Here is a 115,343-nt window from a genome sequence, read left to right on the forward strand (position 1 = left end):
GGCGCGACCATGGCGGCGCCCTGCACGAACCCGGCGAACATGACGTACATGCCCGCGAGCAGGGCGAGGTCGTACAGGGACGCGAGGCCGGCGTCCTCGCCGAAGTAGGCACTGGTCCCCCACAGGTCGAACAGCGCCTCGTAGCGGTGGAAGACGTCGGCCGATCCGCTGTAGAGGACCGAGGAGCCGGGCCCGCCGATCATCTGGGGTACGGCCATGATCCCGCCGTCCAGGTGGGCGATTCCGGCCCGGTCGGCCCAGGCGGCCAGTTCGCGCGACTGCTCGGGGGACGTGGTGGTCACATTGACCAGGGCCCGCCCGGCCAGGTCGCCGGAGAGGGGGTCGAGCACCTCGTGGACCGACGCGTGGTCGAGGAGGCAGACGATCACCAGATCTCCGGCCCGGATCGCGTCACCGGCCGTGGCGGCGGGCCGCGCGCCGAGGGCGACGAGGCCGTCCGCCCTTCCTGGCGACCGGTTCCAGACCGTCGTCGTGTGTCCGGCCTTCACCAGGGCGGCCGCGAGCGCGCTGCCCATCGCTCCCAGGCCGAGCACGCTCACCCGGACGCCGCCGTCGCCGTTGCCATTGCCGTTGCCGTTGCCGTTGCCGTCAGTCGTCATCCTCGGTGCTCCCTCTCGTGTTCCTCGTTCTCCTTCGATCCTCTGCGCCGCCGGTAGGGTTGACCAGTACGGACTAATGAGTGGGGTACTCACCCCGGGGTAAGTGCGGTGCGAGGGAGGGCTGATGGCGACGTCGGCACGACGCGGTCCCTACTTCTGCGGGATCGACGCGGCGATGGATGTGGTCACCGGCAAGTGGAAGTCGCTGATCCTCTGGGAGCTGCACCACCACGGGATCCGCCGGTTCGCCGAGCTCCGGCGCGGCCTGCCGGGCGTCAGCGAGAAGATGCTCGTCCAGCACCTGCGGGAGATGGAGGAGGACGGGCTCGTGCACCGCGAGGTGTACCCCGAGGTGCCGCCGAAGGTCGAGTACTCCCTGACGGAGCACGGCGCCTCGCTCAACGCCGCCCTGACCTCCCTCGGCGAGTGGGGCACCGAACGGATGCGGCGGATCGGCGCGGAGAAGGTCCCCGTCGACGCGGGGCAGGGGCCGGTGGCGGAGGCGCGACCCGGTTATTCGGTGGAGCCGCCGCGGCGGCGCTGACAGGGTGGGCCGCATGCCGTCGCACCCCGCCGAGGAGCAGTTGCGTCACCTGCACGCCTCGCTCCGGCTCCGCAAGCGCCCCGAGGACATCGCCCAGTCGGTCCAGGAACTGTTCGCCGCCCGCGGGGTCACGCCCGATCCGGCGACCGCGGCCGCCCTGGAGAAGGCCGCCGCGCACGCGCTGGGCAGGGTGTGGCACGGATACACCTCCATGCTGGAGGACTTCGCCCGTCCCGTCGGAGCCCGGCGCCAACTCGGCCGCGCCACGGCCCTCTTCCCCTCGCTGCCCCCGCTCCCGGGGGACGCCGGTGACGATCCCGCCCGGATCGAGGCCGTGATCCGGCGGGCCGGCGTGGAGATATGCCGGGAGTACGGGGAGAACGACTTCGGCATCGACCGGCTGAACCGGGCGGAGCGCGCCGACGCCGGAATCGGCGAGCTGTCCAAGCGGCAGTACAACAAGCGCTTCCGGCTGCTGCGCCGGATGGAGGCCAAGCTGGCCCGACTCCTCCACGAGCAGCGCCGTCGCGAGGTCGTCGTCACCGGCAAGGGCGCGCTCGCGCACACCCTGTCGTACGAGGAGTTCGCGGGCGATCCGGACACGGCGGCCTTCGTCGCCTACCTCACGGCCCGCGGGTACATGCGCAGCGTCTTCACGAACGGCGGGCAGCGCAGGCCGTACGACGAGGTGGCGGACGCACTGTTCCGGCGCCTGCGGGCGGCGGAGGAGCGGACGAACTGGTACGCGGTGGCGCACGTGCACCCCGTCCCCGAGGTCCTCGGGCACCTGTCGGACGACGAGCTCGTCCGGCTCCTGGTCCGCTGGAACCGTTTCCTGCGCGAGGTCGCCGAACTCCTCGAGGACGCGTGGGACCGCTCGTCCTCCATCGAGCCCACGAGCATGGTCGTGCGCCCGGGGCACGACTCCTCGACGTGGAACCAGGCGGCCCAGGCGTGGAGCACCGCGCGGGCCCACTGGTTCGCCCTGATGACGGAGCTGGGACAGGAGGGAGTCCTGGACCGGGTGTGTCCGGGCAAGGTGCCGCGGCTGATGGCGGCGGACGTGGCGTACTGGCACCGCAGGAGCGGCGGGGGCCTGCATCCGGACACGTACGTGTGGGCGGACCTGCCACGGCCCTGGGCGGTCCTCCGGGGCGAGGAGGAGTGTCCACGCTCCCTGGTCGAGACGGTCTGCGCGCGGTACGGCGTGGATCCGGTGGCGGGCGGCTGGACGGCGCCGCGGCCGGTGGCGGAGGCCGTACCGTTCCGCCGTACGCCGGAACTCGTCCACGGCGTGGCCGTCGCCGATCCGCTGGTGGCGAGCGCCCTGCGGTCGGCCGGGGTCTTCTCGGGGAAGGGCCAGCGGGCCGCGGCGGCCGAGTGGCTGTGACGGGAGGGTCGCGGGGCCGCGGGGCCCCTAAATCGTTTGCCCCGACCGTCCGTCCGGACGGATGATCGGGACGGCGGCGAGGAAGCTCTGCGGAGGAGCGCCCGGCTCGATCTCCGGGTGGACGCAGGTTCGAATCCTGTCCTTGCCGCCGCTCTTCCTCCCCTGCTCCGGCCGCACCGCCGGGACGCCCGCATCGAGTTCGCTCCGGCCCCCGGGGTGACCTTTCCGTGACGTGCGGAAGGGCAACCCACGCCCTGGCCGGGAGGTCATGTGATCGTGATCAGACGCCTCGCGCGCACCGCCGCGCTCCCCGCCGTCCTCCTTCTGCTCACCGCGTGCAGCGGTGGTGACGAGGGGGACGCGCACGCGAAGGCGCAGCCTTCGCAGCATCCGGTCTTCGGCCAACCGCTGGGCCGCCAGGTCTTCCTGGCCCTGCGCGAGACGCAGAAGTCGGGCAGCGCGAGCTTCACGCAGACGGTGTCCTTCGGGTCCGCGAAGGGCACGGCCGTACAGACGCTGAGCGGCAGGCTGGACTTCACGGAGGGGGCGGGCGAGGCCGCCGTGCGGTGGCAGGTGCCGGAGAAGTACTCCGCCGCGGTGGAGGGGACGCTCCTCGGCACCACTCCCGGCAGGACACCGGGCACGGGCTCCGGCAGGTTCGTCGTCGACCGGCAGCAGATCCACTACCGCGCCGCCTCCGCGGGCTACTGGCTCCGGTACGGCAGCGACGACGTCCTCGCCGCAGGGGACGGAAACGACCCGATCGGTCACCTGCGGGGTTCCGAGAGCCCGGTCGGCGGCACCCTCCTGGAGGGCTTGGGCGGCGCGGAGGCGAAGGCACGGCAGGAGGAGCCCGCGGGGGGCCGTACGTACCGGGCGGAGATGCCCTTCTCGGTGGGGTGGACGATGTTCCCCTCGGACCTCCGCAAGGAACTGGCGGCCGAGATGGGCACCAGCGCCCTCCAGGCCGGCTTCCCCCTGACCGTGTCCGTGGACGCGCGGGGCCGGATCACCCACGGCCGGGCGGACATGTCGAGGCTCCTGCGGAAGGGCGGCGCCCTCGCCGACGTGACCTCGCTGACGATGGACCTCGCCCTCACCGGGTTCGGCTCGTCGAAGCCGGCCGGGCCCCCCGCGGGGAACGTCCGCAAGGCCGCCGAGGCCGTGCTGCCCATGCGCGACGTGAAGAACGGCGGCTGCGTCGACTTCGACACCGGCCGGCGCGTGACGCACGTGGTCGTGGGCGTGCCCTGCTCCGGACCGTACGACGCCCGCGTCTTCGTCCAGGTCCCGTTGCGACCGGGCGCGACGGCGGCGGAGACCCAGGAACGGGCCGACATCGCCTGCTCGTTCGCCCACGACGTGGCCAGGCCGGCGTGGGTGCCGAAGGCTGCGGAGATCTGGTCCTGGTGGACGCCGGGTCACGCGTCGGGGCCGGGCGGCGAGGACCGGGTGACCTGCTACCTCACCGCGGAGCGGGGCGGTTCCCAGGACGGGTGAGAGGGGAGCGGCCCCCGTAGCCCGTGCCCCGGACGCCCTCCCCTTTCCTCCGCCTTCTCGGGGCGGGCGGCGCGGGAGGGCGTCCGGCACCCGCTCAGCCCTCCGTCGGCTCCAGCCGCAGCGAGATCGAGTTGATGCAGTACCGCTGGTCCGTCGGGGTCGGGTAGCCCTCGCCCTCGAAGACGTGGCCCAGGTGGGAGCCACAGCGGGAGCAGCGGACCTCCGTGCGGACCATGCCGTGGGTGCGGTCCTCGATCAGTTCGACCGCGTCGGAGTCCTTCGGGTCGTAGAAGGACGGCCAGCCGCAGTGCGAGGAGAACTTCTCGTTCGAGGTGAACAGCTCCGCGCCGCACGCACGGCAGGAGTAGACGCCCTTGGTGGTGGTGTCGGTGTACTCACCGCGGAAGGCGGGCTCGGTGCCCGCCTGGCGCAGCACCTGGTACTCCGCCGGGCTCAGTTCCGCACGCCACTGCTCGTCCGGCTTCTCGACGTCGTACGCCATGGGCTCGCTCCCTCTGCTTCGCGCTACTTCGACAGGTGGTCCAGGATGCGCGGGCCGAGGTCCGTGACGTCGCCCGCTCCCATGGTGAGAACGAGATCGCCGGGGCCGGCCATTCCCTCGACGATCTCGGGCACGGCGCCCTTGTTGTGGACGGGCGTCACGTCGGCGCCGGCCTTCCGGGCCGCCTCGACGATCAGCTCGCTGGTGACGCCCGGGACCGGGTCCTCGCGGGCCGGGTAGATGTCGAGGACCACGGAGGCGTCCGCGAGGGCCAGCGCCTCGCCCATCTCCTCGCCCAGCTCCTGGGTCCGGGAGAACAGGTGCGGCTGGAAGACGACGAGCAGGCGGGCGTCCCCGGCGGCGCCGCGCATGGCCTCCAGGTCGGCGGTCATCTCGGTGGGGTGGTGCGCGTACGAGTCGATGACCTGCACGCCCTTCGCCTCGCCCTTGAGCTGGAGGCGGCGGCCGACGCCGGTGTAGGCGGTGAGGGCCTGCGCGAGCTCGGCCGGGTCGATGCCGACGCGGGCGCCGGCGGCGAGCGCGGCGGCGGCGTTGTGGGCGTAGTGGCGGCCGGGGACCGAGACGGTGAAGGTGTGCCCGGTGCCGTCGAGCTCGACGGTCACCTCGCTCTTCATGCCGTTCGGGACGATCTTCAGGATCCGGGCGTCGGAGTCCTCGGACTCGCCGACCGTGACGATCTCCAGGCCCTCGCGGTCCGCGACCCGGCGGGCCAGCTCGCGGGCGCCGGCGTGCTCGCCGACGACGAGGGTGCCGCCGGGACGGATCTTGGCGGCGAAGGCCTCGAAGGACTCGTAGATCTCGTCCAGGGAGGCGTAGTTCGCGTGGTGGTCCAGCTCGACGTTGAGGACGATCGCGACCTCGGGGTCGTACTTCTGGAAGCTGCGGTCGCTCTCGTCGGCCTCGGCGACGAAGACCTCGCCGTCGCCGTGCCGGGCGTTGGTGCCGGGACCCGCCAGGTCGCCGCCGATGGCGTACGAGGGGTCCAGGCCGAGGTGGCCGAGGGCGACGGCCAGCATGGAGGTGGTCGTGGTCTTGCCGTGCGTGCCGGCGACCGCGATCGCGCGCAGGCCGTCCATGAGGGAGGCGAGCGCGTCGGAGCGGTGCACGACGGGGATGCCGAGCTCGGCGGCGCGGGCCAGCTCGGGGTTGTCGGCGCGGATGGCGCTGGAGACGACGACGGCGGAGGCGTCGTCGGCCAGGTGCTCGGCGGCGTGGCCGATGTGCACGGTGACGCCGAGGGCGCGCAGGGCCTCGGCGGTCGCGGAGTCCTTGGCGTCGCTGCCGGCGACCTTGGCGCCGCGCTGGGCGAGGATCTTCGCGATGCCCGACATCCCGGCACCGCCGATGCCGATGAAGTGCGGCCGGTCCATGGCGGCGGGAATGGCGGGTGCCATGCGGATCTCTCCCCGGGGTGTTTCGTTGCGCGTCGTCGCGCGTCGTTGGCTGGAAGTCCCCAGCCTAGTGGCTTCCTCCGGACGCGCCCGGCAGGGCACGACCCGGCCCGCGCCCCCGTACGGAGCGCGGGCCCGGCCGTCACCGCGCGGTCACTCGCTGTGCGCGAAGAGCTTCAGGACGGGGACACCCACCTTGTGGCGGGCCCGGGAGGCCCAGTCGCGGTGGAAGAACTCCTCCACGTAGTGCGGCGCGGTGAGGACGATGACCTCGTCCGCGTCCGCCTCCTCGACCACGGCCTTCATCTTGTCGAGCGGGTGGTCCTCGACGACCTGGCCGACCGCCTCGCAGCCGGCGTCCCGCAGGGCCCGGAGCGAGTGCTCCAGGGCCTGTTCGGCGGGGGGACGGGCCTCCTTGCCCTCCGGTTCCTCGCCCTCCCGGGCGGCTTCCTTCAGTTCGCCCATGGCGACGTCGTCGATGGCACGCAGCAGTACATCGGCCTGGTCACCGCGCGGCTGCATCAGGACAACGAAGGACACGCCCTCGTCGCCGTGCAGCGTGGTGACGAATTCCACGTCGACGGACGTCAGGGGCTTCTCGATCATCAGAACGCTTGTGAACACTTCGGGAGCCCTTCTGCGGAAACCATCCTTCCCCGTGTTCGCACGGGGTCTGCGACAGTAAGTGTGCCCGCCCGACGGTAAGCGGAACGACGAATTCCGCTTTTCTCAGGACCGAAGGTAGCGGGTGAAGAGGAAGCCGTCCCGCTCCAGGACGGAAGCCACCCGGAAGCGTGTCGGGACGGCCACCGGGGGGCCTCCGGCGATCCGCTGGGCGTCTCCGGCCGTCATGGTCGGCGAGATCGTCAGGCACAGCTCGTCGAGGACCCCCGCCGCCACGAACTGGCCGAGCAGCCTCGGCCCGCCCTCGGTGAGCTGGCGCCGCAGCCCGCGCTCCGTCAGCACCGCCAGGGCACGGGCGGGGTCGACCCGGGTCCCGTCGCCCGCGAACAGCACCTCGGCCCCCGCCTTCCGGGCCTCCCCGACCCGCTCGGCGGGCGCCCCGCTCCCGGTGAGGACCAGGGTCGGCACCAGCGGCGCGGTGAAGAGCGGAAGCGAGAAGTCCAGGTCGAGCGAGGCGCTGACCACGGCGATCACGGGAGCCGGGCCCTGTCCGGCGGCGGCCCGGCGCTCCGCGAAGGCCTCCCGCGCCCGGGCGGGACGGTACCCCTCCAGACGTACGGTCTCCGCACCCACCACGATCACGTCGGCGAGCCCGCGCAGGGTGCCGAAGATCCTCATGTCGGTCTCGGAGGAGAGCGGCTGGGAGCGGCCCTCGTGCTGGCCGGCGCCGTCGAGCGAGGAGACCATGTTGGCCCGCAGCCAGGGGCCGTCGCCCGCCGGGTAGGCGTAGGCGTCGGCGAGCGCGTCGAGGGACCAGTCCCCGCCCTCCCCCTCCGTCCCGGCCCCGTCGGCAGGTCCGGCGGGTGCGGCGGATCCGGCGGGCCCCGCGGGTGCGACCGGCACGGCCGGTCCGGCTGTCATGTCCGTCACAGGAAACAGGCGTCGCATCCAGGCAGTCTGACATGGCGCTTACAGTGGGGAACTGTGTCGACCCGTGCCCTCACCGAAGCCGTCCCCCCCGCCGCGGCCCCGCTCTCGCTCTGCTCCCGAGAGCCCCGCGTCCCCGCCGAGCGCCTCGTCGCGGAGATGGTGCCGCCGCCGCGCTTCGACTCCGTGCGCTTCGACACGTACATCCCCGACCCGAACCAGCCCAGCCAGACCCAGGCCGTCGAGGTCCTGAGCGCCTTCGCCGAGGGCCTGGGCGGCGCGCACGCCTCCGGCGCCGGGAAGCGCCGCTGGTTCGCGCGGAAGCCCGCCGCCCCCACCGGGCCGCGCGGGGTCTACCTGGACGGCGGCTACGGCGTCGGCAAGACCCACCTCCTCGCCTCGCTCTGGCACGCGACCCCCGCCGAGCCCGCCCTGAAGGCCTTCGGCACCTTCGTCGAGCTGACCAACCTGGTTGGCGCGCTCGGCTTCCAGCAGACCGTGAAGACCCTGAGCGGGCACCGGCTCCTGTGCATCGACGAGTTCGAGCTCGACGACCCGGGCGACACCGTCCTCGTCTCCAGCCTCCTGGGGAAGCTGGTCGAGTCCGGCGTGGCGCTCGCCGCCACCTCCAACACGCTGCCCGGCAAGCTCGGCGAGGGCCGCTTCGCCGCCGCCGACTTCCTCCGCGAGATCCAGGGCCTCTCCGCCCACTTCCGGCCGCTGCGGATCGACGGCGAGGACTACCGCCACCGGGGCCTGCCCGAGGCCCCCGCGCCCTTCTCCGACCAGGACGTCACCGCGACCGCGTACACCACGCCGGGCGCCTCCCTGGACGACTTCCCGCACCTGCTCGACCACCTGGCCAGGGTCCACCCGAGCCGGTACGGCGCCCTGACCGACGACCTCACCGCCGTCTGCCTCACCGACGTGCGGCCCGTGCCCGACCAGTCGACCGCGCTGCGGCTGGTCGTCCTGGCCGACCGGCTCTACGACCGCGAGATACCCGTCCTCGCCTCCGGCCTGCCCTTCGACCGGCTGTTCAGCGACGAGATGCTGAACGGCGGGTACCGCAAGAAGTACTTCCGGGCGATCTCGCGGCTCACCGCGCTCGCCCGCGACGCGAAGGGGCTCGTCGCGCAGTAGCTTGGGGGCCGTACCCGATCGATCGAAAGGGATCCACCATGGCCACCGTGCGTCACGCCCACACCGTCTGGCAGGGCGACCTGCTCAAGGGCTCCGGCACCGTCTCCCTCGACTCCTCCGGCATCGGCTCCTACGACGTCTCCTGGCCCGCCCGGTCGGAGGAGCCGAACGGCAAGACGAGCCCCGAGGAGCTGATCGCCGCCGCGCACTCCTCCTGCTTCTCGATGGCCCTCTCCCACGGGCTGGCCGGCGCGGGCAACCCGCCCACCCGCCTGGAGACGAAGGCCGACGTCACCTTCCAGCCGGGCGAGGGCATCACCGGCATCCACCTGACCGTGCGGGGCGAGGTCCCCGGCCTGGACGCGGACGGCTTCCGGGCGGCGGCGGAGGACGCGAAGAAGAACTGCCCGGTCAGCCAGGCGCTGTCGGGCACGACCATCACGCTCGACGCCGAGCTGGCCTGACCCCCTCCTGACGCGGGGCCAGGACCGGCGCCACGCGCGGAAGTCGCGGCCCGCATGGTTCACGCGCCACCGGAGTGCGTGATACACACGTGCGGGTCGCACGTCACACAGGCAACACGTGACGCGACGGAGCGTCACCACCTGTCCTGTCCGCCAACAGGGGAGTTCGTTGCCTCATGTCCGCAACACGACGTCAGATCCTGTCCCGCACCGGCGCGTCCGTCGCCGGGATCGCCTTCACCGGCGCCCTCTCCGAGCTCTTCGCCGGAAGCGCCGGCGCCGCTCCCGGCGACCGTCCGCCCCGGGGAGGCTACGGCCCCCTCGTCCCCGACCCCCGCGGTCTCCTCGACCTGCCGGCCGGGTTCCGCTACAAGGTCCTCTCCCGGCAGGGCGACCCCCTCCGCTCCGGCGAGGGGCCCGTCCCCGGCAACCACGACGGCATGGGCGCCTTCCCCGGCCACCGGGGCCGGACGCACCTGGTCCGCAACCACGAGAACAAGGCCACCGGGAAGATCGGCGTCCCGACCGTCCCCGGCCTCACGTACGACCCGGCGGCCAAGGGCGGCTGTACGGTCCTGGAACTCGACGGGCGGAACGACGTCCTCGGCGAGCGGGTCGCCGTCGCGGGCACGGCCGTCAACTGCGCCGGCGGGCCCACGCCCTGGAACACCTGGCTGACCTGCGAGGAGACCGAGGACCGGGCCGGCACGAACGGCTACACCAAGGACCACGGCTTCATCTTCGAGGTCGACGGCGCCGACCCGCGCCGCACCGGAGCCGTCCCGCTCACCGCCATGGGCCGCTTCCAGCACGAGGCGATCGCCGTCGACCCGCACAGCGGCATCGTGTACGAGACGGAGGACGCCTTCGAGCGCCCCTTCGGGCTCTTCTACCGCTTCCTCCCCCGCAAGCCGCTCGGCGGTACGGGCTCGCTGCGCGCGGGCGGCACCCTGGAGGCGATGCGGGTGCCGGGCGTCCCCGACCTCTCCGCGGTCCAGGAGACCGGGACGCGCTTCGAGGGCGTCGAGTGGGTCCCCGTACCGGATCCGCTGGCGGCCGGAACTCCCGTCCGCTTCCAGGACTTCGGGCCCAGGGGCATCACGCACGCGCAGAAGCTGGAGGGCTGCTACTGGGGCGGGCGGGCCGTCTACTTCGTCTCGTCGTTCGCCCGGACCGGGGACGGCTCGGCGGCCACCCACTTCGGCCAGGTGTGGAAGTACGAGCCGCACCGGCGCCGGCTCACCCTCGTCGTCGTCTTCGGCCCGAGCACCGACGTGCAACTGCCGGGCGAGTCCCCGGACAACATCTGCCTGGCGCCGACCGGGGGCCTGATGGTCTGCGAGGACGGCGGCGGCGCGCAGCACGTCTTCGGGGTGAGCGAGCGGGGCGAGGTCTACCCGGTCGCCCGGGGGCGGCAGAACATCGGCACGCCCGACGCCCCGGAGTGGGGCGAGTTCGCGGGGGTCACCTTCTCCCCGGACCGGAGCACGATGTACGTCAACTGCTACACGCCCGGGACGACGTTCGCGGTGACGGGCCCCTGGCGCCACTGACCGGCCGGCTTTCCGGGGGCGCGGCCCGCCCCCGGAAGTCGCGGACGGCCCGGTTGCGGCGGAGGATCAGGGGAAGGCGGGCGGGACTGCGGAAGGAGCGCGAGATGCCGAAGAAGAGCGACGGGAAGAAGCGGCGCGAGGAGCGGGAGCCGGACCTGCGTGACGTGCTGCGCGTCCCCGTGGGCGAACCGGTCGACCTCTCCTCGCACGACGCCCGGGGCATCCCGGCGGGCCCCGCCGACAAGGCGGCCGGGGTGGCCGCCACCGCCGACCTCGGGCCGCGCCTCGCCGAACTCCAGGAGCGCCTGTACGCGTCGAGCACCGCCGGGGACCGGCGCAGGCTGCTCCTGGTCCTCCAGGGCATGGACACCAGCGGCAAGGGCGGCACGGTCAAGCACGTGATCGGCTTCCTCAGCCCGTCGGGCTGCCGGGTGCGCGCCTTCAAGGCCCCGACGCCGGAGGAGAAGGAGCACTCCTTCCTCTGGCGGATCGAGAAGGCGCTCCCCCTGCCGGGCGAGATCGGCATCTTCGACCGCTCGCACTACGAGGACGTCCTCGTCCCGCGCGTCCACGACCTGGTCTCCCGCTCCGAGGTCAAGCGCCGCTACCGGCAGATCAACCACTTCGAGAAGTCCCTCGCGGACGACGGGGTGACGGTCGTCAAGGTCTTCCTGCACCTCTCGTACGAGGAGCAGCGCGCCCGGCTCCTCGCCCGCCTCGACGACCCCGACAAGCACTGGAAGTTCACCACGGGCGACATCGAGGAACGCGCCCTGTGGCCGGACTACCAGAAGGCGTACGAACTGGCCCTGGAGCGCTGCGGTACGGACGCGGCCCCCTGGTACGTGGTCCCGGCGGACCGCAAGTGGTACCGGAACTGGGCGATCAGCAAGCTGCTCCTCGAACACCTGGAGGCGCTGGACCCGAAGTACCCGCCGGGCGACTTCGACGTGGAGGAGAGCCGGAAGCGGCTGCTGGCGTCCTGAGCGGAGCCGTCCGCCGGGCCGCGTCCGGCGGGGCCCGTGTCGGCCCGGCGCGTGGACTCGGCCGACGCCCCTGTCGGGTCGCGAGCATTAATAACTTTGATCGGATAACTTCCGATCGTGAATATTCCTGTACGAAAAGTGGCGGCTCTCGGTCTGCTGGGCGCCGTCCTCGTCGGCTGTGGCGAGGGCGCCGCCCCCAAGGCGCCGAGCGCCAAGGCGTCGGCCGGAGCCCCCTCGCCCTCCGCGAGCGCGAGCGCGAGCACCGCCGCCCGCCCCAAGCCCGGCGCCGAGCCCGCCGCCGCGCCCACCATGACTCCCGGGCCGAACGGGCTCACGCCCGTCTACACGCGCCGGGCCGCGAACTCCCCGAAGGGCACCGAGAAGGTCGTCGCGCTCACCTTCGACGCCGACATGACGGCCGACCAGGGGCCCCGGGCCGCGCGCGGCGAGCGGTTCGACAACCCGGAACTCATCGCCACCCTGCGCCGCCTGGAGGTGGACGCGACCGTCTTCATGACGGGTCGCTGGGCGGAGGAGTACCCGGACCAGGCCAAGTCCATCGGCGGCGACCCGCGCTTCGAGATCGCCAACCACTCGTACAGCCACTACGCCTTCTCGTCCCCCTGCTACGGCCTGCCCACCGTCGCCGGGCCCGACATGGCGGCGGACGTGCGGCGCGCCTTCGACGCCTTCCGGGACGCCGGGGCCCTCAACGTCGTCCCTTACTTCCGCTTCCCCGGCGGCTGCTACGACGACGCGGCCCTGCGCGCCCTCGGCCCCGCCGGGGTGACGGCGGTCCAATGGGACGTGGTCAGCGGGGACGCCTTCGCGAAGGACGCGGACGCGGTCGCCGAGCAGGTGCTCGACGGGGTGAAGCCCGGTTCGCTCGTGGTCATGCACTGCACCCGCAGCGCCGCGCCCGTCACCGAGCGGGCGATCCGCCGGATCGTCCCGGAGCTGCGGGCCCGCGGCTACCGCTTCGTGAAGGTGTCCGACCTCATGCGCGGCTGAGGGGCCTCAGCCCGAGCAGGCCGTGCGCTGGGCCTCCTGCCACTCGCACACCGGGCAGAGCGTGACGCCCTTGGCCGACCGCGGGTACTCGGTCGGCTCCTGGCACAGCACACAGGCCGCGAACGGGCCCTCGGCCGCCGGTTCGGGCCTCGGGGCGGGCGCGGGGGCGCAGGACGACGCGGACGCGGAGGCGGACGCGGGCGTGGTCTCGGGCGCGGTCTCGGTCATGCGTCCGAGCGTACTCCCGGCGCGCTCCCTCCCGGCGTGCCGTGACGGCGGTTCTCACGGGGACCGCCCGTCACGGCGCCGGTGAGGACGCGCGTGACGGCAGTGGCAGACTTGCCCGGTGAGCAGCGACGAGACCGATTCCCGCGACGAGAAGCCCCAGTTCGTCCTCCCCCTGGTGGTGCGGATCGAGCGCGAGGCGCCCCCCGCCCGCACCGACGCCCTGGAGACCGCGGCGCGGGCCGTCCTGGAGATCCTGACCGACGGGCGTTCCAGCGGCGAGGGCGAGTGGGCGCGGGCCATGGCCGACTGGCAGGACGCCCGGATCCGCAAGGTGGTGCGCCGGGCGCGCGGCGCCGAGTGGCGGCGGGCGTGCGCGCTCCCCGGCATCACGGTCACCGGCGCGGAGGCGGAGGTACGGGTCTTCCCGCCGGTCCCGCTCGACGGCTGGCCCAAGGACCTGGCCCGCCTCCAGGTCTCGGGCACCGACCTCGACGACCCGGCCGCCCCCGGCCCCGCACCGGAGGGGGCGGCGGTGCTGTGGTTCAACCCCGGCCTCGACATGTCGGCGGGCAAGTCGATGGCCCAGGCCGGCCACGGCGCCCAACTGCTCTGGTGGGCGATGCCGGACGCCGAGCGCGAGGCCTGGCGGGAGGCCGGCTTCCCCCTCGCCGTGCGCACCGCCCCGGCCGACGACTGGCCCGCCCTGGCCACGAGCGGCCTCCCGGTCGTCCGCGACGCGGGCTTCACGGAGATCGCCCCCGGCTCGCCCACGGTCGTGTCGGCCTTCCCCCGCACCGACTGAGACGGCGGCCGGGAGCCCCGGGACGCCGAAACCTCAAATGAAGCTCTGAACGTCCCCCTCCCGGGGTTCGAACGTTCCCGCGTGGGCCATCACAGGGGAACTGAGGACCGAAGGAGGGGGACCATGACGGAACTCGGCATCGGCATCGGCTGGCGTCCCGAGATCGCGGAGGCGGTGGAGGGGCTGCCCGGGGTCGACTGGGTGGAGGTCGTCGCGGAGAACGTCTGCGCGGACCACCTGCCCGACTCGCTGACCCGGCTGCGGCGGCGCGGCGTCACGGTCGTGCCGCACGGGGTCTCGCTCGGACTCGGCGGCGCGGACCGGCCGGACCCCGGCCGGCTCGCGGCGCTGGGCGAGAAGGCGGTGGCGCTGGGGGCGCCGCTGGTCACGGAGCACATCGCGTTCGTACGGGCCGGGGGGACGCTCACCGCGTCCCCGGCGCTCGAAGCGGGCCACCTGCTTCCCGTGCCCCGCACCCGGGACGCCCTCGACGTGCTCTGCGAGAACGTGCGGATCGCCCAGGACGCGCTGCCCGTGCCGCTCGCCCTGGAGAACATCGCCGCCCTGATCTCCTGGCCGGGCGAGGAGATGACGGAGGGGCGGTTCCTCGCGGAGCTGGTGGAGCGCACGGGGGTGCGGCTCCTCATCGACGTCGCCAACCTGCACACCAACCACGTCAACCGCGGCGAGGACCCGGCGCGGGCCCTGTCCGAGCTGCCCGTCGAGGCCATCGCGTACGTGCACGTGGCGGGCGGCGTCGAGCGGGACGGCGTCTGGCACGACACCCACGCCCACCCGGTGCCGCGCCCGGTCCTCGACGTCCTCGCCGACCTCGCCTCCCGGGTCTCCCCGCCCGGGGTGCTCCTGGAGCGGGACGACGACTTCCCCCCGGCGGAGGAGCTGGCGGAGGAACTGACCGTGATCCGGGCGACGGTGACGGGCGCGTCCGCCCGCCGCGGCGCGCAGGCGGAGCGGCGGGCCGGCCGGCCGCTGCTCATCGGCGCCGGTGCCCGCGCCTCCGGCGGGCCGATGCCCGAGGTCCTGCCGGACGCTCCCCCGGTTCCGGCGACGGCGGGTGCGCCCGTACGGGACGGGGGCGCGCCCGGCGAGGGCGCGCGGCAGCGGCTCGGGCTCGCGCAGGCCTCGCTGCTCTCGGCGCTCGTCGCGGGCACGCCCGTGCCCGAGGGGTTCGACAGCCGGCGGCTCGGGGTGCAGAGCCGGGCGCTCGCGGCCAAGCGGGCCGGGGTGGTCGCCAAGGTCGCGCCGGAGCTGCCCGAGATCCTGGGCCGGGAGTTCCGGCCCGCGTTCCTCGCGTACGCCAGGTCCCGTCCCATGAACGGCGGCTACCGCCGGGACGCGCTCGACTTCGTCGAGCACCTGCTGATCGCCGGGCGTCCGGAGGACCCGGTCGCCCACCGCCGGCTCACCCGGTGGTGGCAGGACCGTTCCGGCAACCGCCCGCAGGGCCCCGCCGCGCGGCTCGTCCGGGCCGCCCGCCACGCACTCGTACGGAGATGACCATGGGCCTCCCGACCACCCTGTACTACCTCGTGGCCGCCGTCGCCGTCGGCCTGCTCGTCACCCGGGTCGTCCGGTCGCGCCGCGGCCCCGGCGGGCCGGTCCACGACCGGTACGAGGCCGCCTTCCTCGACGGCGGCCCCGCCAGGGTCGCCGACAGCGCCCTCGCCGCCCTCCACGCGGACGGACGGATCGCGATCGGCGGGCCCGGCATCGTGGCCGTCGTCCGCCCCACCGCGCGCGACCTGGTGGAGCGCGCGGTGCTCCAGGAGCACGCCGCCGCCCCGCACGGCGCCCTGCACCACCTGCGGCTCGCCGTGATGCGGCACCCGGCCGTGCAGGAGATCGGCGACGGGCTCGCGGAGCGCGGCCTCCTCGTGGACCCGGCGACGCGGCGCGTCACGAAGCGGTGGTGCGCCGCGGTCGGCGTCACGGCGTTCGTCCTGTTCCCGGTCTCGTTCCTCGTCACGATCGCCGACTTCGCCACGGCGGAGGAGTTCTCGGTGCCGTTCACCTTCAAGGTGGTCCCGGCGCTGCTCGCCATGGGCGTCGCCGCCGGGGTCTGCGGGTCGGCCTCCGCCGGACGGGTCACCCCGGCCGGCCGGCGGGCGCTCGCCGCGTACGGACGCGAGCGGGGGCACCTGGCGGACGCGGGCCACCTCGTGGCCCTGCACGGGCTGCGGGCGCTGCCGGACCCGGTGCTCCGGGAGCAGCTCCTCGCCGCCGCCCGCGTCAACGGGCCCCGGAGGCCCGGACGCGGCAGGCGTTCGGGGCCGTCCCCGCACCACCACTCCTCCTCGTCCTCCTCGGACGCGGACGCGCTCGGCGCGGTCACCGTGTGGTGCGCGGACGCCGGGTCCTGCGGCGGAGGGGGCGGGGGCGGCGGGAGCTCCTGCTCGTCGGGTTCGTGCTCCTCCGGATCCTGCTCGGGAGGGGGTTCGAGCTGCGGCGGGAGCTCCTGTTCGGGTTCGAGCTCCAGCTCGTGCTCCAGCTCCAGCTCGTGCTCGAGTTCCAGCTCCAGTTCGTGTTCCAGCTCCAGCAGTTGACCGCCCGTACCGTACGGGGGAAGGGCCGGAGAGGGCCCGGAGGAGTACCGGAAGAGGTCCCGGAAATGACGCCGGTGCGGCGCGCGTGACGCGCGCCGCACCAGGAGCCGGACCCGGTGTCGCTGGAGCGACGGGCGGATGGTTTCCGCCGGCCGTCTGATCTTCCGGGTCGAGGGATGGCGCGCCCGGCCGGGAGCCGGGCCGCCACCGGGTTTCACGGGGCCGTCAGGCCAGGCCCGCCACCAGGTCGGCGACGCTCTTGCGCCGGCCGGTGTAGAACGGGACCTCCTCGCGGACGTGCATCCGCGCCTCGGAGGCGCGCAGGTGGCGCATGAGGTCCACGATGCGGTGCAGCTCGTCGGCCTCGAAGGCGAGGAGCCACTCGTAGTCGCCGAGCGAGAAGGAGGCGACCGTGTTGGCGCGGACGTCCGGGTAGCCGCGGGCCATCTTGCCGTGGTCGGCGAGCATCCGGCGGCGGTCCTCGTCCGGCAGCAGGTACCAGTCGTACGAGCGGACGAAGGGGTAGACCGAGACGTAGTCGCGCGGGTTCTCGTCGGCCAGGAAGGCCGGGATGTGCGACTTGTTGAACTCGGCCGGGCGGTGCAGCGCCATGTTCGACCAGACCGGCTCCAGGGCGCGGCCCAGGCGGGTGCGGCGGAAGAGGTTGTACGCCTCCTGGAGCTCGTCGCTCGTCTCGGCGTGCCACCAGATCATGACGTCGGCGTCGGCGCGCAGACCGGAGAGGTCGTACGTGCCGCGGACGGTGATGTCCTTGGCCGCGAGCTGGTCGAACAGCTCCTGGACCTCGTCGGCGTAGCCGCTCCGGTCCTCGGGCAGGACGTCGCGCAGCTTGAAGACGGACCACAGGGTGTAGCGGATGACCTCGTTGAGGTCCTTCGCCTTCTTACCGGCGTTCGGGATCTTTTCGGGCGCACTCATGCGCCCATTCTCGCCCGTCACGAGGAGTGCCCCGCACCGGGGGCCGCCGTTTCCGACGTGGCGATGATCTCGTCGGCCGCGCGGTGGGCCGAGGCGATGCAGGCGGGGATGCCCACGCCGTCGTACGCGGCGCCCGCGATCCGCAGTCCGGGCAGGGCCGCGACGGCCTCGCGCACCCGGGCGACGCGGGCGAGGTGGCCGACCGGGTACTGGGGCAGGCCGCCGGCCCAGCGGGTGACCGTGCCGGCGACGGGGCGGGCGCCGAGGCCGGTGGCGGCGGCGAGGTCCTTGAGGGAGGCGTCGACGAGGTCGGCGTCCTCGCGGTGGAGCTGCTGCTCCTCGCCGTGGCGGCCGACGGAGGTGCGCAGGACGAACAGGTCGGGGGCGGCCTCGGCGACCCACCCCCACTTGCGCGAGGAGAAGGTGGAGGCCTTGATCGTGTGGCCGTCGACGGGGGGCACGAGGAAGCCGGAGCCGGGCAGGTCGGGCACGTCCGCGCGGCGGAACGCGAGGGTGACCAGGGCCATGGAGGCGTACTCGACCGCGCCGAGCTCGCCCGCGGCGGCGGGGGCGTGCTCCGCGAGGAGGGCGGCGGCGGGCCCGGCGGGGGTGGCGAGGACGACGGCGTCGGCGGTGAGGACGCGGTCGCCGCCCACGACCTGCCAGGTGGTCGCCCCGGTGCGGCGCAGCGCCGTCACGGGGGCGTTCAGGAGGATCTCGCCGCCGGCCGCGCGGACCGCGTCGGCGACCGCGCCGGGCAGGGTGCCGACGCCGCCCTCGATCCCGGCGAAGACGGAGCCGCCGAGGCCGGTGGCGGCGCCCGCCGCGTCGGCCGGGACGGCGGCGCCGGCCCGCTGGACGGCCCGGACGGCGGCGGTGAGCGTGGGGTGCTCGCGGGCGGCCTCGAAGAGGGCGGGGACGGCGGCCCTCAGGGAGATGCGGCGGGCGTCCCCGGCGTACACCCCGCCGAGGAGGGGCTCGACGAGGCGGTCGACGACCTCGTGGCCCATGCGGGCGGCGACGTACGCGCCGATGGCGATGTCGTCGCCGATCTCGGTGGGCGGCAGGTCGAGGTCGGCGGCGATCCGGCGCACGCCCTCCTCGGAGAGAAGGCCCTCGACCGCGCGGGCGTCGCCGGGGACGCCCATGACGTGCCCCTTGGGCATGGGGACGAGCTCGCCCCGGGACCAGACGGACGCGGTGGCGGTGGCGGGGGCCTCCAGCCGGTCGCCGAGGCCGACGGCGCGGGCCAGGGCGACCGCCTCGGGGCGGCGGGCGAGCAGCGACTCGGCGCCGAGGTCCACGGGCGCGCCCGCGACCTCCCCGGCGAGGAGCTTGCCGCCGAGTCTGCCGTCCGCTTCGAGGAGGGTCACCCGGTGGCCGGCGAGGGCCAGCCGGTGGGCGGCCGCGAGGCCGGTGATCCCGCCTCCCGCGACGACGACGTGGGGTCCCGTGGTGTCCGCGTTCATGGGACCACTCTCTCAAATCGCCCGTCCGCTCCCGTTCCGAGGCCCGACCGTGACCGCATCGCTACCGCCGGACGGCAACCCTCGCCGCCGGGTCGTACGTCAAAGGGGCATCGATCATCACCACCTTGGGGGGTTCCCGTGCGGAGAACGAGTACGACGGCCGCCGTCCTGCTGACGGCGTCGCTGGTCCTGACGGGCTGCGGGGCGGGCGGCACGGACGCGGGCGACAAGGCGGCGGGGGCCCGGGCGGCGCAGCCCGCCGACCGGGGGCGGGGCACGGTGGACGGCTCCTCGGGGGCCGCGTCCGGGACGGGTGCCGACTCCGACTCCAGGTCCACGTCCGGTTCCGGTTCCACCTCCGGTTCCGCGCGGGCCACGGCGAAGGCGCCCGCCCCGCAGCACGTCATCCGGACCGCCTCGCTGTCCGTGGAGGTCGCGGACGCGACGAAGGCCCTGGCCACGGCCCGTGCGGCGGCGGTGGGCGCGGGCGGGCGGGTCGAGGACGAGTCGACGGAGCGGATCGACGACGCGTACCTCGCCTCGCGGATCGTGCTGCGGGTGCCGCAGGCGGAGTACGACTCCGTCCTCGCCGAACTGGCGGGCACCGGGAAGCTGTTGAACCGCAAGGCCGACGCGAAGGACGTCACCGACCAGGTGGTGGACGTGCAGAGCCGGATCGCCACCCAGCGGGCGAGCGTGGCGCGGGTGCGGAAGCTCATGGACCGGGCGGACGCGCTGTCCGACGTGGTGACCCTGGAGGCCGAGCTGAGCCGGCGCCAGGCCGATCTGGAGGCGCTGCTCGCCCAGCAGTCGTCCCTGAGGGACCGGACGTCGCTGGCGACGATCACCCTCCAGCTCACCGAGAAGCGGAAGGAGGAGCCGAAGGCCGAGGAGCGGGAGGAGGGCCGTCCCGGCTTCCTGGACGCCCTGAGCGGCGGCTGGAACGCCCTGGTCGGCGTGGTGGCCTGGATCCTGATCGTGCTCGCGGCCCTGGCCCCGTGGCTCGCGGTCGGCCTGGTCGCCTTCGTCCTCTGGCGCCGTCTGGTCCGCCCCCGGCTCGCCGCCCGCCGCCCCGCGCCGGTGCCGGGGCCGCGCCCCGGGGGGCCGGCGGTCGAGCGGAACGCCGCCGGGGCGCCGGTGGGACCCGAGGCCCCGGAGACCGGAGGGACCCCGGAGAAGTAGCGTCGTCCCCATGAGCGAACGACTGGTGGTCATCGGTGGCGACGCGGCGGGCATGTCCGCCGCGTCGCAGGCGCGCAGGCTCAGGTCCCCCGGGGAGCTGGAGATCGTCGCCTTCGAGCGCGGGCACTTCTCCTCGTACTCGGCCTGCGGCATCCCGTACTGGGTCGGCGGGGACGTCGGCGCGCGCGACGATCTGGTCGCCCGGTCCCCCGAGGAGCACCGGGCCCGTGACATCGGCCTGCGGACGCGGACCGAGGTGACGGAGATCGACGTCGACCGGCAGCGGGTCCGCTCCCGGGACCTGGAGTCCGGTGCGGAGGAGTGGACCGGCTTCGACAAGCTGGTGATCGCGACGGGGGCGCGGCCGCTGCGCCCGCCGGTGCCGGGGATCGACGCGCCCGGGGTGCACGGCGTGCAGAACCTGGACGACGGCCAGGCCCTGATCGACGCGCTGTCCCGTACGGAGGACTCCGGTGCGGAGGGGCGGCGGGCGGTGGTGGTCGGCGCCGGGTACATCGGGGTGGAGATGGCCGAGGCGCTCCTCCACCGGGGGTACGAGGTGACCGTCCTGAACCGGAGCGAGCAGCCGATGACGACGCTCGACCCGGACATGGGCCGGCTCGTGCATGAGGCGATGGACGGGCTCGGGATCAGGACGGTCAACTCGGCGGAGGTCACGAAGGTCCTCACGGGCCCCGACGGCCGGGCCCGCGCGGTGGCGACGGACGCGGAGGAGTACCCGGCGGACGTGGTGGTCCTGGGCACGGGCGTGGAGCCGGAGACCTCGCTCGCCCGGGAGGCGGGGCTGCCGCTCGGGTCGTACGGCGGGCTGCTCACCGATCTGGGCATGCGGGTGCGGGGCCAAGAGAACGTCTGGGCGGGCGGCGACTGCGTGGAGGTCCTGGACCTGGTCTCGGGCCGGATGCGGCACGTGGCGCTCGGGACGCACGCGAACAAGCAGGGCCAGGTCATCGGGTCGAACGTCGGCGGCGACTACGCGACCTTCCCCGGCGTGGTGGGCACGGCGGTGTCGAAGGTGTGCGACCTGGAGATCGCGCGGACCGGCCTGCGGGAGAAGGAGGCCCGGGAGGTGGGACTGCGGTTCGTGACGGTGACGATCGAGTCGACGAGCCGGGCGGGCTACTACCCGGGGGCCGCGCCGATGACGGTGAAGATGCTGGCCGAGCGGCGGACCGGGCGGCTGCTCGGGACGCAGATCGTGGGCCGGGAGGGCGCGGCGAAGCGGGTGGACGTGGCGGCGGTGGCGCTCACGGCGAAGATGACGGTGGAGGCGATGACGGCCCTGGACCTGGGCTACGCGCCGCCGTTCTCGCCGGTGTGGGACCCGGTGCTGGTCGCGGCCCGCAAGGCGACGGCGGCGGTCCGCGCGGCGGGCTGAGGGCCGGGCGGGAAGGGCGACGGCCGCCGGGGGGTGCCCCGGCGGCCGTCGCCGTCGTGTGGCGGTCAGACGGCCGTGTGGGTGTGGACGTACTCGACGAGGCGGGTCAGCGCGTCCGGGTCGGTGGTCGGCAGGACGCCGTGGCCCAGGTTGAAGACGTGTCCCTCCAGGCCCTTCGCGGCGGCCAGGACCTCGTCCGTCTTGGCCTCGACGGCCTCGCGGGAGGAGAAGAGCACGGCGGGGTCGAGGTTGCCCTGGAGCGCCTTGCCGGGGCCGACGCGGCGGACGGCCTCGTCGAGCGGGACGCGCCAGTCGACGCCGACGACGTCCGCGCCCGCCTCGCCCATGAGGCCGAGCAGTTCGCCCGTGCCGACGCCGAAGTGGATGCGCGGGACGCCGTACCCGGCGACCGCGTCGAACACCTTCACGGAGGCGGGCATCACGGAGCGGCGGTAGTCGGCCGGTGCGAGGGCGCCGACCCAGGAGTCGAAGAGCTGCACGGCGGAGGCGCCGGCCTCGATCTGGACCTTGAGGAAGGCCGAGGTGATCTCGGCGAGGCGGTCGAGGAGGTCGGCCCAGAGCTGCGGGTCGCCGTACATGAGCGCCTTGGTGTGCTCGTGGTTGCGCGACGGACCGCCCTCGACGAGGTAGCTCGCGAGGGTGAAGGGCGCGCCGGCGAAACCGATGAGCGGGGTGTCGCCCAGCTCGCCGGTGAGCATGCCGATGGCCTCGGTGACGTAGTGGACGTCCTCGGGCGTGAGGTCGCGCAGCCGGGCCAGGTCGGCGCGGGTGCGGATCGGGTCGGCGACGACCGGGCCGACGCCGGGCTTGATGTCGAGGTCGATGCCGATGGCCTTGAGGGGGACGACGATGTCGCTGAAGTAGATGGCGGCGTCGACCTTGTGGCGCCGCACCGGCTGGAGCGTGATCTCGGTGACCAGCTCGGGCCGCATGCACGACTCCAGCATGGGGATGCCCTCGCGGACCTTCAGGTACTCGGGGAGGGAGCGCCCGGCCTGCCGCATGAACCAGACGGGGGTGTGCGGCACCGGTTCGCGCCGGCACGCCTTGAGGAACGCGGAGTCGTACGTCCGCGACTGCTGCTTCGTCTGCTGGCCCTGCGGGCTGTCGTTGGCACTCACGCCCAGAATCTTCGCATGTGGCGGGAAGCCGCTCGTCCGGGCCGGGTGTCCCTCCCTGCACGGAGGCCGCGTTCCGCCTACTCTTCCCCGCATGGCTGCGGCTCAGGGACACTTTTCCGATCATTCCGATGGTGATCGAGGGACGGACGAAACGGCGGACAGTACGGAGACGAACCCGGTGCCACCGGCTTTCCGGCGGGCGGTGGAGGCCTTGCGGGCGGCGCGGCTGCGGTCCGAGATCGAGGTGGACCCGACGAGGCCGCCGCAGCGGCTGGCGCCGTACGCGTACGCGGTGGAGGCGGCCGTCGTCGACGGCGAGGAGGACCTGGCGGACGGGCGGCTCGTGCTGCTGCACGACCCGGACGGGCACGAGGCCTGGAAGGGAACGTTCCGCCTGGTGACGCTGGTGCGGGCGGAGCTGGAGCCGGAGATGGCGGCGGACCCGCTGCTGCCCGAGGTGTGCTGGTCCTGGCTGACCGGGGCCCTGGAGGCGCGGGGGCTCGCGTACGGGGAGGCGAGCGGGACCGTGACGATGGCGGGCTCGCACTACTTCGGCGGGCTCGCGGACCGGCGCCCGGCGACCCAGATCGAGATCCGGGCGTCCTGGACGCCGCGCGAGGGCCTGGCCGGGGTGCCGGACACGGGGGCGCACCTGGCGGCCTGGTGCGACCTGCTCTGCCAGATCGCGGGGCTGCCGCCCGCGCCGGTCGGGCCCGGGGCGGCGGGGACGGGCGGGGGCGTCGTCTCGCTGCCGCAGCGGCGGGGGCCGCAGCAGGTCTGAGGGGCGCGTTTCGGCGGGGCGGGCCCGGGAAGACGGGCCGGGACGCGCCGCGTCGGCCCGGGGAGGACGGATCCGGACGCGCCGCGTCGACCCCGGAAGGCGGAGACGGACGTACCGCGTCGGCCCCGGGAGGGCCGGTCCGGACGTACCGCGTCGGCCCCGGGAAGGCAGGTCCGAAGCCCGTCCGCGTCGAACCCGGACGTGTCCGCGTCGGCCCCGGGAGGCGCTCCGGCATGTCGCACAAGGCGTTCGGAAAGCGCTCCGGGACTCCCCCTGGAGGGTGAAGGAGTGGGCTCCACTCGTAGGATGATCGAGCAGCCGTCCGAATTGCCCTAATTGTTACTCACCAAATCGTGATCTTTCCCTAAAGGCGGGCGCCCCTGCTGCCGAAGGAGTCAGTGACCCCTTCACAGCACGGGTTCGCCCCCGGCTTCTTCCCCGAGCCGGCTCCGTCCCCCACCTTCCCCCCCAGGAGGCCTGGTGTCCGTTCTCCTCGAGCAGCCCGCAAGCCTGGTCGCCTACCGCCCGAACAAGCCGACGGCCATGGTCGTCGTGGCCGACCCGCGCGTCCGTTCCACCGTGACCCGCCACCTGTGGGCCCTCGGAGTACGTGACGTGATCGAGGCGTCGTCCATCGCGGAGGCCCGCCCCCGCGTCGGCAACCCGCGCGACATCTGCGTTGCCGACGTCCACCTGCCCGACGGCAGCGGCCTGACCCTGCTGTCCGAGACCCGCGCCGCGGGCTGGCCCAACGGCCTCGCCCTCTCGGCCGCCGACGACATCGGCGCCGTGCGCAACGCCCTCGCGGGCGGCGTGAAGGGCTACGTCGTCACCGGCACCCGGACCAACATCGGTCACCCCACCCGTCCCGGCGCCGCCCCCATCGGCGCCGCGGCGGCCCGTCTGGGCCACCGCCGCCCCCCGGGTGCCCCGAGCCACCCGGGCGGCTACCGCGAGCTCTCCGGCCGTGAGGTCGAGGTGCTGCGGCTCGTCGCGGAGGGCCAGTCGAACAAGGCGATCGGCGTGTCCATGGGCCTGTCCGCCCTGACCGTGAAGAGCCACCTCGCCCGCATCGCCCGCAAGCTGGGCACCGGCGACCGCGCCGGAATGGTCGCGGTGGCCCTGCGGACGGGGATCATCCACTGACCCGCGGTGGACAACCGGCGGGCACCTGTCGACGGAACGTTCCGTCGACAGGTGCCCGCCGTTCACCGATACCCTTGACGGGTGACCGACGCCCAAGAGACCGCAGCAGACACAGCACTGCGCACCACCGGGGGCGGCCCCCCGGACGACGACGTCCCTGCGAATGGGCTTCCGACCCCGTTGCTGGCGCCCCGCGAGGGGGTGCCGCCCGTCGTCGAGACCGACGACGCCCTGGCCGAGGTGATCGCCGCCTTCGCCGCCGGGACCGGCCCCGTGGCCGTGGACGCCGAGCGCGCCTCCGGCTACCGCTACGGCCAGCGCGCCTACCTCGTCCAGCTCCGCCGCGCGGGCGCGGGCACCGCCCTGATCGACCCCGTGGGCTGCCCCGACCTCTCGGGGCTCGGCGAGGCGCTGTCCGGAGCCGAATGGATCCTGCACGCCGCCACCCAGGACCTGCCCTGTCTGCGTGACATAGGCATGCGGCCGACCTCGCTCTTCGACACCGAGCTGGCCGGCCGGCTCGCGGGCTTCCCGCGCGTCGGCCTCGGCGCGATGGTCGAGTCCGTCCTCGGCTACGCCCTGGAGAAGGGCCACTCCGCCGTGGACTGGTCGACCCGGCCGCTGCCCGAGCCCTGGCTGCGGTACGCGGCGCTCGACGTCGAGCTCCTCGTCGACCTGCGCGACGCCCTGGAGGAGGAGCTCGACCGGCAGGGCAAGCTGGAGTGGGCGCGCCAGGAGTTCGACGCGATCGCCGCCGCCCCGCCCGCCCCGCCGCGCAAGGACCCGTGGCGGCGGACCTCCGGGATGCACAAGGTGCGCCGCCGCCGCCAGATGGCGGTCGTACGGGAGCTGTGGACGGCCCGCGACCGGGTGGCCCAGCGGCGCGACGTCTCCCCCGGCAAGGTGCTGAGCGACGCGGCGATCGTGGAGGCGGCGCTGGCGGTGCCGGTGAACCTGGCCGCGCTGACCGCGCTGTCCGGTTTCGGCCACCGGATGGGCCGGCGCCAACTGGAGCAGTGGCAGGCGGCGGTGGACCGGGCCAGGGCGCTGCCGGAGAGCGAGCTGCCCCAGCCGGGCCAGCAGCCGGCGGGGCCGCCCCCGCCGCGCGCCTGGGCCGACAAGGACCCGGTCGCGGCGGCCCGCCTCTCGGCGGCGCGCGCGGCGGTCTCGGCGCTCGCGGAGGAGCTGAACCTGCCGCAGGAGAACCTGATCACCCCGGACACCGTGCGCCGGGTCTGCTGGGAGCCCCCGTCCCCGGCCGACGCCGACCACGTCGCCGCCGCCCTGACGGGCCACGGCGCGCGCCCCTGGCAGGTGGAGCTGGCGACCCCGCTCCTGGTGAAGGCGCTGACGGCGACGGCGTGACGCCGCGGGCGGAGCTCCCGTCACCGGGACTTCCGCAACCGGAACCCCACCCGTGGAACCCCCGCACCCGGAAGGGTGACGGGGGTTCCACCGTTTTCGGCCGTCTCCGGCAGAGTTCCCGGTGTGACCTTCGCCGCTTGCCCCCCAGGGGGTGGGCAGCATGGTTACCCGCAAGTAGCATGGGGGAGCAAGCGCGCGCTTAGGCGTGCGCCGCAGCAGGCCGTTCCGCACCCTGGAGGAGAGCCATCGTGCCTCGTACCGTCAGGGACGTCGTCTTCGTCGACGGCGTCCGCACCCCGTTCGGCAAGGCGGGCCCGAAGGGCATCTACCACGAGACCCGCGCCGACGACCTCGTCGTCAAGGCCATCCGGGAGCTGCTGCGCCGCAACCCCGGCCTCGACCCCGCGAAGATCGACGAGGTCGCCATCGCCGCGACCACGCAGATCGGCGACCAGGGTCTGACCCTCGGCCGCACGGCGGGCATCCTCGCCGGGCTGCCGCAGTCGGTGCCGGGCTACTCCATCGACCGCATGTGCGCCGGCGCGCTGACCGCCGTCACCACGACCGCCGGTTCGATCGCCTTCGGCGCGTACGACGCCGTCATCGCCGGTGGCGTCGAGCACATGGGCCGCCACCCCATGGGCGAGGGCGTCGACCCGAACCCGCGCTTCGTGTCGGAGAAGCTCGTCGACGAGTCCGCCCTCTTCATGGGCATGACCGCCGAGAACCTGCACGACCGCTACCCGAGCATCACCAAGCGGCGCGCCGACGAGTACGCCGTGCGCTCGCAGGAGAAGGCCGCCAAGGCGTACGCCGACGGCAAGATCCAGCAGGACCTGGTGCCGATCTCGGTCCGCCGCACCTCCCCCGAGGGCGGCGAGACGGGCTGGGGCCTGGTCACCGCCGACGAGCCGATGCGCCCGGGCACCACCCTGGAGTCGCTGGCCAACCTGAAGACGCCCTTCCGCGTCCACGGCAACGTGACCGCGGGCAACGCGGCCGGCCTGAACGACGGCGCCACCGCCTCGATCATCGCCTCCGAGGACTTCGCGCGGGAGAACGGCCTCCCGGTCAAGATGCGCCTGGTCTCCTACTCCTTCGCCGGCGTCGAGCCCGAGGTCATGGGCTACGGCCCGATCCCGGCCACCGAGAAGGCCCTGGCCCAGGCCGGCCTGTCCATCGAGGACATCGGCCTCTTCGAGATCAACGAGGCCTTCGCGGTCCAGGTCCTCGCCTTCCTGGAGCACTACGGCATCGCCGACGACGACGCCCGCGTCAACCAGTACGGCGGCGCCATCGCCTACGGTCACCCGCTGGCCTCCTCCGGCGTCCGCCTGATGACGCAACTGGCCCGCCAGTTCGAGGAGAACCCGCAGGTCCGTTACGGCCTCAACACCATGTGCGTCGGCTTCGGCATGGGCGCGACGGTCATCTGGGAGAACCCCCACTGGGAGGGCAAGTGAGCACCACCGCCGAGCTTCTGAAGGGCGCCGCCGAGCTCTTCCCGGACGAGGTCGTCACCAGCGCCCACGTACGGCACTTCGAACTGCCCGCGGGTGCGGGCCGGTTCGCGCTGATCACGCTGGACAACGGCTTCGACCACACCAAGCCGACCACCTTCGGGCCGCAGTCGCTCGCCAACCTGAACACGGCGATCGACCAGGTCGAGGCGGAGGCCGCGAACGGCGAGATCGTCGGCGTCGGCATCACCGGCAAGCCGTTCATCTTCGCCGTCGGCGCCGACCTCAAGGGCGTCGAACTGCTGAAGAAGCACGACGAGGCCCTCGCCATCGGCAAGGGCGGCCACGACGTCTTCAAGCGTCTGTCCTCCCTCGCCGTGCCGACCTTCGCGTACTACAACGGCGCGGCCATGGGCGGCGGCGTCGAGGTGGGTCTGCACTGCACCTACCGCACCGTCTCGAAGGCCCTGCCGGCCTTCTCGCTGCCCGAGGTCTTCCTCGGCCTGGTGCCCGGCTGGGGCGGCTGCGCCCTCCTGCCGAACCTGATCGGCGCCGAGAAGGCCGTCTCGGTCATCATCGAGAACTCGCTGAACCAGAACCGTCAGCTCAAGGGCAAGCAGGTCTTCGAGCTCGGCATCGCCGACGCGCTCTTCGAGGGCGCGGACTTCCTGGAGCAGTCGCTGATCTGGACGGCCTCCGTCCTGAACGGCACCACGACCGTCGAGCGCCCCGAGGTCGACCGCGGCGAGGCCTGGGACCAGGCCGTCGCCAAGGGCCGCTTCGTCGCCGACTCCAAGGTGCACGGCGCCGCCCCGGCCGCCTACCGCGCCCTCGACATCATCGAGGCCGCCAAGGACGGGGACCTCCAGAAGGGCTTCGACGCCGAGGACCAGGCCCTCGCGGACCTGATCATGGGCGGCGAGCTCCGCTCCGGCATCTACGCCTTCAACCTGGTGCAGAAGCGCGGCAAGCGCCCCGCCGGCGCCCCGGACAAGTCGCTGGCCCGCCCGGTCACCAAGGTCGGCGTCGTCGGCGCCGGTCTGATGGCCTCCCAGCTCGCCCTGCTCTTCCTGCGCCGCCTGGAGGTGCCGGTCGTCCTGACCGACATCGACCAGGAGCGCGTCGACAAGGGCGTCGGCTACGTCCACGCCGAGATCGAGAAGCTGCTCGGCAAGGGCCGCATCAACCAGGACAAGGCCAACCGCCTCAAGGGCCTGGTCTCCGGCGTCCTGGACAAGGCCGAGGGCTTCGCGGACGCGGACTTCGTCATCGAGGCCGTGTTCGAGGAGATGTCCGTCAAGCAGAAGGTGTTCGCGGAGGTCGAGGCGGTCGCCCCGGCGCACGCGATCCTCGCCACCAACACCTCCTCGCTGTCCGTCTCGGAGATGGCCTCCAAGCTCCGGCACCCCGAGCGCGTGGTCGGCTTCCACTTCTTCAACCCGGTCGCGATCCTCCCGCTCCTGGAGATCGTGCGCGGCGAGCAGACGGACGACGCCTCCCTCGCCACCGCCTTCGGCGTGGCGAAGAAGCTGAAGAAGACCGCGGTCCTCACCAAGGACGCCCCGGCGTTCGTCGTGAACCGCATCCTGACCCGCTTCATGGGCGAGATCCAGAACGTCATCGACGAGGGCACCCCCGTCGAGACCGCGGAGAAGGCCATCGAGCCGCTCGGCCTGCCGATGTCGCCGCTGGTCCTCCTGGAGCTGGTCGGCCCGGCGATCGGCCTGCACGTCTCCGAGACCCTGAACCGCTCCTTCCCGGAGCGCTTCACCGTCTCCCCCAACCTGAAGGCGGTCGTCGAGGCCGGCAAGCGCGGCTTCTACGTGTACGACTCCGGGAAGCCGGAGCTCGACCCCGAGGTCGCCGCCCTCCTGAAGCAGGGCGACACCGTCCTGACCGAGGAGCAGGTCCGCGACCGCGTCCTGGACGCGGTGGCGCAGGAGATCGGCCTGATGCTGGAGGAGGGTGTCGTCGCCGAGGCGCAGGACATCGACCTCTGCCTGATCACGGGCGCGGGCTGGCCCTTCCACCTGGGCGGCATCACGCCGTACCTGGACCGCGAGGGCGTCTCCGAGCGCGTCAACGGCAAGCGTTTCCTGGAGCGGGGCGTGGCGAGCGTCCCGGCGTAACCCCAGGGTTCGTACGAACGGCCCCGGCACCTTTCCCAAGGTGCCGGGGCCGTTCCCGTTCCCGTACGCGCCCGCCGGGCGACGTCAGCGCACCGGGCGCCAGTTCTCCAGCACGAAGCCGTCCGCGGCGGGCCGCTGGCGGGTGAGGAGCAGCGAGGAGCCGCCGGACAGGACCGCCGCGACCAGGCGCCCGTCGAGGTCCCGGGTGAGGGTGGCGGTCGGCTCGGCGTGCCGCTCCCCCGTCTCCGACCAGCGGGCGCCCGACTCCTCCTGCTCGCTCGGGTGGGCGGCGAGGGCGAGCCGGCCGTCCTCGGCCCGCTGGGCGAGGACGGTGCAGTCGAAGCCGTCGACGAGGCAGCGGGTGACGGACAGCGGGCCGGTGCCGACCGCGTCGGTGAGGGGCGTGGGCTTCAGGGACCGCTCGGGCGACCAGGCGCACACCTTCCCCTCCTGGTCCACGTAGAAGGCCGTGACGTGCCCGGAGGGGCCCTTCACGGCCGCCAGGGTGCCCTCGGTGACCCGGGCGGGGAGGATCTCCTCGCGGATCGGCTTCGCCCCCGACTCGCGCTGCACGTAGCGCAGGAGCCCCGTGGCGTGCGAGGTGTAGAGCTCGACGAGGCCCGAGCCGTTGGTGACGGCCACCGGCAGGGGGTCGGTCCTCGAGCCGTGCAGGTCCCACCACGGATTCCAGCCGCCCGCGTCCTTCTGGGCCCGCACGCTGATGCCGCCGCCGCCGTTCCGGCAGAAGACGTACGCGCGCCCGATGCCGTCCACGGCCACGGAGGGGGTCCCGGTCCACCGGTAGGAGGCGCCGTTGGGGTGGGTGACCGAGCGCCACTCCAGGGCCGGGCGGCCGGTCTGGTACTGGATGGTGTGCACCAGCTCGACGTGGTCCGGCCCGCCGCCCGCCACGGGCCGGATGCCGACGAGGTGGACGTACCCGTCGGCGCCCTGGCCCACCGAGAGGCTGGGCAGCAGCGCGCCACCGCCGCCGAGCGGCACGGGCCCGCTCCAGCCGCCGTCGGCGCCCTCGGTCCAGCGCACCACTTCGCCGTCCCGGGGCAGGTAGACGCTGAATCTGCCCTCCTTCCCCCGGGCCAGCCAGGAACCCCGCAGGCGGGGGGCGGTGGAGGAGCCTGGAGAGGGGGCGGCGGAGGCCTCGGATCGATTCGCCATGAGGGGTGCAGCGCTCCGGTCATCGGGGGTGCGGGTCGGATACGAGCCGACTGTAGCGGCTCCTTCGAACACGCTTCCCGCCGCCCGCCGCCCCGCTCCCGGCGGCCCCTCAGTACCGGGTTTCCCGGCCCTCCTGCCCCAGCCGGCTGTGACTCCGCCCGTACAGGAAGTACACGACGATGCCGATCGCCATCCAGACCACGAACCGGAACCAGGTCTCGCCCGGCAGGTTGAGCATCAGCCAGAACGAGGCCGCGATGGAGAGGATCGGCAGCGCGGGCACCCAGGGGGTGCGGAAGGCGCGCGGCAGGTCGGGGCGGGTGCGGCGGAGCACGATGACGCCGGCCGCGACCATCACGAAGGCGAAGAGGGTGCCGATGTTCACCAGGGTCGCCAGCTCGTTGATGCTGGTGAAGCCGGCGACGATCGCGATGATCACGCCGAGCAGGATGGTCGGCCGGTACGGGGTCCGGAACCGGGGGTGGGTGACGGAGAAGAAGCGCGGCAGCAGGCCGTCGCGGCTCATCGCGAAGAAGACGCGGGTCTGGCCGAGGAGCAGGATCAGACAGACCGTGGTGAGGCCGACGGCGGCGCCGAAGCTGATCACGCCCGCGTAGAAGGGGTGGCCGGCGGCTTTGAAGGCGTCGGCGAGCGGGGCGCTGACGGACAGCTCCTTGTAGTTCTGCATGCCGGTGACGACGAGCGAGACGGCCACGTAGAGCACGGTGCAGATGAGGAGGGAGCCGAGGATGCCCCGGGGCATGTCCCGCTGCGGCAGCTTGGTCTCCTCGGCGGCGGTGGCCACCACGTCGAAGCCGATGAAGGCGAAGAAGACGACGGAGGCGGCGGTGAAGATGCCCATGACGCCGAAGTTCGTCGGCTCGTACCCGAAGAGGAGCTGGACCAGCGGGGAGTCCCAGTTGGAGCCGCCGCCCTCCGGGGTGACGGCCGGCGGGATGAAGGGCTTGTAGTTGTCGCCGACGATGAAGAACAGTCCGGCGACGATCACGATCATCACCACGGTCACCTTGATCGCCACGACGAGCGCGGTGATCCGGGCGGAGAGCTTCATGCCCAGGACGAGGACGACGGTGATGGCCAGGACGAGGAGGAACGCCAGGATGTCGAAGGTGCCGCCCGGCACGTCCGGGCCTTCGAGGGAGACCGGCAGGTGCCAGCCGATGTTGTCCATGAGCGAGCGGACGTAGCCGGACCAGCCGACGGCCACCACCGCCGTCCCGAGGGCGAACTCCAGGACGAGGTCCCAGCCGATGATCCAGGCGGGCAGTTCGCCGATGGAGGCGTACGCGAAGGTGTACGCCGATCCGGCCACCGGCACCGTCGAGGCGAACTCGGCGTAGCACAGGGCGGCCAGGGCGCAGACGATGCCGGCGGCGACGAAGGCGAGGGCCGTCGCCGGGCCGGCGTTCTCCTTGGCGACCTTGCCGGTGAGGACGAAGATGCCGGTGCCGATGATGACGCCGACGCCGAAGACCGTCAGGTCCCAGGCGGACAGGGACTTCCGGAGGGCGTGCTCCGGCTCCTCCGTGTCCCTGATCGACTGCTCGACCGTCTTGGTCCGGAACACACCGGAGTTCGCCCGTGGCTGCTGGTCCGTACTCACCGTGGTACCTCCGCGCTCCGCCCGACGCCGGTCTCGGTGCCCCCGCGGGTCGGAGGCCGTGGTGACGACTGCCCGGACAGGGTCAGATGCCCGGACAGAGCCAGAATGCACGCGAACGGGCCGGTCGGCACCCGGGAGGGTGAGCCGACCGGCCCAAAGGGTGGTGCGGAGGTGGTACGGGGGTGGTGCGGGGTCAGTCGCGGGCGGGCTCCGCGGTCTTGGCGCCGTTCTTCCGCGCGCTCTCCCCGGCGCTGTCCTCGTACCTGCCGTCGAGGCGCGAGACCAGGCCGGTGACCTGCCGGGCGACGTCCGGGGCGGTCAGGCCGATCTCGGCCAGGACCTCGGCGCGGGAGGCGTGGTCGAGGAAGCGCGGCGGGATGCCGAAGTCGCGCAGCGGCACGTCCACGCCGGCGTCGCGGAGCGCCTGGGCGACGGCCGAGCCGACGCCGCCGACGCGGCTGTTGTCCTCGACGGTGACGACGACCCGGTGGCGCGCGGCGAGCGGGGCGAGGGCCTCGTCGACGGGCTTGACCCAGCGGGGGTCGACCACGGTGGTGGAGATGCCCTGCCGGTCCAGGAGGTCGGCGATCTCCAGGCACATCGGCGCCAGGGCGCCGACCGAGACCAGGAGGACGTCGGGCCTGTCCGTACCGGGCTCGCGGAGCACGTCCATGCCGCCGACGCGGCGCAGGGCGGGGACGGCGGGGCCGACCGCGCCCTTGGAGAAGCGGACCACGGTGGGGGCGTCGGTGACCTCGACGGCCTCGCGGAGCTGGGCGCGGACCTGGTCGGCGTCGCGCGGGGCGGCGAGCCGCAGGCCGGGCACGACCTGGAGGATCGACATGTCCCACATGCCGTTGTGGGAGGCGCCGTCGGTGCCGGTGACGCCGGCCCGGTCGAGGACGAAGGTGACGCCGCACTTGTGCAGGGCCACGTCCATCAGGACCTGGTCGAAGGCGCGGTTGAGGAAGGTGGCGTAGACCGCGAAGACCGGGTGGAGGCCGCCGGTGGCGAGGCCGGCCGCGGAGACCGCGCCGTGCTGCTCGGCGATGCCGACGTCGAAGACCCGTTCGGGGAAGGCCTTGGCGAACTTGTCGAGGCCGACGGGCTGGAGCATGGCCGCGGTGATCGCGACGACGTCCGCGCGCTCCTCGCCGAGGGCGACCATCTCGTCGGCGAAGACACCGGTCCAGTCGGCGCCGGAGGTGGCGATCGGGAGGCCGGTGTCGGGGTGGATCTTCCCGACGGCGTGGAAGCGGTCGGCCTCGTCCTGGAGGGCGGGCTGGTAGCCGCGGCCCTTCTCGGTGAGGCAGTGGACGATGACGGGACCGCCGAAGCGCTTGGCGCGCGTCAGGGCGGACTCCAGGGCCTCGATGTCGTGGCCGTCGATGGGGCCGACGTACTTGAGGCCGAGGTCCTCGAACATGCCCTGGGGGGCGATGAAGTCCTTGAGGCCCTTCTTGGCGCCGTGCAGGGTCTCGTAGAGGGGCTTCCCGACGACCGGGGTGCGCTCCAGGATGTCCTTGCCGCGGGCGAGGAAGCGCTCGTAGCCGTCGGTGGTGCGCAGGGTCGCCAGGTGGGTGGCGAGGCCGCCGATGGTGGGCGCGTAGGAGCGCTCGTTGTCGTTGACGACGATGACGAGCGGGCGGTCCTTGGCGGCGGCGATGTTGTTCAGCGCCTCCCAGGCCATGCCGCCGGTGAGGGCGCCGTCGCCGATGACGGCCACGACGTGGTCGTCCTTCTTCAGGACCTCGTTCGCCTTGGCCAGGCCGTCCGCCCAGCCGAGGACCGTGGAGGCGTGCGAGTTCTCGATGACGTCGTGCTCGGACTCGGCCTGCGAGGGGTAGCCGGAGAGGCCGCCCTTCATCTTGAGGCGGGAGAAGTCCTGGCGGCCGGTGAGGAGCTTGTGGACGTAGCTCTGGTGGCCGGTGTCCCAGAGGACCCTGTCCTTCGGGGAGTCGAAGACGCGGTGCAGGGCGATGGTCAGCTCGACCACGCCCAGGTTGGGTCCGAGGTGCCCGCCGGTCTTGGAGACGGCGTCCACGAGGAACGTCCGGATCTCGTCGGCCAACTGGTCCAGCTGTTCCGGGGAGAGCCGGTCCAGGTCTCGCGGTCCCCTGATACGGGTCAGCAGAGCCACCCGTTCCTCCTTGCGTTTGAGCTGGTCGAGCTTGCCGATTTGTCGAGTCTAATGTTCCGTCTTGGATCGTGGGCAGCGGGCCGGGGGGTGAGGCGTCACTCCGACGGTCTACGGGCCGATGATCCGTACGGCTCCGCGCGGGCGTGTGCACTGGTCCGGACGCACCGGTGCCCGGCGCCGGTTTCACGGCGCCGGGCAGGTGTGGCGAGCGTTACGCGCGCGCGTGGCGCGGCCTTCCGGGCGCGCCCCGCCGTTTCCGGCGCTGGGCGCGCCCGTCGTCTTCCGGCGCTAGGCGCGTCCGGCCGTCTTCTGGGTCTTGCGGGAGACGGAGTCGATGATCACGGCGATGAGCAGGACCGCGCCGGTGATCATGTACTGGATCGCGTTCGAGGACAGGTTCATCTGGTTGAGGCCCTGGACGATCGACTGGATGACCAGGATGCCCAGGAGCGCCGACCAGACCTTGCCGCGTCCGCCGAACAGGGACGTGCCGCCGATGACGGCCGCGGCGATGCACATCATGAGCTGGTTGCCGCCGCCGAGGGAGCGGTCGGCGCCGCCGGTCGCGGAGGCGAGGAACAGGCCGCCGATCGCGCCCATGGTGCCGGAGATCATGAAGACCGAGACCCGGATCCAGGAGACGTTGATGCCGGCGCGGCGGGCGGCCTCGATGCCGCCGCCGACCGCGAAGACCTGGCGGCCGTAGGTGGTGCGGCGCAGGACGAAGTCGGTGACGAGCAGGATCACCAGGAAGATCACCAGGGAGAGCGGCAGGCCCTGCTCCTGGTTGAAGCCGTACGCGGCGACGAGGACCAGGACCGCGAGGACGGCGGTGCGCAGGATGATCTCGCTCTGCGGGCGGTGCGGCAGGTCGGCGGCCTTGCGGCGGTGCGCGTCGCGGAACTGGGCCAGGTAGAAGGCGGCGATCACGACGGCGGCGAGGCCGTAGGCGGCGGCGACGTCGGAGAAGTAGTACTTCGTGAGGTCGTTGACGAAGCTGCCGATCGGGGTGGAGATGGTGGAGCGCTCGCCCATCACCCAGGTCTGCAGGCCGGCCCAGCCGAGGAAGCCGGCGAGGGTGACGACGAAGGCGGGCACGCCGATCTTGGCGAACACGATGCCGTGGAAGGCGCCGATCAGGGTGCCGGACAGGATGCCGAGGAGGATGGCGAGGCCGTCGGGCATGTCGGTGCCGAGGACGCCCCAGACGGAGCCGGCGAGACCGGCCACGGAGCCGACGGCGAGGTCGATCTCGCCGAGCAGCAGCACGAAGACGATGCCGACGGCCATGATGCCGGGGCCGACCGCGTACAGCGTGATCTGGTCGAGGTTGTACGAGGTGATGAAGTTGCCGGTGAGGGCCTGGAAGACGATGCCGATGACGATGAGGCCGACGACGACGGGCAGCGAGCCGATCTCGCCGGAGCGGATCTTGCGCTTGAACTCGTCGACGTAGCCCTTGAAGCCCTGCTCGCGGACGAGGAGGCGGGGGTCGACGGCGGGGATCGCCGCGGCGGCCGGGGTCTCGGTGGCCGGCGCGTCGGCGTCGGGGGTGCGGGGCTCGGGCACCGCGGCCGGGTCGTTCGCGGTGGGAGGGGTCGTGCTCACTTCGCTACCTCCGCGTTGCGGGCCTGGCGGCGGGTCACGGCGTTGTCCGTGGCACCGGTGATCGCGGCGATGATCTCTTCGTGCGTGGTGGTGGCGACCGGGAAGGTGCCGTTGTTGCGGCCCAGGCGGAGGACGGCCACGGTGTCCGCGACGGCCTTCACGTCGGCCATGTTGTGGCTGATGAGGATGACGCCGAGGCCCTGCTCGCGCAGCCGCTCGACCAGGTCGAGGACCTGCGCGGTCTGCTCGACGCCGAGGGCGGCGGTCGGCTCGTCGAGGATCACGATCTTCGGGTCGCCGACCAGGGCGCGGGCGATGGCCACGACCTGCCGCTGGCCGCCGGAGAGGGCGGCGACGGGGATGCGGACGCTGGGGATGCGGATGGAGAGGGTGGAGAGCAGGTCCTTCGCGCGCTTCTCCATGGCGACCTCGTCGAGGACGCCGCCCTTCTTGATCTCACGGCCGAGGAACAGGTTGGCGACGACGTCGAGGTTGTCGCAGAGCGCGAGGTCCTGGTAGACGGTCGCGACGCCGAGGTTCTGGGAGTCGTGCGGCCGGGAGATCTCGACCCGCTCGCCCTCCCACTCGATGACGCCCTCGTCGATGGGGTGCACACCGGCGATCGTCTTGACCAGCGTGGACTTTCCCGCTCCGTTGTCGCCGACGAGCGCGACGACCTCACCTGCGTGGACTTCGAGATCGACACCGGAGAGGACCTGGACCGCTCCGAATCGCTTGAAGATCCCGCGCAACGCCAGCACGGGCGTCTGGGACACGTGAACCAACTCCTTCGCCGCCCGCGGACGGCGGCACGTCGCGCCGCCGGTGCAGCGCCAACAAAGTTCTGGGGGGTGGGCTTCGTCCGGCCCCCGGGCCGACAGCGGGGTCTGGGTCGGCCGGGGACCGGACGGGCTGGGGGAACGGATCCGGGCCCGCCGCCGGCCGTCGTACGGGGTTCTTCACCCTCTGTACGCGGGCGGCGGCGCGGCGGACGCCGTCCCGGTCGGGGGACGGCCGGGGTGCCGTGCGCGGCCGGACCGGGATCCGTGACGCCGGGCCCGCGAGGGCCCGGCGGGGGGACGAGCGGGGGTTACTTGATGCCCAGCTCGGTGCACTTGGCGGCGAGGTCCGCGGTGCAGAGGTCGGCGGCCTTGTAGATGCCGTCCTTGACGACCGTGGTCTGGATGTTGGTCTTGTCGACCACGACCGGCGGGAAGAGCGTGGACGGCACGCCGTCGGTGTCGCCCTGGGCGCCGAGGTCCTTGCCCTGGAGCAGGTTCACCGCGAACTTGGCGGCCTCGGGGGCGAGCTGGAGCGGCGACTTGTAGATCGTGAAGGTCTGCGTGCCGGCGATGATGCGCTGGATGCCCGCGACCTCGGCGTCCTGGCCGCCGACCGGGATGCCCTTGATGCCGGCGTTCTCCAGGGAGGTGACGATGCCGCCCGCCATGCCGTCGTTGGCGGAGTAGACGGCGCCGATCTTGGCCTTGCCGACCGAGGAGATCGCGGCGGACATCTTCTCGCCGGCGATCTTCGGGTCCCACTCGCCGGAGGCCTCGTAGGCGATCTTGCCGACCTTGCCGTCGAGGGCGGTGTGCGCGCCCTTCTTGAACAGGGCGGCGTTCGGGTCCTTCTCGTCGCCGTTGATCATCACGACGTTGGCGGTGGCGGCCTTGCCGCCGAGCGCGGCGAGGAGGGCCTGGCCCTGGAGCTCGCCGACCTTGTTGTTGTCGTGGCTGACGTAGGCGTCGGCGCCCTTGACGGCGCGGTCGTACGCGACGACCTTGACGCCCTTGGCCTTGGCGTCCTTGACCCAGCTCTCGGCCTTGGTGGCGTCCACCGGGTCGAGGGCGATGACCTTGATGCCGTCGGCGATGAACTGGTCGAACTGCTGCTTCTGCTTGACGACGTCGGAGACGGCGTTGTTGTAGACGACCTCGCAGTCGCCGCACGCGGCCTTGACGGCCTTCTCGAACTGGGGCTTGTCCAGGGCCTCGTAGCGCGAGGTCTTGTTCTCGGGAAGGAGCAGGCCGATCTTGGTCGAGCTGCCCTTGTCGCCGCTGTCGTCGCCGCCGGCCTGGCCACAGGCGGCGAGCGAGAGGGCCATCGACACCGCGGCCGTGGCTATGACGGCACGACGCGTCACTGCGTTCATTTGGGGTTGCCTCCCTGACGAGGCCGCGACGTTGCGGCCGAGGTGGCACGAAGTCAACTCGGCCGCAACGTTGCCGTCAAGAAGTAAATTCTTAACGAGATGACAACGGTGGTGTTCGTTATCTAAGTGAAGGCAAGCCGAGAGGCCGGTCCGGCGGCGGGCAGCGCACTCTCCAACAGGGTCGAATCGCCCATTTCGCTCAGGACGAGGGCGAGGGCGCCGAGCACCTCGGCGCGCCCGCCGAGGGCCCCCTGGGCCAGCGAGAGCTGCCGGGCGGCACTGGGGATCGCGTACCGCGAGACGGAGTCCCTGATGGGGGCCAGGACCAGCTCCCCGGCCTCGGCGAGGTCGCCGCCGAGCACCACCCGGCTGGGGTTGAGGAGGTTGCACAGGTTGGCGATGCCGCTGCCGATGTGCCGTCCGACGTCCGCGATCACCCGGCGGCAGCCGGGGTCGCCCTCCCGGGCCAACTGGACGACCCGCTCCATGGTCAGGTCCGGCCCGTGGCTCGGCCGGAGCAGCGGCAGGACGTAGCGGGCGGCCGTGAAGGTCTCCAGACAGCCCCGGTTGCCGCAGCGGCAGACCGGTCCCGACTCGTCCAGGGTGATGTGCCCGATCTCCCCCGCGGTGCCGCCGGGGCCCCGGTAGACCCGTCCGTCGATGACGAGCCCGGCGCCGACGCCGCTGGCCACCTTGATGTACGCCAGGTCCTTGACGCCCCGGCCGCCGCCCCAGACCAGCTCGCCGAGCGCGCCGAGGTTGGCGTCGTTGTCGACGTGCACGGGGACCCCGAGGCGGCCCGAGAGCTCCTCGGCGGGGTTGATGCCGCTCCACCCCGGCAGGATCGACGTCGAGCCGAGGGTCCCGGAGGAGACGTCGATGGGGCCCGGCACGCCGAGGCCGACGCCGATCACCTTGTCGGGGCCGATGCCGGTGGTCAGGATCAGCCGCTTGACCAGGTGTTCCGCCCGGTCGAAGCCCTCGGCGGCGGAGGCGTCGACGTCGAGCGGCTCGGCCTCCTCGGCGAGCACCTGGTGGGCGAGGTTGCCGACGGCGACCCGGAGGTGGGTGTGGCCGAAGTCGACGCCGATCACGATGCCGGCGTCGCCGGAGAGCGAGACGCTGCGGGCCCGGCGCCCGCCGGCGGAGGTGGGCGTGACCTCGACGGTGCCGCCGTCCTTCAGCTCCCGCACGATGTTGGAGACCGTGGCGGCGGACAGGCCCGTCGCCCGGGCGATCTCCGCCTGGGTGAGCGAGCCGGCCATGCGCACCGCCCGGACGACCCGTTCGAGGTTGGCCCTGTGCAGAGAAGTCTGCGAACCCGGAGTCTCCATCGACTCACTCACTCCCACCGTTTTCTCCAACATGTGAACTCTAAGGGGACGCTTTCGCCTTGGTCCCCGTCAAGACCTTGAGTGACGGAGGTGAGGGTCACACGGCGTCCGCACCGGGTTTCCCCGGGCGTCCTCCCCCGCGCCCCGGGCGTCCTCCCCGGGTCCCGGACGGCCGGAAGGGCCCCCGGCGCGCGGTGCGCCGGGGGCCCTTCGGGAGCGGTGGCGGGGCCGGTGCGGCCCCGGGGGTCACTTCACGGCGCCGGCGGTCAGACCGGCCACCACCTGCCGCTGGAAGATGATGTACGCGGCGAGGACCGGGAGCATGGCCATCACCAGGCCGGCGAAGAGGCCCGACCAGTCGCCCTTGTAGCCCTGGCTCACCGCGAGCTGGACGAGGCCCTGCGAGAGCACCTTCCGCTCCGGCTCGGTGTTGAGCACGGTCGGCAGCAGGTACTGGTTCCACTGCCCGAGGAAGTTGAAGATGCCGACGCTGATGAGGCCGGGCTTGGCCATCGGCAGCATCACCTGGAAGAAGGTCCGGGTGTGCGAGGCGCCGTCCACGAAGGCCGCCTCCGCCACCGAGGTCGGCAGGGTGCGGAAGAAGGCCGTGAGGAAGAAGACGGTGAAGGGCAGCGAGTACGCGATGTAGACGAGGATCAGGCCGTGCAGCGTGTTGAGCAGGGCCATGTTCTGCATCACGTAGAACAGCGGCACGAGCGCCAGGATGATCGGGAAGCTCATCCCCCCGATGAAGAGGAAGTAGATGAAGCGGTTGCCCGGGAAGTCGAAGCGGGCCAGGACGTAGGCCGCCATCGAGCCGAAGAGGAGCGTGCCGAGCAGCGAGCCGCCGACCACCAGGAGCGTGTTCAGGAAGTAGTCGCTCATGTGCGCCTCGGTCCAGGCGCGCGACCAGTTCTCGAAGTGCAGCTTGTCGGGCAGCGCCCACGGGGAGGTGAAGATCGCCCGGTCGGTCTTGAAGGAGGTCATGACCGCCCAGAGCAGCGGCATGATCACCATGATCGCCCAGAGGATCAGGATGCCGTGGGAGAAGACGTTGAGGGCGGCGCCCTCGCCCTTCGGCTCCTTGCGGGGCGCGGGGGCGGCCGTCTTGGTGACCACGGGGTCCGGTCCGGCCGGGGAGCCGGAGCTGTCCACTCCGGCGGGGGTCGTGTCGGTGATCTTCATCAGAACTCCAGCCGCTCGCGCCGGCCCAGCTTCATCACGACGGCCGCGAAGGCCAGCGTCACGACGAGCAGGGCGACGCCGATGGTCGTGGCGTAGGCGGCCTGACCGTCCCGGAACGCCTTCTGGTACACGTACAGCGGCAGGACGATGGTGGAGTAGTCGGGCCCGCCGCCGCTGGGACCGACGGTCATGATCTGGACGACGGCGAAGGACTCCGCCCCGAGGGCGAGGATGCCCATGTAGATCCACCCGGACTGCACGGTGTCCCAGAGCAGCGGCAGGGTGATCCGGAAGAAGGTGGTGAAGCGGTTCGCGCCGTCGAGCAGGGCCGCCTCGTAGAAGTCCCTCGGAATGGACGCCATGCCGGCCGAGAAGAGGACGACGAAGAATCCGACGGTGGACCAGACGAGGACGACCATCACGCAGATGAGGGCGAGGTCCGGGTCTCCGAGCCAGTCCGGCTGGACGCTGTCGAGACCGACGGCCTTCAGCACGGAATTGATGGCTCCGCTGTTCGGGTTGTACGCGAACTGGAAGAGCAGCGCGACGATCGCGATCGACAGCACCTGCGGGAAGAAATAGACGATCTTGTAGAAGGACGAACCGCGCACGCCGGCGATGGCCGCGCCCTTTCGGCGCCGACCGCCGACATTGAGCATGAAGGCGAAGAACAGCGCGAGGCCGACGGTCACCAGTGGCAGCACCACCGCGAAGGTCAGGCTGTGCTGGAGCGATTTCCAGAAGATCTCGTCGTCCAGCATCCTGCTGTAGTTGCCGAATCCGATCATTCCGAATTCGGGGCTCAGCCCGGTCCAGTCCGTGAAGGAGTAATAGATGGACTGGATGAACGGCCAGATGACGAACAGCGCGTAGAGCGCGAGGGGGGCCGCCAGGAACCCCACGATGAAACGGTACTTGCCGTGTTGCATTTCCTACCGACCCCGATCTTCCCGCGAGGGCGCGCCGCTCGTGCCGCGCGCTAGGGGGCCGGGGCCCGCTCCCGGTCGGCGGGAAGGGGCCCCGGCACTGCTCATCAGTGCTTGTAGTGCTTGATCGAGGAGTCCTTGGCCGCCTCGTCGGCGAACTTCTGGATCTTCTTGATCGTCTCGGCGGGGGTGGCGCGGCCGGCCATCATCTCGCCGATGCCGGCGACGCCGATCTTCTCCTTCTGGAGGGCGACGTACCAGTCCTGGAGGCGCGGGTTGACGACGTTCTGGCCGGCCTTCTCCAGGGCCGCGACGCCGGACTTCAGGCCCGGGGAGAGCTCGATGCCGTCGGTGCCGCCGTTGAGGGCGGTCAGGGACTTCACGGACTGCGTGAAGTTCTTGGAGGAGGCCTCGCTGAGCATGATGCGGAGCTGCTCCATGCCGCCCTCGGCGTTCTTCGCCTTGGCCGGGACGATGAAGGGCTCGCCGCCGGCGGCCCAGATGGTGCCGAACGGCATCTTGTCGGAGGCGTCGAGGCCGGTCGGGCCGGAGACGGCCAGGCCGAAGTCGGCCGGCATGGTCTTCGCGGCCTCGTTCTCGACCCAGGAGCCGTTCGGGATGAACAGCGCCTTGCCCTCGGTCCAGGCGGTCTGCGACTGGATGTGGTCGAGGCCGGGGGTGCCCTTGAGGACGTAGCCCTTCCGGACGAGCTCGTAGTACGCCTCGAAGCACGCCTTGACGGCCGGGTGCTCCCAGGCCTTGGGCTCCAGGTTGTCGATGGCGTCCAGGACCTCGCGGCCGCCGACCTTGCCGATCATCGGGTAGAGCGAGAAGGGGACGTAGTACGGGTGCTTGCCCGCGTATGTCCAGGCGGCGATGTTCTTCTTCTTGGCCTTCTCGCAGACGGCCAGCATCTCGTCCCAGGTCTCCGGGTACTTCGCGTCGAGCGAGTCGAGGAGCTTCTGCGAGTACCAGACGCCGTAGACGGTGTAGGCGTAGTTGAGGATCCAGCACTGCTCGCCGTCGAACTGGCCCATCTCGACGATGCCGGGCCGCAGGGTGTCGCGGACCTTCTTGCTCGGGTCGTCGACGGAGGGCGCGTCGAGCAGCGGGGTGAGGTCCGCGAGCTGCTTCTGGCCGACCAGGACGCCCATGTCCATCTGCTCGGCGCCGGAGTTGTCGATGAGGTCCGGCGGGGTGCCGCCGTTGAAGCGCGGCTGCAGGGTGGTGGTGATCTTCTGGGTCGGGGTGAACTTGACGCCGGCCTTGGGGTAATTCGTCTCGTAGACCTTGATCGCGTCCTTGGCGTACTGCTGTCCGAATCCGCCGTCGAAGAGGACGAAGTCGAGCGGCGCCGACTCGTTCACGCCGAGCGGGTTCTTGTCGGACTTCGTACCCTTCTCGACCTTTCCGTTGCCACCGCTGTCACTGCTCGCACAGGCGGACAGGAACCCCATGGTCGGTACGGAGATCAGACCGATAGCGGCGGAACGCTTGATCAGATCGCGACGGCCGAGGCCCTCATTGGTCTGTGCGGAGGTGGATCCCATGCTCAAGTCCTCGCCTTCATTCAGGACTCAGGCGGTGTACCGGTCGCCCGTTCTCAACTCGCCACAGGCGAAGGGCCCCGCCACCGCGGTCATTTGCAGCCGGGTCGTGCACGCGTCGGGCCGTCGTCGATGAACACGACGGGCTGGACGCGACAGGTATAGTCCACTTCCCTTCGCCTGAGCAAGATCGAAAGCAGGTTTCGACGGCCATCTTTCCCGAGTTGAGACCTGCGGGATAAGTACGCTGGATCTGCGGCGTTTCGTCCAACCATCCGTCCGGTGACACCCTTGACACGGACCCTGAACTACCCGTACGGGAGTGCGAAACGGCGGCCGGTCGGCCGGTCGGAACCGACCGGCGGGGCACGAAGGGCGTACGAGCGGGTTCGAAACAGGTGTGTCACAAACACGCGGACCGGTGAAGGTCCTGTGCGGGCGATCCGGGATCATGGGGGCCTGCCGTTCACCGCCCCCCGGGGGGAAGGCGGCGGAAACCGACTCGTCCCACTCGATCTGGAGTACTACGTGGCCGACTCTTCTGGCCTGAACCGCAAGGGCGTCCTGTCCCGCGTCACCGTCGCGGCGATCACCGCGGCCCTCGTCGGCACCACCACCGCCGCGGTCGCGGCCGACGCCCCGCAGCGGTCCGCGCAGTCCGCCGCCGGCGAGGCGGCCCCGCGCTTCAGCACCTTCACCGCGGCGGGCGCCGCGGTCGCGACGCCGAACAACTCGCTGTACGGCGCGACCAACTACGGCAACCTGTACCGCTACGACCTGGACGGCAGGGGCGGCCTGAAGGCGGCCGTGTCGAGCGGGTCCGGCTGGCAGTACAGCAAGTTCATCACCCAGGTGGACCACAACTCCGACGGCGCCTCCGACGGCCTCTGGTTCGTCGAGAACAACCGTCTGGGCTACATGAAGTACGGCGCCGACCCGCAGGACATCGGCGGCGGCTGGGGCATCTACAACCGGGTCCTCTCGGCCGGCAACAACGGCGGCGCGGCCGCGGACGACCTGATCGCCCGCGACAGCTCCGGCAGGCTGTACCTGTACCTGGGCTACGGCAACGGCAAGCTCGCCGGCCGCACCCTCGTCGGGGGCGGCTGGCAGATCTACGACCAGATCACCGGCAAGGGCGACATGACCGGGGACGGCAGGGCCGACCTCATCACCCGGGACACCGCGGGCCGCCTGTTCCTGTTCAAGGGCACCAACGACTACAAGAAGCCGTTCGCGGGCCGCACGCAGATCGGCTCCGGCTTCCAGATCTACAACAACCTGCTCTCCGTGGGCGACCTGAACTTCGACGGCAACGCGGACCTGCTGGCCCGTGACGGCAGCGGCCTGCTGTGGCTGTTCAAGGGCACCGGCAACGCGAGCAAGCCGTTCTACGGCCGCGTGAAGATCGGCACCTCCGGCTGGAACGGCTTCAAGATCATGTTCTGATCCTCCGGATCCCGCGCACGCCGAACGCGCGAAAGGGCCCCGCTCCTCTTCCGAGGGGCGGGGCCCTTTGCGTGCCACCGGTGTCCGGTCAGATCGTGTCAGCCACGGATCAGGTTGCGGAGCACGTACTGCATGATGCCGCCGTTGCGGTAGTAGTCCGCCTCGCCGGGGGTGTCGATGCGGACGACCGCGTCGAACTCGACGCCGGTGTCGGTGGTGACCTTCACCGTGCGCGGCGTGGTGCCCTCGTTGAGCTCCTCGATGCCGGTGAAGGAGAAGGTCTCCTCGCCGGTCAGGCCGAGGGAGTCGGCGGACTGGCCCTCCGGGAACTGGAGCGGCAGGACGCCCATGCCGATGAGGTTCGAGCGGTGGATGCGCTCGTACGACTCGGTGATGACGGCCTTGACGCCGAGGAGCGCGGTGCCCTTGGCGGCCCAGTCGCGGGACGAGCCGGAGCCGTACTCCTTGCCGCCCAGGATGACGAGCGGGGTGCCCTGCTCGATGTAGTTGCGGGAGGCGTCGTAGATGAAGCTGACCGGGCCGTCCGCCTGGGTGAAGTCGCGGGTGTAGCCGCCCTCGGTGCCCGGCGCGAGCTGGTTGCGCAGGCGGATGTTGGCGAAGGTGCCGCGGATCATGACCTCGTGGTTGCCCCGGCGCGAGCCGTAGGAGTTGAAGTCACGACGCTCCACACCGTGCTCGGTGAGGTACTTGCCGGCCGGGGTGTCGGCCTTGATGGCGCCGGCCGGGGAGATGTGGTCGGTGGTGACCGAGTCGCCCAGCTTGGCCAGGACGCGGGCGCCCGCGATGTCGGAGACCGGGGTGGTCTCCATCGTCATGCCCTCGAAGTACGGGGGCTTGCGCACGTAGGTGGACTCGGCGTCCCACTCGAAGGTGTTGCCGGTCGGGATCGGCAGCGCCTGCCACTGGGCGTCGCCCGCGAAGACGTCCTGGTAGGACTTGTTGAACATGTCCTCGCCGATGGCGTTGGCGACGACGTCGTTGACCTCGGCCTCGGTCGGCCAGATGTCCGTCAGGTAGACCGGCTTGCCGTCCTGGTCGGTGCCCAGGGCGTCCTTGGTGATGTCCACCTTCATCGAGCCGGCGAGGGCGTACGCGACGACCAGCGGCGGGGAGGCCAGGTAGTTCATCTTGACGTCGGGGTTGATGCGGCCCTCGAAGTTCCGGTTGCCCGAGAGGACCGAGGTCACGGCCAGGTCGTGGTCGTTGACGGCCTTGGAGACCTCCTCCGGCAGCGGGCCGGAGTTGCCGATGCAGGTGGTGCAGCCGTAGCCGACGAGGTTGAAGCCGACCTTGTCGAGGTACGGGGTGAGGCCCGCCTTGTCGAAGTAGTCGGTGACGACCTTCGAGCCCGGGGCGAGGGTGGTCTTGACCCACGGCTTGCGGGTCAGGCCCTTCTCCACGGCCTTCTTCGCGACGAGCGCGGCGGCGACCATGACGTACGGGTTCGAGGTGTTGGTGCAGGAGGTGATCGCGGCGACGGTGACGGCGCCGTGGTCGATCTCGTAGGTGGAGCCGTCGGGGGCGGTGACGGTGACCGGGTTCGACGGGACCGCGCCGCCGGTGCCCTCGGCGTGCTGCGGGGCGCCCGCGCCGTTCTCCTGGCTGCCGTAGGCGGGGGCGTCGGAGGCCGGGAAGGACTCGACGCTCGCCTCGTCCACCGGGGAGGCGGCGGTGCCGGCCTCGGCGGTCGGGACCTCGACGTAGTTGAGGACGTCCTTGGCGAACTGCTCGGCGGCGTTCGCGAGGACGATGCGGTCCTGCGGGCGCTTCGGGCCGGCGATGGAGGGGACGACCGTGGAGAGGTCGAGCTCCAGCTTCTCGGAGAAGTCGGGCTCGGCGGCCGGGTCGAGCCAGAGGCCCTGCTCCTTGGCGTACGCCTCGACGAGCGCGACCTGCTGCTCGGAGCGGCCGGTGAGCTTGAGGTAGTTCAGGGTCTCGCCGTCGATCGGGAAGATCGCGGCGGTGGAGCCGAACTCCGGCGACATGTTGCCGATGGTGGCGCGGTTCGCCAGGGAGGTGGCGGCGACGCCCTCGCCGTAGAACTCGACGAACTTGCCGACGACGCCGTGCTTGCGCAGCATCTCGGTGATCGTGAGGACGAGGTCGGTGGCGGTGGTGCCGGCCGGCAGCTCGCCGGTCAGCTTGAAGCCGACGACGCGCGGGATGAGCATGGAGACCGGCTGGCCGAGCATCGCGGCCTCGGCCTCGATGCCGCCGACGCCCCAGCCGAGCACGCCGAGGCCGTTGACCATGGTGGTGTGCGAGTCGGTGCCGACGAGCGTGTCGGGGTACGCCTGGCCGCCCCGGACCATGACCGTGCGGGCCAGGTGCTCGATGTTCACCTGGTGGACGATGCCGGTGCCGGGCGGGACGACCTTGAAGTCGTCGAAGGCGGTCTGGCCCCAGCGCAGGAACTGGTAGCGCTCCTTGTTGCGGCCGTACTCCAGCTCGACGTTCTGGCCGAAGGCCTCCTTGGTGCCGAACTTGTCGGCGATGACCGAGTGGTCGATGACCAGCTCGGCCGGGGAGAGCGGGTTGACCTTCGCCGGGTCGCCACCGAGCTCCTTGACGGCCTCGCGCATGGTGGCGAGGTCGACGACGCAGGGCACACCGGTGAAGTCCTGCATGATCACGCGGGCCGGCGTGAACTGGATCTCCTGGCTGGGCTGGGCCTGCGAGTCCCAGTTGCCGAGGGCCCGGATGTGGTCGGCGGTGATGTTCGCGCCGTCCTCGGTGCGGAGCAGGTTCTCCAGGAGGACCTTCAGGCTGTAAGGGAGGCGCGCGGAGCCCTCGACCTTGTCCAGCTTGAAGATCTCGTACGACTCGTCGCCCACGCGCAGCGTGCTGCGGGCGTCGAAGCTGTTCGCCGACACGACAGTCTCCTTCATCAATGTGCGCGTACTACCGTCATGCTGCCGCCACGACCCCTCGCGGATCCGTTAAGGTAGGGCTAAGTTAGGTAACCCTTACCGGACGGGCGGCCACGGTGCGCCGTAAGCAGTTATCTCGATGTCGAGATAACTCTAGTGCATCCCCGTCGTTCGGTCATGCCCGGGCGCCCGCGAAGTGCGGGATGTCGCACCCCGGGGCGCGCCCCCGCGTCGCGCCGCCGTGCGCCCGTGACGGCGCCAGGACGCGAACACGAGCACGTCAGGGCGCTCGCCCCCGCCCCGCCGTGCCCCGTACGGACGCGGACGAGTGGCCGTCCCGGCGCGGGGGGCCGAGGATCGGACCATGTTCAGCGGCGTGCACGTGACCTTCTACAGCCGGGACGCGGAGGCCGACCGCGCCTTCCTCCAGGACGTCTTCGGCTTCGAGCACGTGGACGCGGGGGGCGGCTGGCTCGTCTTCAAGCTGCCGCCCGCCGAGATCGCGATGCACCCCACGCGGGACGGGCCGCGGCACGAGGTGTACCTCATGTGCGACGACCTCACCCGCACCCTGACGGTCCTGGAGGACCGGGGGGCGGAGATCTCGCGGGCCATCACCGACCGGGGCTGGGGACTGCTCGCGGCCGTCCGGCTGCCGAGCGGCACGGAACTCCCCCTGTACGAACCGCGTCACCCGACCGCGCACGACCTTTCACCCTGACGGCCCACCCCCGATCCGATCTTCATCTCATATCTGAGATAACGTGACGCCATGGCAGACGACTACCTCGTACGCATCGGCAGGCTCATCCGTGACGCCCGGCAGCACCGCGGCTGGACCCAGACGCAGCTCGCCGAAGCGCTGGCCACGAGCCAGAGCGCCGTCAACCGGATCGAGCGCGGCAACCAGAACATCAGCCTTGAGATGATCGCCCGGATCGGCGAGGCCCTCGACAGCGAGATCGTGTCGCTGGGGTACGCGGGCCCCATGCACCTCCGGGTCGTCGGCCGGCGCCGGCTCTCCGGCGCCATCGACGTCAAGACCAGCAAGAACGCGTGTGTCGCGCTGCTCTGCGGATCGCTCCTCAACAAGGGCCGCACGGTCCTGCGCCGGGTCGCCCGCATCGAGGAGGTCTTCCGGCTCCTGGAGGTCCTCAACTCCATCGGCGTGCGCACCCGCTGGATCAACGAGGGCGTGGACCTGGAGATCGTCCCGCCGGCCGAGCTGGACATGGAGTCCATCGACGCCGAGGCCGCGATCCGCACCCGTTCGATCATCATGTTCCTCGGCCCGCTGCTGCACCGCATGGACCGCTTCCGGCTGCCGTACGCCGGCGGCTGCGACCTCGGCACGCGCACGATCGAGCCCCACATGATCGCCCTGCGCCGCTTCGGACTCGACGTCACGGCCACCGAGGGCATCTACCACGCCCAGGTCGAGCGCTCGGTCTCCCCCGGCCGCCCGATCGTCCTGACCGAGCGCGGCGACACGGTCACCGAGAACGCGCTGCTCGCCGCCGCCCGGCACGACGGCACGACCGTCATCCGCAACGCCTCCTCCAACTACATGGTCCAGGACCTCTGCTTCTTCCTGGAGGCGCTGGGCGTACGGGTCGACGGGATCGGCACCACCACCCTGACCGTGCACGGCGTGCCGCAGATCGACGTGGACGTCGACTACTCCCCCTCCGAGGACCCGGTCGAGGCGATGAGCCTGGTGGCCGCCGCCGTCGTCACCGAGTCGGAGCTGACGATCCGCCGGGTGCCGATCGAGTTCATGGAGATCGAGCTCGCGGTCCTGGAGGAGATGGGCCTCGACCACGACCGCTCGCCCGAGTACACCGCCGACAACGGCCGCACCCGCCTGGTCGACCTGACGGTCCGCCCCTCCAAGCTGGAGGCGCCGATCGACAAGATCCACCCGATGCCGTTCCCGGGCCTGAACATCGACAACGTCCCCTTCTTCGCGGCCATCGCGGCCACGGCGCAGGGCAAGACCCTGATCCACGACTGGGTCTACGACAACCGGGCCATCTACCTCACGGACCTCAACCGCCTCGGCGGCCGCCTCCAGCTCCTGGACCCCCACCGCGTCCTCGTCGAGGGCCCGACCCGCTGGCGCGCCGCCGAGATGATGTGCCCGCCCGCCCTCCGCCCCGCCGTGGTCGTCCTCCTCGCGATGATGGCCGCCGAGGGCACGTCGGTCCTCCGGAACGTGTACGTCATCAACCGGGGGTACGAGGACCTGGCGGAGCGGCTGAACTCGATCGGGGCGCAGATCGAGATCTTCCGGGACATCTGAGGACCACCGGGGAAAGGGCCACGCGCCTCCCCCGGGCCAGGACCCGCACGCGGCCCCGGGCGTCGTCGCCCGGGGCCGCGTGGTCGTCAGGGCGGGTCCAGGTGGGCGTCAGCGCGGGGCCAGGTGGCCGTCCGGGTCGTGGAGTCGGGCGGGTCGGGCGGTGAGCATCGGGCGGACGGCGTGTTCCGGCATGCGGATGACCAGGGGGCGGGCGAGGGTCGTCTCGCGGGTCGCCGTCGCGGTGGTGCCGGAGCGGATCCTGCCCGTGACCCGGGCGACCGCCCTGACGTCCAGGGTGAACTGGACCAGGACCGACCGGCTCTTCGGCTTGTGGACCGGCATCGAGCCGGAGGAGTTGGCCGTGGCGTCGGTGGTGCCGCCCGAGCCGCCCGCGTTGGCCATGAGCTGGTTGAGCCGGAACTGGTCGGCGTTCAGGAGCCCGGCGCCCACCAGGCCGCGGGCCGACCTGCCGTGGTCGGCGGCGCTCTGGCCGTCCCGCTGGGTGGGGCGCATGCCCTCCAGGTGGCTCTGGCCGATCGTCTCGAAGGCCATCTTGTCGCCCGCGCCGAGGACCCGGCCGTCGCGCAGCCGGGCGTGCAGGGACGCCCGCAGGTCCTGGCCCTCCGCGCCGGAGGCGTGCACCGGGGGCAGGTCGGCGCCCGCCGAGGTGAGCAGGGGCAGGGCGGCGATCATCCACTCCGTGGAGACCGCCTCGTTCAGGGCGTACGCGGCGGCCCGACCCCGGTCGCGGAAGCGCGCCCCGCCGCCCGCCCCCCGGATCGCGGACGTCAGGAGCTGCCGCACCTGGGTGACGCCGTGGAAGCCGTTGACCTGGGCTTCCATCGGCAGGCTCGCGCCGCTCGCGCGCCAGGCGGCCGGGTCGGCCGGAGCTCCCGGGTCGGGGGCGTGCGAGCCGCGGGCGACCGCCGCCACGTCCCGCTCCGGTAGTTCGGCCCGGGACAGCGCCTCCAGGTCGGCGCGCAGGACGCGGTGGGTGAGCGTCAGGCCGTCCAGCCGGGCGAGCGCCACCCGGGTGCCGCCCCGGTACAGCTCCAGGCTCGCCCGGACCGGCACCCGCATCCTCGCCACCGCCGCCGCACCGGCGTCCGCGACCGTCTTCATGCCGAGCTGGCCCCGGCTCACGGCGCCACGGCGGCGTGACGCGCCGGACGCGAGGGCGGCGCCGGCCGCTCCGCCGGTGCTCTTCACCTGCCCCGTACCGCCGTCCGGTTTGCCGGAGCCCGCCAGGACGCCCTCGACGCCGGTGGTCGTGCCCTCGTCGTGGGAGGTGGCCCGCTGGGCGACGGCGGAGGTGATGTACTCCATGTCCCGCCGGTCCTTCGCGTCCCCGAGGAACGCGCCGTCGCCCACCCGGTCGACCTTGAACACCGCCCAGTGCGGGGTGCGGCGGCCGTCGAGGAGCTCGACGGTGACCCCGCCGTCCATGGCACCGGACAGCAGCCCCGCCGAGCCGTCCCGGTCCAGGACGCGCAGCAGCCGCCGCACGTTGTCGTTGCGGTCGTCGAGCTGCCGGCGGGGCAGCAGGGTGTCAGCCAGGTCCTGGCGCCGGGTGGCGACGAGGCGTTCCCGCAGCCCCGCGAGCAGCGGTACGAAGTCGGGGAGGTCCTCGATCATGCCGAAGCCGAGCGGGAGTTCGCGGCGGAAGGCGGGGCCGGTGGTGGTGGTGGGCGGTGCGGCCGGGGAGGAGCCCTCCGGGCCGGTGGTCCGTTCGGTGGTCGTCCGTTCGGCGGCCGTTCGCGAGCTCTCCGCCGGGCTCTCCCCCCGCGGCGCGGACGACGCCGCGGAGGGCTGTGCGCCGGGCCGCGGGCGGCGCCGCAGTGCCTCGGGCAGTTGCTCCTCCGTCAGCCACACTCCGGCCGCCACGGGGAGCGTCCGGGCGCCCGTGGCCACGTAGGGGCCGCCGCCGGTCACCTTGACCTCGGCCACCATGGTGACCAGCAGGTCGCACTGGACCAGGTGCAGCGGGCCCTTCTTCGGGGTGTGGGCGTTGCGCTCGACCGTGCCGGACAGGGCGTGCGCCTCCGTGTCGCCCCCGCTCCTCGTGCGGAACGTCGACAGGCCCTGCCCGGCCCGCCACGTGGTGCCGGTCTCCGATCCGGTCGCGCCGACCTGCACGGTGCTGCTGGTGCCCCGCCCGGTCTGCCCCGCCGACTGGTGGCCGCCGAGCACGAAGGTCTCGGTGCCCGGGCCCTCGGCGGTGTGCACGAACCGGGGGTTGGCGAGCGCCAGGCGGGTGCCGACCGCGCCGTCGAGGGCGGCCAGGCGGCGCGGGTGGCGGAGGTTCTTCACGACCCAGCCGGAGGACGCGGCCTGCCGCAGGGCGGCCTGGACGGCCCGTTCGCCGAACCGTTCCTCGATCGCGAGGCGCGGCGCGAGTCCCTCGGTGGCGAGGGCCGGGTCCTCGCGCAGCCCCCGGTTCCGGGCGGCGGCCCGGGACAGCAGCGCGAAGGCGAGCTCCCGTACGGGCTGTGCGTCGACGGCCTCCACCAGTTGCCAGTCGCGCAGGACCGGTCCCGCTCCGGCTGCCGGGGCGAGACCGGCCAGGTCGCCGATGCCCTCGGCGGCGACGGTGGCGGCGGCGGGCGCCGGCGCCGCACCGGCCGCGAGCGCCGCGTCGGCCCGGTCCTTGCCCTCCCGGTCCAGGGTGAACTCGGCCGGCGTGAGGAGCCGTACGTCCTGGCTCCCCAGGTTCGTGTACGTCAGCGTCTCGGCCTCCGGCACGTCCCGGCCCGGCGCGCCGACCGTGAGGCCGCGGGCGAGCTTGCGGGGCCGGGAGGTCATGGTGGCCTCCACGTCGAGGTGCAGGGCGGCGCGGAAGGCGGCGGCGGTGTCGGACCCGTTGGCGACGACGTCCGTGCGGCCGGTGGGACCCGCCTGGTCGCGGTGGGAGCCGGAGCTGTGCCGCTCGTAGCGGGCCCCGGCGGTCAGGACGCCGGGGATCAGCCGGGCCTGCCCGAGCACCAGGCCCCCGATCGAGCGCGAACTGCTGCGCCCGCTCTGCGTGCCGGTGCCCACGGTGGCGTGGCTGCGGACCGACCAGTCCTTGACGTCGCCCTCGTAGGCGGTGTCGCCCAGGCTGCCCCGGACGAGGATCTGCACGTCGTGGGAGTGCATCGTGGTCTTGCGGCGCAGGCGCACCCGGATGCCGGTGGACAGCAGTTGGTCCTTGTTGACCCGGAGGTTGGTCTCCGAGAGGGCGGCCGTCAGCTCGCGGTGGTTGCGCCGCTGGGTCTCGGCCTCCTCGTCGCCGATGCCGGGGGCGGGCGCGGTGGTGCCGAAGGCGGGCAGGTAGCCCGCGAGACGGGGGTCGGTGGCGAACATCCGCAGCACGGCGCGCACCATCGGCCCGGTGTCGACCTGGCTCAGGGCGACGCTCGACCCCTTCCCGTCGTACGGGAGGTGGCGTTCCAGCTCCTGTTCCTCGCCGTTCTCGTCGACGCGCCTCGGCTTGCTCACGAAGTCCCCTGCGGTCACCCCCGTCGGCAGCGGCAGCCCGAACGAGCGGGCCTCGTCGGCCCGGAGGCTGATCCACACGTCCATGGTGTGGACGGCGACCCGGGTTCCGGGACGCAGGATCGCCTGGATCGAGCGGGGTCCCGTGCCCTCGGCGGTGAACGTCACGGTCCCGGAGTAGAGCACCTTCTCCCCCTTGACCTCGGCGCCCTGGCGGCTCGCGACGCTCTGCTCGGCCACCGTGAAGCGTGCCTTGCGGGCCGCCGCGACCGGCATGGCGGTGGCCCGGACGACGGCCGCGTTCGCCACCGCGCCGACGCCGATCGCCGGTCCCAGGCCCGCCTGCACGGACCGGCCCTTGCCCGCGGCGTCGGTCACCGCGGTCTGGCCGTGCTGGTGGGTGCGCAGTTGGGTCCTGCCGGTGCTCCAGGCCGGGGAGAGGCCGGTGATCGCGGCGCGCATCCGGTAGCCGCCGGCCGTCCTGCCGTCCTTGGAGTACAGGTCCTCGCCGGTCACGCCGTCGCGCAGCAGCCGGGGCAGGTCCTCCAGGACGGTCGCCGTGGAGGTCGCCTCGTACAGCCTGCCCCGGCCCGGCGCCCCGGGCTCGGTGAGCGAGGGGTGCAGCACGGAGGCGACGGCGTCGAACAGGCCGCGGCCCGACCGGTGGGGTGCCGCGTCGTCGGTGACGGCGACCGGTGCCAGCGAGTCGGCGAGGGAGACGCGGCGGCCGGTGTCCGCGGACACCGGCACGGGCGGGGCGGGGTCCTCGGTGCCCACCGGGACCAGGTGTTCGGTCGGCACGCGCTGGAGGAGCGTGCCGGAGTCCCGGAAGGTCTGCGCGTCGTCGGTGCCGTGCCGCCGGACGCGGACCTCGTAGCGGACCTGGCGGCGCACCTCGACCGAGCCCTTGTCGCTGCGCAGCACGCGGGGTTCGGCCACGGTCGTCTGCCGCCGGGACTCGCGGGAGGACTGCCAGGGCTGGGCGTTGAGGGTGGCGGCGCCTCCGAGCCACAGTCCGGGCGCGACGGGCGCGAGCCCGAAGGCGAGGCCGCCGGCGCCCTTGCTCGACGAGCCGCCGCTCGAACTGCCGACGGTGACGGCCGAGTTGTGGTGGACGTCGAGTTTGGTGTCCTTGCCCACCGGGTCGTCGAGGGCGGCCTGCGGCACGCCGTCGGTCCCCGCGGAGGCGGTGGACAGCAGGTCCTTCGGCTGGAAGACGGGCGGCCGGTCGGCGGGGGCCCGGGAGATCCGTACGGTGACGTCGTACGACTCCGCGTCCGTGCGGCCCTCCACGGCGAAGGCCCGCCCCTGCCCGTAGAAGCTCTCCGGGCGCCCGGCCAGTTCCTCCGCGATCACCGCGACCGTGCCGTCGGCGTGCCCGACGGCCGCGGACACCGCGTGCCGGACGAACTCGTGGCCGGTCAGCCCGTACGTCGAGGACAGACCGCCCGCCTGGAGCCGCAGCAGGTACGGCGGCAGGACGAAACCGGTCTCGGTGCGCTCCTCGATGTCCGGCAGCGCAGGTCGGGCGCCCCGGTTCCGGTTCCTGCCCACGGCCCGGGAGGCGACCGCGTTGCCCGCGGTGCGCTGGAGGGAGAGCAGCGGGTGCGCGGCCCCGGCGGCGAGGGCGTCCGGAGGCGCGGTGCGGGACGCCCGGTCCGCCCGCTCGGACGTGCCGGTCCTGCCGTCCTCTGACTGCCGCTGTGTCCGCACGGGGTCAACGTAGCCACCGGCGGGGCGGGGCACGGCCGGTCCCGCGCCTCCCGGCCGATTCGCCTTCTCCGCTCCCCGGTTGCTTCAACTCCCGTACTCCCGAACGTCATCCAGGAGCGGAGGATCCGCTTCAGCTCCTCTGGAAGAACTCCACCTCCGCCAGCGCCAGATGACGTCCCCCGGACAGGTTCACCGGCGACCGCAGCGTCAGGCGGACCGTCGTGGCGTCGCTGATCCCGGTCTGGATCGTGTGCGGGACCGGCTTGTCGCTGAGGGCGAGTTCCTTGACGTGGCGGGTGCCGTCCGCCGTCGTCACCTCCAGGTCCACCTGGAGCGCGCGCGCCTGGCGGGCGTACGCCTCCGGGGACGTGGACGCGCCGTTGGTGATGATCAGGTCGACCAGCCGGAACGGCTTGCGGAAGGTGTACGTCACCGAGGCGCCCGGCCCGGGGGCCGCCCAGTACTTGTTGTTCAGGCCGTCCGTGGTGTTGGTCGCGGGGTGCCCGGGGAGCGCGCCGCTCGCCTCGGTCCGTACGGGGGTGATGGGCGTGGCCTTGCCCAGCTTGTCCCGGACGTCCTCGATCAGGGCGCGTCCCGCGGGCAGCAGGAGGAACCCGGCGGCGCACAGCGCGAGCACGACCGCGAGGATCACGGCGAGGCGCACCCCCCGCCCCGAACCCGCCCGTGCCCGGCGCCGGAACGGCCACACCGTCCGCCACCACGGCAGCGGCGCGGCCTTCGGCTCCGGCCGCAGCTCCGCGGCGCAGCGCCGGCAGAACCTCCGTTCCGGCCGGTTGGGCGTCCCGCACACCGGGCAGGGCCGCCCGCTCCCCTCGTCCTCCACCGCCGCGGGTCGTACGACCGGACGGGGCGCGACGGCCTTCGCCGGGAGCACGGGCAGGATCGGGTCGCGGGCGGGCGGGGGCGCGGGGGCGGTGGGGGTGCGCGGGGCCGTGGGAGTGCGCGGGGCCGCGGGGGAGGCGGGGGCGCGCGGCGGCCGGGCGGCCGTTCCCGGGGCGGGTGCGGGTGCCGTTTCCGGGGCGGGTGCGGGCGCGGGTGCCGTCCCCGCGCCGGATGCCGGGGCGGGTGCGGGTGCGGACGCCGGATCGGCTTCGGCGGAGCGTCCGGCGTCCTCGGTGCGTACGGGTTCCCCGGTGCCGGTCGGCGGCGCGTCCGAGGTCCGGGCGGCCCGGGTCCGGGCGAACCGGGTCCGGGCCGTCCTGGTGAGGGCCGCCCGGGTCCGGGCCACCGCCGTGTCCGGTGCCGCCGTGTCCGGTGCCGGGGCGCCGGGCGCCGGGGCATCCGGTGCCGGGGCGCCAGGTGCCGGGCTGTCAGGCAGCGAGGCGCCGGGCGCCGGGGTACCAGGTGCTGGGGTGCCGGAGGCCGAGGTGCCGGAGGCCGGGGCGTCGCGCTCCCCCTCGTCGCCCGGCCCGGTGCGCGTCCCGGTCGGGGCTCCGTCGCCCGGTGCGGCGTCCGGCGCGGCGTCCGGCGCGCCGGAGGGGGCCGCAGGCACCGGGGCTTCGCCGGGGGCGGTCACGGCCGGTCCCCCGCCCCCGTCCGGGCCCGTGCTCCCGCGCCCACGGGTGCGGGCCGGTCCGCCCGCACTGTCCGCAGACGCAGACGCGGACGCGGACGTGCTCTCCGGCCCGTCCGTACCCGCCGACCCGCCCGTGCTCTCCGGAGTCCCCCCGGGCGACGGCGTACCGCCCGCCGTCCCCGGCCTCGCGGGCTCGTCCGACCAGCCCAGATACGCGCCGCAGTTGCCGCAGAAGTCGTCGGCGGGGTCGTTGGCCGCCCCGCACGAGGGACACGCTCGCATGCGTCAGCTCCCTTCCTCGGCGGGCGGGCCGGTGACGACCTCCACCCGGAACGCGACATGCACCGGGCACATGGCCCGGACGATCTCGTGGACCCGGTCCGCGTCCACCCGTCCGGCCCGCGCCCCTTCGGGGACGACCCGGACGAGCAGCTCGGCGTCGGGCGCCGGCGGCAGGTCGGAGCCCGCCGTGTCCGACCAGACCGCCCCGCCGTCGCCGACGATCTCGGCGCGCACGTCCAGGGCGAGGTGCAGGGCCTCGGCGAGGCCCCGTTTCGTACCGCGCCACCGGTGCAGTTCCACCGCGCGCGCGACCGTCTCCCGGCGCAGCTCCAGGGGCCGGCGCGGATCGTCGGCGGCGCCCACCCAGGACGCCAGCCACACCAGGAAGTCCGGCGGCGCAAGGCGGGGGTCGAGGTAGGCGGGCAGGTTGTCGAGGGTGGAGAAGACCGGGGCGAGGACCGTGTCGAGACCGGCGGTGAGGCGCTGCGCGAGGCCGTCCTCGGCGTAGAGCGCGGGCAGTTGCTCCCCGATGGGGTGCCTGCTGGGCAGCCCGGGTATCGCGGCGCGGCTCATCGTCCCTCCGGTCCGGCGGCGGACACGACCACCTGGTGCTGGTAGGAGAAGACCAGGGCGCCGGGGCCGACGTCGATGCGGTCCGCCGGGGCGCCGCGCCGGCCGGTGACCGGGTCGGCCGGGAACAGGCGGATCTCCTCGACCAGCGCGTCGCCCGTGGCGCGTTGCAGGACGCCGAAGACCTCGCCGTACTGGACGGGCCGTCCGAACGGCCACCCGGTGCCGTCCGGGCCGCCGGTCAGCGGGTTGAGGTGGCGGAACAGGGCGTCCAGGGCCGCCGTGCGGACCGCGTCGACGTCGCCGGGGGCGGCGGCGAGGCGAGCGACCACGGTGACGCCCTGGTAGACCGGCGGCTCCACCACGAGGCGGGTGCCGATCAGGCGCCGTTCGTCGAGGCTCGCGGTGATCGCCGAGAGCACCTGCTCGCCGGGGATCAACTGCTCGAAGCGGAGCCGGTGGTCGCCCTCGTCGGCGACGGCGTCCGGCACCACCAGGACCCGTACCGCGCCCGGCGCGTCCGCGGCCGGCAGGCAGCGCACCCGGCGCACCGAGGGCGCGGCCTGGCGGCTGATGATCTCGTAGTCCTCGGCGGTCACCGCGCGGTCCTGCATGCGCAGCGCCTCCGGCGCGCGCAGCCGGGCGTCGCGCACGCTCTCCCCCGCGACGCCGCCGCGCGCCGCCTCCCGGTTGGTGACCCGGGCGACGTACGGGACGGAGCTGAGCAGGACGGAGATCGCGCCGCGGGCGACGTTGCCGGCGGGGCCGCCGCCGGTGCGGTAGCGGGCGACCCGGATCCGCGCGCCCTTGGGCGGTACGGCGCCGCACTGCCGCAGGGTGCCGTCCGGTTCGCGCAGCGCCGGGGGGAAGGCGAACTCGCCGGTGGTGGCGTCCACCCGGACGTGCCGGTCGGCGGGGAGGGAGCGGCCGAAGTGCTCGACCACCTCCCAGCGCTGCCAGCCCTCCTCGGAGGACACCTCCACCACGGGCGGCCCGGCGTCGAGCAGGACCGGCGGCCGGGCGAGCCGGAAGGTCTGTCCCGCGACCCCCTCCGAGACGCCGAGCGGCACGTCGGTGACCGTCTCGGCGTGCTCGGCCGCCATGGTGCCGCCGACGGTGAAGACCTCCGCCTCGCGGATCGTCGGGGACTCCGAGTAGAACGGCTGGCCCGGTTCCGCCTCGGTGACCCGGCAGCGCAGCCAGCCGGCCCGGGTCCCGCCGATCACGGACGCCAGGTGTCCGGCGGGCACGTGGACGACGACCTCGCCGGGCCGGTTGAGGCCGCCGGTGGTGTCGTCGCCGGTCTCGCAGACCTGCCAGCCGCCGCCGTTCCACGCCTCCCACACGAGCGGGGGCTGGCGCGGGTCGACGCCGACGCCCTCGACGCGGCTGTCGAGGCGTACGGCGACGATGCAGCGCGGCACCGCCGTGGGCAGCCCGAACAGCAGCGCGTCGCCGGGTTCCGGCGTGGCCTGGAAGCAGGGGACGTCGAGTCCCTCGGCGAGCATGCCGGTCCTGTCGTGCTGCTCGCCGGTCCGGGACGCGGTCACCAGGCGCGTCAGCTCGCTCGGCAGGACGCGCAGTTCGCCGGTGGTGGCGAACACCACGGCGTCGTCGGCCTCGCCGCCCGCGGTGGTCACCTCGGTGCCGGGCGGCAGCGTGACGGCGTCGGCCTGCGGGGCGGACAGCCAGAAGTCGACGTCGGCGGCGGCCGCGGTCGGCGGGAACAGCCGGATGCCGAGGAGGTCGAGGAAGGCGTGGTAGTTCTTGTCCGGGACCCGGTTGAGCCGGTACAGCAACTGGTCGACCAGGTAGGCGAACGTCTCGATCAGGGTGACGCCCGGGTCGGAGACGTTGTGGTCGGTCCACTCCGGGGCGCGCTGCTGCACGTACCGCTTCGCCTCGTCGACGAGCTGCTGGAACCGGCGGTCGTCCAGGTTCGGGGAGGGCAGGGCCATCAGTCGGCAGCCGTTTCCTCGGCCCCCTCCTCGGAGGGGATCGTGTAGAAGGGGAAGACCAGGTTGCGCCGGTCGTTGGTGGAACGCAGGGTGTAGTGCACGTCGATGTAGAGGGTGCCGTCCTCGACCGCGTCGAAGGCGACGACCACGTCGTCCACGGTGATCCGCGGCTCCCACCGCTCCAGCGCCTCCCGCACCTGCTGCGCGACGCGGCCGGCGGTGGCGCCGTCGCCGGGGGCGAAGACGTAGTCGTGGATGCCGCAGCCGAACTCGGGGCGCATGGGGCGCTCGCCGGGCGCGGTGCCGAGCACCAGGCGGATCGCCTCCTCGATCTCCCGCTCCCGTTCGACGAGGGCGATGCCCCCGGTCGGTCCGACGCGCAGGGGGAACCCCCAGCCCCGGCCGATGAACCGCTCGCTCATCGCCCGCCTCCCGTCCGCGTGTTCATCACACGCCCCCGATCAGCACGTTGAACGCCCCGGTGAGGATCGTCGCGCCGCACGCCGTCCTGTCGCGGGCGCGCGCGGCCGGGAGTCCGCCGATGAGGACCTGCCCGGAGACGAGCCCGGCCGGGTTGGGCAGGATCACGTTGGCGGGCCCGAGGGCGGCGTGCGGCGGCACCACGCACGTGTGCAGGCTGCCGGTGACGGCGGCGGGACGGCCGCCGATGAGGACGGTCGCCACCGTCCTCGCGGCGGCGGGCGGCGGGGTGGCGACGACCCCGCCGTGGTCGGTGGGGTCGCCGGTACGGGCCGCGGCGGGCATGCGGAGCTCCTTTCACGAGCTTTCCGGTGGGGGTCAGTTGATCCGGACGAGTCTGGCTTTGAGGGTGGCGAGCAGGCCGCCGTCGACGGTGACGCCCGAGGCGCCGCTGACGTCCACCGTGCGGCCGCCGATCTTCACCCCGACCCGGCCGTTGATGTCCACGTTGCGGCCCGACACGCTCACGTTCCCGCGCCCCGCGTCCACGGTGATGCCCCGCTTGTCCATGACGAAGGAGCTGAGCACCTGCCGGTTCTTCCCCGCGTACACCGTCATCTCGATCCGGTCCCGCCGGTCGTCGAGGAAGACTTCGAGGCGCTCGTCGGCGGACATCAGCCGCACTCCGGAGCGGCCCGGCGCCCGCGCGTCGAGCAGCTCCACGCGGTGGCCCGAACGGGACACGAGGGAGCGGCGGTTGACCTTTCCGGTGGTCTTGTCGATCAGGGGCACGTCGTGCGGCGAGGGCTTGTCCACGCCGTTGTAGAGCCCGCCGATGACGTACGGGCTGTCGAGGAGGCCCTGTTCGAAGCCGACCAGGACCTCGTCGTTGACCTCGGGGCTCACCACGCCGCCGCCCCCCTTGCCGCCCCACTGGACCGTGCGCACCCAGTCGGTGACGTAGGTGTCGTCCAGCCAGGGGAACCGCAGCCGCACCGAGCCGCTCTCGGCGCCGCCCGTCTCGCGCACGTCCGTCACCACGCCGATCGCCAGGCCCGGCATGCGCGGCCCGCGGGACGGCGCGTTGGCGCCGGTGACCAGACCGGTCAGGGAGCGGTCGGGGCTGGCGCTCACCCACACCGTCGTGCGGTAGCCGCCGTGCGGTTCGAGGACGTGCTGCACCGCCGTCGCCGTGTACTTGCCGGAGAACGCCCCGCCGACGTTGCCGAGCGCCACGGGCTTGCCCGCGCGCAGCGTCGGATTGCCCTCGACCAGCGCCTCCAGCTCGCCGAACCCGGCGCTGACCTGTCCGGCGACCGCGTCCGCGACCGCCTTCGTCTCGGCCTGGGTGCGGTACGGGGTGTCGGTGACGGTCAGCTTCGACGTACCGAACCGGGCGGCGAACGCGGGGCTCAGCCCCGGCACGACGGTGTCGCTGTCGACCGAGGGCTTCCGGGCCACCAGGGGCCGCTTGGTGGTGACGTCCCAGCCGCGCACCTCCACCTGCTGCGCCCCGTCCGCCGCCGACAGGGAGGCCCGCAGCGCGAGGAGGTTGCGCCCGTACTCCAGGACCAGCGGGTCGCGGGCGGCCGAGGTGGACGGCGAGGGCGCCCCGGACGCCTTCTTCGGCCTGGTGAACTGGAGCAGCCCCTTGTCGTCGACGCGCACCTGCGCGCCGCTCTCGGCGGCCAGGAACTGGAGGAAGTCCCAGTCGGAGACGTTCGCCTGGGAGAGCTGCTTGTAGGTGACGGGCGCGGCCTCGACGGTGCCGCAGGCCAGACCCGCGCCGGCGGCCACCTTGCGGACGATCGCCGCCGCCGTCATGTTCCGGTAGGCCACCACCTTCCGGCCGCGCTGGAGCCGGTGCGCCTTGGAGTAGGCGCGCACCACGGTGAACGAACCGGTGCGGTCCCGGTCCGCCTCCAGGGCCGTGACCTCGCCGTCGAAGAGCCGCTCGCGGGCCTGCCCGGTCACGGTGACCACGGAGACCCGGAGCGGGGTGCCGATGGTGATGCCGGTCTTGCGCAGGAACTCGTGGTCGGGGTCGCGGAAGGTGAGCACGGCCGCGTCCGGCAGCCCCACGTTCTCGTCGATCACGCAGCTCACCAACTGGGCCGCCCAGACCGGGGGCAGTTCGCCGGGCGTCTCCACGATCGGGTCCGCCGCGAACGACCGGCCGTCGCGCGCGCCGCCCGTCATCGCTCCTCCCCCGCGCCCGCGTCGCTCAGCGCCGGCACGACCAGTTCGGTGCCGGGCACGAGCGCCATCGGGTCGTCGATGTCGTTGGCCTCCGCGATGACCCGCCAGGCCGTCGCGTCGCCGTACTCCCGCCAGGCCAGCAGGGCGAGGCTGTCGCCGGCCACGAGGACGTGCGTGCTGCGTCCGGTGCGCGCGCCGGACGTCGGGTTCTGCCCGGCGGGGCCGACGCTCGCCTCCTCGATGGAGAGCCGGCAGGTGGCCCGCAGCGGCTTGCCGTCCACGTCGAACAGCGTGTACGACACGGACAGGTTGGAGAGCACGCCGTCGAACGACGTGGTGCGCGCGCTGCCCCACTCGAACCGCACCCAGGGGCTGGCGGGCTTCTTGCGGCCCAGGCTGGCCTTGGTCGGGACGCAGGCCTTCATCAGCTTCTCCACGGCCTGCTCCACGGAGTTGTCGTGGGTGGCGGTGGCGTCCAGGAACACTTCGAGGCTCAGCTCGCGCGGGCCGCTGCCGACGAACTCGGGCAGGGAGGACTCCTCCGCCATCCGGGACGGGGAGCGCCGCCACTCGGTGGTCTTGCGCAGCTCCAGAGTGGAGGGGTTGAACTGGAGGTCGAGGCGTGCCAGCGTCCCGCCGGGCTTGGCGCCGACGGAGGCCGGGGGCTCCTTCAGCGTGAGCTGGGCCCTGGCCCGGCTGGCTCGGGACGCTGGGGACATGACGGGGGTTCCTTTCCGGGGAACTGGCGGGTGGTGTGGAGGGGGCGGGGGCGCGTCAGGAGGGCCGGAGTCCCTCGTGGGCGATCTCCAGGGTCTCCACCGCCGCCTGCGAGCTGCTGGGGTCGAAGGAGGGGCCCTGCCAGCGCACCGGGACGATCCCGAACACCTGCCAACTGATGATCCGGCTCAGGTCCGGTCTGAGGGCCACGATCTCGCCGTCCTTGGGCTCCACGCGCTTCAGCGTCTCGTCGAGCCAGCGGGCGATCTTCGCCGTGTCGGCGGTGACCGGCCGGGTCAGCGTGATGTTCGACCAGGTCACCCGGCCGGGCAACTGCCAGGTGAAGCCGTTGTTGCCGCCCTCCGCGTAGCTCTCCATCTCGACCTCGGCGCCCATGCCGGAGCAGGTGTGGAAGGCGCCCAGGTCGTTGCCGCCGATCGCGAGCCGGAAGAACACGCTGCTCGCGAAGATGTTGTCCGTCATCGGTCCGTCATCCGTTCCGCGCCGTGCGTTCAGCGGCGTCCGTCGTAGGGGCGACCCGTGCGCTCCCGGCCGCGCCGCAGTTCGGTGCGGAGCAGGCGGGCCATCGGGTCGAGCAGCCGCCGCGCGAGGTCGTCCAGGTCGAGGCCGGGGTCCTGCGCCGGTCCGGCGCTCCGGCCGGTGTTCCGCCCGGCGCTCCCTCCGGTGCCGGCCGACGCCGGGGACGGCGTCTGCTTCCCGCGCGCGGGGACCTCTTTGACCGGTGCGGCGGGGGTCGCGGACGGGCCTTTGCCCGTGTCCGGTACGGCGCGCTGGATCTGGGGCGCGGCGCCGGACGCCGGCCGGACGCCCGGTGCCGCGGCCCGGGGCCGCACCACGGGAACGGCCGCGCCGGGCGCGGGAGACACCGGCGCCGGTGGGCCGCCCGCCACGGGGGGCGCCTGCGGGGGCGCGACCGGAAGGGGCCGGGCCGGTGAACCCGTCGTCGCGGCGGACGTACCACCGCCCGGCGGTACGGGCCTGACGACCGGGACCCGCCGTACGGCGGTCGGTGCGCCGGTCCCCGCTTCCCCGTCGCCGCGCGGCGGTCCGTACGCCGTGGCGGCCCGCTGGACGGACGGCGGCGGTACGGCGGATCCGGACGCGCCGGAGCGGCCGGACGCGCTGGGTGCCGGTGCGCCCCGGGGCGGTGGGGCGGGCGCCGAGGCGGTCGGCTGTACGGGGTGCGGTGCGGCTCGCCGTACGGGTTCCGACGCGGCTCGTTGTACGGGGGCCGGCGCGGTTCGCCGTACGGGTTCCGGCGCGGCTCCGCCGCCCGGGGGCGACGTGCGGGCGGGCCGGTCGGAGGCGCCGCCCGGAGCGTCCTGCGCCGTGCTCCAGCGCGCCGCCACCACGGGGGGACCACTCGCGGGGCGGGACGCGGCGGACGGGGCGAGGCCCTCCGGGGTCCGGGTGCTGAGGGTGAGGGGGCGGCCGGGGAGCAGTGCGAGGGTACGGCGGGCCACCGGCACGGACGCGGTCCCGGGACGCCGGGCACGCGCGGTGGAGGCCCGGGAGCCCTCGCCGGACGCGGCCGTCGCGGGGCGGGCGCCGGAGCCGGAGGAGACCCCGGGCGCGGGGGCGGCGGAGCGCGGGCCCGACGTGGGCGCGGACGTGGGCGCGGCGGAGGTCCGGACGGGTTCCGGCGGTCCGGTGGTCGCCTTCGGTGCGGGGGTTCCGGCCGGTCCGGTTGTTCCCCGCCGGTCGCCGGCGGAGGCCGCGCCCGGGGCACTCGCACCCGGTCCGGACACCGCGCGGGCCACGACGACCGGGGCGGGACCGGCGGGGCCCGCGAGCCGTCGGTCGTCGACGGGGCCGGGACCGGTGGGAGCCGTGTCGGGCCGTACGACATCACGACCGGCGGGGGCCTGCGGCGCGGGGTGTGCGGTCCCGGACGGCGTCACCGGAGGCAGGGCGGGGCCCGGAGCGCGGGCGGCGGGGGCACCGTCCGAGGAGCGGTCCGCGGAGCCGTCGCCCCGGGGCGCGGGGCGGTCCGTGATCCGGCGCTGGACGTCGGTGGTCCCCAGCAGGGGGGCGTGGGGCGCGGCGGTCTCCGGACCGGGTGCGGGACGTCCCCCGGCGGGCGAGGAGGGGGCCGGGGCGCGCTGGACGGCGGGTCCGGGAGCCGGACGGCCGGGCCGGACGCCGGGCGCCGGGGAACCGGCGGGCGGTCCCGCGCTGGGCGGCATCGCGGACAGGGGCGCGCCCAGGCCGCCGCGCGCCCGCGCTCCGGAACGGCGGGGGGACACCGGGTCCGCGCTCGGAGCGGGAACGCCGGTCGCGCTCCGGGGAGCGTCCTCGGCCTGCCGCTGGACGAAGGGGAGCCCCGGACCGGCGGGAACGTTCCCGGCCGACGGGACAGCCGACGAGGGGAGTTCGGCCAGCGGAGGACCCAGGACCGTTCGGGTGGCGGCGCGCTGGACGGCGGGGCCCGGAGCGGTCCGGCCGGGGCCCTCGGCCCCGGCGGTGGAGGAACGGGACGGTGCCACGGCCTCGGGGGCGTCGGCGACCACCGCCGCACCGTCCCGGCGGGGGGCCGCCGGTGCGGCGGGCCGGAGCGCGGGCACCTGGCGTGCGTCCCCCGGCACGCGGCGGGCGACCGTCAGGCGGGGCCCGACCGGACGGGGCCGGACGACGGGACGGGAGGAGGGTTCCGGGCGCTCGCCGCCCGGTGCCCCGCTCGCCACGGCACCCTTCTCCGCCGTGTCCTTCCGGGGCGCGCTCTTCTCCGTCACGGTCCTCCCCGCCGTACCCGTCGCGGATCCGCGCACGGACGTGTCCCGCGCACCGGGGGCCACGGGGACCACCGCGACCCGCCGGACGAGCGGGATCGGCGCCGCGACCGGCGACCGGCCGGCGTCGGAGGGGGCGACGGCCCGTTGGACGGCGGGCGCCGGCGCGGAGAGCACCGCCGGGGACGTCGCGGTGGAGAGGTCACGGCTCGGCGGGCGGCCGTCCGGGCTCCGCCGCTCCGGGGAGTCGGCGGTGCCGTTCGCGCCACCGGGCGACGGGCGGACCACCGGGGCGGACGGCCGGACGGTCGAGGTCTTCGAGGCTCCAGGGGCCTTCGGGGTCCCGGGGCTCTTCGAAGCCTTCGGTGTCTCCGGGACCTTCGAGGCATCCGGGGTCTCCGGGGTCTCCGGGGTCTTCGAGGCCTTCGGGGCTTTCGGTGTCCTGGGGGCCTCGGAGCCCTTCGGAGCCGCCTTGGGGGTCTTCGGAGCCTTCGAGGTCCCGGACTTCCCGGAGGCCGACGGAAGCCGCGTCTCCGGGCCCGGGGCGTCCGCCTCCGCCCCGGCTCCCCCCGCGCGCACCGCCCGCAGCAGCAGCGGCCCCCCACCGGAGTCGGTGGCGTGGGGCGCGGCCGGGCGGGTCATCCCGTGGACCAGGCCGGTGGGTGCCGTGGGCAGCAGGGCGTGGCCCATGCCGCCGTCGAAGGACGGGTTCTGCCAGGCGGCGAGGCCCGCGCGGAAGGCGAGGCCGTCGCTCACGCCCAGGGGTGCGCGGGAGAGGGTGAGGGGCTGCGGTGCGGCGCGGCGCCAGCCGCCGTCCCAGTCACCGGGCACGGCGGAACCGCCGGACGTGCCCGGCCCGGCGGAATCACCGGATCCGCCCGGCACGGCGGACCCACCGGACGCACCCGGACCCGCGGACCCGCCGGACGCGTCCGGTCCCGCGCCCGGCCGGCCGGCCGTCCCGGCGCGGCGGCGCAGCCTGTCCCGCCATGCCATGTGCTCAACCGCCTTCGTTCATGCGGGTGTTGATACGGGCGATCTCGGCCACCCACTGCTGCCGTTCGCCGTGGGTGAGGTCGAGGATCTCCTCGCGCTGCCAGTGGAAGTGGTAGGCGATGTACGCGATCTCCTCCCGGAGGCGGGGAAGGGCGTACGTCACGATTCCCCCAGGCGCCCACCCGAGAGGTCGACCTCGAAGCCGCCCTCGCAGTGCGGGCAGGTCACCGCCGCGCGGGTGTGCCCCTCGCTGTTGACGCGGCGGTAGAAGTCCTGGAGGAACGCCACGTCGGTGGCGTACATCCGCTCGACGATCCCGGCGTGCACGTCGGTGATGTTGCCGAGCCGGGTGATCACCTGGCTCAGCAGGACCACGCTCAGGTAGGCCGGGTTCTCCTTGACCCGCAGGTCGATCTGGGGCCGCAGCTCGTCGCGGGCGGTGGCGAGGCGCATGGAGCCGTGCCGGTGCACGGTCCCCGCCTCGTCCACGTAGCCGCGCGGCAGCTCGAACTCGAACTCCGTGCGCAGCCCGCCGCCCTCCCGGTGCTGCGGGGGCGGCGGGGCGGGAACGGGGGCCTGGGGCGCGGCCTGCTGCTCCGGCGCCTGGGCGGGCGACGTGAGCTGGAGGATCTCCTCCAGGTTGCCCGCCGTCACGGTGCGGCGCCTCATTCGACGACGATCTCCTCGAACACGATCGTGACGGACTCGGTGGCCGGGGAGGACTCGCCCGCCTTCAGCGACGGGCCCTCCCACTTGGACGCCCAGCCCTGCATGAGCTGGATGCGGCGGACCGTGTTGCCCTCGGTGTCCTTGATCTCGATCGTCAGGTTCTGCCGAGCGGAGTTCACGGCCCCGTTGTTCAGGGTCTCCTTGATCCACTTGGTGAACTCGCTGCTCTGGTCGAGCCCCCGGGTGATCGTGATCTCGCCGGCCTGCCGGGCGCCCGGCTGCTTGCGGATGATCTGCTTGCCCTCGGCGGTGACCTGCTTGACCTCTACGACGTCCTCCTCGACGGTGAAGCCGCTGATCTCCTGGATGGACTCCACGAGGTATCCGCCGAGCTGCACGCCGAAGACGTGGGTGGAAAGAGCATCGCCCGTTGCCATGACTGTCTGTCAACCTTTCCTTGCGTATCCGACCGGGACCCGCGGGTCACTCGTCGATGAGGCTGGTGGTGTCGGAGAACTGGGCCAGCCGGAAGACCACGAACTCGGCGGGCTTGACCGGCGAGACGCCGATCTCGCAGACCACGCGGCCCTGGTCGATGGACTCCTGCGGGTTGTTCTCGCGGTCGCACTTCACGTAGAACGCCTCGTCGGCGGTCCGGCCGAACAGCGCGCCCCGGCGCCACTCCTCGGTGAGGAACGCGGTGACGTTGCGCCGGATGCTGGACCACAGCCGGTCGTCGTTGGGCTCGAACACGACCCACTGCGTGCCCAGGAGGATCGACTCCTCCAGGTAGTTGAAGAGCCGGCGCACGTTCAGGTAGCGCCAGGCCGGGTCGGAGGAGAGCGTGCGGGCGCCCCAGATCCGGATGCCGCGACCGGGGAAGGCGCGGACGCAGTTCACGCCGATCGGGTTGAGCAGGTCCTGCTCGCCCTTGCTGAGGCGGATGTCCAGGTCGACCGCGCCGCGGATCACCTCGTTGGCGGGCGCCTTGTGCACCCCGCGCTCGGCGTCGCTGCGCGCCCACACGCCGGCGATGTGGCCGCTCGGCGGGACGGTCGTGTTGCGTCCGAGGGCCGGGTCGAAGACCCGCACCCAGGGGTAGTAGAGGGTGGCGTACCGGGAGTCGTACCCGGCCTCGTCCATGCGCCAGGCGCGCACCTGCTGGGCGTTGAACCCGGGCGGGGTGTCGAGGACGGCGACGCGGTCGCCCATCTGCTCGCAGTGCGAGATGACGGCGAGCTGCACGGTGCGCACGCCCTCGGCGTCGATGTCGCCGCGCTGGTAGGCGCCCATCAGGTCGGGCACCGCGACCATGGTGATCTCGTCGATGGTCTCCAGGCCGCCGAAGCCGGTGCGGGCCGCCGCGTCGCCGACGTACTCGGCGGGGTCGATGCGGGCCGCGTCGGCGGAGGCCGGGACGGCGGGGGCTCCGGGCGCGTCGGGGACCGCGACGGTCTGGGAGGCGGGCCGGGTCTGGGGGACGCCGCGCTGCTCGGTGACCTCGATCAGCTCGGAGGAGCGGGCCTGGGTGGCCAGGTAGCCCTTGACGTTCTTGCGGGCGGAGGCCTCGTACGTCTCGCCGATCTGGTCGCCCCGGCGGACGAGGAGCCGGAAGCGGTCCTCCGGCGGGTTCTCGCCCTCGGCGTCGGCGACCTCGACCGACACCCCGGTCACGCCCGGCCTGGCCGCGATCAGGAAGCCGCCGAGCTCCACCGGCCGTACGGCCGGGGTCTCCCGGTCGCGCCGGTCGGCGTCGGCGGACCGGGCGCCGGTCTCGGCCGTTCCGCCGATGCGCACGACGTACGCGGCGCCGCCGCCGTTGGAGAAGTAGCCGTAGAGCGCGTGGGCGAGGTACGTGCCCTCGGTGAAGCCGCCGAACGTCTGCGTGTACTGGTCCCAGCCGGTGACCAGGGTCGGGGTGTGGAACGGGCCCTTCTCGGCGAAGCCGACGAACGCGGCGACGGCCGTGCCGACCCCTTCGATCGGCCTGGCGCCGGACTGCACCTCCTCCACGTACACGCCCGGGGTGAGGTACGTCGGCATGCTCGCTCCTTAGCGTCCTTGCGGTCCTGCGGTCACCTGTGTCCAGGCCTTCTGTGTCCGGGCCCCGCTGCGACCTGTGTCCAGGCCGAGTCTGCTCGGCCCGCCGCCGGACCGGCAGGGACCTGCGGACCTGCCCGGGGGCAACGCTTCTGCCTTTACGGACGGTCCGGACCGACCGCCCGGACGTCACCCGGGACTGCCCCCGCGCTGCCCGTTCGTCCCTGGACGCGCCGCCGGCGCCGCCGGTGCACTGGAGAGTCGCAGGACGGGCGCCGACGAGGAGGCAGCAGGTGCGGACTTCCAGGCCGCGCGCCGAAGGGACCGGGGACCGGCAGCCGGCGCGCGACCGGTCCGGGGCCCGGCGGGAGGCGTCCGGGACCGGTGCCGCCGTCCCGCCCCCGCTCACGGCCGGCGCGCTCCGTGCGGCCCAGGGAAGCGCGGGCAACGCCGCGGTGGCCGGCATGATCGCCCGCAGGGTGGCGCCCGCGCCCGCCCCGGAGCGGGAGGACACCGGGGTGCGGGAGGTGCTGGGTTCGGCGGGCAAGCCGATGGCCGGTCCGGTGCGCACGGAGATGGAGTCCCGGTTCGGCACGGACTTCTCCGGCGTACGGCTGCACACGGGTGCCGCGGCGGCCCGCTCGGCGCGGGCCATCGGGGCGCGCGCCTACACCTCGGGCAGCCACGTCGTCCTCGGCGAGGGCGGCCGGGACAAGCACACCCTGGCCCACGAGCTGACCCACGTCGTCCAGCAGCGCCGGGGCCCCGTGTCCGGCACCGACCGCGGCGACGGGCTGCGGATCAGCGACCCCGGCGACCGCTTCGAGCGGGAGGCGGAGAGCAACGCCCGGCGGGTGCTCTCCGGGCCGGTGCCGGTGGCCCGCGCCGTCGAGGACCACGGCCCCGGGCACCACGGGCACGACACGCACGGCGGTCACCACGCGGGCGACGGACACGACCACGGACACGGTGAAGTGCACCGCTCGGCCGACCCGGACGCCGTGCAGCGCCTGGTGGGCTTCGAGGTGGAGCTGAGCGTGCCGAGCTTCGGGCAGCACGCCCCGGCGGGTCTGAACACGGTCGGCGGCCGGACGCCCGGGACGGACCTCGGCGGGTTCTTCCACGGCGGGTTCCCCTACGCGGCCACCGTGATGAGCGAGGAGAACCTGACGATCCTCACCGACCACAACTCGCTCGCCCGCCGGGTCCGGGTGCTGCACGCGGTGCTCTCCGAGCTGACCGGCGACGGCGGGCAGCCGGTGGCGTCCGGGCAGCTCGCCTCGTCGATGAGCAACCTGGAGTACGTCACGGCGCCGTTCGACGAGATGGCACCGGGATCCGACGCGGCGGTCAAGAAGGTCGCCGACCGGATCGACGCGCACGTGGAGGCGATCTTCGGGCAGGACCCGAAGAACAACGCCTTCGCCGTGCCGGGTTCGCCCGTCGCCGCGACCGGCACCCCGCTGGCGGCCCTGCGCGACTGGCTGGGCCCGGAGCTGTTCGGCAACGCCAAGGTCCAGGCGGCGATCAGGGCCTTCCAGAACGACATCAAGGCCGAGATGTACGTCCAGGCCACCCTCGGCGTGCTGCCGTCCGGGCTGCCGTCGCTCTACAACTTCCAGGCCGACGTCGACCACGAGTCGCGCCGGGCCCCCGGCAAGGAGCACATCGCCGACGGCTGGCGGGACGCGGCCGCCGCGATCAACCGCGCGGTGCCGCGCCTGCGTTCCGACGTCGTGCCGAAGCTCCTGCCCGGCCTGGAGAGCGGTGACCAGGCGGCCCTGACCGGCACCCTGGCCCTCGGACTGTCGTACGCCGTCGGCTCGGCCATGATCGAGGCGGGGGTGCGCGGGCCCACGGCCTCCACCAAGAACGCCGTGCCGTTCCTGCTGAAGCTGGCCAATCTGGGCGGCCTGCGCGGGACGGCCACCACCGACGCGCTGCGCGAGAAGGTCGTCGGGCAGGACGTCCTGCGGCAGCTCGCGGCCTGGCTCCACAGCGAGATCCCGGAGACCGGCGTCGCGCACTGGCAGCAGCACCTGTCGAGGTATCCGGCGAACACCCCCAACCCGGCCGGACCGGCGTACGGCCACGGCGCCACCGGGGTGGGGAACACCGCGCAGATGCTGGACAGCCTCCTCAACGGCACGGAGGACTTCCCGGTGATCGCGCCCGGCAAGGCCCTGCCGAAGTCCGACGAGCCCAACGACCTGATCGTGCCGCACATCGGCGGCCAGAAGGGCGCCCCGGTCGAGATGCGCTGGCTGACCACGCGGGCCACCAGTCCCGGTCAGCTCTGGAGCATGTTCAAGACGATCATGGACGAGGCGCGCAAGGCCAACCTGGCGACGGTCCCCTCGAAGGAGAGCCGGGGGATCTGGGCGGCGGCCACCGACATGGCGGCGACGCCCGCCGCGGGCGGCCGGGGCGCGCACCAGGCCGAGATGATGGATCTGTAGGTCGCCGCGGGGGCCCGGTCCGGCGGACCGGGCCCCGTTCGAGCCCTCGGCCGGGCCCCGCTCAGGCCCCCGCGGCCTGCGCCAGGTACGGCCCGAACTCGCCCGCGAGGACCAGCCGTCCGAGCTTGCGGTACTCCTGCGCGACCGCGGTGACCACCTGCCCCATGCTGAGCGGCTCGCCGGACTCGGCGGCGAGGTAGGCCGCGGTGACCGCGCAGGCCCGGATCGAACCGCCGGCCAGTTCGAAGCGGTCGGCGCAGAAGGCGAGGTCCAGGTCGTCGCCCCGGGGCAGCCGGGTGCCCAGGCACCGGTCCCACAGCGCCAGGCGCTGCTCCGCGTTCGGTACGGGGAAGTCGGCCACCACGTCCAGGCGGCGGGTGAACGCCTCGTCGAGGTTGGCCCGCAGGTTGGTGGTGAGCACCGCGATCCCGTCGAACGACTCCATGCGCTGGAGCAGGTACGCCGACTCGATGTTGGCGTGCCGGTCGTGGGCGTCCTTGACCTCGGAGCGCTTGCCGAAGATGGCGTCGGCCTCGTCGAAGAGGAGGACGGCGTTGACCGCCGACGCCCCGGTGAAGATCCGCTCCAGGTTCTTCTCGGTCTCCCCGATGTACTTGTCGACGACCGTGGACAGGTCCACCACGTACAGGTCCATGCCCAGGTCGGCGGCGACGACCTCGGCCGACATGGTCTTGCCGGTGCCGGACTCGCCCGCGAACAGCGCGACGACCCCGCGGCCCCGGCCGCCGCCGGGCCGCATGCCCCACTGCCCGAGCACCCGCTCGCGGTGGCGTGCGCGCAGGGCGAGTTCGCGCAGCCGCCGGTGGGTGGTCGGCGGCAGCACCAGGTCGTCCCAGCCGACGCCCGGCTCCACCCGGCGGGCGAGCCGGTCGAGTCCCGCGCCGTTCTGCGCCCGTACGGCGGCCCGCAGGTCGTCGGGCTCCACCGCCCGGCCGTCCAGGGCGGCCGTCCGCACGGCCGCGTCGGCGGCCCGGCGGAGCTGACCGGAGTCGAGGCGGTGCGCGGCGACGGCCCGGGCGAGTTCCCCGGTGTCGCCGATCGCGGGGCCCCCGTCGCCGGCGGCCCGGTCGAGGGCGTGGCGCCAGCGGGCGGCCTGGCGCTCGGGGGTGGGCGCCCCGACGTCCAGGACGACGGGGGTGTCGGCCGCCCAGGCCGGGTCCCAGCCGGCGGTGCCGTGGGTGAGGAGCGGGAGGCCGCGCAGCGCGGCGCACAGCGACGCGAGGACGCGGGCCCGTTCGGCGGGTTCGCCGGGCAGGTCGGTCAGCGGGCCGAGGACCACGCCGGAGCCGGTCAGCCGGGCCTCGCGGGCGAGCACCCGGGCGAGCGCGGGCACGTCGGCCGGGCGCCGGGCGAGTGCCGCCGCGTCCGGGGCCAGCGCGCCGAGCCCGGCCGCCGCGAGGGCGGCCGCGGCCAGGCCCTCGGCGTCGCCGCCGCGGCCGCGCAGGTGGACGAGCCCGACGCCGGTCGTGGCCGCCGAGGCGGCGCGGCGGACGTCCGCCGGGTCGGCGGTCGGGTCCTCGCGGACCTCGTCGAGCACCCCGGCGAGCCGGGCGTCGGGCCGGTCGTCGCCCAGGAGGTGGGCGGTGATCCGGTCGGGCACGGTCAGGACGCGGGACAGCGGCGGCCGTTCGGGTTCGGTGACCTCCACCAGGCCGTGGTCGACCAGCGGCGCGCCGGGGGCGAGCCGGAACCGGGCGGGCGAGGCGCCGCCGAGTCCGCACAGTTCCAGGGCGAGCCCGAGCGTGGGCCGGCGGCGCGTCAGGTCGTCGTTGAGGTAGCCGTAGAGCCGCTCGAACCGGGCGTCCAGGTCCGGCGCGACGGCGACGAGGAGCAGGTCGAGATCGAGCGGGGTCAATCCGAACCGCCGTACCAGGCCGTCGAGGAGGGACCCGGCGGGAGGCCGCCAGGGCTCCGGCCCCGGCCCGGCCTCCGCCCCCGGCTCCGGCTCCCGCGCCGGTCCCGGCTCGGGCTCCGGTCCCGATCCCGGCTCCCGCTCCCGCTCCCGCTCCGGCCCCGACTCCCACCCCGTCCCCGGTCCCGGCTCCAGCCACGCCCCCGGCAGGTCGAGGCCGCCCGGTTCGTCCAGGATCCGCGCGGCGGCCTCCGGGGTGAGGTACTGGCCCCGGTAGGGGTCGTCGGGGTCGGGGTCGAGGGCGCGGCGCGCCGCCACGGCCTCCCGCACGCGCGCCTCGACGGCGCCGAGCCGCGTCCACAGGGCGTCCGGCTCGCGGTGCCGTCCCGTGCCGGGACCACCGTCGGTCAGGGGTTCCACGGTGTACGTCACGGCTGGCGGTCCCCCCTGCGGCGGCGCCGGGCCGGGGCGGGCGGGCGCTCGCGGGGTCCGGTGAAGCCGTCGCGGCCGGGGTCGGTGACCTCGGTGTAGCGCAGCCTGCGGCCCGGGTCCCCCTCCTCGGCCGCGCCGTCGCGGGCGGCGGCCGAGCGCACGACGAGCCCTTCGGTGACGGGCGGCGCGGTGGCCCTGTCCACCCCGGCGAGCGGGGCCCGGACCCGCAGCCCGAGGGAGGCCTTCATCTCCCCGCCGAGGGCCGACCACACGTCGGCCGCCGCCGGCGCGTCCATGCCGGCCCCGGCGGTCTCCAGGCCGACGGTCAGGCCGAGTTCGGCCAGCGAGCCGGTGAGCAGCGGCGCGGGGAGCGCGTCCTGGGCGACGAGGGCGGCGAGCACCTGGGACAGCAGCCGGTGCTCGTCCTGCGGGCGGTTGGCCCACGCCGTCACCAGGTAGGTGAGCTGGAACCAGCGCGGCGGGGAGCGGCGCGCGACGAGGTGGCCGTCCCCGTCGTAGACCTCGCCCGTTCCCGAGCCGCGCCGCAGGGCGTCCTCGCGGATGTCGTACAGGAACACGCAGACGGTGGGGGCGCTGCGGCGCGCCGCCCAGTCCCGGGTGGGGGCGTCGAAGACGACCTCGATCCCCGAAGCCTCCAGGCCGCTCGCGGAGAGCAGCCGTCCGAGGCCCTCGTCGACCTCGTGGATCACCGGCGGGTCACCCCGTCCGGCGGCTGCACGGTGCCGCTGACGACCAGGAAGTCGGTCTTCACCGGGGAGAATCCGGGTCCGGCGGCCGTGATGGTGCGCGGCCCGGTCTGGTCCTTGGCGAGGATGAGGAGCTGTCCGATGAAGGTGCCGTCGGCCTGGGGGAAGGTCGGCGAGGCGGCGGCGGTGATCCCCGGGTTCCAGGTGAACCGCACCGGGACGCCCGGCGGGAAGTCCAGGCCGCGCACGGAGGTGACGAATCCGGGCTTGCCGATCGGGGGGACCGCGACGATGCGCGGCTGGAGGACGCGCAGCCGTGCCCGGGCGGTGTTGTCGCTCCGGTCGGCGTCCGTCCCGGTGGTGGTGAGCACGGCGGTGACCCGGCCGGTCATCGCCTTCCGCGGGCTGAGCACGACCCGTACGACGGTGCTCGTGCCCGGCGTGAGGTCGGGCAGCGCGCACACCCGGTTCCGGTCGCAGCCCGCCGGGAGCCCGCCGTCGGGCACCCCCGCGGGCAGCCCGACCGCCAGCCGCAGCCCGGTGGCCAGGGCGTTGCGTCCGTTGCGGACGGTGTACGTGACGACGACGCGCCCGCCGACGTAGCCCGGTTCGGGCTGGACGGTGATCCGCACGCCGGGTCCGGCCTTCGGCGCGGGGGGCTGCGGAGGCACGGTCGGGACGGGGGTCGTGGTGGGGACCGGAGGAAGCGTGGGCGTCGGGGTGGGGGACGGCGTCGGAGTGGGAGTGGGAGTGGGGGTCGGGGTCGGCGTAGGAGTGGGGGTCGGCGTCGGGGTGGGGGTCGGGGGCGCCTCGCGTACGGGGATCACGGTCCGGCCCGCGTTGTCGCCGGGCTGGGGGTCGAGGACCGTACCGGTGACCGACCAGTCGAGGGGCGCGTCGCCGACGGTGACGCCGGTGAGCGTGACGTCCACGGGGACGGTGGTGCCGGGTTCGACGACTCCGAGGTCGCACTGGAGGGAGGCGGCGTCGCAGGCGCCGCCGGGCGGGGTGATCCCGGTGATCCGCACGCCGGCGGGCGGGGCGACGGTCAGCCGGGTGCCGGGCGAGGCGGCGGGACCGTTGTTGACCACGTCGACGGTGACCGTGGCGGAGCCGCCGACGGTGACCTCCGGCGTGGTGCCGGGCGCGCGGAGGGCGAGGTCCACGGACTGCTGGACGGTGGGTTCCTTCTGGCGGCCCGCGAGTCCGGCGGTGAGCGGGGTGACGGCGCCGGAGCCGGCGTCCAGGACGTTCAGCTTCTCGGGGCTGTTGACCGCGGCCCCGGCCCGGGAGCTGAACACCAGGCGCTTGCCGTCGGCGGTCCAGGCGGCGTCGCGCGGCTGGTGCGGTCCGGTGACCGTGGTGTCGGGCAGGTCCCGGCCGCAGGCGCCGGCCTGGTCGCGGGCGGCGGCGGGCAGCAGGACCCGGCAGGTGTCGCCGGAGACGGACGTGAGGAGGAGGCCGTTCCGCTCGTCGATCCGGCCGCCGCCGTTCTTGCGGTTGAAGGCGAGGGTGCGTCCGTCGGGCGAGAAGGCCGGGCTGTCGTCGATGACCGCGCAGGCTCCGGGGCAGTTCGCGGCGCTCAGGTCGCGCTGCCGGGTCAGGTCGGTGACGGACGCGGTCCACACGTGCTTGTTGCCGCCGCCCCCGTCGATCACCGCGTTCCGGGTGAAGGCCAGGGTGGTGCCGTCGGAGGACCAGGTCGGCTGGGCGTCCTGCCCCCGGAGCTGACCGGCCGGGGGCACGACCTCGCCGGTGATGCGGCCGGTGGCGACCTCCGCGACGAGGATGCGGCTGTCCCCGGCGGCCTCGCCGACCCCGCCGGGCGAGGTGCGGGTGAAGGCGAGGCGCGTGCCGTCCGGGGAGAACGTCGGGTCGGTGTCCCAGTCCCGCTCGCCCCGCCCGGCGAGCGGCATCGGTGCCTCGTTCGTGCCGTCGGCGTCGGCCGTCCAGATCCGCTCGATCCGCGCGGCGTCGGGGCCCTCGAAGCGGGTGAGGACGATGCGGCGCCCGTCGGGGGTGTAGTTCTGCCGCTCGGTCCACGGGTCGTACGGGGCGGCGGGCCGGAAGAGCGGGTCCTTGGCGGGGTCGGTGTTCGTGTCGGCCGCCGGGTCCTCGCGGAGGATCTTGCGGACCAGGTCGCGCGGGTCGGAGCCGTCCGCGCGGATGTCCTGGAGGGTCACCGTGTGCGAGGTCGCCCCCGAGGAGCGTTCCACGACCGCGTGGCCGCCGTCGGCGGTGCCGAGCCAGGTGGGCGAGAGGACGTCGCGGTCCTCGTTGAGCACCAGGGAGGGCTCCTGGTCGGAGTGGACGACCGACCGGAAGACGTGGTCGTAGTCGCCCTCGCAGGTGCAGGTGGTCTCGGGGCTGAGGAAGACCAGGTTGTCCCCGTCGGGCAGCCATGCCGCCCCGTGGCCGCGCCAGTTCGCGTAGGCGCCGGCGAACAGCGGTTCGTCGGTGGTCCCGTCGGTGATCCGCAGCCGCCGGACGGTCCGCCCGTCCTCGGTCGTGGTGGAGGTGTAGACGATCCACCGGCGGTTGACGTCGTCGTCGACGGGGTTCCAGGCGGGCTCGGAGGCGGTGCCGTTCGCGGGGCCGGTGAGCCGGGTGGCGGCGCCGCCCGCGAGGTCCCGGACGTAGACCTGCCGCCCGGCGAGGGGGTCGGCGTCGCTGCTGTAGGCGATCCGGCTCCCGTCGGGGGAGACCGTCGGGTCCTCCTCGCTGGCGGCGGGCGTGTCCGTCAGCCGGGTCAGGCCGGTGCCGTCGGTGCGCACCAGCCACAGGTCGCGCAGGGGGCCGCCGACCGGCTCGGCCGCGTCGAAGAGCACCGATCCGCCGTCCGGGGTGAGCCGGGGGTGGGCCGCGTCCATGCCGCCGGTGAGCCGCAGGACCGAGCCGTCGGCGTTCCGCAGGTAGATCTGCGGGTGCTTCTCGTCGCGGCGGCTGGCGAAGACCAGCCGGTCGCCGAGGGCGGACGGATCGGTGTCGTAGTGGGCGGGGCCGGGCCCGAACAGCGGGGTGCTGGACTCGGCGGACTCGGGCTCGCCGAGGCTGCGGTGGCCGGTGCCGGCGTAGGCGATGCGGGTGGTGTCCGCGGCGGCCGCCACGACCGGGCCGGTCCCGGTGCCGTCCGGCCCGGCCGCGCCCGTCGCCCCGAGCAGGGGGACGAGGAGCAGGAGCGACGAGGCGAGTCTCCCCAGGCGGTGCCGTCCGCCGGGGCCAGCGGTTTCCATCACGGTGCCCTTCGCAGTCCGGTGCGGCACCGGGAGGTGCCCCCGCCACCCTGCACCGGCGGGGCGCACGGGGGCAGGGCCCCGGGACCGTACCCGGGGGAAGCGTGGGGTGCGCTTTGGGGCAGCGCGGCCTTCCCCCGGCCGCCGCGCCGACCACCGGGAGGTGCGCCGGGCGGAAGGGTCATATGAGCCCGTTGCGCAGCGCGTAGCCCACGGCGTGGGCGCGGTTGCGCAGTTGGAGGCGCGTGGTGATCTCGTGCAGGACGTTCTTCACGGTCCGCTCGGAGTACGAGGTCTTGCGGGCGATCTCCGCGGTGTCCAGGCCCTCCGAGACGAGGCGCAGCATCTCCGCCTCGCGGGCCGTGAGGGTGGAGAGGGACAGGGCGCCGGGGTCGAGGGCCGAGCGGCGGAGGCTGCCGACGTGACCGAGTAATTCGCCGAGCAGGTCGCCGGGGAGCACGCCCTCGCCGTTGGCCACCGCGAGGACCAGGTGGACGAGCTGGTCCTGGTCGGCCTCGGAGCGGCGCAGCACCGCCGACACGCCGCACTCGATGACGCGCTGGAGCCCGCCGACGCCGAGCGTGCCGATGACGAGGCCCGCGCGGGTGGCGCCGTTGTACCGCAGCCGGGACAGCAGGGCGGTCACGTCGTCGTCGAGGCCGTCCACGACGACCAGGGAGACCTGGGCGCTCTCCGCGTCCGCGTCGTCGACCAGTTCGGCCTCGGGGCGCTGGCGCAGTTGCTGGACGACGCCGACCCTCAGGACGGGGTCGGCGGCGTAGACGGCCACGGTCACCCGGGGCGGACGGCCGGGACCGGAGGCGCGGTGGACCGGGTGGCCCCGGACGGCGTCGTGTGCCGTGCCGGCAGCCGTGACCGGGCCTTTCTCCTCCGTACGAAGCATGGGACACCTGTTTTCGTGAGTCGGTGGGGGGTAGGGAAACACGGCGCGAGACGACCACGGGCCGGCTGCGCGCGGAAGGCGGCTCTCCAGGCTAGGAATCTATTGTTACCGGAGAGTTGACTTGTGCTTGCCGGGCAGCGTCGCTGCCCGGACATTGCCCTCCCGTGCCTCGTGCCGGTCTCGCGCGGCTCCTACGGTGGGGCGGGTGACGCCTTCCGCAGCCCCCTCCGGTCCCGGTGCGCCCGGCCTCGACATCCCGGCCGTGTCGGTGACGCCGGGTGACATCGCCACCACCACCCTGACCGTCCGCAACGACAGCGACATCGTCGAGGCGTACGACCTGAAGGTCGTCGGTGACGGTGCCGAATGGACCACCGTGGAGCCCGAACGGGTCTCCCTCTATCCGGGCACCTCCGAGACGGTGACGCTCCGTCTGGCGCCGCCGCGCTCGCCGGAGGTCCGGGCGGGCGAGATGCCGCTCGGCGTACGGATCCTGCCGACCGAGCACCCCGAGTCGGTCAGGGTCCTCGAAACCGTCGTCCTGATCGGCGGGTTCCACGAGCTGCGGACCGAGCTGTCGCCGCGCCGCCGGCGCGGCTGGCTCCGCGGCCGCTACCTGCTGGCCGTCCGCAACCAGGGCAACACCCCGGTACGGGTCGGCTTCACGCCCGGACAGGCCGGCGAGGAGCTCGGGTTCGCCTTCGCACCGGCGGAACTGGCTCTGGAGCCCGGCGAGTCGAAGGAGCTCCGGCTGCGGGTCCGCACCTCCAGCCCGGTGTGGTTCGGCGACCCCGTGGTGTGGCCGTTCACCGTGGACGCCCGCGAGACCGGCGAACGGACGGAGACGGAGAACCGTCCCGAGGAGCCCCCCGCCGGGTCCACGCTGGACGCGGAGTTCGTCCAGATACCGATCTTCCCGAAGTGGCTGCTCATCCTGCTCGCCGCGCTGCTCGCGCTGCTGATCGCCTGGTTCACCCTGGTCCGGCCGGCCGTGCGCAGCGCCGCCAAGGAGGCGGCCACCGCGGCGGTCCAGCCCCGCCCCGTGCCGTCCGAGGGCAGTACGGACGGAGCGTCCTCCGGCACCGGCGAGACCGGCCGCCCGTCCGGCGGCAGCAGCCAGAAGCCGGGGACGGGAGCCGGACCGGGCGGCGGGGACGGCGGTGCGACCGGCGGCGGAGGCTCGACGGGCGGCACCGGGACCGGTACCGGGGCCGGCCAGCAGAGCTCGGCCACCATCGACCTGAAGACGGGCGGCGGGCAGAGCAGGACCGGGACGTACACCGTGCCCGAGAAGACCGTCTTCGGGATCACGGACATTGTGGTCGCGAACTTCCAGGGCGACGAAGGGGTGATGACGATCACCTTCGGCGACCGGAAGATCACCACGATCGCGCTGGAGACCTTCCGCAACCAGGACTACCACTGGGTGACCCCCATCAGGATCGGCGCGAAGGACACCGTGACCATCGACGTGACCTGCGCGAAGCCCGGCACGCCCGCGACGGGACAGCAGGCGCGGGAGTGCCACGAGGTCGTCAACGTGAGCGGTGCGCTCAGCAGCACCGAATGAATCGGACGTTACCTGTCCGCTTCATTATCGGTCGCCGTCGATCGCAGATGTAAAGATCGGCTTTCCTTTCGGCTTGAAATCGCCAGACCAGGTCTCGAAACGAGCACCGGCCCCCACGAACCCGAAGGTTCGTGGGGGCCGGTGTGCGTGTGCGCTCAGCCGTCCAGCCGCCCGCCCTTGACCGCCGCGACGAAGGAGGCCCAGCCCCCTGCCGGGAACACGAGGGCGGGGCCGTGCGGGGTCTTGCTGTCGCGCACGGGGACGACGAGGGGGGCGAAGTCGTCGGAGACCTCGACGCACGCACCGCCGTCCGGGTTGCTGTAGCTGCTCTTGCGCCAGGCTACGTCGCTCAGATCGATGGGTCGCACGGCACTTCCTCCAACATGCGCAGGATGAACTTCCGCGACTCAGCGGGGGACAGGGCCATGTCGCGCACCACATCATAGGCACGCTGCATGCGCTCGATCATCGTGCTTTCTTCGATGAGCTCGCCGCTGTGGGCATTCTCCGTGTAAGCCACCGGACGACCGTTCATGAGACGCAGAAACCACGTCTCCGTGCCGACCAGTCCGTGTACTCCCGCGCTTTGCAGAAGGACGTGCACAGTGATGTTCTGCTGCTCGGACATCTCCAGCAGGTAATCCAACTGCGCGCGCCACCCCTGCCCGTCTTGCACCGGTGTACGCAAAGCCGCCTCCGACAGGATGGTCCGGAACGGTGGCGCGTCCTCTCCCTCCAGCAGCGCCTTCCGACCCATCCGCGCCTCGATCTGCTGCTCCAGCTCCTTGCCCTTGTAACCGCCCGCGGCCAGCAGTTCCCGCGCGTACTCCGGTGTCTGCAACAGTCCCGGCAGCGCGCTCACTCCGAAGTGCCACAGGCACACCGCCTCGGACTCCAGCGTCATGTACCGCCGGTACCGCTCCTTGAACTGCGACTTGTCCCCCGCCGCCAGCTCCCACAGCGCCAGCAACAGCCCTGGCGTCTCGTAGAACGTGTCCAGGCCCTGGACGACGTCCGGACTGCCCAGCGTCTCGCCCTTCTCCATCTTCCCGAACAGGGACCAGTCCCAGCCGACCCGTTCGCCGAGCTGCCGCAGGCTCAGCTTGCGACCGGTGCGGAGTATCCGCAGCTCCTCCGCGAACCGCTGGCGCGGCTCCTGGCTCCGGCCGCTGACCACTCGTCGCTGCGGCATGGGGCTCCCCTCCGAACGGTTCGTACCGATGGGCGGCGTGGAAGATGTGGAACCGGCGTCGTACGCCGCGGAAGTACTCCCGCGTCCACACCCGGCCCACCCGCGTCCGGGCACATCCTCGTCACACCTGGACTACGCAGCGTAATCCAGCGCACGTCAACGGGTCCGTGAAACGGCGGAACCGACCCACGAGGAGTGAACCCATGACGCCCACCCCGCGCGAACCGAAGACCACGCCCAAGATCCAGGAGGCCCTGGACGCACGGGACGCCCTCGCCGCCGCCCTCTCTCAGGCCGGGGTCCAGCTCCCCGCCATGGACATCCGCAGCCCGTGGCCGGACGAGCGCGAGGGCGAGACCTCCTACGCCCTCGTCCACCTCGGCGTCTGCTCCGCACCCGTCGCCCACGCGCTCGCCGAGGTGATCCTGAACGGGCTCGCACGGTGACGGGCGAGGACCGCGGCCTCCCCCGCGTCGGCGCGGTCGTCCTCGACACCACCCGCAACCTCGTGGGCCGTGTCACGGGGGCGGACGGCCCGCGTCTCCGGCTCCGCCCGCTCGCCGGCGGCGTCCCGTGGGACGTCGCCCCGGCGGACCTCCACCCCCTCACCGGCGCGGAGTTGCTGAGCGCCCTCGTCGCCGAGGCCAACGCCCGCAGTCGGCGCGGCCGGTGCGGTCGCTGATCCGGGCATAAGACGTCGTTTCTGTTGGTGGAGGGGAACTGGGCATCATGGGCGTCAACGGGATCCGATGACGAGAGGACGGGTGCAGCAAAGTGTCTGGGGGCGTGCAAACGGCTTTGACCGAGCTGTGGCAGCAGCACTGGCCCAACTGCCCTCCGGTCGGGTACAAGCTCCGCGACCCGTACCGGGATCTCTGGGTGCGCTTCCACAGCCTGCCGAAGTCGAAGCGATACGCAGAGGGCGAGAACGAATACGCTGTCGTCCTGGAGCGGTACAACACCGTCCTGGACGAGTTGTTCGCCGGTGGGGATGTCTACGTGATCACCCCGGTTTGGACGACCGAAGCCGAGGTTCCACCGTTCCAGCCACACGGTAGCTACTGGCAGACCCTGCTGGTCGAGGACGATCCAGACCCGGAGTTCCGTACCTACTGCCACCTCTTCGCCACTCGCCGATCCTGGCGATACGGCTGCCTCGACGAGCTGCTTCGTGACATCGCTGGCGAAAAAATGGCGGGACTCCTCATCACTGACACCCAGATACGACGTATCCACCACCCCTACGACGGCGGCGCCGATGTGTTCCTCACCACGCCCGGGGAGCGGGATCGGATGCGCGATCGGCACGCCGACTGGCTTTCCAGCCACCCGTCAGGTCTCTAACGGGACGGGCAGACCACCCCGCCCGTGTCGCCTGATTCAGGTGTCTATCAACGGCCTGCTGCGGCCTGAAAGCGGGTCAGCCGGATGACGAAGTATCCCGCCGCTCCTGCTGCGAGCACGTTCAGGGCGTCGCCTGCTATTCCTAGGGTTATGGCGTCCCGTACCTCTGCGAGGTCGCTGGCCCGGTCGTGGCGGAGGCCGGAGTACCAGCGGAGCAGGAGCGAGCTGGCGAAGGTGCCCCACCAGAGGTTCACCGGCCAGAAAGAGGCGCTCGAGCCCGTATTGCGGCTGGAGTTCCGCTGGCAGGCAGTCCACATCTCGACGGCGATCCGGTACGGCATCCACAGGAACGCTCCGGGAATGAACCAAGCCCCGATGGCCCAGCCGGCGCCTCGGCTGAAGCCGTGTGGTGCCAGCACTTCGGTGGCCCGTCGCGTCTGGTGGAACCAGGTGATGAAGACTGCGGCACAGAGCGTCATCCCCAGGACGTAGAACCGGTCCACTGTCGCGAACAGTGCGTTTGCTGCATTCAGTTCGCCCTGTCGTGCAAACAGGAAGCCGCCTTCCCCCTGGATCGAAGAGCGGGCCCGGAAGCCGGCGTACACGGCGAACAGATCACACGCGGCGACTGCCGCGAGCAGTACGCACACCATGATGAGCAAGGCGCGCCTGGGGCCGGGCGCCCGGGCGGGCAGAGCGGGACGCGGGCGCAAGAAACCAAGAGAGGAAGAGGACATGGCGGTATGGCCCTCCACGAGCATGGAACAGGAATGTGCCCGCAGACTGCGTGCAGGGGGAAGCTACGCCACGGATGGCCCAACCGTCCATGGAAGAGAGCTACGCCAGGTACGAGCGCAGAGCATCCCGATTGTCATACGACAGACCGCTCCCAGCTTCGCGCGCAAGCCAAGCATGAGACCAGGGGTCAGCCTCGGCTTCGCTCCTGACTCCGTGCCGTCGCTTACCTGCCTGTTGGTCGGCGCCGCAGTGTCGCGGTCGCAGTCGGCGGCCACCCGCGCCTGTTCTGGGAGACGTGGGGAGGAGTGTGCAGCGTTCGATATCGGGCGCCACCCCGTCGGCCGTCCGGTTCTGTCATCCTAAGCCCCAGTTTGAACCGTCCATTCTCTGCGGCTGCTGGGGCATCCCCGGTCATCCAATCGCCCTGACGCAGACCTGTGGCCTTCTGCGCAGCGGAACATGACAGATAGTTCCCTCAAAGACGAAGCACTTCAGTGATCCCCGTCACACCAAATCAGGATGTGTGTCCGATTTGCTCGCGCTGGACGGGAGTGATGTCGGATCTGCGCCCCGGTAAGGCTCGTTTGCGCAGGTTGAAGGCGTTGACGGCCCAGCTTCCAAGCCGTTGGATCCCTGACACCGGGAGATCACATAAATTTCTTGATCTTCACTTCGTGTGCATGCGATCTGCATGTCATGTCAGGCCGTGCGCATGTGGCGTCCGGTGGAGCTACGGGTGGGGAATGAACGTGAGACTAAGGCGTGCTCGGCATGCCCGCAGAAGAGAGCGTGCTCTTGCCCTGGCGGCCGCATGCGCACTGCTGGCAGGCGTTGTGCCGGCGTGGGCGGCAGGTTCTGCGGCCGCGGATGAAGTTCCCGCGACTGCTGTGACGGAGTCCGAGCGGGCACTCGAAGAAGCCGCTAGCACCGGTAACCGAGTCGAGGTGGTGGAGGAACGGACAGAGCGGGAGACTGTGTTCGCCAACCCTGATGGCGCCACCTTCACTCTGGAGAAGTCGATCGCTCCGGTCCGGGTGGATACCGGGAACGGCTGGGTAGCACCGGACGCGACGCTGGTACGCCGCCAGGATGGTTCGATCGGCCCGAAGGCCGCCGCCGTAGACCTGTCGTTCTCCGCCGGGGGTGAGGGCGGGAACCTGGTGTCGATCGGGCAGGACGGCCAGTCGGTGTCGATGGGCTGGCCCGGCCGGCTGCCCGAGCCCCGCCTCGAAGGCGAGCGCGCCGTCTACGACAATGTCCTACCGGATGTGAATCTGATCCTGACGGCCACGACCGAGGGCTTCCGTCAGGTGCTCGAAGTCGAGACTCCCCAGGCCGCGGCTCTGCCGGAACTGAAGGCGATCGAGTACGGCCTGAAGGCCGATGGGCTGCACCTGCGTGAGGGCGCGGTGGGCAGCGTGGAAGCACTGGACGGCAACGGCCAGGTGGTCTTCCGCTCCCCGACCGCCCGGATGTGGAACTCCGCCGGCAGCGATGGCACGACACAGGCGACCACAGGAACGAGCGCGCAAAGCGCCGGCTTCCGTGCTGTTCCAGGAATGACCGGGGAGAGCTCTACAGCACAGGGCGGGATACCGGAACTGGTAGCTCCTTCGCAGGAGGGTGATCCGCTGGCCGGACCCGGAGCGGGTGATGACTCTGCGGTGATGAATGTCGAGCTGAAGCCGGGCTCTTTGAGAGTCGTACCCAACACCGGTCTCATCGCGGCCACCGAAGCGAAGGACTTCCCGCTCTACATCGACCCCTCGGTGGAGCTGAACGAGGCAGAGCGCACGGTCCTGTCCTCGGACGGTGATGTCTTCTACAACTTCTCCGGTGGCGACAACGGCATGAGCGTCGGCAAGTGCGGCATCGGCGTCATCAACGGTGTGTCGTACTACTGCGGTCCGGGCCACATCAACCGCATGTACTTCGAGTTCGTGCCCACCAAGCTCACGGGCAAGCACATCCTGGATGCCACCTTCGCGGTGACCGAGACGTGGTCGTTCTCCTGCAGCCCTCAATGGGTGGATCTCAAGCGCACTGACCCCATCTCCCAGTCCTCGAAGTGGCCCGGCCCGACTGCCCGGGACCACATGGGCGACCGCTACGTCTCGGCGGGCCGTGGAACAGCATGCTCGCCTTCCCAGCCGCGCGCGGCGATCGAGTTCAACGACAACCCCGGCGAGGTTGACGAGAACCTCACCGAGACCGTCCGCTCGTTCGCCGACGGCAAGCTGAGCCTTCTGACGCTGAGACTGTCGGCGCAGGACGAGACGGCCACCGAATCCTGGAAGCGCTTCGACGACGACGCCGTCATCAGGGTCACCTACATGAGCAAGCCGGCCACACCCGGCGAGTACGGCTTTCTCTCATCAGGTTCGGAAACAGGATCCGCTCATATCTGCAGCAAGTCCGAGTCGGCGCCGACCACGATCTCCGACCCCACTCCAACGCTGGCGGCCACCCCGCGTGTGATGACGGGTGGCGACAGAGCTGCCCTGCTGCGGGTGTACTACGACGTCGACGGCAAGAACTCGGACGGCACATGGTTCGATGCGCCGGAGCCGACGACCGGTTCCGTGGCCCCGACCACGAACGACGTCCCCTATAACGTCCTCAAGAAGGACTGGGACAACCAGAAAATGGACTGGAATGTTCCTCTCAAGGAAGGGACGCTCTACCGTTACCACGCCTTCACTCAGTCGTTCCCCGACACCTCCTACACCGGAGCACATAGCAGTAGCGCCACGCCCTGGTGCTACTTCAAGGTAGACCCCACAGCTCCCAAGCCCCCCGTCGTGAAGTTCACCTCGGTGTACTCCGAGTGCCTTACGGGCGGTTCGTGCACGCCCGCGGGCGCTCCCAGCATGGAAGGCAAGGTCACCTTCACTCCCGCCCCGGGCGATGTAAACACCCACTACCAATACAAGCTGTCCACGGACACAAGCTGGAGCGGGTGGAAGGCCGCCACTTCCGGCTCGTACACCGCCACCATCGACCCACCACTGTCCGGCACATTCATCTTGAACGTCTCGGCCAAAGACGCGCAGGGACGTACCGGTGAGAGAGCGGTCAAGTTCCTGGTGAAGGAGGGGAGCGGGCACATCGGCCGCTGGAGCTTCGACGAAGCGTCCGGCGTCGCGATGGACAGCTCCACCCAGGACCTCACCCTGCGAAACAACCTCACGCTCACCGCTTCCGGCGCCATACGCACCGACCACGGCCGTCGCGGTCAGCTCGCAACAGCCGAAGGCGAGAAGATTCAGGACAAGGCCATAGCCCTGACCACTGCCGCCTATGGAGCCGCCTCGACCACCAAGCAGGTGGTCGAGACCCTGTCGGCCTACACCGTGACGGCATGGGCCCGGATCGACGCCGCCGGCTCTCTCAATGCCACCGTCGTGGGGCAGAACGGAAACCGGCACAGCGCCTTCTATCTGGGCTACTGCGCCAATGTACAGACCTGGTGCGTACGCCTGCCCGAAGCGGACTCCGACTCGGCCTCCCTCGCCTCCCAGCGGATCGACGCGCAGAAGTCACCGCAGCCCGGCGCCTGGACACACCTGGGCCTCGTCGTGGACCCGAGCCCGGCCAAGAAGAAGATCTCCCTTTACGTCAACGGCGTCCTGCAGGGAACCAAGACCCTCACCACCGGCGTATGGGCCTCTACCGGCGGACTGCAGGTCGGACGGGCCAAGTACGCCGGCGCCTACGGTGACTACTTCCCCGGCGAAATCGACGAAGTCGCCATCTGGCAGCGCGCGCTGACAGACCAGTCCATGAAGGAAGAAGCCGGGAACAAGGACGCGAACAACCAGGGCTACGTCGAGCTCGTCGCCCAATACAACCCGAATGCCGCAACCAGCTCCGCCCTTCAGGACAGCAGCGGCTACGGCAATACCCTGACGATGGCTTCTGGCGCTTCGCTGACCGATGAGCACCTCGTTCTGGACGGCACGGACGACTCCGCCTCGACGGCACGCCCCCTGGTGGACGACACCGGCTCGTTCAGCGTGACCGCCGCAGTGGATGTGGATGCAGAAAAGCTGGTCTCCATGGCTGACGGCTCCCGTGTGCAGGTCCTGGGCCAGCACAACCAGACGGGGCCCTCCTGGGGCATCTGGTTCGAAAAGGCCCGCATGGTCGACGACTACGACCGTCATCCGGACGGCACGATCAAACGTGACGAGGAAGGCAACCCGATCACGAAGAAGGTCGTGGCCGGGCGTTGGAAGTTCGGCCGTTGGTCTTCCAACGCCACCAGCCTGGTGGAGAGCATGGAACTTCGCGACCCCGAAGGCCCGGTACGCCTGACCGGAGTGTTCGACGCCGCCTCGCAGACGATCACCCTCTATACCGGCACGACCGAAGAGGGCAGCCTGACGGCCTACCAGGCTCAGACCGGATCCGGCTTCACCGTCGGAAGGGAACGGATCGCCAGCGCCTGGGGAAGCTACCTGCCCGGCAAGATCAGCGACATCCGCGTATGGGCCGGTGCAATGAGCAACGCCAACCAGGTGGACCAGGTCGTCGGCCCCTAACCCCGACAGCGGTTCTCTCTTTCGGCCCACCGCGGCCCAGGGGCGGGGAGCACTCAAGCGCTCCCCGCCCCAGCTTGCGGCCGGCCTTCCGGGCCGGCATCCCGGCCCCCTCATACCTGTACCAAGATCAGAAGGAGTCTTCTCGTCGTGTCCAGACGCTCACGTCTGCGTAGACGCCAAGGTGCCGTGATCGGCGCACTGGCATTGGCATTGTCGATACCCACACCCCTGGTGCCCCTGGCAAGAGCCGCCGAGCTCCCCGGACGCCCAGAAGTTCCCGCCTCCACCCCGGTGAAGGTGCATGCCGTCACCGAACCGGGCGCGAAGAAGGAACGGGCCAAGGTCGCTCAGGAGCGAGCCGCCAACCGGCAGATGGCCATCCACGCCGAGCAGGAGCGGGCCCGCAGCAACTGGCCCAAAGCCCAGATCCTCACCGGCCGCCTCGCCTCCACGCCCACCGACACACCGCTGGTGAAGCTGCGGGAAGCGGAGAGGAAGGGAGAAGCCCGGCTCACCCAGCCCTCCGCGTCCGGCGCATCCACGGTGAAGGTGCTCGACCAGAAAGCAGCCCGCGCGGCCGGTGTGACCGGCGTGCTGTTCACCGTGGCAGCCCAGCACCAGGGCGCTGCCGAGGTCGAGGTCGACTACAGCAGTTTCGCCTCCGCGATCGGCGGCGCCTGGGCCACCCGCCTCGGCCTGGTATCGCTTCCCGTCTGTGCGCTGACCACCCCCCAAAAAGCCGAGTGCCGGAAAACCACACCGGTCGCCTCCGAGAACAACGCCCGGCAGCAGACGGTCACCGCCAGCCAGGTACGGCTCGACACCGCTCCACAGGTGATGGCTCTGGCCGCCACGACGACCGGCGGCTCGGACAAGGGCTCAGGTGACTACACGGCGACCCCGCTGTCGAGTTCATCCTCCTGGGAAGCCGGCGGCTCCTCCGGCTCCTTCACCTGGTCCTATCCCATCTCCGTCCCCCCAGCGGCCGCCGGCCCCGCCCCCTCCCTGGGCATCTCCTACGACTCCGGCAGCGTCGACGGCCGCACGGCGAACACCAACAACCAGGGCTCCCTGGTCGGTGAGGGCTTCGACCTGACCTCCTCCTACATCGAGCGCAAGTACGGCTCATGTGACGACGACGGTCAGACCGGCAAGCACGACCAGTGCTGGAAGTACGAAAACGCCTCCCTCGTCCTCAACGGCAAGGCCACCGAACTCGTCAAGGACGACACCAGCAACCACTGGCGGCTGAAGAACGACGACGCCTCCATCGTCACCCACGCCACCGGCGCCGACAACGGCGACCAGGGCGACGACAACATCGACGGCGCCGGCGAGTACTGGAAGGTCGTCACCGGCAACGGCACCACCTACACCTTCGGACTGAACAAGCTCAACGGCGCCGGAACCGAGCGCACCAACTCGGTCTGGACCGTCCCGGTCTTCGGCGACGACTCCGGCGAGCCCGGCTACTCCACCGGCACCACCTTCTCCGGCCGGGCCAAGCAGCAGGCATGGCGCTGGAACCTCGACCTGGTCGAAGACATCCACGGCAACGCCTCCACCTACTGGTACACCGCCGAAACCAACCACTACGCCAAGAACGGCGACAAGACCGCCCTCGCCGAGTACAACCGCGGCGGCTACCTCGACGAGATCCGCTACGGCCAGCGCTCCGACACCCTCTTCACCGCAACCCCCTCCGGCAAGGTGACCTTCACCTACAAGGAGCGCTGCAAGGACAACGGCGGAGGCTGCGACACACTGACCGAGGACACGGCCGACAACTGGCCCGATGTCCCCTTCGACTCCATCTGCGCCTCCACCAAGACGGACTGCAAGGCCCTCGGCCCGGCCTTCTTCACCCGGAAGATCCTCACCACCATCAACACCCACGTCTGGTCCAGGGCCGCCGAACCCGACGCCTACAAACCGGTCGACACCTACGCCCTGACCCAGGACATCTTCGACGGCCAGGACATCGGCAACAGCTCCGACCAGGTATGGACCCTGACCGGACTGAAGCGGACCGGCAAGAACGGCACCGCCATCGATCTGCCGACCATCGGCTTCACCTACCAGCAGCGCGCCAACCGCGTCGACGTGCCCGGTGACGACATCGTGCCGCTGACCCGGCCGCGGATATCCAGCATCATCTCCGAGACCGGAGCGATCACCAGCGTCGCCCTCTCCGAACCCGAGTGCGTCCGCGGCGCGAAGATGCCCGCAGCCGAAGACAACAACAACCTCTCCTGCTACCCGGTGTACTGGCCGGTCAACGGCGGCGACCCCCAGCTCGACTGGTTCAACAAGTACCGGGTCATCGCGGTCAGCACCGCCGACACCGGCGGCGCCAACCTGACCGTCGAAAACGCCTACACCTACGAAAACCCGGCCTGGCGCTACAACGACGACCCCTTCACCAAGGAAAAGCAACGCACCTGGTCCTCCTGGCGCGGCTACCAGAAGGTGACCGTACAGACCGGATCAGTCGGCAACACCCGCTCCAAGACCACCAGCCTGTACATGCAAGGCATGCACGGCGACCGGCGCCTGGCGAAAGACGCAGACGGCAAACCGCTGACCAAGAGCGTCACCGTCCCCGGCATCGACATCGACAACATCGCGGGCAACACCGGCGACGAAGTCACCATCGGCGACATCACCGACAGCGAACAGTACGCAGGCCAGCTACGCCAGCAGATCACCTACAACGGCACCCTTGCCGTCGGCAACAAGGTCAACGACCTCTGGTACAAGCAGACCGCCAGCCAGCAAAAGTCCTACGCCCACACCACCGCCGGCTACGTCCGCACCGCACGGACCTACACCAACACCTACCTGACTGCCGCAAAGAAGTGGCGCACCACAGCCGTCAGCACCACCTACGACGGCTACGGCATGGTCATCCGCACGGACAACCACGGCGACTGGTCGGCAACCGGCGACGAGACCTGCACCCGCACCTGGTACGCACGTAACGACGCCAAGGGCCTCACCAGCCTTGTCTCCCGCAACCGGACCATAGGACAGGCCTGCTCGGTCACCGACGGCCAGCTGAAGATGCCCACCGGCATCACCCACAAGTACACACCCGCCGAGGCCCCGGACCAGCGCGGTGACGTCCTGTCCGACACCGCCACCGTCTACGACAACACCGCCGCCACCGGCTGGCTCGCAGCCCAGACCCCGACACTCGGCCTGCCCACCTGGACCGGCCGCGCCAACGGATACCCGACCGCAGTCGCCGGCAGCACCGACGACCGCCACCCCACCGCCTGGCAGACCCTGACCAAAATCACCTACGACAGCGCCACCGCCAAACTCGGCCGCCCCCTCACCGTGACCAACGCCGCCGGCAAGGTCACCACCACGGCCTACTACCCGGCAGCCGCGGGCCCGGTCACCTCCATGGTCCTCACCACGCCGAAGCTCGCCAACGGCCAAGCCCACGAATCCCTCACCTACTACGACCCCGCACGCGGCTCGGTGACCTACACTCTGGACGCCAACCTCAAGCGCACCGACAACACCTACGACGCGCTTGGCCGTCTCACCGCGACCTGGGCACCAAACCGCTCCAAGTCCGGCGGCGACACCGCCACCGCCACCTTCGACTACGGCATCAACCAGACCAAGGCCCCCTCCTGGACCTCGGTCTCCACCCTCAAGGCCGACGGCCGAAGCTACAACACCAGCTACACCCTGGTGGACTCCCTGCTCCGCCCCCTCCAGACCCAGACCCCCGCCCCCAACGGCGGCCGCATCCTGACCGACACCCGCTACAACGACCGCGGCCTGGCCTACGAGACCTACGCCGACATCTTCGACTCCACCACCGCACCCACCAGCACCTACAGCCGCGCCGCATACGGTGGCGCGCCCCAGCAGTACAGCGTGGAGTTCGACGGACTCAACCGCCAGGTCAAGTCCACGTTCCTGGTCAAGGGCGTACAGAAGTTCGCCCCGGTCCTCACCACCTACACCGGTGACTCAGTGGCTACTACAGCTCAGCAGGGTGGCACCGCCACCCGCGTCATCACCGACGTCCTGGGCCGCACGGTCGAGACCCGCACCTACGCCGGCACCCAGCCCGACGACACCGCCTATGGCGCGACCCTCGGCGCCTCCTACACCTCCGTCAAGTACGGCTACCTCCGCGACGGCAAGCAGAAGCAGACCACCGGGCCCGACAACGCCAAGTGGTCCTACACCTACGACCTCTACGGCCGCCAGGACACCGCGACCGACCCCGACAAGGGCACATCCAGCACGTCCTACACCGATCTCGACCAGATCCAGACAGCCAAGGACGCGGAACAGCGGGTCCTCGTCTACGGCTACGACGAACTCGGCCGTAAGACCGGCCTGTGGCAAAACAGCGCGACCAATGCCAACCGTCTGGCCGAATGGACCTACGACTCGCTCCTCAAGGGCCTGCCCGACGCCTCCATCCGCTACACCGGAGGCAAGGGCCAGACCGGCAGCAAGACCTACACCAAACAGGTCACCGCCTATGACTCCATGAGCCGGCCGACCACCACCACCCTGACCCTCCCGGCCGACGACCCGCTCGTCACCTCAGGAGCCGTCACCGCCACTACCACGGCCAAGGCCAGCTACCGCCTCGACGGAACGATCGGCAGCACCACCGAACCGGCAGGCGGCGGCCTCACCAGCGAGATCATCAGCACCAGCTACAACCCCTACGGCCTGCCCATCGGCCTCTCCGGAACCTCCGGTTACCTCCTCGGCGCCTCCTACACCGACCTGGGCCAAATCCAGCAGCTCACCCTGGGAACCTCCACCACCAACGGCACCAAGAAAGTCTTCCTCAGCAACTTCTACGAAGAGGGCACCGGCCGCCTCACCGGCGCCGACGTAGATGACCAGACCCGCGGCGCTGTACGCGACACCGCCTATACCTACGACCCCACCGGCAACGTCACCTCGATCTTCGACCACGCCAACACCGGCAACGGCGCCGACTTCCAGTGCTTCACCTACGACGGCCAACGCCGCATGACCGAAGCCTGGACCCCGAAAACCGCCAACTGCGCCACCACCGACCGCACTATCACCAACCTCGGCGGAGCCGCCCCCTACTGGACCTCCTACACCTACAACACCGCAGGCCAGCGAGCCACCGAAAAACAGAACACCGCTACCCCCGTCACCCGCACCTACTGCTACAACACTCCCCGCACGCACGCGCTGAAGGCCACCACCACCGACGGCAACTGCACCGATGAAACCGCCCGCTACACCTACGACGCCACCGGCAATACCATCACCCGCGTCGAAACAGTCGGCAGCACCACCACCCAGTCCCTGAACTGGTCGGCCGAAGGCAAGCTCACCAAGCTCACTGAAGGCACCGCCACCACCGACTACCTCTACGACGCCGACGGCGAGCTCCTCATCCGCCGTGCTTCTGGCACTACAGGCGAGACTGTCCTTTACCTCGGCGCCACCGAGGTCCACCTCAAGGACACCAAGAAATGGGCCAACCGCTACTACAGCGTGGCCAGTTCCGTCATCTCTCTACGCACCAACGAAACCGGTACCGAAAAACTCCACTTCCTCGCCGCCGACCACCATGGCACCGCCAACCTCTCCCTCACCGCGGATACGACACAAATCCTGACCAAGCGCTACACCACCCCCTTCGGCGCCACCCGCGGTACCACCAACGGCACGTGGCCAGACGATAAGAACTTCCTCGGTAAGACCGCTGATGCAGGCACCAATCTCACTCATATCGGTGCTCGCGAATACGACTCCGCCTTGGGACAGTTCATCAGCATCGATCCAATTCTTTCGACAGACCAACATCAGTCACTCAACGGGTACAGCTATGCCAATAACAATCCTTCCAGCATCTCTGATCCGACCGGCCTCCGAACAGACGACGGACCCTCGGACCCGAATCGTGACTACTGCTATATCAATGATTGCGGAAGTGGCGACGCAATTGATTCCGGAATGGGTGGAGCGGGAAACAGAAACGGAGGTGGAGGTGGAGGTGGAACTAGTGGATCCAGCAGTGGGGCCGGGTCAGGTGGCACCGTAGCCACCACCAGTGCAGGAGGAACGTCAAGGAGGTTCACCAAGGTATACGGTAGTTCCACAATTCTCGACCAGGTCGTCTACGGAACCATCAAAAACGCCGCCGATTTTGCATCCCTCTTCGGTGCTGTATTTGGCGATGACGACTGCTGGGGGAATGGCAGCTCGGGAGAAAGCGGAGCTGGAGCACCCGGCTGCGACTACGGTAGCAACTACGACCAGTGGATGCGCGAGAACGGTGTCAACACTGAATCTGACTGGTACCAAGTCCCCGGATTCATTGGGGCAATGCTCGCCCATAGAGAAGCAGCCGGCGGAGGTGTCGGCTTGCGCGGAGCCCTGCCGAAGATTGGTGGCCAGTGTTTCCTCGCCGGAACGCTCGTTCTCATGGCCGACGGCACTACAAAGGAAATTCAAGATATTGAAGTCGGCGATAAGGTTCTAGCGACCGAACCCGAAACGGGAGAATCCGGTGCACGGCCCGTTACCCAACTGATCCGCACCGAGGAGACCAAGCACCTCAACACGTTGTCCATCGAAACCCCGGATGGCACTAAGAACCTCACGGCCACAGCAGAGCATCCCTTCTGGTCGCCCTCTCAGGGTACCTGGGTCGCCGCCAAGGACCTAAAGCCTGGCATGACCTTGCTGACAGACAAGGGCAACACTGTCGCCGTTAAGGGGAATGGCACCTCCGTAAGGCATGTAAAGACGTACAACTTCACCGTCGCCGACCTCCACACGTACTATGTGCTTGCTGGAGAAACGCCAATCTTGGTGCACAATAAGTGCATCCTTCCAAGTGGGGGTGGAACTGTATTTTCCCATTTCACTGACGCGAAGGGCGTGCAAGGAATTGCCGGGATAGATGTGAGTAAAATGGAAGTAGGCGAAACAATCCCGGTGCAGAGGTTGCAGTTCGGGCAAGGAGAAAACGAATTCATGACTCGAACCAAGGGTGATATGTTTGTCACGGACCTGGGCAGAGATGCTACGCCAGGGCAACTCGGCAGAAGTGGAGTGTTCGGGGAAAGGCAGAACTACGTGATTCAATTCAGTCAAGAGGCGGCTTTCCATCACGATGTGAGACCGGCGATGAACCCGTACTACCCTTCTAGTTACTCGTTCCCTGGTGGAACTACTTTCGGCGGGGACCATACATACACAGTGACAAGGGTGCGGTAAATGGAGCTGTCGATGCGACTTAAGAAGGCACTAGATGCCCTTGAATCATCGGATCTCGAGTCTCGTGTTCGGGCGGTGGACGATCTCGCAGTCTGCTCCTCGGAAATTTTCGAGCGTGTAGCTGTAGCGTTCAAGTCCGAACGAGAAGCGCCCCATCTGATTGCCGAGCGAATGGGTCGGTTCGGGTCGCTCATGATTCCCCAGCTCGAGCGCGTATACCGCGAGGCCGACGAGGGCGGCTTCAAGCTCATGGCAGCTTCGGCGCTACTCCATATGGGGAGCGAGGTCGGTATCCCGTCACTCATGGCGGCAGTCGTGGCAGGAGATCCGCACCTTTGTATGGCTGCCATGTCGCTTGCCGCAGCTGGAGTTTCCGAGGCGGCCACACCTATCGAGAAGTGCCTCATCGAGTGTGAGCTCTCGGACGTCAAAACTCTGGAATGCCTCACCTCCTCTCTTCGGCTGCTAGATCATCCGATTTCAGAAGAAACTCGAATCCACCTTGCTAGGGTCGAACCTAAGTGGCTGCGAGATTCTTTGACTTCCTGGTGAAGCCTGAGATTCGGTTGCAGTATCAGGCAATCCCGATTATCCAATGGAAGGCCTACCTGTAAGCGGTTGGGTCTTCCAGTGAGCCTCTTTCATCCTATGCTGAAGGGTGAAATGGGCGGGTAAGCGGGTGTGGCGACGAGATAGGGCCCCTGGTCGTTGGTGTGATGATTCCACTCATCACACCAACGATCGAAGGGGCCCTAGAGGTTTCCATATCCTGCCATGCCCTAAGTTCCGCCCGAGCTGATTGAGCATGTTTCCTGACTGCTCCACGAGCGCCGTCGAGTTTGCAACACCCGTTGGCGCAGGCTCGGCTCTTTCAAGCAGGCTCTACTCACACTGCTCCATCTGTGGAAGAGCGAGACGTTCTCGCAGCTCGGAGCGGGTTCTAGGATATCGCAGACGCTGCCTGGCGCTACGTCGACGAGATGCTGAATGAACCGTTCTGACTCTCCTGCCGGTGTTTTGCTGGCCGGTGATCAGTCGGCTTGTGGTTCTGTGTCAGCGTAGTGGGCTGCCTCGAACTCGGTGGGGCTAATCATGCCCAGACTTGAGGGCAGATGGCGGTTGTTGTACCACTCAACCCAGGCAGCGGTGGCGTACTCGACATCGGAGGCGGTTCTCCAGGGGCCGTCGTGGAAGACGCTGGTACGGATGCACTCGGACTTGTGTAGAGGCTGTTGATGGTCTCCATCAGAGCGTTGTCGTAGGCGTCACCGACGCTCCTGACCGAGGGGCTGATGCCCTCGAACCGGAGATGTTCAGTGAGTTCTTTCAGAGTGGCCACTGAGTTCTTTCAGAGTGGCCACTGATCGAGTGACCCAGGCCGAGTCAGGATGAGGACCGCAACGCACAGGGCTCCCGTGCCGTTGAGGGAGGTGTTCGAAGTCTCAACCCATCGGCACAGGAGCCCTGTTGGTTCCCCATCCTGCCGCACTCGACCTGCCGCATGCTCCGGTCGAGTGGGTATCTATGCTCACCGTCACCCGTGAGGGTGACCGCCGCTGCAAGCTTCCGCCCCACCAGCGTGCCCTCGTCGGCCTGGTCTACCTCCGCCGCCACGACACGCTCACGCAGATCGCCGCAGGCTTCGGCATATCCGTCGGCACCGCCCACGCCTACGTCACAGCAGTCGTCCGGCACCTGTCCGGCCGGGCACCGGGCCTCCTGTGGGTCCTGCGCGAGGCCGATCCGGACTACGTCCTGCTCGACGGGACGCTCGCCGAGTGCGACCGCGTCGGCGAAAGCCGGGCCGACTTCTCGCAGAAGCACCGCCGTCATGGCGTGAACGTGCAGGTCGTGGCCGATCCCGCCGGCAAGCTGCTGTGGATCTCGCCCGCGCTGCCCGGCCGCACCCACGACCTGACCGCGGCCCGCACCCACCGCATCATCCGGATCTGCGAACGCCAAGGCGTCCCCGTCCTCGCCGACCGCGCCTACATCGGCGCCGGCCCCTGGGTAACCGCACCCATCAGACGGCTCCCGAACCGGGACCTCACCACAACCCAGAAGACGATCAACCGAGCCCTGTCAGCGGCGCGGGCACCGGTCAAACGAAGCATCGCAAGGCTGAAGACCTGGCACATCTTCCGCAGAGCCCGCTGCAGCCCCAACCGCATGACCGCGATCGCCGCAGCCATCCTCACCCTGGAGCGTCAACGCTGAAAATGCTCAGTGTCCTGGCTGGCCGGCTGCCGACGGCTCTACCGGCGCTACGAACGCAAGGCTGAACACTTCATCACCTTCGTCGGCATAGCCGCAGCCCTCATCGGCTACCGCCGGTTGATCCGGTGAGTCGGTCGGTCGGGAGCGACAGTCGGCCGGCGGTGTCAGTGACAATTCGTAGGGTGCGCTGGTATTCGACGAGGAGGTTCCATGGGCTTTTCAGGTCATCTGGTCTTTGCGCACAGCGAGCGCCCGCTGTTGGAAGCACCCCTGTTCAACAGCACCGGTCCAGGGAGGAGGGACGACGTGCACGAGTGGCAGCCACGACCGGGCGGCTGGCAGACCCTGCAGTTGGGACAAGGCATCTGGGAGGACGAATACCTGTCCACTTTGGTCGAGTGGACTGATGCACCGGCTTGCGTCGCCGATGTCGCCGACAGCAGTGTTGCCCTCGTGACCGGTCTGGACACCCAGGGGCACCGCTGGCAGGCATGGCTCAACCTGGACAACGCTGCTGCCCTCCTCGTCGAGGAACCCGAGGATGTGGATGACGTGAACCTGTGGATGGCCACCCCCGAGTTCGAAGAAGCCATCGGGCACAAGCGCGGAGAGCTCGATGCGGAGGTGTCGGCCGACGCCGAAGGTGCTCTCGCGTGGGCTTCAACGGCTGGTGTCCAGGCCGCGGCGAAGCAGCCTCGGATTGAGGAACTGCTGCGCGCGAGGGAGACATTCGTGGAGGAGCTGTTCGACTCGCTGCTAGACGAACTGGGCTTCCCTGAAACCGCCCACTCCGCCCAGCAACCATAAAAAACGACGTCTAAGTCGGCAGCGGCCCGGGGCGCGGGCCTACGATCCCGGCGTGGACCCCTATGCGCCCGTGCCCCCGTCGCCCCCGTCCCCTCCCCCCGTCGCGCGTCCCTGGTGGCGGCGGCCGGGGTTCGTCGTCATGGGAGTGCTGGTGGTGTTCGGGGGCGGGCTCCTGCTGTTCGGCGATCCGTCCGGAGGACCGGAAAGGGGTGTCGGCGAGGCGAAGGGAAGTGGTCGGCCGGAGGCGTCCGCCGCTCCCTCCTCCGCCGTGGCCACGCGTGCTCCCTCCGCGTCTCCGACGCCCGCCGAGCCCCCGGACCTCGTGGGCAAGGTGCTCAAGGAAGCGCGGGGGGTCGCGGACGGGGCCGGGTACGACGTCGTGACGCACGACGCCTCCGACCGGGACGACGGGCAGTGGGACGCGGACGGGTGGAAGGTGTGCTTCCAGACGGCGGGCGGGCAGCGGGGTGGGGGCCGGCCCGTGCTCGACCTCGGGGTGGTGCGCGTCGAGTCGCCCTGTCCCGCGGCGGACGGCGAGAAGGTCACCTGGCCGACGATGCCGGACGTCGCCGGGGCGGCCTTCGTACGGGCCGGGGAGATGCTGGAGGCGGTCGGGGTGAGGAAGGTGCGGCCGGAGAGCGTCTACACCGACGTCACGCTGCCCGCCGACCCGAGCGCGTGGCGGGTCTGCTTCCAGGATCCCGCGCCGGGCAGGGAGATCGAGAACCCGCAGTACGCGACCGCCTACCTCAAGCTCGCCCCGCCGGACGCCGCCTGCCCCGAGGAGCCGTACGCCCGGCTGCGGCCCGAGCCGACGCCCTAGCCGCCCGGCGGCATCATGCCCGCCCCGCCCTTGAGGCGTTCGATGTCCGAGGCGCGGACCTGGATGACGACGAGGGCGATCAGGGCGGCCACCGCGGCGAAGATCGCGGCCGTGACGAAGCCCGCCGAGACGCCCGAGGTCAGCACCTGGTCGCTCCAGGGCGGCGGGAGCTGGCCGGTCTCGGCGAAGCGGGCCTTCTCCAGGGGGCCCGCCTGGGAGAGGAAGGCGGGGACCTGCTTCTCCGCCTCGTTGCGGCTGGCGGTGCCGAAGACCGTGACCAGGATCGACAGGCCCAGCGATCCGCCGACCTGCTGCATGGCGTTGAGCAGGCCGGACGCGGCGCCCGAGTCGCGCGGTTCGACGTTGGAGAGCGCCATGATGGTCAGCGAGACGAACATCAGGCCCATGCCCATGCCGAAGACCAGGATCGGGCCGAGGATGCTCCCCAGGTAGGTGGAGTCCACCTGCGTCAGGGTCAGCCAGGCGAGGCCCGCGGCGGCGAGGACCGAGCCCGTCACCATGAAGGGCTTCGGGCCGTACCGGGGCAGCAGGTTGGACGTGAGGCCGGCGCCGACCGCGATGATCGCGCTGACCGGCAGGAACGCGAGACCCGCCTTCAGCGGGCTGAAGCCGAGGACCTGCTGCACGAAGAGCGTGAGGAAGAAGAACATGCCGAAGATGGCCGCCGCCAGGCACAGCATGATGGCGTAGGTGCCCGAGCGGTTGCGGTCGGCGAACATGCGCAGCGGGGTGATCGGCTGCTGGGAGCGGCGCTCGACCAGGATGAACGCGGCCAGGAAGACGACCGCCGCGACGAACGAGCCGATCGTGTACGGATCGCGCCAGCCCTCCTGGGCGGCCCGGATGAACCCGTACACCAGGGCCACCATGCCGAGCGTGGAGGTGAGCGCGCCGGTGAGGTCGAAGTGGCCGGGGCGCGGCTCCGACTCCTTGACGTGCCGGGGCGTCAGGAAGGCGATGAGCAGGGCGATGGGCACGTTGACGAAGAAGATCCAGCGCCAGTCGAGCCACTGGACGAGCATGCCGCCGGCCACCAGGCCGATCGCGCTGCCGCCGGCCGAGACGGCGGCGAACACGCCGAAGGCGCGGTTGCGTTCGGGGCCCTCGTCGAAGGTCGTGGTGATGAGGGAGAGCGAGGTCGGCGAGGCGATGGCGCCGCCGACTCCCTGGAGGGCTCGGGCGGCGAGGAGTTGCCACTCGCTCTGGGCCAACCCGCAGAAGAGGGAGGCCAGTCCGAAGAGCAGCACGCCGAACATGAAGACGCGGCGGCGCCCCAGGATGTCGCCGAAGCGGCCGCCGAGGAGGAGCAGGCCGCCGAAGGTGAGCGTGTAGGCGTTGACGACCCAGGCCAGGCTGGTGGTCGAGAAGCCGAGGGCGCTCTGGATGTGCGGGAGCGCGATGTTCACGATCGTGATGTCGAGGACGACCATCAGTTGGCAGGAGGCGATCACGAACAGGGCGATGCCCTTGCCGTCTCCTCCGCCTCCACGGGGTGCGGTCACCGTGGGAGTCGTCGGCTTCGGGGTGCTAGGCATGAGCGTTCATGGCGCGTAACGCCCTCACGGGAGGGAGCCGTGGGCCGGCCGGCCCACTTTTTCGACCCTAAGCCCGGTCCGGAAGGCCGACCAGTCGATCAAGCGTGCGCGGGCCCGTCCAGGACCGCGAAGCCGTCCAGCTCCACCAGGGCCTGCTCGTCCCAGAGGCGCACGACTCCGATCACGGCCATCGCGGGGTAGTCACGGCCCGCCAGTCTCCGCCAGACGCCGCCCAGTTCGCGGGCGTGGGCGCGGTAGTCCTCGACGTCGGTGGCGTAGACGGTGACCCGGGCGAGGTCGGCGGGGGTGCCGCCGGCGTGGCGCAGGGCGGTGAGGAGGTTGGCGAGGGCGGTGGTGAACTGCTCGGTGAGGGTCTCCCCCACGACCGTGCCGTCGGAGTCGAGCGCGGTCTGTCCGGCGAGGAAGACGAAGCGGGTGCCGGTGGCGGTGACCGCGTGGCTGAAGCCGGTGGGCGGGGCGAGGTCGGCGGGGTTGTGGCGGTGCAGGCTCACGGGGCCGGCTCCTTCCGGTCGGGGATCCGTCCCCGCTCCTCGTGGTGGCGGGCGTACAGGTCCCTGGCGATGATCGTGCGCTGGACCTCGGTGGCCCCCTCGTAGATCCGGGGCGCGCGGACCTCGCGGTAGAGGTGTTCCAGGAGGTGGCCGCGCTGGAGGGCGGCGGCGCCGTGCAACTGGACGGCGGAGTCGACGACGTACTGGGCGGTCTCGGTCGCGAGGAGCTTGGCCATGGCGGAGCGCCGGGGCACGTCCGGGTCGCCCCGGTCGTACGCGCTCGCCGCCGCGTGGACGAGGAGGCGGGCGGCCTCGGTACGGGTGGCCATCTCGGCGATCCGGTGCGAGACGGCCTGGAGGTCGGCGAGGACGCCGCCGAAGGCGGGGCGGTCGGCGGTGTGGGCGAGGGCCGCGTCGAGGGCGGCCTGGGCCATGCCGACGGCGAAGGCGCCGACGCTGGGGCGGAAGAGGTTCAGGGTGTGCATGGCGACCCGGAAGCCCCGGTCGGGGGCGCCGAGGAGGTCGTCGGGGCCGACGGGCACGCCGTCGAAGGTGAGGGTGCCGAGCGCGTGCGGGGCGAGCATGTCGAGCGGTTCGCCGCCGAGGCCGGGGCGGTCGGCGGGGACGAGGAAGGCGGTGACGCCCCGGGAGCCGGCGCCGGGGGTGGTGCGGGCGAAGACGGTGGCGAAGTCGGCCTCGGGGGCGTTGGAGATCCAGCGCTTCTCGCCGTGCAGGCGCCAGCCGCCGCGTCCGTCGGGGACGGCGTCGAGGGCGAGCGCGGCGGCGTCGGAGCCGGCGCCCGGCTCGGAGAGCGCGAAGGCGGCGACGGCCCGTCCGGCGGTGGCTCCGGGGAGCCAGCGGGCGCGCTGGGCGGGGGTGCCGAAGGCGGCGACGGGGTGGGTGCCGAGGCCCTGGAGGGCGAGGGCGGTCTCGGCCTCGGTGCAGACCCGGGCGAGGGACTCGCGCAGGAGGCAGAGGTCGAGGGCGCCGGCGTCGAAGAGGCGGGAGAGGAGTCCGAGGTCGCCGAGGGCGGCGACGAGGGGGCGGTTGACCCGGCCGGGTTCGCCCCGCTCGGCGAGGGGCTTCAGGTGCTCGGCGGCGAGGGTGCGGAGCTCCGCACACCAGGTGGTCTGTTCCGTGTCGAGCGAGAATGCGGGCATGCGGGCCCTCTCCGGCGCCCTCGGGCGCCCTCGTCGCAGCGCCGCCTTACGGCGCCTCCGTCCCGGCACCGTCCATCGGTGCCTCCGTCCCGGCGCCGCCTCCCGGCGCCCTCGTACCGGCGCGCGGTGGCGCCCCGGCCGGGGTGCGTCCCGGCGTCTCCGTTCCGGCGCCTCAGGGCGCCCACGCACCAACGCCTTCCTGCGCCTCGGCCCCGACGCCCGTCGGCGCCCGGGTCCGGGCACCTTCCGGCGTCCCCGCCCCGGCGCCTCCCGGCACCCCCGCACCGACGTCTTCCGGCCTCCCCGCCCCGGCGTTTCCCGGCGCCTCCGTCCCGGCGCACTGCCGTGCCCTTCTCCCGGCACCTCCCGGCGCCTCCGTCCCGCCGCCTTACGACCGCTCCGTGACCCCGCCCCCGGGCGCCCCCCTTCCCGCGCCTCCCGGCGCCCTTGTCGCGGACCGTTGACTGTCGTCACCATCACGATACGCTCGTGGAGCGACGGGCGACCCCACCACGACAGGGGGACGGACTCATGGAGCTGACACCCTCGGCCCACCTCGACACGTTCGCCCGTGACCGGCTGCCGCCGCCGGAGCAGTGGCCCGGGATGCTCTTCGACCTCCCGGAGCTCGCGTACCCCGACCGGCTCAACTGCGGGACGGAACTCCTCGACCGCGCGGTGGAACGTTTCGGCGCCGACCGGCCCGCCTTCCACGACGGCGACGGCGGGACCTGGAGCTACGGGGAGCTGCGGGACCGGGTCGACCGGGCGGCCCACGTCCTCACCGCCGACCTGGGGCTCGTGCCCGGCAACCGGGTCCTCCTGCGCGGACCGACCACCCCCTGGCTGGCCGCCTGCTGGCTCGCCGTGATGAAGGCCGGCGGGGTCGCCGTCACCGTTCTGGCCCAGCAGCGCGCCCCCGAGCTGGCCGTCATGGCGGACGCGGCCCGCTGCACCCACGCGCTCTGCGACGCCCGCTCCCTCGACGAGCTCCTCGCGGCCCGGATCCCCGGGCTCCGGATCACCCCGTTCGGCGGGGACGGACCGGACGACCTGCTCGCCCTCGCCGCCCGTCACCACGCCCCGTACGAGGCGGTGCCGACCGCCGCCGACGACGTGGCCCTCGTCGCCTTCACCTCCGGCACCACCGGCCGCCCCAAGGGCTGCGTCCACTTCCACCGGGACGTCCTGGCCGTCGCCGACACCTTCTCCGCCCACGTGCTGCGCCCGCTGCCCGACGACGTCTTCGCCGGTTCCCCGCCGCTCGCCTTCACCTTCGGCCTCGGCGGGCTCGTCGTCTTCCCCCTGCGCGCCGGGGCGAGCGCGGTCCTCCTCGAACAGGCCGGTCCGAAACAGCTCCTCGCGGCGATCGAGCGGCACCGGATCTCGGTGCTCTTCACCGCCCCGACCGCCTACCGGGTCATGCTCGACGAACTGGCCCAGGGCATCGCCCCGGACACCGGCTCGCTGCGCCGCTGCGTCTCCGCCGGCGAGAACCTGCCGGAGGCGACCTGGCGGTCCTGGTACGCCCGCACGGGCCTGCGCCTGATCAACGGCATCGGCTCGACCGAGCTGCTGCACATCTTCCTCTCGGCCGCCGACGGCGACATCCGCCCCGGCACCACCGGCCGCCCGGTCCCCGGCTGGCGGGCCAGGATCGTCGACCGGGAGGGCCGGGAGGTCCCGGACGGCCGGGAGGGGCTGCTCGCGGTGCGCGGCCCGGTCGGCTGCCGCTATCTGGACGACCCCCGCCAGGCGGAGTACGTGCGGAACGGCTGGAACGTCACGGGCGACACGTACGTCCGCGAACCCGACGGCTGGTTCCGGTACGTCTCCCGCGCCGACGACATGATCATCTCGGCCGGGTACAACATCGCGGGGCCCCAGGTCGAGGAGGTCCTCCTCGACCACCCCGACGTGGTGGAGACGGCCGTGGTGGGCCGCCCCGACGAACTGCGCGGCCAGGTCGTCGTGGCGTACGCGGTGGTACGGGACGGGGTGCCGCGCGACGCGAGCACGGCCGCCGCGCTGCGGGCCTTCGTGCGCGCCCGCCTCGCCCCGTACAAGTCGCCCCGCGAGGTCGTCTTCCTGGACGCGCTGCCGCGCACGGCGACGGGCAAGCTCCAGCGCTTCCGGCTCCGGGAGGCGGTGTGACCGGGTGTCCGGCGGCGTCCGCGCCCGCACTCCCGCCCGTACCCCCGTCCGTGTCCGTGCCCGGTGCGACCCCGCCTGACGTGTGCACATCCGCCGCGCCCACCGCCTAAAGTGATCACGTGGCCGAGCAGCACACCCCCCGATCCCTGATCGTCTCCCTCTACGGCGCGTACGGGCGCACGTCCGACGGCTCGCCGGTGCCGGTGGCCGGGCTCGTCCGGCTGCTCGCCGCCGTCGGCGTGGACGCGCCCTCCGTGCGCTCCTCGGTGTCGCGGCTCAAGCGGCGCGGCCTGCTGCTGCCGCGCCGCACGGCGGACGGGGCCGCCGGATACGCCCTCTCCGAGGACGCCCGCCGGCTCCTGGACGACGGCGACCGCCGGATCTACGCCCGGAGCGAGCCGAAGCTGTCCGAGGGCTGGGTCCTGGCCGTCTTCTCGGTGCCCGAGGCCGAGCGCCACAAGCGCCACCTGCTGCGCTCCCGGCTCGGCCGCCTCGGCTTCGGCACGGCGGCGCCGGGCGTCTGGATCGCGCCCGCGCGCCTGTACGAGGAGACCCGCAACACCCTGGAGCGCCTGGGGCTCTCCCCGTACGTGGACCTCTTCCGGGGCGACCACCTGGGGTACGCGGCGACGGCGGAGGCGGCGGCCCGCTGGTGGGACCTGCCGGCCATCGCCGCCCTCCACGAGGAGTTCCTGAGGGTCCACGAGCCGGTCCTGCGGGCCCGGCGGAAGGACCCGGGCGACCCCGGGGACGCCTACCGGGACCACCTCCTCGCCCTCGACTCCTGGCGCCGCCTCCCGTACGCCGACCCGGTCCTCCCGGCGGAGCTGCTCCCCGACGACTGGCCGGGCCGCCGCTCGGCGGAGGTCTTCGCCGCCCTGCACGAGCTGCTGCGGGACCGGGGCGCGGAGTTCGTACGGCCCTTCCTGGCCGGGGGCGGGGAGTAGGGGACCGGGCGCGTCAGCCGAGGGCCGCCGCCAGCGGGTGGGACGCGACCATCAGGACCACGCCGAGCCGGTGCGGCGGGCTCATCGGGCCTCCTCGGTGAACTCCCAGGGCGCGGCGGGACGCGCGTACGGGAGGCGGTCGTCGGGCGGCAGGACGGTCCGGGCGAAGGCCGGGTCCGCGGCGAGGGCCGCCAGGTCGGTGCGGACGGCGACGGACGGCAGCCCCGCCGCCCGCAGCTCGGCCAGCCACGCGTCCGTCGTGCGGGTCCGCAGCCGCTCCCCCACCGTGGCGGTGCCGGTGGCGCCGACGGTCCGGGCCACCTCCCGGGGCAGGGCCCGCGCCTCGGCCCCCAGGTACAGCAGGCCGTCGGCGGTGGGCAGCGGGCGGTCGAGCGGGGAGAGCGCGACGCGCCGGGCCGGGCGCGGGACCAGGGCCGCGGCGGAGAGCAGCGGCGAGGCCGCCGTGGACCTGGGCCAGGTAGTCGGTGCCGATCGGCGGGACCGGGCCGGGGGCGGTGCCGAATCCGGAGGCGGAGGCGTCGACGTCCCAGCGGGGGCACGCGGTCAGGGTGCCGAGGGTGCGGTCGAGGAGTTCCCCGGCCACCGCCCGGGCGGTGCGGGTGGCGGCGGACGCCGTCCGGGGCGCGGCCTCCTGGTACAGGCTCATGGGCGCCGACCGCCCTGCCCGCCTCGCTGCATCGTGCCCTCTCCCGGGGTCGGAACGATCTTTCCGCCGGAGAGAACAGCGGGAGGGCGACCGGAGGCACGGCGGCGGCGCCGCTTCATCCCGAACGGGGAGGGTTCGCAGGGTTGTTTGACCGGTTCTGCCGGACGGTTCTCGCCGGACAGGCCCTAGTCGCGGCGGCCGGTGGGCGGGCGGCGGCTGCCCGCGCGGTACGGGGCCGGCCAGGGGGCCGCCGGGCCCTCGTAGCCCTGTTCGGCCGCCGCGTGGAGGGTCCAGTGGGGGTCGTAGAGGTGGGGTCGGGCGAGGGCGCAGAGGTCGGCGCGGCCGGCCAGGAGGAGGGAGTTGACGTCGTCCCAGGAGGAGATCGCGCCGACCGCGATCACGGGGACGCCGGTCTCGTTGCGGATGCGGTCGGCGTACGGGGCCTGGTAGGAGCGGCCGTGGGCGGGGGTCTCGTGGGGGACGACCTGGCCGGTGGAGACGTCGATCGCGTCGGCGCCGTGCGCGGCGAGGGCGCGGGCGATCGTGACGGCGTCCTCGGCGGTCGTGCCGCCCTCGGCCCAGTCGGTGGCCGAGATCCGGACGGTGAGGGGCCGGTCGTCGGGCCACGCCTCCCGTACCGCGTCGAGGACTTCGAGGGGGAAGCGGAGGCGCCCTTCGAGGTCGCCGCCGTAGGCGTCGGTGCGGTGGTTGGTGAGCGGGGAGAGGAAGCCGGAGAGCAGGTAGCCGTGGGCGGCGTGGAGTTCGAGGAGGTCGAAGCCGCTGCGGGCGGCGCGCCGGGCGGCGGCCGTGAACTCCTCGCGCACGGCGGTGAGTCCGGTGCGGTCGAGGGCGGTGGGGGTCTGGTTGACGCCGGGCCGGTACGGGAGGGGCGAGGCGGCGACGAGGGGCCAGTTGCCCTCGGGCAGCGGCCGGTCGATCCCCTCCCACATGCGCCGGGTGGAGCCCTTGCGGCCGGAGTGGCCGAGCTGGACGCCGAGCGCGGCGCCGGGCGCGCTCGTGTGGACGAAGTCGGTGATCCGGCTCCAGGCGGCGGCCTGTTCGTCGGTCCAGAGGCCGGTGCAGCCGGGGGTGATGCGGCCGGTGGGGCTCACGCAGACCATCTCGGTCATGACGAGTCCGGCGCCGCCGAGGGCCCTGGACCCCAGGTGGACGAGGTGGAAGTCGCCGGGAACGCCGTCCTGCGCGACGTACAGGTCCATGGGGGAGACCACGATCCGGTTGCGCAGGGTCAGTCCGCGCAGGCGGAAGGGGGTGAACATGGGCGGGGTGCCGGGCGGGCAGCCGAAGTCGTCCTCGACGGTGGCGGTGAAGGCGGGGTCGCGCAGGCGCAGGTTGGCGTGGGTGACGCGGCGGCTGCGGGTGAGGAGGTCGAAGGCGAAGCGGCGGGGCGGCCGGTCGACGCGGTCCGCGAGCTCCTCGAACCAGTGGAGGCTGGCGGCGGCCGCGCGCTGGGTGGAGGCGACGGCGGGGCGGCGCGCGGCCTCGTAGGCGGCCAGGGCCTCGTCCGTGGTGCGGTGGGCGTCGAGGTTGTCGGCGAGGGCGAGGGCGTCCTCGACGGCCAGTTTGGTGCCGGAGCCGATGGAGAAGTGCGCGGTGTGGGCGGCGTCGCCGATGAGGACGGTGTTGCCGTACGACCAGCGGTCGTTGACGACCGTGCGGAAGGCGGTCCAGGCGGAGTTGTTGGCGCGCAGCCTCCGGCCGCCGAGCGTCCCGGCGAAGAGCTCGGCGCAGCGGGCGGCGGATCCGGCCTCGTCGAGCACGTGGAGGCCGGCGGCGCGCCAGACCTCCTCGCGGGCCTCGACGATGACGGTGGAGGAGCCGGACTCGTAGGGGTAGGCGTGGAGTTGCAGCACGCCGTGGCCGGTCTCGGCGGTCTCGAAGCGGAAGGCGTCGAGGGCGAAGTCGGCGGCGAGCCAGATGTAGCGGCAGCGGTGGGTGGTGATCCGGGGGCGGAAGTGCGCGGCGTACGCCTGGCGGGTGCGGCTGTGGACGCCGTCGGCGGCGACGACCAGGTCGTTCCCGGCGGCCAGTTCGGCGGCGGGCGGGGCCTCGGCGCGGAAGCGGAGCCGTACGCCGAGGTCGGCGCAGCGGGCGTGCAGGATCTCCAGGAGCCGGCGGCGGCCGAGGGCGGCGAAGGCGTGGCCGGTGGAGGTGGTGCGCCGGCCCCGGTGGACGACGTCGATGTCCTCCCAGCGGACGAGTTCGCGGTCGAGCGCCGCGTACACGACGGGGTCGGCGTCCCGGATCCCGCCGAGGGTCTCGTCGGAGAGGACGACGCCGAAGCCGAAGGTGTCGGTGGGCGCGTTCCGCTCCCAGACGGTGACCTCGCGCCGGGGGTCGCGCCGCTTGAGCAGGGCGGCGGCGTAGAGCCCGCCGGGGCCGCCGCCGACGACGGCGATGCGGGAGGGGGACGCGGGGCGGGGCCCGCCCGGGGCCCCTCGGGCGGTTACCGGCCCCGCCACTTCGGGGGCCTCTTCTCGGTGAAGGCGGCGTGGAACTCGGCGTAGTCCTCGCCGTGCATCAGGAGGGCCTGGGTGGCCGCGTCCAGTTCGACCGAGGCGGCCAGGGGCATGTCGAGTTCGGCGGTGAGCAGGGCCTTGGTCTGGGCGAGGGCGAGCGCGGGGCCGTCGGCGAGGCGGCGGGCGAGGGCGGCGGCGCGGATGTCGGCGGCGCCCTCGTCGGTGAGTTCGCTCAGGAGGCCGATGCGCTCGGCCTCGGCGGCGTGGACGGGTTCGCCCAGCATGAGGAGCCGGGTGGCGTGGCCGAGGCCGACGACCCGGGGCAGCAGGTAGGCGGCGCCCATGTCGCCGCCGGAGAGTCCGACCCGGGTGAAGAGGAAGGCGAAGCGGGTGGTGGGGTCGGCGATCCGGAAGTCGGCGGCGAGGGCGAGGACCGCCCCGGCGCCCGCGGCGACGCCGTGCAGGGCCGCGACGACGGGGAAGGGGCATTCGCGCAGGGCGCGGACGACCTGGCCGGTCATCCGGTTGAAGTCGAGGAGCCGGGCGGTGTCGAGGGAGAGGGTGGCGCCGATGATCTCGTCCACGTCGCCGCCGGAGCAGAAGCCGCGGCCCTCGCCGCCGAGGACGAGGGCGCGGACGGTCCGCTCGCGGGAGAGCTCGGCGAGGAGGTCGCGCAGGTCGGCGTAGGCGCCGAAGGTGAGGGCGTTGAGTCGGGCGGGCCGGGCGAGGGTGACGGTGGCGACGCCCTCGTCGACGTCCAGGCGCAGGTGGCGCCAGCGGGCGGTGCGGGACGCGGAGCCGGTGAAGGGACTCATCCGGAACGGCCTCCTTCCTCCGCCCGGAGGGTATCACCGTTTCGTAACCGTCGTCACGAGCACGCGACAGGCCTGTCCACAGGGCCTCGCGCGGGGGGTACGGAAGACCTTCCCGGACGGGGAGACAGGGGGGTGCGGAAGACCTCCCCGGACGGGGGAAGGAGGTGCGGAAGTCCTCCCCGGGTGGGGAGGGGGTGCCCTGGGGAAGGCGCCGCCCCTTCCGTAGGGTCGGAAGCAGGACGTCCCGGAGCCCCTCCGCTCCCCCTCCATCCGCCCCTCACCGGCGAAGGAAACCTGCCTCCCATGCCCGGAACCATCGCCCCCACCGGCTCGCCCGCCGCCCGGCGCGTCCGGCTGCCGCACACGACCGCCGCCGTCCCGATCGCCCGCGCCCTCGTCCGCGACGCCCTCGCCGGCACCGCGCCCGACGAGGTCGACACGGCGGAGCTGCTCACCGCCGAGCTCGTCGCCAACGCCGTCCGGCACACCGCGGGGCGGGGGCCCGTCGAGCTGGTCGTCGAGCCGCGCACGGCGTCCGGCGACTGCCGGGTCGAGGTCCACGACCCGGAGCCCGGCCGGGTCGTCCACCCCGACCCGGACGCCGGGGTCGACCCCTGGCAGGAGCACGGCCGCGGCCTCCTCCTGGTCCGGGCGCTCAGCAGCGACTGCGGCCACCGCCCGACCGCGCACGGCAAGGCGGCCTGGTTCACGCTCCCGGCGGCACCGGACCGGGAGCACCCTCCGACGGCGTGACGAGCCGCGAGTTGCGGCGCCCGTAGACCGCGTAGAGCAGTCCGCCCGCGAGCAGGAAGACCGCGAACTGCAGCCAGGTCGTCCAGCCCGTGCCCCAGATCAGGTACAGGCAGAAGCCGATGCCGAGCACCGGGCTCAGCGGGAAGAGCGGCACCCGGAAGGAGCGCGGCAGCTCGGGGGCGCGGCGGCGCAGCACCATCACGGCGAGGTTGACGACCGCCATGACGGCGAGGGTGCCGATGGTGGTCAGGTCGACGACCACGTCGAGCGGGGCGAAGGCGGCCGGCACGGCGAAGACGGCGGCCACGATCCAGGTGTTGGCGACGGGGGTCGAGGTCTTCGGGGAGACCCGCTCGAAGACCCGGGGGACGAGTCCGTCGCGGGACATCGACATCAGGATGCGGGTCTGGCCGTACATCACGGCGAGGACGACGGAGGCGATGGCGACGACCGCGCCGAAGGCGATGACCCCGCCGCCGATCGACGAGCCGGTGACCTCGTCCACGACGACCGAGAGGGCGGCCGGGCTGTTCGCGACGGCGTCGGCGCCGAGCGCCCCGATCGCGGAGAGCGCGACCGCGCAGTAGAGCAGGGTGACGATCCCGATGCAGACGAGGATGGCGATCGGGACGTTGCGGCGCGGGTTCTTCACCTCCTCGCCGGCCGTGGTGATCGCGTCGAAGCCGATGTACGAGAAGAAGGCCACGGAGGCGCCGGCGGTGATGCCGCCGAGGCCGCTGCCCGTGAACGGCGAGAGGTGCCCGTCCTGGAAGGCGGAGAAGCCGACGGCGCAGAAGACGATCAGGATGCCGATCTTGAGGACGGCCATGGCGGCGGTCGCCCGGGCGCTCTCCCGGACCCCGCGCACGAGCAGGGTCGCGGCGAGCAGGATCACGACCACGGCGGGCAGGTTGACCGCGCCGCCCTCGCCCGGCCCGGCGGAGAGCGCGGCGGGCAGGTGCCATCCGGTCAGGCTCTCCAGGAGCTCGTTGAGGTACTGGCTCCAGCCGACCGCGACCGCGGAGACGGACACGCCGTACTCCAGGAGCAGGCACCAGCCGACGAGGAAGGCGGCCCGCTCGCCGAGGCTCGCGTAGGCGAAGGAGTACGAGGAGCCCGAGACCGGGATCGCGCTGCCCAGCTCCGCGAAGGAGAAGGCGGTGAAGACGCAGGTGATCGCGGCGAGCACGAAGGAGACCACGACGGCGGGGCCGGCCTCGGCGACGCTGTCGGAGAGGCCGACGAAGATGCCGGTGCCGACGATCGCGCCGACGCCGAAGCAGACGAGCTGGAAGAGGCCCATGGTGCGTCGGAGGCCGTGGCCCTCCAGGTCGGCGCCGGACTCGGCGATGAGCTGCTGCGGCGTTTTGATCCGCGCGGCGGACGGGGTCATGCGGGGTTCTCGTTTCTGGTGCGTGCACGCGTGAGGGGGGTCCGGGCTACCAGCCCGAACCCCCCTGAACCGTGCGATCGTAAACCGCACCGCGCATATTCACCCAATCGGGCGCAATGCTATGCCGCGGAACCGGAACCGGGACCGGAACCAGAACCGGGACCGGAGTCAGGACCGGCCCCCGTCGCCGCTCCCGTCCCCGTCGCCGCCCCCGTCCCCGTCCCCGTCCCCGCCATCGTCGCGACCAGGACCGCCTTGATGGTGTGCATCCGGTTCTCGGCCTGGTCGAAGACGACCGAGTGCGCCGACTCGAAGACCTCGTCGGAGACCTCCAGCTCGGTCAGGCCGTGCCGGGCGTGGATGTCGCGGCCGACGGCGGTGCCCAGGTCGTGGAAGGCGGGCAGGCAGTGCAGGAACCGGACGTCCGGGTTCCCGGTGGCGCGCAGCACGTCCATGGTCACGGAGTACGGGGCGAGGGCGGCGATCCGCTCGTCCCAGACCTCCTTGGGCTCGCCCATGGAGACCCACACGTCGGTGGCCACGAAGTCGGCGCCCCGGACCCCCTCCGCCACGTCCTCGGTGAGGGTGACGGTGGCGCCGCTCTTCTCGGCGAGCTCGCGGGCCCGCTCGACGACCTCCCCGGCCGGCCAGTACGTCTTCGGAGCGACGATCCGGACGTCCATGCCGAGCAGGGCGCCGGTGACGAGGTAGGAGTTGCCCATGTTGAAGCGGGCGTCGCCGAGGTAGGCGAAGGCGACCCGGTCCAGCGGCTTGTCCGTGTGCTCGGTCACGGTGAGCACGTCGGCGAGCATCTGGGTGGGGTGCCAGTCGTCGGTGAGGCCGTTGAAGACGGGCACGCCCGCGAAGGCGGCGAGCTCCTCGACCGCGGCCTGGCTGTCCCCCCGGTACTCGATGCCGTCGAACATCCGGCCGAGGACGCGGGCCGTGTCCTTGACGGACTCCTTGTGGCCCATCTGGGAGCCCGAGGGGTCCAGGTAGGTCGTGGAGGCGCCCTGGTCGGCGGCGGCGACCTCGAAGGCGCAACGGGTGCGGGTCGAGGTCTTCTCGAAGATCAGGGCGATGTTCCGGCCGCGCAGCCGCCGCACCTCCGCGCCCGCCTTCTTGGCGGCCTTCAGCTCGGCGGCGAGCGCGACCAGACCGCGGAACTCCTCGGCGGTGAAGTCCAGCTCCTTGAGGAAGTGGCGGCCGATGAGGTCTGTGGCCATGGGTCGCGCTCCTGTGGGTACGGTCGGGGACGGCGATCGGGGACCTTGGAAGTCTATACGCACTTCAACATTTATATACAGCCCCCTCCTCGCGCCCTTCTCGACGCCGGGGTCCCTCAGACGGCGTCCCGCTCCACCGGACAGCTCATGCAGCGCGGGCCGCCCCTCCCCCGGCCCAGCTCGCTGCCGGGGATCTCGATCACCTCGATGCCCTGCTTGCGCAGGTGCGTGTTGGTGGTGACGTTCCGCTCGTACGCGACGACCACCCCCGGCTCCACGGCGAGCACGTTGCACCCGTCGTCCCACTGCTCGCGCTCGGCCGCGTGCACGTCCTGGGTGGCGGTGAGGACCCGGATCTCCGGCAGGCCCAGGGCCGCCGCGACGGCGTCGTGCATCCGCTCCGGCGGGTGGTCGCTCACCCGCAGGGGCTGCCCCGCGTCCCCCGGCTCGATCGTGTACGAGCGGAGCATGCCGAGCCCCGCGTACTGGGTGAACGTGTCCTGGTCCACCATCGTCATCACCGTGTCCAGGTGCATGAACGCGCGCCGCTTCGGCATGTCGAGCGCGACGATCGTGCGCGCCGAACCGGCCGCGAACATGCCCCGGGCCAGCATCTCCACCGCCTGCGGGGTGGTGCGCTCGCTCATCCCGATGAGCACGGCGCCGTTGCCGATGACCAGGACGTCCCCGCCCTCGATCGTCGACGGGTAGTCCGCCTGCCCCTCCGACCAGTGGTGGAAGGGGCCCGCCCCGGGCCCGGTGAAGAGCGGGTGGTGCTTGTAGATCGCCTCGAAGTGGACCGTCTCGCGCTGCCGGGCCGGCCAGCGCATGGCGTTGATGGAGACGCCGTCGTAGATCCAGGCCGAGGTGTCCCGGGTGAAGAGGTGGTTGGGCAGCGGGCCGAGGAGGAAGTCGTCCAGGTCGAGGGCGTGGAAGCGGACCGAGGTCGGCTCCCGGTGCGCCGCCAGGAACTCCCGCTTCGTCATCCCGCCGACGAGCACCTCGCCGAGCGCGACGGCGTCGAGCGAGTCGAAGGCCGCCCGCAGGTGGTCGGTGGCGAGCGGACCGTACTCCTTCTCGTCGAAGACCCGGTCCAGGACGAGCGCGCGGGCGGCCGGCACCTCGAGCGACTCGCTCAGGAGGTCCGCGAAGAGGTGCACCTCCACCCCCCGGTCGCGCAGCACGTCGGCGAAGCCGTCGTGCTCCTGCCGGGCTCGCCGCACCCAGAGGACGTCGTCGAAGAGGAGCGCGTCCTTGTTGGTCGGGGTGAGCCGCTTCAGCTCCAGGTCGGGGCGGTGGAGGATGACGCGGCGCAGCCGCCCGGTCTCGGAATCGACGTGGAATCCCATGGGTCCATCCTGACGGAGGGGGGCCGCCGGGGCCCGTGTTTCGGTGCGGGAGGCGGCGGGCGCGGTCGCGGCGGGCGCGGTGCGTGCGGCGGTACGCCCCCTCCCCCGGTCCGGGGCGTCGGGCCGTCCCCCCGCGACGGCCCGACGCCGGTCCGTGATCCCCCGTCGGCTCCCCCGCCCTCAGACCGCCGGTTCGCCGTACGGCTCCGGCTCCGGCTCCGGCAGCGGCTCCGGCAGCGGTGGCGCGGTCCTGCGCGGCACGTGGAACCAGGCGGTCCCGTTGGTCCCGTCGGCCGCCCCGGACCGGACGCGGACCGGCCGGTAGTGGGCCGGTTCCACGTACCGCCCGCCCTCGGCGACCACGTTCCCGTACAGCCAGTCGGAGACGACGACGAGCAGGTCGACGTCGGGCGACTCCGCCATGATCCGCCGGGCCGGGGCGCTGTCGCAGAGCCGGGCGGCGAGGTCGACCGCCCGTCCGGCGAGCCCGTGCCCCCGCGCGTCCCGGGCGACGAGCCCGGCGTCCATGCCGATCCGCAGCCGCAGCCGCCGGACGCGGCCCGCGTTGTGGGCGCGCAGGCTCTCGTGGAGGGTGTCGATCCACCGCCCGACCATGAGGGACGGCGGCACGCCGGGACGCAGGGCGGCGAGGACGCCGTCGCCGCGGTCCTCCCGGTGGTACGTGCCGGGTTCGACGCCGACGGAAGCGTACGCCTCGTCGAAGGCGGCGTACAGCGCCGTGCGGCGCGGTTCCCTCCCGGCCGGGTCCGGACTCCCGGAGCCGCAGACGCCGCCGAGGACGACGAACCGGTGGATCCCGCCCGCGACCGCGCTCCCCGCCCCGTTCGCTCCCGCACTGCTCACTCGGACTCCCTCGCGACGCCCCGGCGCCGACCGCAGGGGCACGTCGTCCGCCTTGCCGCGCAAGGGGATTGACGTCCCGCCACATGACGAGGTGAAGAACGCTAGGAGGTGCGGAAGAAACGCGTCAACGAGCACGGGGGGCGCAGGGGAGCGCCGCTCCGGACACCCCTGCGCCCCCGCCGGAACGGTCCGGTGGGGGCGGGGGGCGGGGGGAGGAGCGCGGGCGGGGCCGGGCCCCGGGACCTGGTCTCGGCCCCCGGTCTCAGAGCCTCGGGTCGACCGGCTCCGACTCCAGGGCGAGGACCGCGAAGACGGCCTCGTGGACCCGCCAGAGCGGTTCGCCGTCCGCGAGCCGGTCGAGCGCCTCCAGGCCGAGCGCGTACTCGCGCAGGGCGAGGGACCGCTTGTGGCCGAGGAAGCGCTGCC

At 72.3% G+C, this 115,343-nt stretch carries 86 protein-coding genes, 1 tRNA gene and 4 pseudogenes (2 of these 91 only partly in view); 38 read left to right on the top strand and 53 right to left on the bottom strand.

What is annotated here, in order from left to right; genetic code table 11:
* Nucleotides 1-620 carry the 5' portion of an NAD(P)-dependent oxidoreductase gene (locus ACFYNX_RS29045; RefSeq protein ID WP_388665571.1) on the bottom strand. The gene continues 292 nt to the left of window position 1, outside the view, so 620 of the gene's 912 nt are visible here — the first part of the coding sequence; the start codon lies at nt 618-620; its stop codon lies off the left edge, out of view.
* Nucleotides 621-744: 124 nt separating this feature from the next.
* Here ACFYNX_RS29045 and ACFYNX_RS29050 point away from each other — a divergent pair, with 124 nt between their 5' ends.
* The 4 genes from ACFYNX_RS29050 (at nt 745) to ACFYNX_RS29065 (ending at nt 4,054) form a co-directional block, all read left to right on the top strand.
* The gene (locus tag ACFYNX_RS29050; protein ID WP_388665573.1) at nt 745-1,164 is read left to right on the top strand and encodes a winged helix-turn-helix transcriptional regulator; all 420 of its coding nucleotides are present in this window, start codon (nt 745-747) and stop codon (nt 1,162-1,164) included.
* 13 nt (nt 1,165-1,177) lie between these two features.
* On the top strand, nt 1,178-2,554 hold the full coding sequence (locus ACFYNX_RS29055) for a hypothetical protein (protein WP_388665575.1): 1,377 nt from the start codon (nt 1,178-1,180) through the stop codon (nt 2,552-2,554).
* Nucleotides 2,555-2,629: 75 nt separating this feature from the next.
* Nucleotides 2,630-2,702, top strand: a tRNA-Ser gene (locus ACFYNX_RS29060).
* Nucleotides 2,703-2,824: 122 nt separating this feature from the next.
* On the top strand, nt 2,825-4,054 hold the full coding sequence (locus ACFYNX_RS29065; protein ID WP_388665577.1) for a hypothetical protein: 1,230 nt from the start codon (nt 2,825-2,827) through the stop codon (nt 4,052-4,054).
* 94 nt (nt 4,055-4,148) lie between these two features.
* Here the strand turns inward: ACFYNX_RS29065 and msrB are convergent, their stop codons facing one another.
* From msrB to ACFYNX_RS29085, 4 genes are all read right to left on the bottom strand, one after another.
* On the bottom strand, nt 4,149-4,556 hold the full coding sequence (gene msrB / locus ACFYNX_RS29070; protein ID WP_365541669.1) for a peptide-methionine (R)-S-oxide reductase MsrB: 408 nt from the start codon (nt 4,554-4,556) through the stop codon (nt 4,149-4,151).
* A gap of 23 nt (nt 4,557-4,579) precedes the next feature.
* On the bottom strand, nt 4,580-5,971 hold the full coding sequence (gene murC, locus ACFYNX_RS29075) for a UDP-N-acetylmuramate--L-alanine ligase (RefSeq protein WP_365541671.1): 1,392 nt from the start codon (nt 5,969-5,971) through the stop codon (nt 4,580-4,582).
* A gap of 150 nt (nt 5,972-6,121) precedes the next feature.
* Nucleotides 6,122-6,592 (bottom strand): indole-3-glycerol phosphate synthase, encoded by a 471-nt coding sequence (locus ACFYNX_RS29080; RefSeq protein WP_388665579.1) that lies wholly within the window; start codon nt 6,590-6,592, stop codon nt 6,122-6,124.
* Between the two features lie 105 nt (nt 6,593-6,697).
* The gene (locus ACFYNX_RS29085) at nt 6,698-7,540 is read right to left on the bottom strand and encodes a pyrimidine reductase family protein (protein WP_388665581.1); all 843 of its coding nucleotides are present in this window, start codon (nt 7,538-7,540) and stop codon (nt 6,698-6,700) included.
* 36 nt (nt 7,541-7,576) lie between these two features.
* On the opposite strand from ACFYNX_RS29085, the gene zapE reads away from it, so the two are divergent.
* The 5 genes from zapE (at nt 7,577) to ACFYNX_RS29110 (ending at nt 12,676) form a co-directional block, all read left to right on the top strand.
* On the top strand, nt 7,577-8,662 hold the full coding sequence (gene zapE / locus ACFYNX_RS29090; RefSeq protein ID WP_388665583.1) for a cell division protein ZapE: 1,086 nt from the start codon (nt 7,577-7,579) through the stop codon (nt 8,660-8,662).
* A 38-nt stretch (nt 8,663-8,700) separates the two neighbouring features.
* On the top strand, nt 8,701-9,126 hold the full coding sequence (locus tag ACFYNX_RS29095; protein ID WP_125667333.1) for an OsmC family protein: 426 nt from the start codon (nt 8,701-8,703) through the stop codon (nt 9,124-9,126).
* A 176-nt stretch (nt 9,127-9,302) separates the two neighbouring features.
* A complete protein-coding gene (locus ACFYNX_RS29100) occupies nt 9,303-10,679 on the top strand; it encodes an alkaline phosphatase PhoX (protein WP_388665586.1) in 1,377 nt (458 codons plus the stop codon).
* A gap of 104 nt (nt 10,680-10,783) precedes the next feature.
* The gene (locus ACFYNX_RS29105) at nt 10,784-11,665 is read left to right on the top strand and encodes a polyphosphate kinase 2 family protein (protein WP_388665588.1); all 882 of its coding nucleotides are present in this window, start codon (nt 10,784-10,786) and stop codon (nt 11,663-11,665) included.
* Between the two features lie 138 nt (nt 11,666-11,803).
* Nucleotides 11,804-12,676, top strand: a complete 873-nt coding sequence (locus ACFYNX_RS29110) for a polysaccharide deacetylase family protein (protein ID WP_388665590.1) — start codon at nt 11,804-11,806, stop codon at nt 12,674-12,676.
* 6 nt (nt 12,677-12,682) lie between these two features.
* Here ACFYNX_RS29110 and ACFYNX_RS29115 read toward each other — a convergent pair whose 3' ends face one another.
* Nucleotides 12,683-12,904, bottom strand: coding sequence for a hypothetical protein (locus ACFYNX_RS29115; protein WP_388665591.1), 222 nt, complete (start codon nt 12,902-12,904; stop codon nt 12,683-12,685).
* Between the two features lie 118 nt (nt 12,905-13,022).
* Here ACFYNX_RS29115 and ACFYNX_RS29120 point away from each other — a divergent pair, with 118 nt between their 5' ends.
* The 3 genes from ACFYNX_RS29120 to ACFYNX_RS29130 all read left to right on the top strand — a co-directional run bounded on the left by ACFYNX_RS29120 (nt 13,023) and on the right by ACFYNX_RS29130 (nt 16,270).
* Nucleotides 13,023-13,706, top strand: a complete 684-nt coding sequence (locus ACFYNX_RS29120) for a peptidyl-tRNA hydrolase (protein ID WP_388665593.1) — start codon at nt 13,023-13,025, stop codon at nt 13,704-13,706.
* Between the two features lie 123 nt (nt 13,707-13,829).
* Entirely contained in the window at nt 13,830-15,224 is a 1,395-nt protein-coding gene (locus ACFYNX_RS29125; protein WP_388665595.1) for a DUF692 domain-containing protein, read from the top strand.
* A gap of 2 nt (nt 15,225-15,226) precedes the next feature.
* Nucleotides 15,227-16,270, top strand: coding sequence for a TIGR04222 domain-containing membrane protein (locus ACFYNX_RS29130; protein ID WP_388665597.1), 1,044 nt, complete (start codon nt 15,227-15,229; stop codon nt 16,268-16,270).
* A gap of 225 nt (nt 16,271-16,495) precedes the next feature.
* Here ACFYNX_RS29130 and hemQ read toward each other — a convergent pair whose 3' ends face one another.
* Nucleotides 16,496-17,209 (bottom strand): hydrogen peroxide-dependent heme synthase, encoded by a 714-nt coding sequence (gene hemQ / locus ACFYNX_RS29135; protein ID WP_125668500.1) that lies wholly within the window; start codon nt 17,207-17,209, stop codon nt 16,496-16,498.
* Between the two features lie 17 nt (nt 17,210-17,226).
* Entirely contained in the window at nt 17,227-18,678 is a 1,452-nt protein-coding gene (gene hemG / locus ACFYNX_RS29140) for a protoporphyrinogen oxidase (protein ID WP_388665599.1), read from the bottom strand.
* A 138-nt stretch (nt 18,679-18,816) separates the two neighbouring features.
* On the opposite strand from hemG, the gene ACFYNX_RS29145 reads away from it, so the two are divergent.
* A complete protein-coding gene (locus ACFYNX_RS29145; protein ID WP_388665601.1) occupies nt 18,817-19,860 on the top strand; it encodes a DUF4349 domain-containing protein in 1,044 nt (347 codons plus the stop codon).
* 10 nt (nt 19,861-19,870) lie between these two features.
* Nucleotides 19,871-21,259, top strand: coding sequence for an FAD-dependent oxidoreductase (locus ACFYNX_RS29150; RefSeq protein ID WP_388665603.1), 1,389 nt, complete (start codon nt 19,871-19,873; stop codon nt 21,257-21,259).
* Between the two features lie 65 nt (nt 21,260-21,324).
* Here the strand turns inward: ACFYNX_RS29150 and hemE are convergent, their stop codons facing one another.
* Nucleotides 21,325-22,401, bottom strand: a complete 1,077-nt coding sequence (gene hemE / locus ACFYNX_RS29155) for a uroporphyrinogen decarboxylase (protein WP_365541697.1) — start codon at nt 22,399-22,401, stop codon at nt 21,325-21,327.
* A 91-nt stretch (nt 22,402-22,492) separates the two neighbouring features.
* On the opposite strand from hemE, the gene ACFYNX_RS29160 reads away from it, so the two are divergent.
* The 5 genes from ACFYNX_RS29160 (at nt 22,493) to ACFYNX_RS29180 (ending at nt 29,282) form a co-directional block, all read left to right on the top strand.
* The gene (locus tag ACFYNX_RS29160) at nt 22,493-23,182 is read left to right on the top strand and encodes a DUF3000 domain-containing protein (RefSeq protein WP_388665605.1); all 690 of its coding nucleotides are present in this window, start codon (nt 22,493-22,495) and stop codon (nt 23,180-23,182) included.
* A 480-nt stretch (nt 23,183-23,662) separates the two neighbouring features.
* The gene (locus ACFYNX_RS29165) at nt 23,663-24,328 is read left to right on the top strand and encodes a response regulator transcription factor (protein ID WP_015037008.1); all 666 of its coding nucleotides are present in this window, start codon (nt 23,663-23,665) and stop codon (nt 24,326-24,328) included.
* Nucleotides 24,329-24,409: 81 nt separating this feature from the next.
* Complete coding sequence (locus ACFYNX_RS29170; RefSeq protein ID WP_388665607.1) at nt 24,410-25,693, top strand: HRDC domain-containing protein; 1,284 nt, start codon at nt 24,410-24,412, stop codon at nt 25,691-25,693.
* Between the two features lie 248 nt (nt 25,694-25,941).
* Complete coding sequence (locus tag ACFYNX_RS29175) at nt 25,942-27,156, top strand: acetyl-CoA C-acyltransferase (protein WP_125667869.1); 1,215 nt, start codon at nt 25,942-25,944, stop codon at nt 27,154-27,156.
* Nucleotides 27,153-29,282, top strand: coding sequence for a 3-hydroxyacyl-CoA dehydrogenase NAD-binding domain-containing protein (locus tag ACFYNX_RS29180; RefSeq protein ID WP_388665610.1), 2,130 nt, complete (start codon nt 27,153-27,155; stop codon nt 29,280-29,282). Before ACFYNX_RS29175 ends, ACFYNX_RS29180 begins: the two co-directional genes overlap by 4 nt.
* Nucleotides 29,283-29,366: 84 nt before the next feature.
* Here the strand turns inward: ACFYNX_RS29180 and ACFYNX_RS29185 are convergent, their stop codons facing one another.
* The 10 genes from ACFYNX_RS29185 to ngcE all read right to left on the bottom strand — a co-directional run bounded on the left by ACFYNX_RS29185 (nt 29,367) and on the right by ngcE (nt 42,980).
* Nucleotides 29,367-30,458 (bottom strand): hypothetical protein, encoded by a 1,092-nt coding sequence (locus ACFYNX_RS29185; protein ID WP_388665612.1) that lies wholly within the window; start codon nt 30,456-30,458, stop codon nt 29,367-29,369.
* 109 nt (nt 30,459-30,567) lie between these two features.
* Nucleotides 30,568-32,082, bottom strand: a complete 1,515-nt coding sequence (locus ACFYNX_RS29190; protein WP_388665614.1) for an amino acid permease — start codon at nt 32,080-32,082, stop codon at nt 30,568-30,570.
* Between the two features lie 193 nt (nt 32,083-32,275).
* Nucleotides 32,276-34,222 carry a 1-deoxy-D-xylulose-5-phosphate synthase gene (gene dxs / locus ACFYNX_RS29195; protein WP_365541709.1) on the bottom strand — a complete coding sequence of 649 codons (1,947 nt, stop codon included), beginning with the start codon at nt 34,220-34,222 and terminating at the stop codon, nt 32,276-32,278.
* A 288-nt stretch (nt 34,223-34,510) separates the two neighbouring features.
* Nucleotides 34,511-35,830 carry a sugar ABC transporter permease gene (locus tag ACFYNX_RS29200; protein WP_383408914.1) on the bottom strand — a complete coding sequence of 440 codons (1,320 nt, stop codon included), beginning with the start codon at nt 35,828-35,830 and terminating at the stop codon, nt 34,511-34,513.
* A complete protein-coding gene (locus tag ACFYNX_RS29205; protein ID WP_163013871.1) occupies nt 35,827-36,615 on the bottom strand; it encodes an ATP-binding cassette domain-containing protein in 789 nt (262 codons plus the stop codon). The genes ACFYNX_RS29200 and ACFYNX_RS29205 overlap by 4 nt, the downstream gene beginning before the upstream one ends.
* 305 nt (nt 36,616-36,920) lie before the next feature.
* Nucleotides 36,921-37,985 (bottom strand): substrate-binding domain-containing protein, encoded by a 1,065-nt coding sequence (locus ACFYNX_RS29210; RefSeq protein ID WP_365541711.1) that lies wholly within the window; start codon nt 37,983-37,985, stop codon nt 36,921-36,923.
* 122 nt (nt 37,986-38,107) lie between these two features.
* The gene (locus tag ACFYNX_RS29215; RefSeq protein ID WP_365541713.1) at nt 38,108-39,319 is read right to left on the bottom strand and encodes an ROK family transcriptional regulator; all 1,212 of its coding nucleotides are present in this window, start codon (nt 39,317-39,319) and stop codon (nt 38,108-38,110) included.
* 246 nt (nt 39,320-39,565) lie between these two features.
* Nucleotides 39,566-40,504 (bottom strand): carbohydrate ABC transporter permease, encoded by a 939-nt coding sequence (locus ACFYNX_RS29220; protein ID WP_388665618.1) that lies wholly within the window; start codon nt 40,502-40,504, stop codon nt 39,566-39,568.
* Complete coding sequence (locus ACFYNX_RS29225) at nt 40,504-41,433, bottom strand: sugar ABC transporter permease (protein ID WP_365541717.1); 930 nt, start codon at nt 41,431-41,433, stop codon at nt 40,504-40,506. The genes ACFYNX_RS29220 and ACFYNX_RS29225 overlap by 1 nt, the downstream gene beginning before the upstream one ends.
* A 104-nt stretch (nt 41,434-41,537) precedes the next feature.
* On the bottom strand, nt 41,538-42,980 hold the full coding sequence (gene ngcE, locus ACFYNX_RS29230; protein WP_388665620.1) for an N-acetylglucosamine/diacetylchitobiose ABC transporter substrate-binding protein: 1,443 nt from the start codon (nt 42,978-42,980) through the stop codon (nt 41,538-41,540).
* Nucleotides 42,981-43,505: 525 nt separating this feature from the next.
* Between ngcE and ACFYNX_RS29235 the strand changes: the two genes are divergently transcribed.
* Entirely contained in the window at nt 43,506-44,426 is a 921-nt protein-coding gene (locus ACFYNX_RS29235; RefSeq protein ID WP_388665622.1) for an FG-GAP repeat domain-containing protein, read from the top strand.
* A 98-nt stretch (nt 44,427-44,524) separates the two neighbouring features.
* Here ACFYNX_RS29235 and ACFYNX_RS29240 read toward each other — a convergent pair whose 3' ends face one another.
* Nucleotides 44,525-47,320, bottom strand: coding sequence for an aconitate hydratase (locus ACFYNX_RS29240; RefSeq protein ID WP_388665624.1), 2,796 nt, complete (start codon nt 47,318-47,320; stop codon nt 44,525-44,527).
* Nucleotides 47,321-47,681: 361 nt separating this feature from the next.
* Between ACFYNX_RS29240 and ACFYNX_RS29245 the strand changes: the two genes are divergently transcribed.
* Nucleotides 47,682-48,038 (top strand): VOC family protein, encoded by a 357-nt coding sequence (locus tag ACFYNX_RS29245; RefSeq protein ID WP_365541724.1) that lies wholly within the window; start codon nt 47,682-47,684, stop codon nt 48,036-48,038.
* Nucleotides 48,039-48,089: 51 nt separating this feature from the next.
* Entirely contained in the window at nt 48,090-49,619 is a 1,530-nt protein-coding gene (locus ACFYNX_RS29250; RefSeq protein ID WP_365541726.1) for a UDP-N-acetylglucosamine 1-carboxyvinyltransferase, read from the top strand.
* A 108-nt stretch (nt 49,620-49,727) separates the two neighbouring features.
* Here ACFYNX_RS29250 and ACFYNX_RS29255 read toward each other — a convergent pair whose 3' ends face one another.
* The 14 genes from ACFYNX_RS29255 to ACFYNX_RS29320 all read right to left on the bottom strand — a co-directional run bounded on the left by ACFYNX_RS29255 (nt 49,728) and on the right by ACFYNX_RS29320 (nt 68,947).
* The gene (locus ACFYNX_RS29255) at nt 49,728-54,806 is read right to left on the bottom strand and encodes a hypothetical protein (protein ID WP_388665627.1); all 5,079 of its coding nucleotides are present in this window, start codon (nt 54,804-54,806) and stop codon (nt 49,728-49,730) included.
* A 130-nt stretch (nt 54,807-54,936) separates the two neighbouring features.
* Nucleotides 54,937-56,343, bottom strand: coding sequence for an NADase-type glycan-binding domain-containing protein (locus ACFYNX_RS29260; protein ID WP_388665629.1), 1,407 nt, complete (start codon nt 56,341-56,343; stop codon nt 54,937-54,939).
* A gap of 285 nt (nt 56,344-56,628) precedes the next feature.
* Nucleotides 56,629-57,198 (bottom strand): phage tail protein, encoded by a 570-nt coding sequence (locus ACFYNX_RS29265; RefSeq protein WP_388665631.1) that lies wholly within the window; start codon nt 57,196-57,198, stop codon nt 56,629-56,631.
* Nucleotides 57,195-59,153: a putative baseplate assembly protein gene (locus ACFYNX_RS29270; protein ID WP_388665633.1), complete on the bottom strand. Its 1,959-nt coding sequence runs from the start codon at nt 59,151-59,153 to the stop codon at nt 57,195-57,197. The genes ACFYNX_RS29265 and ACFYNX_RS29270 overlap by 4 nt, the downstream gene beginning before the upstream one ends.
* Nucleotides 59,153-59,575, bottom strand: coding sequence for a GPW/gp25 family protein (locus ACFYNX_RS29275; protein WP_365541735.1), 423 nt, complete (start codon nt 59,573-59,575; stop codon nt 59,153-59,155). Before ACFYNX_RS29275 ends, ACFYNX_RS29270 begins: the two co-directional genes overlap by 1 nt.
* 25 nt (nt 59,576-59,600) lie before the next feature.
* Entirely contained in the window at nt 59,601-59,918 is a 318-nt protein-coding gene (locus ACFYNX_RS29280) for a PAAR domain-containing protein (RefSeq protein WP_125667705.1), read from the bottom strand.
* A gap of 33 nt (nt 59,919-59,951) precedes the next feature.
* Nucleotides 59,952-61,772 carry a VgrG-related protein gene (locus ACFYNX_RS29285; protein ID WP_388665635.1) on the bottom strand — a complete coding sequence of 607 codons (1,821 nt, stop codon included), beginning with the start codon at nt 61,770-61,772 and terminating at the stop codon, nt 59,952-59,954.
* Nucleotides 61,769-62,491 carry a LysM peptidoglycan-binding domain-containing protein gene (locus tag ACFYNX_RS29290; protein ID WP_125667707.1) on the bottom strand — a complete coding sequence of 241 codons (723 nt, stop codon included), beginning with the start codon at nt 62,489-62,491 and terminating at the stop codon, nt 61,769-61,771. Before ACFYNX_RS29290 ends, ACFYNX_RS29285 begins: the two co-directional genes overlap by 4 nt.
* A 55-nt stretch (nt 62,492-62,546) precedes the next feature.
* Nucleotides 62,547-62,972, bottom strand: coding sequence for a phage tail protein (locus ACFYNX_RS29295; RefSeq protein ID WP_121833617.1), 426 nt, complete (start codon nt 62,970-62,972; stop codon nt 62,547-62,549).
* 29 nt (nt 62,973-63,001) lie between these two features.
* Entirely contained in the window at nt 63,002-66,070 is a 3,069-nt protein-coding gene (locus ACFYNX_RS29300; RefSeq protein ID WP_388665638.1) for a hypothetical protein, read from the bottom strand.
* Between the two features lie 169 nt (nt 66,071-66,239).
* Nucleotides 66,240-66,398, bottom strand: coding sequence for a DUF6760 family protein (locus tag ACFYNX_RS29305; RefSeq protein WP_163014002.1), 159 nt, complete (start codon nt 66,396-66,398; stop codon nt 66,240-66,242).
* Nucleotides 66,395-66,904: a hypothetical protein gene (locus ACFYNX_RS29310; RefSeq protein ID WP_388665640.1), complete on the bottom strand. Its 510-nt coding sequence runs from the start codon at nt 66,902-66,904 to the stop codon at nt 66,395-66,397. The genes ACFYNX_RS29305 and ACFYNX_RS29310 overlap by 4 nt, the downstream gene beginning before the upstream one ends.
* On the bottom strand, nt 66,901-67,341 hold the full coding sequence (locus ACFYNX_RS29315) for a phage tail protein (RefSeq protein ID WP_121833625.1): 441 nt from the start codon (nt 67,339-67,341) through the stop codon (nt 66,901-66,903). Before ACFYNX_RS29315 ends, ACFYNX_RS29310 begins: the two co-directional genes overlap by 4 nt.
* Before the next feature lie 46 nt (nt 67,342-67,387).
* Entirely contained in the window at nt 67,388-68,947 is a 1,560-nt protein-coding gene (locus ACFYNX_RS29320) for a phage tail sheath family protein (RefSeq protein WP_388665641.1), read from the bottom strand.
* A 290-nt stretch (nt 68,948-69,237) separates the two neighbouring features.
* Here ACFYNX_RS29320 and ACFYNX_RS29325 point away from each other — a divergent pair, with 290 nt between their 5' ends.
* Nucleotides 69,238-71,403, top strand: coding sequence for a DUF4157 domain-containing protein (locus ACFYNX_RS29325; RefSeq protein ID WP_388665642.1), 2,166 nt, complete (start codon nt 69,238-69,240; stop codon nt 71,401-71,403).
* A 61-nt stretch (nt 71,404-71,464) separates the two neighbouring features.
* Here the strand turns inward: ACFYNX_RS29325 and ACFYNX_RS29330 are convergent, their stop codons facing one another.
* From ACFYNX_RS29330 to ACFYNX_RS29345, 4 genes are all read right to left on the bottom strand, one after another.
* Nucleotides 71,465-73,696: an AAA family ATPase gene (locus ACFYNX_RS29330; RefSeq protein ID WP_388665846.1), complete on the bottom strand. Its 2,232-nt coding sequence runs from the start codon at nt 73,694-73,696 to the stop codon at nt 71,465-71,467.
* A gap of 8 nt (nt 73,697-73,704) precedes the next feature.
* Nucleotides 73,705-74,418: a DUF4255 domain-containing protein gene (locus ACFYNX_RS29335; RefSeq protein ID WP_125667323.1), complete on the bottom strand. Its 714-nt coding sequence runs from the start codon at nt 74,416-74,418 to the stop codon at nt 73,705-73,707.
* Entirely contained in the window at nt 74,415-77,648 is a 3,234-nt protein-coding gene (locus ACFYNX_RS29340; protein ID WP_388665645.1) for a hypothetical protein, read from the bottom strand. Before ACFYNX_RS29340 ends, ACFYNX_RS29335 begins: the two co-directional genes overlap by 4 nt.
* 181 nt (nt 77,649-77,829) lie before the next feature.
* Entirely contained in the window at nt 77,830-78,552 is a 723-nt protein-coding gene (locus ACFYNX_RS29345) for a LuxR C-terminal-related transcriptional regulator (protein ID WP_365541750.1), read from the bottom strand.
* 205 nt (nt 78,553-78,757) lie between these two features.
* Here ACFYNX_RS29345 and ACFYNX_RS29350 point away from each other — a divergent pair, with 205 nt between their 5' ends.
* Nucleotides 78,758-80,122 carry a hydrolytic protein gene (locus tag ACFYNX_RS29350; RefSeq protein ID WP_388665647.1) on the top strand — a complete coding sequence of 455 codons (1,365 nt, stop codon included), beginning with the start codon at nt 78,758-78,760 and terminating at the stop codon, nt 80,120-80,122.
* Nucleotides 80,123-80,277: 155 nt separating this feature from the next.
* Here the strand turns inward: ACFYNX_RS29350 and ACFYNX_RS29355 are convergent, their stop codons facing one another.
* Together ACFYNX_RS29355 and ACFYNX_RS29360 are read right to left on the bottom strand one after the other, a co-directional pair.
* The gene (locus ACFYNX_RS29355; RefSeq protein ID WP_365541754.1) at nt 80,278-80,490 is read right to left on the bottom strand and encodes a DUF397 domain-containing protein; all 213 of its coding nucleotides are present in this window, start codon (nt 80,488-80,490) and stop codon (nt 80,278-80,280) included.
* Complete coding sequence (locus ACFYNX_RS29360; protein WP_365541756.1) at nt 80,472-81,314, bottom strand: helix-turn-helix transcriptional regulator; 843 nt, start codon at nt 81,312-81,314, stop codon at nt 80,472-80,474. The genes ACFYNX_RS29355 and ACFYNX_RS29360 overlap by 19 nt, the downstream gene beginning before the upstream one ends.
* A gap of 203 nt (nt 81,315-81,517) precedes the next feature.
* Here ACFYNX_RS29360 and ACFYNX_RS29365 point away from each other — a divergent pair, with 203 nt between their 5' ends.
* The 3 genes from ACFYNX_RS29365 to ACFYNX_RS29375 all read left to right on the top strand — a co-directional run bounded on the left by ACFYNX_RS29365 (nt 81,518) and on the right by ACFYNX_RS29375 (nt 82,658).
* Entirely contained in the window at nt 81,518-81,760 is a 243-nt protein-coding gene (locus tag ACFYNX_RS29365) for a hypothetical protein (RefSeq protein ID WP_388665650.1), read from the top strand.
* On the top strand, nt 81,757-81,996 hold the full coding sequence (locus tag ACFYNX_RS29370) for a hypothetical protein (protein WP_388665652.1): 240 nt from the start codon (nt 81,757-81,759) through the stop codon (nt 81,994-81,996). Before ACFYNX_RS29365 ends, ACFYNX_RS29370 begins: the two co-directional genes overlap by 4 nt.
* A 104-nt stretch (nt 81,997-82,100) precedes the next feature.
* A complete protein-coding gene (locus tag ACFYNX_RS29375; RefSeq protein ID WP_388665654.1) occupies nt 82,101-82,658 on the top strand; it encodes a hypothetical protein in 558 nt (185 codons plus the stop codon).
* A gap of 47 nt (nt 82,659-82,705) precedes the next feature.
* On the opposite strand, the gene ACFYNX_RS29380 is transcribed toward ACFYNX_RS29375, so the two are convergent.
* Complete coding sequence (locus ACFYNX_RS29380) at nt 82,706-83,311, bottom strand: DUF4328 domain-containing protein (protein WP_388665848.1); 606 nt, start codon at nt 83,309-83,311, stop codon at nt 82,706-82,708.
* A 972-nt stretch (nt 83,312-84,283) separates the two neighbouring features.
* Between ACFYNX_RS29380 and ACFYNX_RS29385 the strand changes: the two genes are divergently transcribed.
* The 4 genes and pseudogenes from ACFYNX_RS29385 to ACFYNX_RS29400 form a co-directional block, all read left to right on the top strand.
* Complete coding sequence (locus ACFYNX_RS29385) at nt 84,284-87,940, top strand: LamG domain-containing protein (RefSeq protein WP_388665657.1); 3,657 nt, start codon at nt 84,284-84,286, stop codon at nt 87,938-87,940.
* 372 nt (nt 87,941-88,312) lie between these two features.
* Entirely contained in the window at nt 88,313-95,194 is a 6,882-nt protein-coding gene (locus tag ACFYNX_RS29390; protein WP_388665850.1) for a polymorphic toxin-type HINT domain-containing protein, read from the top strand.
* The gene (locus tag ACFYNX_RS29395) at nt 95,195-95,746 is read left to right on the top strand and encodes a hypothetical protein (RefSeq protein ID WP_388665659.1); all 552 of its coding nucleotides are present in this window, start codon (nt 95,195-95,197) and stop codon (nt 95,744-95,746) included.
* Between the two features lie 161 nt (nt 95,747-95,907).
* Nucleotides 95,908-96,183 (top strand): annotated as a pseudogene (locus ACFYNX_RS29400) (transposase family protein); the annotation flags it as partial.
* 42 nt (nt 96,184-96,225) lie between these two features.
* Here ACFYNX_RS29400 and ACFYNX_RS29405 read toward each other — a convergent pair.
* Nucleotides 96,226-96,515 (bottom strand): annotated as a pseudogene (locus ACFYNX_RS29405) (integrase core domain-containing protein); the annotation flags it as partial.
* A gap of 146 nt (nt 96,516-96,661) precedes the next feature.
* On the opposite strand from ACFYNX_RS29405, the gene ACFYNX_RS29410 reads away from it, so the two are divergent.
* From ACFYNX_RS29410 to ACFYNX_RS29425, 4 genes and pseudogenes are all read left to right on the top strand, one after another.
* The gene (locus tag ACFYNX_RS29410; RefSeq protein WP_388665661.1) at nt 96,662-97,411 is read left to right on the top strand and encodes a transposase family protein; all 750 of its coding nucleotides are present in this window, start codon (nt 96,662-96,664) and stop codon (nt 97,409-97,411) included.
* 6 nt (nt 97,412-97,417) lie between these two features.
* A pseudogene (locus ACFYNX_RS29415) lies at nt 97,418-97,540 on the top strand (IS5/IS1182 family transposase); the annotation flags it as partial.
* Nucleotides 97,541-97,621: 81 nt separating this feature from the next.
* On the top strand, nt 97,622-98,218 hold the full coding sequence (locus ACFYNX_RS29420; protein WP_388665663.1) for a hypothetical protein: 597 nt from the start codon (nt 97,622-97,624) through the stop codon (nt 98,216-98,218).
* A 52-nt stretch (nt 98,219-98,270) separates the two neighbouring features.
* Entirely contained in the window at nt 98,271-99,041 is a 771-nt protein-coding gene (locus tag ACFYNX_RS29425; RefSeq protein WP_388665665.1) for a hypothetical protein, read from the top strand.
* On the opposite strand, the gene ACFYNX_RS29430 is transcribed toward ACFYNX_RS29425, so the two are convergent.
* The 3 genes from ACFYNX_RS29430 to ACFYNX_RS29440 all read right to left on the bottom strand — a co-directional run bounded on the left by ACFYNX_RS29430 (nt 99,038) and on the right by ACFYNX_RS29440 (nt 102,269).
* Nucleotides 99,038-100,597 (bottom strand): MFS transporter, encoded by a 1,560-nt coding sequence (locus ACFYNX_RS29430; protein ID WP_388665667.1) that lies wholly within the window; start codon nt 100,595-100,597, stop codon nt 99,038-99,040. The genes ACFYNX_RS29425 and ACFYNX_RS29430 overlap by 4 nt on opposite strands.
* Before the next feature lie 98 nt (nt 100,598-100,695).
* On the bottom strand, nt 100,696-101,109 hold the full coding sequence (locus ACFYNX_RS29435; protein WP_365541766.1) for a RidA family protein: 414 nt from the start codon (nt 101,107-101,109) through the stop codon (nt 100,696-100,698).
* The gene (locus ACFYNX_RS29440; protein WP_388665669.1) at nt 101,106-102,269 is read right to left on the bottom strand and encodes an acyl-CoA dehydrogenase family protein; all 1,164 of its coding nucleotides are present in this window, start codon (nt 102,267-102,269) and stop codon (nt 101,106-101,108) included. The genes ACFYNX_RS29435 and ACFYNX_RS29440 overlap by 4 nt, the downstream gene beginning before the upstream one ends.
* A 531-nt stretch (nt 102,270-102,800) precedes the next feature.
* Between ACFYNX_RS29440 and ACFYNX_RS29445 the strand changes: the two genes are divergently transcribed.
* Entirely contained in the window at nt 102,801-104,423 is a 1,623-nt protein-coding gene (locus tag ACFYNX_RS29445) for an AMP-binding protein (protein ID WP_365541770.1), read from the top strand.
* Nucleotides 104,424-104,542: 119 nt separating this feature from the next.
* Nucleotides 104,543-105,370: a PaaX family transcriptional regulator C-terminal domain-containing protein gene (locus ACFYNX_RS29450; RefSeq protein ID WP_388665671.1), complete on the top strand. Its 828-nt coding sequence runs from the start codon at nt 104,543-104,545 to the stop codon at nt 105,368-105,370.
* Nucleotides 105,371-105,451: 81 nt separating this feature from the next.
* On the opposite strand, the gene ACFYNX_RS29455 is transcribed toward ACFYNX_RS29450, so the two are convergent.
* The 3 genes from ACFYNX_RS29455 to ACFYNX_RS29465 form a co-directional block, all read right to left on the bottom strand.
* Nucleotides 105,452-105,691 (bottom strand): hypothetical protein, encoded by a 240-nt coding sequence (locus tag ACFYNX_RS29455; protein WP_388665673.1) that lies wholly within the window; start codon nt 105,689-105,691, stop codon nt 105,452-105,454.
* Nucleotides 105,692-106,222: 531 nt separating this feature from the next.
* Complete coding sequence (locus ACFYNX_RS29460; protein WP_388665675.1) at nt 106,223-108,520, bottom strand: bifunctional salicylyl-CoA 5-hydroxylase/oxidoreductase; 2,298 nt, start codon at nt 108,518-108,520, stop codon at nt 106,223-106,225.
* A complete protein-coding gene (locus ACFYNX_RS29465) occupies nt 108,505-109,332 on the bottom strand; it encodes an enoyl-CoA hydratase family protein (RefSeq protein ID WP_388665677.1) in 828 nt (275 codons plus the stop codon). The genes ACFYNX_RS29460 and ACFYNX_RS29465 overlap by 16 nt, the downstream gene beginning before the upstream one ends.
* Before the next feature lie 303 nt (nt 109,333-109,635).
* Between ACFYNX_RS29465 and ACFYNX_RS29470 the strand changes: the two genes are divergently transcribed.
* Nucleotides 109,636-110,085, top strand: coding sequence for an ATP-binding protein (locus ACFYNX_RS29470; RefSeq protein ID WP_388665679.1), 450 nt, complete (start codon nt 109,636-109,638; stop codon nt 110,083-110,085).
* Here the strand turns inward: ACFYNX_RS29470 and ACFYNX_RS29475 are convergent.
* The 5 genes and pseudogenes from ACFYNX_RS29475 to ACFYNX_RS29495 all read right to left on the bottom strand — a co-directional run.
* Nucleotides 110,039-111,478 (bottom strand): amino acid permease, encoded by a 1,440-nt coding sequence (locus tag ACFYNX_RS29475; RefSeq protein ID WP_365541782.1) that lies wholly within the window; start codon nt 111,476-111,478, stop codon nt 110,039-110,041. The two genes, ACFYNX_RS29470 and ACFYNX_RS29475, sit on opposite strands and share 47 nt — an antisense overlap.
* Before the next feature lie 227 nt (nt 111,479-111,705).
* Nucleotides 111,706-112,704 (bottom strand): annotated as a pseudogene (argF, locus tag ACFYNX_RS29480) (ornithine carbamoyltransferase); the annotation flags it as partial.
* A 116-nt stretch (nt 112,705-112,820) separates the two neighbouring features.
* The gene (locus ACFYNX_RS29485) at nt 112,821-114,053 is read right to left on the bottom strand and encodes an arginine deiminase (RefSeq protein ID WP_365541786.1); all 1,233 of its coding nucleotides are present in this window, start codon (nt 114,051-114,053) and stop codon (nt 112,821-112,823) included.
* A gap of 180 nt (nt 114,054-114,233) precedes the next feature.
* Nucleotides 114,234-114,917, bottom strand: coding sequence for a hypothetical protein (locus tag ACFYNX_RS29490; protein WP_388665682.1), 684 nt, complete (start codon nt 114,915-114,917; stop codon nt 114,234-114,236).
* A gap of 262 nt (nt 114,918-115,179) precedes the next feature.
* A protein-coding gene (locus ACFYNX_RS29495; protein ID WP_388665684.1) for a polynucleotide kinase-phosphatase crosses the window boundary here: on the bottom strand, nt 115,180-115,343 show its final stretch. 2,392 nt of this gene lie beyond the right edge of the window; only the last 164 of its 2,556 coding nucleotides appear in the window; the start codon falls outside the window, past its right edge — the gene reads right to left on this strand; it ends in the stop codon at nt 115,180-115,182.

The organism is Streptomyces sp. NPDC007872, assembly GCF_042868165.1.
Classification (GTDB): Bacteria; Actinomycetota; Actinomycetes; order Streptomycetales; family Streptomycetaceae; genus Streptomyces.

Coding starts and splice junctions, on each gene's coding strand:
- ACFYNX_RS29245 (WP_365541724.1), top strand. CDS start 47,682: ATGTTCAGCGGCGTGCACGTGACCTTCTACAGCCGGGACGCGGAGGCC.
- ACFYNX_RS29225 (WP_365541717.1), bottom strand. CDS start 41,433: ATGCAACACGGCAAGTACCGTTTCATCGTGGGGTTCCTGGCGGCCCCC.
- ACFYNX_RS29390 (WP_388665850.1), top strand. CDS start 88,313: ATGGCCATCCACGCCGAGCAGGAGCGGGCCCGCAGCAACTGGCCCAAA.
- ACFYNX_RS29440 (WP_388665669.1), bottom strand. CDS start 102,269: ATGCCCGCATTCTCGCTCGACACGGAACAGACCACCTGGTGTGCGGAG.
- ngcE (WP_388665620.1), bottom strand. CDS start 42,980: ATGGGATCCACCTCCGCACAGACCAATGAGGGCCTCGGCCGTCGCGAT.
- ACFYNX_RS29220 (WP_388665618.1), bottom strand. CDS start 40,504: ATGAAGATCACCGACACGACCCCCGCCGGAGTGGACAGCTCCGGCTCC.
- ACFYNX_RS29290 (WP_125667707.1), bottom strand. CDS start 62,491: ATGTCCCCAGCGTCCCGAGCCAGCCGGGCCAGGGCCCAGCTCACGCTG.
- ACFYNX_RS29150 (WP_388665603.1), top strand. CDS start 19,871: ATGAGCGAACGACTGGTGGTCATCGGTGGCGACGCGGCGGGCATGTCC.
- ACFYNX_RS29365 (WP_388665650.1), top strand. CDS start 81,518: ATGACGCCCACCCCGCGCGAACCGAAGACCACGCCCAAGATCCAGGAG.
- murC (WP_365541671.1), bottom strand. CDS start 5,971: ATGGCACCCGCCATTCCCGCCGCCATGGACCGGCCGCACTTCATCGGC.
- ACFYNX_RS29465 (WP_388665677.1), bottom strand. CDS start 109,332: ATGAGTCCCTTCACCGGCTCCGCGTCCCGCACCGCCCGCTGGCGCCAC.
- ACFYNX_RS29295 (WP_121833617.1), bottom strand. CDS start 62,972: ATGACGGACAACATCTTCGCGAGCAGCGTGTTCTTCCGGCTCGCGATC.
- ACFYNX_RS29430 (WP_388665667.1), bottom strand. CDS start 100,597: ATGCCTAGCACCCCGAAGCCGACGACTCCCACGGTGACCGCACCCCGT.
- ACFYNX_RS29210 (WP_365541711.1), bottom strand. CDS start 37,985: ATGAACGCAGTGACGCGTCGTGCCGTCATAGCCACGGCCGCGGTGTCG.
- ACFYNX_RS29340 (WP_388665645.1), bottom strand. CDS start 77,648: ATGGAAACCGCTGGCCCCGGCGGACGGCACCGCCTGGGGAGACTCGCC.
- msrB (WP_365541669.1), bottom strand. CDS start 4,556: ATGGCGTACGACGTCGAGAAGCCGGACGAGCAGTGGCGTGCGGAACTG.
- ACFYNX_RS29420 (WP_388665663.1), top strand. CDS start 97,622: ATGGGCTTTTCAGGTCATCTGGTCTTTGCGCACAGCGAGCGCCCGCTG.
- ACFYNX_RS29485 (WP_365541786.1), bottom strand. CDS start 114,053: ATGGGATTCCACGTCGATTCCGAGACCGGGCGGCTGCGCCGCGTCATC.
- ACFYNX_RS29320 (WP_388665641.1), bottom strand. CDS start 68,947: ATGCCGACGTACCTCACCCCGGGCGTGTACGTGGAGGAGGTGCAGTCC.
- ACFYNX_RS29275 (WP_365541735.1), bottom strand. CDS start 59,575: ATGAGCGAGCGGTTCATCGGCCGGGGCTGGGGGTTCCCCCTGCGCGTC.
- ACFYNX_RS29115 (WP_388665591.1), bottom strand. CDS start 12,904: ATGACCGAGACCGCGCCCGAGACCACGCCCGCGTCCGCCTCCGCGTCC.
- ACFYNX_RS29055 (WP_388665575.1), top strand. CDS start 1,178: ATGCCGTCGCACCCCGCCGAGGAGCAGTTGCGTCACCTGCACGCCTCG.
- ACFYNX_RS29315 (WP_121833625.1), bottom strand. CDS start 67,341: ATGGCAACGGGCGATGCTCTTTCCACCCACGTCTTCGGCGTGCAGCTC.
- ACFYNX_RS29445 (WP_365541770.1), top strand. CDS start 102,801: ATGGAGCTGACACCCTCGGCCCACCTCGACACGTTCGCCCGTGACCGG.
- ACFYNX_RS29360 (WP_365541756.1), bottom strand. CDS start 81,314: ATGCCGCAGCGACGAGTGGTCAGCGGCCGGAGCCAGGAGCCGCGCCAG.
- hemG (WP_388665599.1), bottom strand. CDS start 18,678: ATGAACGCGGACACCACGGGACCCCACGTCGTCGTCGCGGGAGGCGGG.
- ACFYNX_RS29105 (WP_388665588.1), top strand. CDS start 10,784: ATGCCGAAGAAGAGCGACGGGAAGAAGCGGCGCGAGGAGCGGGAGCCG.
- ACFYNX_RS29470 (WP_388665679.1), top strand. CDS start 109,636: ATGCCCGGAACCATCGCCCCCACCGGCTCGCCCGCCGCCCGGCGCGTC.
- ACFYNX_RS29185 (WP_388665612.1), bottom strand. CDS start 30,458: ATGGCGAATCGATCCGAGGCCTCCGCCGCCCCCTCTCCAGGCTCCTCC.
- ACFYNX_RS29085 (WP_388665581.1), bottom strand. CDS start 7,540: ATGCGACGCCTGTTTCCTGTGACGGACATGACAGCCGGACCGGCCGTG.
- ACFYNX_RS29265 (WP_388665631.1), bottom strand. CDS start 57,198: ATGAGCCGCGCCGCGATACCCGGGCTGCCCAGCAGGCACCCCATCGGG.
- ACFYNX_RS29395 (WP_388665659.1), top strand. CDS start 95,195: ATGGAGCTGTCGATGCGACTTAAGAAGGCACTAGATGCCCTTGAATCA.
- ACFYNX_RS29310 (WP_388665640.1), bottom strand. CDS start 66,904: ATGAGGCGCCGCACCGTGACGGCGGGCAACCTGGAGGAGATCCTCCAG.
- ACFYNX_RS29280 (WP_125667705.1), bottom strand. CDS start 59,918: ATGCCCGCCGCGGCCCGTACCGGCGACCCCACCGACCACGGCGGGGTC.
- ACFYNX_RS29160 (WP_388665605.1), top strand. CDS start 22,493: ATGGCTGCGGCTCAGGGACACTTTTCCGATCATTCCGATGGTGATCGA.
- ACFYNX_RS29125 (WP_388665595.1), top strand. CDS start 13,830: ATGACGGAACTCGGCATCGGCATCGGCTGGCGTCCCGAGATCGCGGAG.
- ACFYNX_RS29285 (WP_388665635.1), bottom strand. CDS start 61,772: ATGACGGGCGGCGCGCGCGACGGCCGGTCGTTCGCGGCGGACCCGATC.
- hemQ (WP_125668500.1), bottom strand. CDS start 17,209: ATGAGTGCGCCCGAAAAGATCCCGAACGCCGGTAAGAAGGCGAAGGAC.
- ACFYNX_RS29270 (WP_388665633.1), bottom strand. CDS start 59,153: ATGGCCCTGCCCTCCCCGAACCTGGACGACCGCCGGTTCCAGCAGCTC.
- ACFYNX_RS29050 (WP_388665573.1), top strand. CDS start 745: ATGGCGACGTCGGCACGACGCGGTCCCTACTTCTGCGGGATCGACGCG.
- ACFYNX_RS29215 (WP_365541713.1), bottom strand. CDS start 39,319: ATGGAGACTCCGGGTTCGCAGACTTCTCTGCACAGGGCCAACCTCGAA.
- ACFYNX_RS29380 (WP_388665848.1), bottom strand. CDS start 83,311: ATGGTGTGCGTACTGCTCGCGGCAGTCGCCGCGTGTGATCTGTTCGCC.
- ACFYNX_RS29345 (WP_365541750.1), bottom strand. CDS start 78,552: ATGCTTCGTACGGAGGAGAAAGGCCCGGTCACGGCTGCCGGCACGGCA.
- ACFYNX_RS29095 (WP_125667333.1), top strand. CDS start 8,701: ATGGCCACCGTGCGTCACGCCCACACCGTCTGGCAGGGCGACCTGCTC.
- ACFYNX_RS29100 (WP_388665586.1), top strand. CDS start 9,303: ATGTCCGCAACACGACGTCAGATCCTGTCCCGCACCGGCGCGTCCGTC.
- ACFYNX_RS29475 (WP_365541782.1), bottom strand. CDS start 111,478: ATGACCCCGTCCGCCGCGCGGATCAAAACGCCGCAGCAGCTCATCGCC.
- ACFYNX_RS29250 (WP_365541726.1), top strand. CDS start 48,090: ATGGCAGACGACTACCTCGTACGCATCGGCAGGCTCATCCGTGACGCC.
- ACFYNX_RS29130 (WP_388665597.1), top strand. CDS start 15,227: ATGGGCCTCCCGACCACCCTGTACTACCTCGTGGCCGCCGTCGCCGTC.